The 113717-nt window shown below is 66.9% G+C and carries 106 protein-coding genes, 2 tRNA genes, 1 other RNA gene and 1 pseudogene (1 of these 110 running past the window's edge); 72 read left to right on the plus strand and 38 right to left on the minus strand.

What is annotated here, in order from left to right; translation table 11 throughout:
* The 6 genes from N5I32_RS18005 to N5I32_RS18030 all read left to right on the plus strand — a co-directional run.
* On the plus strand, window positions 1-77 hold a 77-nt coding region (locus N5I32_RS18005; protein ID WP_261496019.1), incomplete at its 5' end, for an EF-Tu C-terminal domain-related protein.
* Between the two features lie 400 nt (window positions 78-477).
* Window positions 478-711 carry a hypothetical protein gene (locus N5I32_RS18010; protein ID WP_261497334.1) on the plus strand — a complete coding sequence of 78 codons (234 nt, stop codon included), beginning with the start codon at window positions 478-480 and terminating at the stop codon, window positions 709-711.
* Window positions 712-835: 124 nt separating this feature from the next.
* A complete protein-coding gene (locus tag N5I32_RS18015) occupies window positions 836-1129 on the plus strand; it encodes a ribbon-helix-helix domain-containing protein (protein WP_261497335.1) in 294 nt (97 codons plus the stop codon).
* Window positions 1130-1220: 91 nt separating this feature from the next.
* Window positions 1221-1616 carry a VOC family protein gene (locus N5I32_RS18020; protein ID WP_261497336.1) on the plus strand — a complete coding sequence of 132 codons (396 nt, stop codon included), beginning with the start codon at window positions 1221-1223 and terminating at the stop codon, window positions 1614-1616.
* Between the two features lie 31 nt (window positions 1617-1647).
* Complete coding sequence (locus tag N5I32_RS18025; protein WP_261497337.1) at window positions 1648-2169, plus strand: Twin-arginine translocation pathway signal; 522 nt, start codon at window positions 1648-1650, stop codon at window positions 2167-2169.
* A 15-nt stretch (window positions 2170-2184) separates the two neighbouring features.
* Complete coding sequence (locus N5I32_RS18030) at window positions 2185-3753, plus strand: GMC family oxidoreductase (RefSeq protein ID WP_261497338.1); 1569 nt, start codon at window positions 2185-2187, stop codon at window positions 3751-3753.
* 61 nt (window positions 3754-3814) lie between these two features.
* Here the strand turns inward: N5I32_RS18030 and N5I32_RS18035 are convergent, their stop codons facing one another.
* Entirely contained in the window at window positions 3815-4063 is a 249-nt protein-coding gene (locus tag N5I32_RS18035) for a hypothetical protein (RefSeq protein ID WP_261497339.1), read from the minus strand.
* Between the two features lie 519 nt (window positions 4064-4582).
* On the opposite strand from N5I32_RS18035, the gene N5I32_RS18040 reads away from it, so the two are divergent.
* Window positions 4583-4658: transfer RNA gene (locus tag N5I32_RS18040), tRNA-Trp, on the plus strand.
* Window positions 4659-4773: 115 nt separating this feature from the next.
* Here the strand turns inward: N5I32_RS18040 and ffs are convergent.
* An RNA gene (gene ffs, locus N5I32_RS18045) (signal recognition particle sRNA small type) lies at window positions 4774-4872 on the minus strand.
* 156 nt (window positions 4873-5028) lie between these two features.
* On the opposite strand from ffs, the gene N5I32_RS18050 reads away from it, so the two are divergent.
* Window positions 5029-5787 carry a sulfite exporter TauE/SafE family protein gene (locus tag N5I32_RS18050; protein WP_261497340.1) on the plus strand — a complete coding sequence of 253 codons (759 nt, stop codon included), beginning with the start codon at window positions 5029-5031 and terminating at the stop codon, window positions 5785-5787.
* 23 nt (window positions 5788-5810) lie between these two features.
* Here N5I32_RS18050 and N5I32_RS18055 read toward each other — a convergent pair whose 3' ends face one another.
* The 3 genes from N5I32_RS18055 to N5I32_RS18065 all read right to left on the minus strand — a co-directional run bounded on the left by N5I32_RS18055 (window position 5811) and on the right by N5I32_RS18065 (window position 8930).
* The gene (locus N5I32_RS18055) at window positions 5811-6152 is read right to left on the minus strand and encodes a hypothetical protein (protein ID WP_261497341.1); all 342 of its coding nucleotides are present in this window, start codon (window positions 6150-6152) and stop codon (window positions 5811-5813) included.
* Window positions 6153-6231: 79 nt separating this feature from the next.
* Window positions 6232-6873: an HAD family hydrolase gene (locus N5I32_RS18060; RefSeq protein WP_261497342.1), complete on the minus strand. Its 642-nt coding sequence runs from the start codon at window positions 6871-6873 to the stop codon at window positions 6232-6234.
* A gap of 77 nt (window positions 6874-6950) precedes the next feature.
* Complete coding sequence (locus N5I32_RS18065) at window positions 6951-8930, minus strand: bifunctional 2',3'-cyclic-nucleotide 2'-phosphodiesterase/3'-nucleotidase (protein ID WP_304504957.1); 1980 nt, start codon at window positions 8928-8930, stop codon at window positions 6951-6953.
* Between the two features lie 201 nt (window positions 8931-9131).
* Here N5I32_RS18065 and nudC point away from each other — a divergent pair, with 201 nt between their 5' ends.
* Complete coding sequence (gene nudC, locus N5I32_RS18070) at window positions 9132-10094, plus strand: NAD(+) diphosphatase (protein WP_261497343.1); 963 nt, start codon at window positions 9132-9134, stop codon at window positions 10092-10094.
* A gap of 28 nt (window positions 10095-10122) precedes the next feature.
* A complete protein-coding gene (locus N5I32_RS18075; RefSeq protein WP_261497344.1) occupies window positions 10123-10602 on the plus strand; it encodes an SRPBCC family protein in 480 nt (159 codons plus the stop codon).
* 2 nt (window positions 10603-10604) lie between these two features.
* On the opposite strand, the gene N5I32_RS18080 is transcribed toward N5I32_RS18075, so the two are convergent.
* Window positions 10605-11438, minus strand: coding sequence for a prephenate dehydratase (locus N5I32_RS18080; protein ID WP_261497345.1), 834 nt, complete (start codon window positions 11436-11438; stop codon window positions 10605-10607).
* A gap of 121 nt (window positions 11439-11559) precedes the next feature.
* Here N5I32_RS18080 and N5I32_RS18085 point away from each other — a divergent pair, with 121 nt between their 5' ends.
* From N5I32_RS18085 to N5I32_RS18110, 6 genes are all read left to right on the plus strand, one after another.
* Entirely contained in the window at window positions 11560-12084 is a 525-nt protein-coding gene (locus tag N5I32_RS18085) for a c-type cytochrome (RefSeq protein ID WP_261497346.1), read from the plus strand.
* 147 nt (window positions 12085-12231) lie between these two features.
* Complete coding sequence (locus N5I32_RS18090) at window positions 12232-14154, plus strand: extracellular solute-binding protein (RefSeq protein WP_261497347.1); 1923 nt, start codon at window positions 12232-12234, stop codon at window positions 14152-14154.
* A 17-nt stretch (window positions 14155-14171) separates the two neighbouring features.
* Complete coding sequence (locus N5I32_RS18095; RefSeq protein ID WP_261497348.1) at window positions 14172-15266, plus strand: microcin C ABC transporter permease YejB; 1095 nt, start codon at window positions 14172-14174, stop codon at window positions 15264-15266.
* Window positions 15266-16369 (plus strand): ABC transporter permease, encoded by a 1104-nt coding sequence (locus tag N5I32_RS18100; RefSeq protein WP_261497349.1) that lies wholly within the window; start codon window positions 15266-15268, stop codon window positions 16367-16369. The genes N5I32_RS18095 and N5I32_RS18100 overlap by 1 nt, the downstream gene beginning before the upstream one ends.
* Window positions 16366-17952: an ABC transporter ATP-binding protein gene (locus N5I32_RS18105; protein ID WP_261497350.1), complete on the plus strand. Its 1587-nt coding sequence runs from the start codon at window positions 16366-16368 to the stop codon at window positions 17950-17952. The genes N5I32_RS18100 and N5I32_RS18105 overlap by 4 nt, the downstream gene beginning before the upstream one ends.
* 5 nt (window positions 17953-17957) lie before the next feature.
* Window positions 17958-19181, plus strand: coding sequence for a glycosyltransferase (locus N5I32_RS18110; RefSeq protein ID WP_261497351.1), 1224 nt, complete (start codon window positions 17958-17960; stop codon window positions 19179-19181).
* A 23-nt stretch (window positions 19182-19204) separates the two neighbouring features.
* On the opposite strand, the gene hemN is transcribed toward N5I32_RS18110, so the two are convergent.
* Window positions 19205-20560: an oxygen-independent coproporphyrinogen III oxidase gene (gene hemN, locus N5I32_RS18115; protein ID WP_261497352.1), complete on the minus strand. Its 1356-nt coding sequence runs from the start codon at window positions 20558-20560 to the stop codon at window positions 19205-19207.
* Between the two features lie 63 nt (window positions 20561-20623).
* Between hemN and fnrL the strand changes: the two genes are divergently transcribed.
* Both fnrL and N5I32_RS18125 read left to right on the plus strand, forming a co-directional pair.
* Window positions 20624-21370 carry a transcriptional regulator FnrL gene (gene fnrL / locus N5I32_RS18120; protein ID WP_261497353.1) on the plus strand — a complete coding sequence of 249 codons (747 nt, stop codon included), beginning with the start codon at window positions 20624-20626 and terminating at the stop codon, window positions 21368-21370.
* 122 nt (window positions 21371-21492) lie between these two features.
* Window positions 21493-23058, plus strand: coding sequence for a trimethylamine methyltransferase family protein (locus N5I32_RS18125; protein WP_261497354.1), 1566 nt, complete (start codon window positions 21493-21495; stop codon window positions 23056-23058).
* 71 nt (window positions 23059-23129) lie between these two features.
* Here the strand turns inward: N5I32_RS18125 and N5I32_RS18130 are convergent, their stop codons facing one another.
* On the minus strand, window positions 23130-23969 hold the full coding sequence (locus N5I32_RS18130) for a universal stress protein (RefSeq protein WP_261497355.1): 840 nt from the start codon (window positions 23967-23969) through the stop codon (window positions 23130-23132).
* Window positions 23970-24274: 305 nt separating this feature from the next.
* Here N5I32_RS18130 and ccoN point away from each other — a divergent pair, with 305 nt between their 5' ends.
* The 8 genes from ccoN (at window position 24275) to ccoS (ending at window position 32284) form a co-directional block, all read left to right on the plus strand.
* A complete protein-coding gene (ccoN, locus tag N5I32_RS18135; protein WP_261497356.1) occupies window positions 24275-25876 on the plus strand; it encodes a cytochrome-c oxidase, cbb3-type subunit I in 1602 nt (533 codons plus the stop codon).
* A gap of 15 nt (window positions 25877-25891) precedes the next feature.
* Window positions 25892-26641, plus strand: coding sequence for a cytochrome-c oxidase, cbb3-type subunit II (gene ccoO, locus N5I32_RS18140; RefSeq protein ID WP_261497357.1), 750 nt, complete (start codon window positions 25892-25894; stop codon window positions 26639-26641).
* 9 nt (window positions 26642-26650) lie between these two features.
* Window positions 26651-26857, plus strand: coding sequence for a cbb3-type cytochrome c oxidase subunit 3 (locus tag N5I32_RS18145; protein WP_261497358.1), 207 nt, complete (start codon window positions 26651-26653; stop codon window positions 26855-26857).
* The gene (gene ccoP / locus N5I32_RS18150; protein ID WP_261497359.1) at window positions 26854-27723 is read left to right on the plus strand and encodes a cytochrome-c oxidase, cbb3-type subunit III; all 870 of its coding nucleotides are present in this window, start codon (window positions 26854-26856) and stop codon (window positions 27721-27723) included. Before N5I32_RS18145 ends, ccoP begins: the two co-directional genes overlap by 4 nt.
* 321 nt (window positions 27724-28044) lie before the next feature.
* A complete protein-coding gene (gene ccoG / locus N5I32_RS18155) occupies window positions 28045-29472 on the plus strand; it encodes a cytochrome c oxidase accessory protein CcoG (protein ID WP_261497360.1) in 1428 nt (475 codons plus the stop codon).
* Between the two features lies 1 nt (window position 29473).
* Entirely contained in the window at window positions 29474-29929 is a 456-nt protein-coding gene (locus N5I32_RS18160; protein WP_261497361.1) for a FixH family protein, read from the plus strand.
* A gap of 8 nt (window positions 29930-29937) precedes the next feature.
* Entirely contained in the window at window positions 29938-32121 is a 2184-nt protein-coding gene (locus tag N5I32_RS18165; RefSeq protein WP_261497362.1) for a heavy metal translocating P-type ATPase, read from the plus strand.
* A 4-nt stretch (window positions 32122-32125) separates the two neighbouring features.
* On the plus strand, window positions 32126-32284 hold the full coding sequence (gene ccoS / locus N5I32_RS18170) for a cbb3-type cytochrome oxidase assembly protein CcoS (protein ID WP_261497363.1): 159 nt from the start codon (window positions 32126-32128) through the stop codon (window positions 32282-32284).
* A gap of 25 nt (window positions 32285-32309) precedes the next feature.
* Here the strand turns inward: ccoS and N5I32_RS18175 are convergent, their stop codons facing one another.
* Both N5I32_RS18175 and N5I32_RS18180 read right to left on the minus strand, forming a co-directional pair.
* On the minus strand, window positions 32310-34127 hold the full coding sequence (locus tag N5I32_RS18175) for a serine hydrolase (RefSeq protein ID WP_261497365.1): 1818 nt from the start codon (window positions 34125-34127) through the stop codon (window positions 32310-32312).
* 155 nt (window positions 34128-34282) lie between these two features.
* The gene (locus N5I32_RS18180; protein WP_261497366.1) at window positions 34283-34984 is read right to left on the minus strand and encodes an HAD family hydrolase; all 702 of its coding nucleotides are present in this window, start codon (window positions 34982-34984) and stop codon (window positions 34283-34285) included.
* 158 nt (window positions 34985-35142) lie between these two features.
* Between N5I32_RS18180 and clpS the strand changes: the two genes are divergently transcribed.
* The 3 genes from clpS to N5I32_RS18195 are packed head-to-tail and all read left to right on the plus strand — an operon-like array spanning window position 35143 to window position 37347.
* Window positions 35143-35463: an ATP-dependent Clp protease adapter ClpS gene (clpS, locus tag N5I32_RS18185; RefSeq protein ID WP_261497467.1), complete on the plus strand. Its 321-nt coding sequence runs from the start codon at window positions 35143-35145 to the stop codon at window positions 35461-35463.
* Window positions 35464-35481: 18 nt separating this feature from the next.
* Complete coding sequence (locus N5I32_RS18190) at window positions 35482-36495, plus strand: class I SAM-dependent methyltransferase (protein ID WP_261497367.1); 1014 nt, start codon at window positions 35482-35484, stop codon at window positions 36493-36495.
* 42 nt (window positions 36496-36537) lie between these two features.
* Window positions 36538-37347 (plus strand): SDR family NAD(P)-dependent oxidoreductase, encoded by an 810-nt coding sequence (locus N5I32_RS18195; protein WP_261497368.1) that lies wholly within the window; start codon window positions 36538-36540, stop codon window positions 37345-37347.
* A gap of 1 nt (window position 37348) precedes the next feature.
* Here N5I32_RS18195 and N5I32_RS18200 read toward each other — a convergent pair whose 3' ends face one another.
* Together N5I32_RS18200 and N5I32_RS18205 are read right to left on the minus strand one after the other, a co-directional pair.
* On the minus strand, window positions 37349-37732 hold the full coding sequence (locus N5I32_RS18200) for a hypothetical protein (protein WP_261497369.1): 384 nt from the start codon (window positions 37730-37732) through the stop codon (window positions 37349-37351).
* A gap of 10 nt (window positions 37733-37742) precedes the next feature.
* A complete protein-coding gene (locus N5I32_RS18205; RefSeq protein ID WP_261497370.1) occupies window positions 37743-38105 on the minus strand; it encodes a hypothetical protein in 363 nt (120 codons plus the stop codon).
* Between the two features lie 136 nt (window positions 38106-38241).
* Here N5I32_RS18205 and hemF point away from each other — a divergent pair, with 136 nt between their 5' ends.
* On the plus strand, window positions 38242-39108 hold the full coding sequence (gene hemF, locus N5I32_RS18210; RefSeq protein WP_261497371.1) for an oxygen-dependent coproporphyrinogen oxidase: 867 nt from the start codon (window positions 38242-38244) through the stop codon (window positions 39106-39108).
* A gap of 10 nt (window positions 39109-39118) precedes the next feature.
* Here hemF and N5I32_RS18215 read toward each other — a convergent pair whose 3' ends face one another.
* From N5I32_RS18215 to hemE, 3 genes are all read right to left on the minus strand, one after another.
* Window positions 39119-40318, minus strand: coding sequence for a PqqD family protein (locus tag N5I32_RS18215; RefSeq protein ID WP_261497372.1), 1200 nt, complete (start codon window positions 40316-40318; stop codon window positions 39119-39121).
* 986 nt (window positions 40319-41304) lie between these two features.
* Window positions 41305-41559 carry a hypothetical protein gene (locus tag N5I32_RS18220; RefSeq protein WP_261497374.1) on the minus strand — a complete coding sequence of 85 codons (255 nt, stop codon included), beginning with the start codon at window positions 41557-41559 and terminating at the stop codon, window positions 41305-41307.
* A 108-nt stretch (window positions 41560-41667) separates the two neighbouring features.
* On the minus strand, window positions 41668-42699 hold the full coding sequence (gene hemE, locus N5I32_RS18225; protein WP_261497468.1) for a uroporphyrinogen decarboxylase: 1032 nt from the start codon (window positions 42697-42699) through the stop codon (window positions 41668-41670).
* A 101-nt stretch (window positions 42700-42800) separates the two neighbouring features.
* On the opposite strand from hemE, the gene hemC reads away from it, so the two are divergent.
* Window positions 42801-43757: a hydroxymethylbilane synthase gene (gene hemC, locus N5I32_RS18230; RefSeq protein ID WP_261497375.1), complete on the plus strand. Its 957-nt coding sequence runs from the start codon at window positions 42801-42803 to the stop codon at window positions 43755-43757.
* Between the two features lie 25 nt (window positions 43758-43782).
* On the opposite strand, the gene N5I32_RS18235 is transcribed toward hemC, so the two are convergent.
* Window positions 43783-45192, minus strand: coding sequence for an FAD-binding oxidoreductase (locus N5I32_RS18235; protein ID WP_261497376.1), 1410 nt, complete (start codon window positions 45190-45192; stop codon window positions 43783-43785).
* Between the two features lie 95 nt (window positions 45193-45287).
* Here N5I32_RS18235 and N5I32_RS18240 point away from each other — a divergent pair, with 95 nt between their 5' ends.
* Window positions 45288-47324, plus strand: a complete 2037-nt coding sequence (locus N5I32_RS18240; protein ID WP_261497377.1) for an NADH:flavin oxidoreductase — start codon at window positions 45288-45290, stop codon at window positions 47322-47324.
* Window positions 47325-47370: 46 nt separating this feature from the next.
* On the opposite strand, the gene N5I32_RS18245 is transcribed toward N5I32_RS18240, so the two are convergent.
* Complete coding sequence (locus tag N5I32_RS18245) at window positions 47371-48009, minus strand: arylesterase (RefSeq protein WP_261497469.1); 639 nt, start codon at window positions 48007-48009, stop codon at window positions 47371-47373.
* A 64-nt stretch (window positions 48010-48073) separates the two neighbouring features.
* On the opposite strand from N5I32_RS18245, the gene N5I32_RS18250 reads away from it, so the two are divergent.
* Entirely contained in the window at window positions 48074-48754 is a 681-nt protein-coding gene (locus N5I32_RS18250) for an ABC transporter ATP-binding protein (protein ID WP_261497378.1), read from the plus strand.
* Window positions 48751-51279, plus strand: coding sequence for an ABC transporter permease (locus tag N5I32_RS18255; protein WP_261497379.1), 2529 nt, complete (start codon window positions 48751-48753; stop codon window positions 51277-51279). Before N5I32_RS18250 ends, N5I32_RS18255 begins: the two co-directional genes overlap by 4 nt.
* Window positions 51280-51303: 24 nt before the next feature.
* Here the strand turns inward: N5I32_RS18255 and N5I32_RS18260 are convergent, their stop codons facing one another.
* Entirely contained in the window at window positions 51304-53730 is a 2427-nt protein-coding gene (locus N5I32_RS18260) for a heavy metal translocating P-type ATPase (RefSeq protein WP_261497380.1), read from the minus strand.
* A gap of 120 nt (window positions 53731-53850) precedes the next feature.
* Between N5I32_RS18260 and mnmH the strand changes: the two genes are divergently transcribed.
* Window positions 53851-54909 carry a tRNA 2-selenouridine(34) synthase MnmH gene (gene mnmH / locus N5I32_RS18265; protein ID WP_261497381.1) on the plus strand — a complete coding sequence of 353 codons (1059 nt, stop codon included), beginning with the start codon at window positions 53851-53853 and terminating at the stop codon, window positions 54907-54909.
* Window positions 54910-54928: 19 nt separating this feature from the next.
* Here mnmH and selD read toward each other — a convergent pair whose 3' ends face one another.
* Entirely contained in the window at window positions 54929-57100 is a 2172-nt protein-coding gene (gene selD / locus N5I32_RS18270) for a selenide, water dikinase SelD (RefSeq protein WP_261497382.1), read from the minus strand.
* Between the two features lie 122 nt (window positions 57101-57222).
* Here selD and N5I32_RS18275 point away from each other — a divergent pair.
* Window positions 57223-57299 (plus strand) — tRNA-Met (locus N5I32_RS18275).
* On the opposite strand, the gene N5I32_RS18280 is transcribed toward N5I32_RS18275, so the two are convergent.
* The 3 genes and pseudogenes from N5I32_RS18280 to N5I32_RS18290 form a co-directional block, all read right to left on the minus strand.
* Entirely contained in the window at window positions 57256-58122 is an 867-nt protein-coding gene (locus tag N5I32_RS18280; RefSeq protein WP_369414359.1) for a tyrosine-type recombinase/integrase, read from the minus strand. The genes N5I32_RS18275 and N5I32_RS18280 overlap by 44 nt on opposite strands.
* A pseudogene (locus N5I32_RS18285) lies at window positions 58103-58237 on the minus strand (transposase); the annotation flags it as partial. The gene N5I32_RS18280 and the pseudogene N5I32_RS18285, both read right to left, overlap by 20 nt.
* Window positions 58234-58677 (minus strand): ArsR/SmtB family transcription factor, encoded by a 444-nt coding sequence (locus N5I32_RS18290; protein ID WP_261497383.1) that lies wholly within the window; start codon window positions 58675-58677, stop codon window positions 58234-58236. The pseudogene N5I32_RS18285 and the gene N5I32_RS18290, both read right to left, overlap by 4 nt.
* A gap of 137 nt (window positions 58678-58814) precedes the next feature.
* Here N5I32_RS18290 and N5I32_RS18295 point away from each other — a divergent pair, with 137 nt between their 5' ends.
* The 6 genes from N5I32_RS18295 (at window position 58815) to N5I32_RS18320 (ending at window position 66031) form a co-directional block, all read left to right on the plus strand.
* A complete protein-coding gene (locus N5I32_RS18295) occupies window positions 58815-59666 on the plus strand; it encodes a PhnD/SsuA/transferrin family substrate-binding protein (protein WP_261497384.1) in 852 nt (283 codons plus the stop codon).
* Window positions 59663-61090, plus strand: a complete 1428-nt coding sequence (locus N5I32_RS18300) for an ATP-binding protein (RefSeq protein WP_261497385.1) — start codon at window positions 59663-59665, stop codon at window positions 61088-61090. The genes N5I32_RS18295 and N5I32_RS18300 overlap by 4 nt, the downstream gene beginning before the upstream one ends.
* A complete protein-coding gene (locus N5I32_RS18305; protein ID WP_261497386.1) occupies window positions 61083-62291 on the plus strand; it encodes a sigma-54-dependent transcriptional regulator in 1209 nt (402 codons plus the stop codon). The genes N5I32_RS18300 and N5I32_RS18305 overlap by 8 nt, the downstream gene beginning before the upstream one ends.
* Before the next feature lie 151 nt (window positions 62292-62442).
* Window positions 62443-62964 carry an arsenate reductase (azurin) small subunit gene (locus N5I32_RS18310; RefSeq protein WP_261497387.1) on the plus strand — a complete coding sequence of 174 codons (522 nt, stop codon included), beginning with the start codon at window positions 62443-62445 and terminating at the stop codon, window positions 62962-62964.
* Between the two features lie 14 nt (window positions 62965-62978).
* Entirely contained in the window at window positions 62979-65438 is a 2460-nt protein-coding gene (locus N5I32_RS18315) for an arsenate reductase (azurin) large subunit (RefSeq protein ID WP_261497388.1), read from the plus strand.
* 71 nt (window positions 65439-65509) lie between these two features.
* Window positions 65510-66031 carry a DUF2478 domain-containing protein gene (locus N5I32_RS18320; protein ID WP_261497389.1) on the plus strand — a complete coding sequence of 174 codons (522 nt, stop codon included), beginning with the start codon at window positions 65510-65512 and terminating at the stop codon, window positions 66029-66031.
* A 654-nt stretch (window positions 66032-66685) separates the two neighbouring features.
* Here the strand turns inward: N5I32_RS18320 and N5I32_RS18325 are convergent.
* Window positions 66686-67606, minus strand: coding sequence for a LysR family transcriptional regulator (locus tag N5I32_RS18325; RefSeq protein ID WP_261497390.1), 921 nt, complete (start codon window positions 67604-67606; stop codon window positions 66686-66688).
* Between the two features lie 138 nt (window positions 67607-67744).
* Here N5I32_RS18325 and N5I32_RS18330 point away from each other — a divergent pair, with 138 nt between their 5' ends.
* From N5I32_RS18330 to N5I32_RS18345, 4 genes are all read left to right on the plus strand, one after another.
* Entirely contained in the window at window positions 67745-68374 is a 630-nt protein-coding gene (locus tag N5I32_RS18330; protein ID WP_261497391.1) for an NADPH-dependent F420 reductase, read from the plus strand.
* A 24-nt stretch (window positions 68375-68398) separates the two neighbouring features.
* Entirely contained in the window at window positions 68399-68824 is a 426-nt protein-coding gene (locus N5I32_RS18335; protein ID WP_261497392.1) for a DoxX family protein, read from the plus strand.
* A 61-nt stretch (window positions 68825-68885) separates the two neighbouring features.
* A complete protein-coding gene (locus tag N5I32_RS18340) occupies window positions 68886-69851 on the plus strand; it encodes a glutathione S-transferase family protein (protein ID WP_261497393.1) in 966 nt (321 codons plus the stop codon).
* Window positions 69848-70465, plus strand: coding sequence for an alpha/beta hydrolase family protein (locus tag N5I32_RS18345; protein WP_261497394.1), 618 nt, complete (start codon window positions 69848-69850; stop codon window positions 70463-70465). Before N5I32_RS18340 ends, N5I32_RS18345 begins: the two co-directional genes overlap by 4 nt.
* Here the strand turns inward: N5I32_RS18345 and N5I32_RS18350 are convergent.
* The 4 genes from N5I32_RS18350 to N5I32_RS18365 all read right to left on the minus strand — a co-directional run bounded on the left by N5I32_RS18350 (window position 70429) and on the right by N5I32_RS18365 (window position 71954).
* On the minus strand, window positions 70429-70617 hold the full coding sequence (locus N5I32_RS18350) for a hypothetical protein (protein ID WP_261497395.1): 189 nt from the start codon (window positions 70615-70617) through the stop codon (window positions 70429-70431). The two genes, N5I32_RS18345 and N5I32_RS18350, sit on opposite strands and share 37 nt — an antisense overlap.
* Before the next feature lie 28 nt (window positions 70618-70645).
* The gene (locus N5I32_RS18355; RefSeq protein WP_261497396.1) at window positions 70646-70801 is read right to left on the minus strand and encodes a hypothetical protein; all 156 of its coding nucleotides are present in this window, start codon (window positions 70799-70801) and stop codon (window positions 70646-70648) included.
* A complete protein-coding gene (locus N5I32_RS18360) occupies window positions 70798-71367 on the minus strand; it encodes an RBBP9/YdeN family alpha/beta hydrolase (protein ID WP_261497397.1) in 570 nt (189 codons plus the stop codon). The genes N5I32_RS18355 and N5I32_RS18360 overlap by 4 nt, the downstream gene beginning before the upstream one ends.
* A gap of 113 nt (window positions 71368-71480) precedes the next feature.
* Window positions 71481-71954 (minus strand): Lrp/AsnC family transcriptional regulator, encoded by a 474-nt coding sequence (locus tag N5I32_RS18365; RefSeq protein WP_261497398.1) that lies wholly within the window; start codon window positions 71952-71954, stop codon window positions 71481-71483.
* A gap of 207 nt (window positions 71955-72161) precedes the next feature.
* Between N5I32_RS18365 and N5I32_RS18370 the strand changes: the two genes are divergently transcribed.
* The 9 genes from N5I32_RS18370 (at window position 72162) to N5I32_RS18410 (ending at window position 78982) form a co-directional block, all read left to right on the plus strand.
* Window positions 72162-72626: an Rrf2 family transcriptional regulator gene (locus N5I32_RS18370; protein WP_261497399.1), complete on the plus strand. Its 465-nt coding sequence runs from the start codon at window positions 72162-72164 to the stop codon at window positions 72624-72626.
* A 183-nt stretch (window positions 72627-72809) separates the two neighbouring features.
* Window positions 72810-73079: a hypothetical protein gene (locus tag N5I32_RS18375; protein WP_261497401.1), complete on the plus strand. Its 270-nt coding sequence runs from the start codon at window positions 72810-72812 to the stop codon at window positions 73077-73079.
* 92 nt (window positions 73080-73171) lie between these two features.
* Complete coding sequence (locus N5I32_RS18380) at window positions 73172-74290, plus strand: sulfate ABC transporter substrate-binding protein (protein ID WP_261497471.1); 1119 nt, start codon at window positions 73172-73174, stop codon at window positions 74288-74290.
* A gap of 9 nt (window positions 74291-74299) precedes the next feature.
* Window positions 74300-75136, plus strand: coding sequence for a sulfate ABC transporter permease subunit CysT (gene cysT / locus N5I32_RS18385; RefSeq protein ID WP_261497402.1), 837 nt, complete (start codon window positions 74300-74302; stop codon window positions 75134-75136).
* Window positions 75129-76001, plus strand: coding sequence for a sulfate ABC transporter permease subunit CysW (cysW, locus tag N5I32_RS18390; protein WP_261497403.1), 873 nt, complete (start codon window positions 75129-75131; stop codon window positions 75999-76001). Before cysT ends, cysW begins: the two co-directional genes overlap by 8 nt.
* A 10-nt stretch (window positions 76002-76011) precedes the next feature.
* Window positions 76012-76731, plus strand: a complete 720-nt coding sequence (locus N5I32_RS18395) for a sulfate/molybdate ABC transporter ATP-binding protein (protein ID WP_261497404.1) — start codon at window positions 76012-76014, stop codon at window positions 76729-76731.
* A 243-nt stretch (window positions 76732-76974) separates the two neighbouring features.
* A complete protein-coding gene (locus tag N5I32_RS18400; RefSeq protein WP_261497405.1) occupies window positions 76975-77232 on the plus strand; it encodes a metal-sensing transcriptional repressor in 258 nt (85 codons plus the stop codon).
* A gap of 6 nt (window positions 77233-77238) precedes the next feature.
* Window positions 77239-78546, plus strand: coding sequence for an MFS transporter (locus N5I32_RS18405; protein ID WP_261497406.1), 1308 nt, complete (start codon window positions 77239-77241; stop codon window positions 78544-78546).
* Window position 78547: 1 nt separating this feature from the next.
* Window positions 78548-78982 carry a YqaA family protein gene (locus tag N5I32_RS18410; protein ID WP_261497407.1) on the plus strand — a complete coding sequence of 145 codons (435 nt, stop codon included), beginning with the start codon at window positions 78548-78550 and terminating at the stop codon, window positions 78980-78982.
* On the opposite strand, the gene chrA is transcribed toward N5I32_RS18410, so the two are convergent.
* The 9 genes from chrA to N5I32_RS21365 form a co-directional block, all read right to left on the minus strand.
* The gene (chrA, locus tag N5I32_RS18415) at window positions 78979-80382 is read right to left on the minus strand and encodes a chromate efflux transporter (RefSeq protein WP_261497408.1); all 1404 of its coding nucleotides are present in this window, start codon (window positions 80380-80382) and stop codon (window positions 78979-78981) included. The two genes, N5I32_RS18410 and chrA, sit on opposite strands and share 4 nt — an antisense overlap.
* On the minus strand, window positions 80379-81215 hold the full coding sequence (locus N5I32_RS18420) for a chromate resistance protein ChrB domain-containing protein (protein ID WP_261497409.1): 837 nt from the start codon (window positions 81213-81215) through the stop codon (window positions 80379-80381). The genes chrA and N5I32_RS18420 overlap by 4 nt, the downstream gene beginning before the upstream one ends.
* A 386-nt stretch (window positions 81216-81601) precedes the next feature.
* A complete protein-coding gene (locus tag N5I32_RS18425; protein WP_369414355.1) occupies window positions 81602-81880 on the minus strand; it encodes a hypothetical protein in 279 nt (92 codons plus the stop codon).
* 555 nt (window positions 81881-82435) lie between these two features.
* Complete coding sequence (locus N5I32_RS18430; protein ID WP_261497410.1) at window positions 82436-84358, minus strand: hypothetical protein; 1923 nt, start codon at window positions 84356-84358, stop codon at window positions 82436-82438.
* Complete coding sequence (locus N5I32_RS18435) at window positions 84355-85848, minus strand: hypothetical protein (protein WP_261497411.1); 1494 nt, start codon at window positions 85846-85848, stop codon at window positions 84355-84357. The genes N5I32_RS18430 and N5I32_RS18435 overlap by 4 nt, the downstream gene beginning before the upstream one ends.
* 3 nt (window positions 85849-85851) lie before the next feature.
* Entirely contained in the window at window positions 85852-87417 is a 1566-nt protein-coding gene (locus tag N5I32_RS18440; RefSeq protein WP_261497412.1) for a hypothetical protein, read from the minus strand.
* A complete protein-coding gene (locus N5I32_RS18445) occupies window positions 87407-87619 on the minus strand; it encodes a hypothetical protein (protein WP_261497413.1) in 213 nt (70 codons plus the stop codon). Before N5I32_RS18445 ends, N5I32_RS18440 begins: the two co-directional genes overlap by 11 nt.
* Before the next feature lie 217 nt (window positions 87620-87836).
* Window positions 87837-89093 (minus strand): DEAD/DEAH box helicase, encoded by a 1257-nt coding sequence (locus N5I32_RS18450; RefSeq protein WP_261497414.1) that lies wholly within the window; start codon window positions 89091-89093, stop codon window positions 87837-87839.
* A gap of 265 nt (window positions 89094-89358) precedes the next feature.
* On the minus strand, window positions 89359-89961 hold the full coding sequence (locus tag N5I32_RS21365; RefSeq protein WP_261497415.1) for a response regulator transcription factor: 603 nt from the start codon (window positions 89959-89961) through the stop codon (window positions 89359-89361).
* A 367-nt stretch (window positions 89962-90328) separates the two neighbouring features.
* Here N5I32_RS21365 and N5I32_RS18460 point away from each other — a divergent pair, with 367 nt between their 5' ends.
* From N5I32_RS18460 to N5I32_RS18480, 5 genes are read left to right on the plus strand one after another with little or no spacing between them, the layout of a single operon-like run.
* Entirely contained in the window at window positions 90329-91516 is a 1188-nt protein-coding gene (locus N5I32_RS18460) for an aminotransferase class V-fold PLP-dependent enzyme (RefSeq protein WP_261497416.1), read from the plus strand.
* A 1-nt stretch (window position 91517) separates the two neighbouring features.
* Window positions 91518-92459 carry an HpcH/HpaI aldolase/citrate lyase family protein gene (locus N5I32_RS18465; protein ID WP_261497417.1) on the plus strand — a complete coding sequence of 314 codons (942 nt, stop codon included), beginning with the start codon at window positions 91518-91520 and terminating at the stop codon, window positions 92457-92459.
* 10 nt (window positions 92460-92469) lie between these two features.
* A complete protein-coding gene (locus N5I32_RS18470) occupies window positions 92470-93648 on the plus strand; it encodes a malate--CoA ligase subunit beta (protein ID WP_261497418.1) in 1179 nt (392 codons plus the stop codon).
* Window positions 93649-93650: 2 nt separating this feature from the next.
* Entirely contained in the window at window positions 93651-94553 is a 903-nt protein-coding gene (sucD, locus tag N5I32_RS18475; RefSeq protein WP_261497419.1) for a succinate--CoA ligase subunit alpha, read from the plus strand.
* 1 nt (window position 94554) lies between these two features.
* The gene (locus N5I32_RS18480) at window positions 94555-94974 is read left to right on the plus strand and encodes a hypothetical protein (RefSeq protein ID WP_261497420.1); all 420 of its coding nucleotides are present in this window, start codon (window positions 94555-94557) and stop codon (window positions 94972-94974) included.
* A gap of 4 nt (window positions 94975-94978) precedes the next feature.
* Here the strand turns inward: N5I32_RS18480 and N5I32_RS18485 are convergent, their stop codons facing one another.
* A complete protein-coding gene (locus N5I32_RS18485; RefSeq protein WP_261497421.1) occupies window positions 94979-95857 on the minus strand; it encodes a LysR family transcriptional regulator in 879 nt (292 codons plus the stop codon).
* 194 nt (window positions 95858-96051) lie between these two features.
* Here N5I32_RS18485 and N5I32_RS18490 point away from each other — a divergent pair, with 194 nt between their 5' ends.
* The 11 genes from N5I32_RS18490 to N5I32_RS18540 all read left to right on the plus strand — a co-directional run bounded on the left by N5I32_RS18490 (window position 96052) and on the right by N5I32_RS18540 (window position 111826).
* Window positions 96052-98499, plus strand: coding sequence for a GcvT family protein (locus tag N5I32_RS18490; RefSeq protein WP_261497422.1), 2448 nt, complete (start codon window positions 96052-96054; stop codon window positions 98497-98499).
* Window positions 98500-98506: 7 nt separating this feature from the next.
* Window positions 98507-99547 carry an alcohol dehydrogenase catalytic domain-containing protein gene (locus N5I32_RS18495; RefSeq protein WP_261497423.1) on the plus strand — a complete coding sequence of 347 codons (1041 nt, stop codon included), beginning with the start codon at window positions 98507-98509 and terminating at the stop codon, window positions 99545-99547.
* Entirely contained in the window at window positions 99544-100053 is a 510-nt protein-coding gene (locus N5I32_RS18500) for an MDR/zinc-dependent alcohol dehydrogenase-like family protein (RefSeq protein ID WP_261497424.1), read from the plus strand. Before N5I32_RS18495 ends, N5I32_RS18500 begins: the two co-directional genes overlap by 4 nt.
* The gene (locus N5I32_RS18505) at window positions 100050-102494 is read left to right on the plus strand and encodes a GcvT family protein (RefSeq protein WP_261497425.1); all 2445 of its coding nucleotides are present in this window, start codon (window positions 100050-100052) and stop codon (window positions 102492-102494) included. The genes N5I32_RS18500 and N5I32_RS18505 overlap by 4 nt, the downstream gene beginning before the upstream one ends.
* A 94-nt stretch (window positions 102495-102588) precedes the next feature.
* Entirely contained in the window at window positions 102589-104145 is a 1557-nt protein-coding gene (locus N5I32_RS18510; RefSeq protein ID WP_261497426.1) for a trimethylamine methyltransferase family protein, read from the plus strand.
* Between the two features lie 71 nt (window positions 104146-104216).
* Entirely contained in the window at window positions 104217-105116 is a 900-nt protein-coding gene (locus tag N5I32_RS18515; protein ID WP_261497427.1) for an NAD(P)-dependent oxidoreductase, read from the plus strand.
* A 90-nt stretch (window positions 105117-105206) separates the two neighbouring features.
* Window positions 105207-106823 (plus strand): GMC family oxidoreductase, encoded by a 1617-nt coding sequence (locus tag N5I32_RS21370; RefSeq protein ID WP_261497428.1) that lies wholly within the window; start codon window positions 105207-105209, stop codon window positions 106821-106823.
* Window positions 106824-106834: 11 nt separating this feature from the next.
* On the plus strand, window positions 106835-108847 hold the full coding sequence (locus N5I32_RS18525; protein ID WP_261497429.1) for a hydantoinase/oxoprolinase family protein: 2013 nt from the start codon (window positions 106835-106837) through the stop codon (window positions 108845-108847).
* Window positions 108848-109189: 342 nt separating this feature from the next.
* Window positions 109190-110734 (plus strand): TadE/TadG family type IV pilus assembly protein, encoded by a 1545-nt coding sequence (locus N5I32_RS18530; protein ID WP_261497430.1) that lies wholly within the window; start codon window positions 109190-109192, stop codon window positions 110732-110734.
* Window positions 110731-111252 (plus strand): TadE/TadG family type IV pilus assembly protein, encoded by a 522-nt coding sequence (locus N5I32_RS18535; protein WP_261497431.1) that lies wholly within the window; start codon window positions 110731-110733, stop codon window positions 111250-111252. Before N5I32_RS18530 ends, N5I32_RS18535 begins: the two co-directional genes overlap by 4 nt.
* Window positions 111253-111262: 10 nt before the next feature.
* The gene (locus tag N5I32_RS18540; RefSeq protein ID WP_261497432.1) at window positions 111263-111826 is read left to right on the plus strand and encodes a TadE/TadG family type IV pilus assembly protein; all 564 of its coding nucleotides are present in this window, start codon (window positions 111263-111265) and stop codon (window positions 111824-111826) included.
* Window positions 111827-111830: 4 nt separating this feature from the next.
* On the opposite strand, the gene N5I32_RS18545 is transcribed toward N5I32_RS18540, so the two are convergent.
* A complete protein-coding gene (locus N5I32_RS18545) occupies window positions 111831-113336 on the minus strand; it encodes a sulfatase-like hydrolase/transferase (RefSeq protein WP_261497433.1) in 1506 nt (501 codons plus the stop codon).
* A 74-nt stretch (window positions 113337-113410) separates the two neighbouring features.
* On the opposite strand from N5I32_RS18545, the gene N5I32_RS18550 reads away from it, so the two are divergent.
* Window positions 113411-113717, plus strand: the start of a protein-coding gene (locus N5I32_RS18550; protein WP_261497434.1) for a DeoR/GlpR family DNA-binding transcription regulator. 479 nt of this gene lie beyond the right edge of the window; 307 of the gene's 786 nt are visible here — the first part of the coding sequence; the start codon lies at window positions 113411-113413; the stop codon falls past the right edge of the window.

Below are 113717 nucleotides of genomic sequence, written 5' to 3' on the forward strand. Positions count from 1 at the left end.
AGGAAAAACTCCGCTTCGCCATCCGCGAAGGCGGCCGCACCGTCGGCGCAGGCGTCGTCTCCAAGATCCTCAAGTAATCGCCGGTTCTGGCGGGCGGGCCGGCAGGCCCACCCCCGGAAGACAGATCGGGCCGCCCCCTGGGGCGGCCTTTTTCTTTTTGCCCGCCAGGGCTTGCGTGCATTCCTGCGCAGCCGGGCTGCGAAATTCCGCTGCGGACATTTCCGCATGCCGGACTTGCAGCACGGGCAAAAGGCGCGGAACCGTTTCCCTCGGAAAAGGTCGGATCGCCGGTTTCATTCTCGCGAAAGCGCCCTTTGACCGGGTTTTTTCCCCATTGGGCAGGAATCCTCACATTCAACAAAAGTTTTCGTGATGAATCAGCGGGTTGGCCGCCCCTTTCCGTCCTTTCCCGGGGCTTCTATCTCAGCCGGGTCGAGGGGCAGACGCTCCTCTCTAACCCGAAAAAGGACACTGAAAATGAAAAACCTCGTTCTCTCCGCCCTCCTGCTTGGCCTCGCCGCTCCGGCTGCCTTCGCCTACTCCGCCGACGGCCAGACGCTGCCGTCGACCGACCGTGCCGAGATCAAGCGGATCGTTCCGAACGCCAATCTCGACAACCTGACTGCGGATCAGGCGGCGGCGCTGGGTGCGGCTCTCTACAGCGGCGACCAGTCCGAACGCGCCGGCAGCATCCGCGCGATCCTGAACTGAGTCAGACCGACCGGATCAGCAGGGGCCGTCCTTCGGGGCGGTCCTTTCGTTTTGGTCGCGATGATTGACCGCCCCGCCGATTCGCCCCACACTTTGCCCGGCAAGCACACCGTCGGGGGAAGACATGTGCCAGATCTTCGCGGGGCAGGACCCCAACCGCTATGAATCCGTGACGCGCCGGCTGCGCCTCAACGGGCAAAGCACGTCGATCCGCCTGGAGCGGTCGTTCTGGCGGATCCTGGATCGGATCGCGGAGCGCGAGGGCGTGTCCACACCCGCCTTCATCTCCAAGCTGCATTCGGAAGTGTTGCAGTTGCACGGAGAGGCCACGAACTTCACCTCGCTGCTGAGGTGCGCCTGCACGATACATCTGGGTGAACTTGAACAGGTCGAAGGCGCGCGGATCGCTGCCGAGTGACCCACAAAAACGCGGTGTAGTAGCCCGCTACTACCACGACCGGGAATTGGTCACCTAGCCTTACCAAAATCGCAAGGATTTCGGAGGGCGAATGGCGAAAGCGATACATTCCATGATCCGCGTGCTTGAGGAGGCACGCTCGGTCGAGTTCTACTCCCGCGCTTTCGGGCTGAAGGTCGCGGACCGGCTGGATTTCGACAGCTTTACGCTGGTCTACCTGTCCAACGAGGAGTCGAGCTTCGAGCTTGAACTGACGATCAACAAGGGCCGGTCCGAGCCCTACAACCTTGGCGACGGCTACGGCCACCTTGCGGTTTCGGTCTCCGACCTCGACGCAGAGCACGCGCGCCTCACCGCCGCGGGCCTGGCGCCACGCAAGCTCGTCGATTTCAGGAACGGCGACGTCACGGTGGCGCGCTTCTTCTTCATCGCAGACCCCGACGGCTATCAGATCGAGGTCATCCAACGCGGCGGCCGGTTCCTGTAACCGGCCGTCTTCATGCTCAAGGGAGGGAAAAATGAGCAAGATTGAACGCCACGGCCTGACCCGCCGGGCATTGCTGCAGCGCTCCGTCGCAGCCGGTGCGCTGGTCGTCGCGGGCGCGGGCTTCATCGCGGCGCCGGATGCCGCTTGGGCGCTGGAGGTCAGCGTCATTTCGGAACATCAGATGGCGACGCTGCTGCAGATGGCGCGCGACATCTATCCGCACGACAAGGTCGCCGACCGCTTCTACGCCGTCGCCGTCAAGGGCTATGACGCCGAGGACAACAAGGCGCTGGTCGAGGCGGGTGTGGCCGCACTCGACGCCGCGGCGCAGGCCGCGGGGCACGCCGACTATGTGTCGATCGGATGGGAGGAGGATCGCGTGAAGATCCTTCAGGCGATGGAGGGGGACGCCTTCTTCCAGACGGTCAGGTCGGGGCTGGTGACGGGTCTCTACAACCAGAAGGACGTCTGGCCGATCTTCGGCTACCAGGGCGAGAGCTTCAGCCAGGGCGGCTACATCGAGCGCGGCTTCAACGACATCGACTGGCTGTAAGGGAGGGCCGTCACCATGGTTGCGAAATTCGACCTGAACGACGACTCCGTGGTCGTCATCATCGGCACCGGCGCGGGCGGCGGGGTTCTGGCCAACGAACTGGCGCAGAAGGGCGTCAAGGTCGTCGCGCTGGAAGCCGGCGGGCGCTACCTGCCGGAGGACTACGTCAACGACGAATGGGAAAGCTTCACCCAGTTGGCCTGGCTGGACGCCCGGACCACTTCGGGCAGCTGGCGCGTGGCCAAGGACTTCTCGGGCCTGCCGGCCTGGATCGTCAAGGCCGTGGGCGGGACCACGACCCATTGGGCTGGGGCTTCGATCCGCTTCCAGGACCACGAATGGAAGGCGCTGAGCACCTACGGCGCGGTGGAGGGGGCAAGCCTTCTCGACTGGCCGATTGATGCCGCCGAAATGGCGCCCTGGTACGAGAAGGCCGAAGCCAAGCTGGGCGTCACCCGCACCGGCGACCGCGCGGGCCTGCCGGGGAACAACAACTACCTCGTCTTCGAGAAGGGCGCCAAGGCGCTGGGCTACAAGGAGGTCCACACCGGCCGCATGGCGATCAACTCGGCCGACTATGACGGCCGCATGGCTTGCCAGCAGACCGGCTTCTGCTTCCAGGGCTGCAAGTGGGGCGCCAAGTGGTCGGCCGCCTACACCGACATCCCGCGGGGCGAGGCCACCGGAAACCTGGAAGTGCGCGAGCGCAGCCATGCCGCGCGCATCCTGCACGATGACAGCGGCAAGGTGACCGGGGTCGAGTACTTCGACAAGGACGGCAACCTGCAGATGCAGAAAGCGCGCATCGTCTGCGTGGCCGGCAACACCTTTGAATCGCCCCGACTTCTGCTGAACTCCGCGTCCTCCATGTTCCCGAACGGGCTTGCCAACTCCTCCGACCAGGTGGGGCGCAACTACATGCGGCACATGACGGGCTCCGTCTATGCGGTCTTCGACAAGCCCGTGCGGATGTGGCGCGGCACGACGATGGCCGGCATCGTTCAGGACGAGGCGCGCCACGACCCCTCGCGCGGGTTCGTGGGGGGCTATGAGCTTGAAACGCTCTCGCTCGGCCTGCCGTTCATGGCGGCCTTCCTCAATCCCGGCGGCTGGGGGCGGTCCTTTACCACGGCGCTCGACAGCTACGAGAACATGGCTGGCATGTGGATCGTGGGCGAGGACATGCCGCAGGCGACGAACCGGGTCACGCTGTCGGAGACGAAGGACCAGTTCGGCCTTCCGGTCGCCAACGTCCATTTCGACGATCACCCGAACGACGTGGCGATGCGCAACCACGCCTACAAGCAGGGCATCGCGATCTACGAAGCCGTGGGCGCCACCCGCGCCTTCCCGACGCCGCCCTATCCCAGCACGCACAACCTCGGCACCAACCGCATGTCGGAGAAGCCCGAGGATGGCGTGGTGAACAAGTGGGGCCAGACCCACGACATCGCCAACCTGTTCATCTCGGATGGCAGCCAGTTCACCACCGGCGCGGCCGAGAACCCGACGCTGACGATCGTGGCGCTGGCGATCCGCCAGGCGGATCACATCGCGTCCGAGATGTCCGCCGGCAATATCTGAGTGCTTGAAAACGTAAAGGGCGCCCCGAGGGGCGCCCTTTGTCATGCGTCGCGGGTAAGCGTCACTCGCCGATGATCTTGAGGACCTGAGCGCGGGCGGCGTCGCCCATCTCGTGGCTGTCGACGATCGTGATGATCTCACGCATCTGCGCCAGGGTCAGATCATCCATCTTCTCGGTCGGAATCTTGAGTTCGATCAGGAACATCTTGAGCGTGTCCTGAACCATGTCGAACTCCGTCATGGCGTAGGCCCCGGAAGCGAACCCGCCCAGGGAAACGGCTGCGGCAAGGGCGAAGATCGTGGCTTTCATCGTGGTCTTCCTTTCGTGCGTTGCACAGCTTGAGGTCATTTCGTCCGGCGCTTCATCCAGCCGGTAGCTCTTTCGTAGCGAGGCTGAGCGCGGTCGGGAAAACACGTTTCCAGTCACGCGGAATCACGAATCATTTTGCTTGACAGGGGGGTTCGTGATTGTCCTCTCGACCGGGTGAAGCGAGGGGGAGCATTTCGTGATCGACCCCAAAGTTCCGTTAACATTGACCGCCCGTTCCGTAACGGAAGGCAGGCTGTCGCGCTGAAATGTTTCAATCGCCAGACGGCTGCAAAGGCGCGTTACCTTCGCATCACAGGTGCGTGAGATCACGTTGCGTTCAACTTGAGCGCGCGGCTGCCTCACGGGCGCGCGATCTGGACGGCCAATCCTGTTTCAGGGCCGCGGCGGGGCTCTGACCCGCTGCATTTTCCCCCTTCGGGAGAATCACGGCAAATCCCGGAAGCACACCAAATCGCCCTTGATTTCGCCCCGCCGCTGGAATACCCACCGCGCAGGCCCAGGGGTATAGCTCAGTTGGTAGAGCGACGGTCTCCAAAACCGTAGGTCGCGGGTTCGAGCCCTGCTGCCCCTGCCAGGGCCGTTCAGCCGATCCGTCCAGCCAGTCTTTCCTGCCATGATACGTGCCGTCTGCCCGCCGACGCGCCAGAGGCTGCGACAGCAGGAACAGGTTCCGGAGCGATGAAGTGAAAGGGTGAGAGGCTGGACATCGACCCAGACGGGGCTCGTTACGGCTGCTTCCTTCCGGACCTGACCGGGTTGGCGAGGCGCCTGCCCGCGCCAACCTCTCGCGGCCCATATAGGCCGGGAGGGGCGGAATGGCAAGTGTGCCGGGTGCCGCGGGCCGCGGGCAAACCCCGGTTGGCGCGCTGCGTAAACGGGGACGGGACAAGTCCCGCATCTTCCGCTATCAGCAGCTTCGGGCAGCGTTGACCGGGTGACGTAAAGTGCTTGAGCTTCCTCCGACGGCCGATCTTGCCTGGCTGTTCCTCGCCGCGCTTTCGGCCGGACTCGCGCGTGGCTTTTCCGGATTTGGCGCGGCATTGATCTTCGTCCCGCTGGCAAGTGCGGTCGTCGGCCCCCAGATCGCGGTGCCGCTTCTGCTGGTGGTCGATGGCGTCATGAGCGCCGGGATGATCCCGGCGGCGGTACGGCTGGCGCAGCGCCGCGAGGTCATGGTCATGGCCATCGGTGCGGCTGTCGGCGTGCCTGCGGGCGTCTGGCTGCTGGCGAACCTGGAGCCTTCGACGATCCGCTGGTCGATCGTGCTGGTCGTGGTGGTCCTGCTTGGGCTCCTGATGTCCGGACGGCGTTACAGTGGCCGCCCCGGCGCCCCGCTGACCATTCTTGTGGGGCTGGTTTCGGGGGTGTTTTCCGGCGCGGCCCAGATCGGCGGGCCGCCCGTCGTCGCCTACTGGCTTGGCGGAGACACACCCCTGCCGCTGGTCCGCGCCAACATCGTGGCCTATTTCGTCGTCTCCACGGTACTTGCCGCGGTCAGCTACCTCTGGGGCGGCCTGATCACTTCCGGCGTCCTTCTGCTGGCGGCGGTCAACGCGCCGCTTTACGGCCTTGGCGTCTGGGCCGGAAGCCGGATGTTCGCACTGGCGAGCGAGCGCACCTTCCGGCGCATTTCCTATGCGATGATCGCCGCCGCCGCGCTGGCGGGAATGCCGGTTCTGGACGTGATCCTGCGCGGCAACTGACGGGTTGCCCCCGCGGCCGGGCCTTAACCTTCCGCCGTCACGTCGCGGCACCAGAGCCGGGTGAACGCGCCGGTGCAGACGGTGCGTTTGCCGAAGCCGTCGGCGCGGATGCGGGTAAACAGGACGCGGTCCTCGACCGTGACCTCAAGCCCCTCTCGGACCAGCTTGAAGCAGCCCGATGGCCGCAGCTTGCAGGTCACGAGCGCGATGGCGGCGATGGGGTCGCCCTCGGCATCGACGTCCTGGGTTGCGATCTGGTGCTCCAGCCGCGCGCGAAGCATGTCGTCGAATTCGGCCTCGCCCGGCTTGGTCAGCCAGGCGGCACCAGCCGCAAGGGCAAGCAGCAGAATGATCCAGCGGTACAACGGCACCTCCTTGGCTTTGGGGTTGTTATGCCGCAGGTGGCTCGCTCGTGTCGAGCGGGAGCCGTGCAGGCACAGGGTTTCACGCGATGAGACCGGCCATGCGGGCGCCTTCCAGAAGCGAGGGCGCGATGTGGGTGGCGAGGTCGGTCCCCGGGGCCACCATGTCGGGAACCTGCACCACCGTCATCCCGGCCGCGTGGGCGGCGCGCGTGCCAGGATCGCTGTCCTCGAACACGAGGCAGGCCCCAGGGTCAACGCCAAGGCGCTGGGCGGCCAGCAGATAGGCATCGGGCGCGGGCTTGGCTCGGTCCACGCAATCGAAGGTCACGACCGTCGCGAAGTGGCGGTCCAGCCCGGTCAGGTGCAGCTTGTGATGGGCACGGTCGCGCCGCGTCGATGTGGCGATCGCGCGCGGCAGGGCGCGGGCGTGGAGAATGTCGAGCAGTTCCCGCGCGCCTGGCTTGAGCGGGATGCCCCGTCCTTCGACCTGGTCCGTCCGGGCGGTCAGCCGGGCGTCGAAATCGGCAAGGTCGAGCCCGGGAAAGGCCGCTCCCAGAAGCCCTGCGCAGGTGGCCATGTCCACGCCGAACAGCCGGTCCAGAACCGGATGCGCGGGGTCGAAGGACATCTCGGCCAGCACCTCGCGGGTGGCGACGGACCACAGCGACTCACTGTCGATCAGGGTGCCGTCCAGATCGAAGATCACGGCGCTGTAGGGCATGGGGTCGGTGTCCTTCGGCACTGGATTGCGTTGCCGACAGGTCTAGCCCGGCCCGGTGGCAGAGGCAAATGGCGTGATCAGAGCGCGATGCGGAAACGCGCGAACCCGTCCGCCCCATCGCCCGCTGCTTCGATCGCGACACCCTTCACGTCGCCGATGTAGCGCGCGGCACTTGGCCCTGTGTCGAACAGGACCGACGTGCCCGGCATCGCCTTGAACCGCCAGTTGGCGTCGGCCGACGGGTTGATCGTGCCCAGTTCGACGATGTAGCGCACGATGATGTCGCGGTTCGTGTCGGGGCCTTCGAAGACGACGGTATCGCCCTTGGCGCCGGGAAAGTCGCCGCCGCCCGAGGCGCGGTAGTTGTTCGTGGCGATGATGAACTCCGCCGCCGGATCGACGGGCTGGCCCGCGTACATCAGGTTGACGATGCGGTTGGCGCCGGGGTTCAGATCCTCGCCCTTCGGCCCGTACTTCGAAGGTTGGCTCAGGTCGATCTCATAGCTGACGCCGTCGATGACGTCGAAGTTGTAGGACGGGAAGTCCGGGTTGATGAGCGGCTGGTCTGTGCCACCCGGCGTGATCTGGTTGAAAATGCCGGCCGACCGTTCCAGCCAGTCCTTCAGTTGCTGGCCGGTGACGCGCACGGCGCGGATGGTGTTGGGGTAGAGGTAGAGGTCGGCCACGTTCTTGATGGCGACGTCGCCCGCCGGCACGTCGGTGTAGTAGTCCGGTCCACCCCGTCCCCCCGCCTTGAAGGGGGCCGCCGCCGACAGGATCGGCAGGCCTTCGTGCGGGGTGCCCTTCATCATTTCGGCGATGTACCAGCCCTGCGCGATCGAAACGATCTGCACGGACGGATCGTCGGCCACGAGCGCGAAGTAGGAGTGCAGCGGCGCCGAGGTCTTGCCCACAGCGCGGCGGATGTAGTCGAGCGTCTCGTCATGTTCCTTCTGCGCCGACGCAAGGACGGTTTCGACGCTGTCGACCAGCGGCGTGATCGACCGGTCCTCGTTGCGCTGGTAGATCGGCCGCGCCTCCGAGGTGAAGCTGACCACACGCCAGGCGTTGCCGTCCCGCTCCAGCAGCAGGTCGATCAGCCCGAGATGAGAGCCCCAGAAGCCCCCCATCACGCCGGGCTTGCCGGAGATGGTGCCCTTGGCCACGTCCACCTCGGCAAAGCCGTCGAAGGCGGGCGAGGGGAAGACGAGGTGGCTGTGACCAGTCAGTATCGCGTCGATCCCCTCGACCCGCGCCAGGGGAACCGCGGCATTCTCCATCCCGTCCACATGTTCGGCCCCGGCGATGCCGGAGTGGTTGAGCGCGATGATGAGGTCGCACCCCTCCTCCCGCATCTGCGGCACCCAGGCCTGGGCCGAGGCGACGATGTCGCGGGTGTTCACGTTGCCCTCAAGGTGGCGGCGGTCCCAGTTCATGATCTGGGGCGGCACGAAACCGATCAGGCCGACGCGGATCGGATGGCCCTGGCCGGTGCCGTCGGTCACCGTGCGGTCGAGGATGACATAGGGCTTCAGCAGCGTCGCATCCCCGCGCGGGGAGGCGCCAAGCTTCGTCGCCACGTTGGCCGAAACGATCGGGAAATTGGCCCCCGCGACCGCCTTCATCAGGAAGTCGAGGCCGTAGTTGAATTCGTGGTTGCCAAGGGTGGACCCGTCGAAGCCGAGCGTGTTCATCGCCGCGATGATCGGGTGCATGTCGCCGTCCTTCATGCCCCGCTCGTAGGCGATGTAGTCGCCCATCGGGTTCCCTTGCAGGAAATCACCATTGTCGATCAGCAGGGAATTGGTGGCTTCGGCGCGGATCGCTTCGATGATGGCGGCCGTTCGGGCCAGGCCGACGGTATCGACGGGCTTGTCCGAGTAATAGTCGTACGGAAAGACGTGCACATGCACGTCCGTCGTCTCCATGATCCGCAGGTGTGCCTGGTTGGCAGCGGCGAGGGCCGAAAAGGGGTGAAGCGCGATCAACGAGGCTCCTGCGGCGGAACCCGCCAGAAAATGTCTGCGGGTCAATGGCTTGGCGATAAATGGTGTCATGGCTGCACTCCGGTCCGGTCGGTCAATGCTTGATGCTACCATAATACCCTGACTGTAGTTGAGGAATTGCGCCGATCCAAGCCGACCGAGGCACGTTAGCGGAAACAGATCGTCCGCCGAAACGGGTGAACCTCCCCTGCACCAAGGAGATTGCAACCGCAAGGCGCGCATGCCAGTGCTGTGCCGCGGAGGGCCTGGCAGATGAGAGATGCGGAAACGGTGACATTTGGCGGCTCGGCTCTGAACCGGGCGGCGGAGCTGCGCGCCCGGCCTGACGAGATCGCCGCGCTCCTGAACGATCCGGCGGCACGGGCGGTTCCCCTCTGGCGCGGCAAGCCGTCGATTGACGGGGCCGGCGCGCTCGGCTGGGTGGCGGCAAACCACCCGGTGCTGCGGGATGGAGAGGAACCGGCCATCTTTCTGGGAAGCGATGAGACCGGGCCCCTTTTCACGATAGACCTGTCGGCCTGGCAGCCCGAGACAGGCGCCGACCCCGTGCCCGCCTCGTTCTTCGATGCAACCGAGCAGCGCCACCCGGGCCTGCCCGACGGGCACCGTTTCGCCGAGTTGCGCAACATCATGGCCGATCTTTCGGCGCGTGACGCGGAGTGCGCGGCAACAGCCAAAGCTTTGATCGGCTGGCACCGCAGCCACAGGTTCTGTTCCGCCTGTGGGGAGGAAAGCGGGGTGGCGCAGGCCGGCTGGCAACGGGTCTGTGGCGCCTGCGGCGCGGTGCATTTCCCGCGCACCGATCCCGTTGTCATCATGCTCATCACGCGCGGCAACAGCGCCCTTCTGGGCCGGTCGCCAGGCTGGCCCGAAGGGATGTATTCCTGCCTCGCGGGGTTCATGGAACCGGGCGAGACGATGGAGGCCGCGGTCCGGCGCGAGGTGATGGAGGAGACCCGCGTCCGGGTCGGCGCGGTGCGCTATCTGGCAAGCCAGCCCTGGCCCTACCCGTCGTCACTTATGCTTGGCGCGGTGGGCGAGGCGCTGGACGAGACCATCATCCTCGACCCCAACGAGCTTGAGGCCGCGCGCTGGGTAAGCCGCGAGGACATGGCGCGCGCCTTTGCGGGCGATCATCCGGAGATCCGCGCTCCGCGCCGCGGGGCGATTGCGGGGTTCATCCTTCGGAACTGGCTTGCCGACCGTCTGGATTGACGCGAAGGTGCGTCAGGAGGATTGATCCATGAGGTTTTCCGCGTCGCAGGACATTGCCCTTCCCGCGTCAGCCGTGTTTTCGAAGATCACCGATTTCGAGGCGTTCGAGCGTCTGGCCCTGCGCCGCGATGTGGCGGTGAACCGGCGCGACCGGTTGCCGCAGGCGGGTGTCGGATCATCCTGGGAGGTCGACTTCCTTTATCGCGGCAAACCGCGCAATCTGCTTCTCGAAGTGGCCGAGATGCGACCGGACGGGCTTCTGGCGATGATCGGGCGGATCGGTGGCTTCGATCTGAACGTGTCTATGGCAACTCAGGACACCGGGCCGGGCCGCAGCCGGCTGGCGGTCGAATTGGACGTGAAGCCGCGCAGCCTGTCGGCGCGGTTCCTGCTCAACTCGATCCGTTTCGGCAAACGGGGGCTGGAACGTCGCTTTGCCCGCCGCATCGCGGACTTCGGGCGCGCTCTGGAACGTTGGCAGACGTCGGGCGCAAGCCCCTGGCCATAGGGTCAGTGGCGGCGCGGATCGGCGGGGTAGACACCCAGAAGCGTGACCGAGGAGGAGAAGTAGGCCAACTCCTCCATCGCGAGTCGGACGTTCTCGTCGTCGGGATGGCCCTCGATGTCGGCATAGAATTGCGTGGCCGAGAAGCTTCCGTCGACCATGTAGCTTTCCAGCTTGGTCATGTTGACGCCGTTCGTCGCGAACCCGCCCATCGCCTTGTAAAGCGCGGCGGGAATGTTGCGGACCTGGAAGACGAAGGTCGTCATCATGCCCGAACTGCCGCGCCGCGTCAGGTCCGGTTCGCGCGCCATGACAAGGAAGCGGGTGGTGTTGTGGGATCGGTCCTCGATATGGCGGACGAGGATGTTCAGCCCGTGGATCTCGGCGGCGAGATCGGAAGCCAGCGCGCCCTCGGTCCGGTTGCCCGACTTCGCCAGGTCTGCGGCTGCGCCCGCGCTGTCGGCGGCCGGGACGCCCTGGATGCCGTGTTTCTTGAGGAAGTCCGCGCATTGCGGCAATAGCACGAGATGGGCGCGCACCAGCTTGATGTCCTCAAGCCGGACACCCGGATTGGCCATCAGGCTGATGTGGACGCGCACGAAGGCTTCGTCGACGATGTGCAACCCGCTTTCGGGCAGCAGGCGGTGGATGTCGGCGACGCGCCCGTAGGTCGTGTTCTCGACCGGGAGCATCCCAAGCTCGGCGCGGCCCGACCTGACGGCCTCGATCACGTCCTCGAAGGCACGGCAGGGCAGGGGCTCCATGTCCGGTCGCGCATCGAGGCAGGCCTGATGGGAATAGGCTCCGGGTTCCCCCTGAAAGGCGATCCGACCGGTCATGCGGGTGGCTCCTTGACGTTGCCCCGCACCGGGGGGCGTTTCGCCGCGCTAACTATACCTTGAAAGAGGACAGTGGAAGCGGATAGATACGCGCGAGAAAAGGCCAGGGTAGAGGCGCGACATGTTCGACACGATGACTGTAACGAAGGCGGGCGGTGCGCTTTGCGGTGCCCTTCTCATCTTCCTTCTGGGCAAATGGGCGGCGGAATCGCTTTATCATACCGGACCCGTGGCACACGGGGACGAGGAAGTGGCCCAGGCCTACACGATCGACACCGGCGCCTCGGAAGGCGGCGAGGAAGCGGCGGCGGAAGGCCCGAGCTTCGAGGAGCTATTCGCGTCGGCCGATGCCGCCGCGGGCGAGAAGGTGTTCGGCAAGTGCAAGGCCTGCCACAAGATCGACGGCAGCAACGGCACCGGCCCGCATCTGGACGGCGTCGTCGGCCGCGCGGTCGCGGGGGTCGAGGGCTTCGGCTATTCGGACGGCATGGTTGCGCATGGCGGCAACTGGGAACCCGCCGTTCTCGATGCCTTCCTCGCCAACCCCAAGCAGGCTGTTCCGGGCACCAAGATGTCCTTCGCCGGCCTGCCGAAGCCCGAGGACCGCGTCAATCTCATCGCCTATCTCCAGTCGCTCGGCGGCTGATCCCGTCAGCCACTTTGCCATCGGGGCCGCCCTTTGCGGGGCGGCCTTTTCTTTTGGTTTCGGGCCGGGTCACACATTCGCAACTTGAAGCCCGCCGCCTGCGCTTCTAGCTTGGGGGAGTTGTGGTCCGACGGGGAGGAAGCCGGTATGAAGCCCAGTGTCGCGTTGGCGGACGCACCTTCCGGACCGGCCGCAAGGGCGCTTGTCGGGGGGCTGTCGTTGGCGGCGGCGCTGATGCTTGCGGGCGCGACCGTGCTGCGCGCGGAAGAAGCGGTCACCACCTCGCACGCCATAACGACATTCGGCGACGCGCCGAAATATCCCTCCGATTTCAAGCATCTGGACTACGTCAACCCTGACGCGCCGAAGGGCGGTGAGATATCGGAGCCTGCTTTCGGAACCTTCGACAGTTTCAACCCCTACACGCAAAAGGGCCGAGCGGCCGCCCTGTCCAACATCGCTTATGAAGAGATGATGGTGGGCACTGCCGACGAGATCGGCGCGATGTACTGCCTGATCTGCGAGACGATCGAATACCCCGCGGACAAGGCCTGGGTCATCTTCAACATGCGCCCCGAGGCGCGGTTTTCGGACGGAAGCCCGCTGACGGCCGAGGACGTCGAGTTCACCTATCAGCTTTTCCGCGAAGAAGGGCTGATCTCCTTCCGCACCGTCCTGCAGGAATTCGTGGAAACGGTCGAGGTGCTCGACCCCCACCGCATCAAGTACATTTTCAAGTCCGACAGCGCGCCGCGGGAACGTATCCAGATGGCGGGCGGCCTGCCGGTGATGTCGAAGGCCTGGTTCGAGAAGACCGGCGCCAAGCTGGACGAAAGCCGGATGGAGCCGGGGATCGGTTCAGGCCCCTACGTGCTGGAAAGCTTCGACGTCAACCAGCGTGTGGTCTATCGGCGTAACCCCGACTATTGGGGCAAGGATCTGCCGATCGCCATCGGCCAGAACAACTTCGACCGCATCCGGATCGAGTACTTCGGCGATGCGACGGCCGCGCTTGAAGGGCTGAAGGCGGGGGCCTACACGTTCCGCAACGAAAACTCGTCGAAGAACTGGGCGACGGCCTATGACTTTCCTGCGGCGGCGAAGGGCTGGATCGTCAAGCGCGAGCTTAAGCACGGCAACATCGCCACGGGTCAGTCGTTCGTGATGAACCTGCGGCGCGAGAAGTTTCAGGACCCCCGCGTGCGCGAGGCGATCGGGTTGATGTTCAACTTCGAATGGTCGAACGAATCGCTGTTCTACGGGCTTTACCGGCGCATCAACTCGTTCTGGGAAAACAGCGATCTTGCCGCGACCGGCCTGCCTTCGGCTGAGGAGCTGGCGCTGCTGGAGCCGCTCAAGGATCAGCTTCCGCCCGGCGTTCTGGATCAGGAACCGGCGATGGCGCCGGTTTCGGGCGACCGGCAGCTTGACCGCAAGAACCTGCGCAAGGCGGCCGCGCTTCTGGACGAGGCCGGATGGACCGTGGGCGACGACGGCATGCGTCGCAACGCGGCGGGAGAGTTGCTGACCATCGAGTTTCTCGAGGACGATCCAGCGTTCGACCGCGTCGTGAACCCGTTCGTCGAGAACCTTCGCGCGCTTGGCGTGGATGCGAAGCTCGACCGGGTCGATCCGGCGCAGTATACCAAGCGGGTGCGGCCCGACGCGGCGAATGCGGCGGCCTCTTTCGATTTCGACATCATCACCGATCAGTTCCCCACCGGCTACGAACCCGGCGCGGGCCTGAAGCAATATTTTGGCAAGTCCGGCCTTGCGGACGTGTTCAACACGATGGGACTGAGCCACCCTGCCGTCGACGCGCTGATCGAGAATGTCATCGCCGCCGACAGCAAGGCCGAAATGCATGTGGCGGCCAAAGCGCTCGACCGTGTGCTGCGCGCGCTGCGATTCTGGGTGCCGCAGTGGTTCAAGGATAGCCACACCGTTGCCTACTACGACATGTACGCCCATCCGGACCCGCTGCCGCCCTACGCGCTGGGGGAGCTGAGCTTCTGGTGGTATGACGCAGAAAAGGCCGCCGCGCTCAAGGCGGCCGGCGCGCTGAACTAGGCGGGGCGCACAGGGGAATGGGCGCCTACATCCTGCGCAGGCTTCTTCTCGTGATCCCGACGCTGGTCGGGATCATGATCGTCAATTTCACGCTGACCCAGTTCGTGCCTGGCGGCCCGATCGAACAGGTCCTGGCCCAGATCCAGGGCGAGGGCGACGTGCTGAGCGGCATCACGGGTTCGGGGGACGGCGGCCAGACCGAGGACATCGCCGGAGGCGCTGCCAACGACAAGTACGTCGGCGCCCGCGGCCTGCCGCCCGAGTTCATCAAGGAACTGGAGGTCCAGTTCGGCTTCGACAAGCCGCCGCTGGAGCGCTTCCTGAACATGATGTGGAACTACCTGCACTTCGATTTCGGGGAGAGCTATTTCCGCTCGATCTCCGTCGTCGATCTGGTGATCGAGAAGATGCCGGTGTCGATCACGCTCGGCCTCTGGTCGACGCTCCTGGCCTATGCGGTGTCGATCCCGCTTGGCATCCGCAAGGCGGTCAGGGACGGCACGCCCTTCGACACCTGGACCTCCGGCGCGATCATCGTCGGTTATGCGATCCCGGGGTTCCTGTTCGCGGTGATGCTGATCGTCCTGTTCGCCGGCGGCAGCTACTGGCGGATTTTCCCGCTGCGCGGCCTGACCTCCGACAACTGGGAGGATCTGACGGTCATCGGCAAGGTACTGGACTATTTCTGGCACATCGCGCTGCCCATCATTGCCTCGACGATCTCGGGCTTCGCCACGCTGACCTTGCTGACAAAGAACAGCTTCCTCGACGAGATCAACAAGCAGTACGTGCTGACCGCGCGGGCCAAGGGGCTGAGCGAAAGCCGCGTGCTTTATGGCCACGTGTTCCGCAACGCGATGCTGATCGTGATCGCCGGGTTCCCGTCGCTGTTCCTGGCGGTGCTCTTCGGCGGCGGGCTGCTGATCGAGATCATCTTCTCGCTCGATGGACTTGGGCGCATGGGCTACGAGGCCGCGCTTCAGCGCGACTATCCGGTCGTTTTCGGGACCCTTTATGCGTTCGGCCTGATGGGGCTGGTGGTCGGCATCGTCTCCGACCTCATGTATGTCTTCGTCGATCCGCGCATCGACTTCGAGCGGCGGGTGGGCTGATGCGTCTTTCGCCGCTCAACCAGCGCCGCTGGCGCAACTTCAAGGCCAACCGCCGGGCCTACTGGTCGCTGTGGCTATTCGCGGCTCTCTTCGGCCTGTCGCTCTTTGCCGAGGTGCTGGCCAACGACAAGCCGATCGTCGTCAGCTACCGCGGCGCGCTCCATTTCCCGATCTACAAGTTCTACCCGGAGACCGCTTTCGGCGGCGACTTCAGGACCGAGGCGATCTATCGCGATCCCGAGGTGCAATGTCTGATCAAGACCGGCGGGATCGTCGACTGTTTCGACGACCCCGAAGGCGTGATCGAGGATGCCGCCGACGGCGAATTCGCGGGCGAGCCGGTTCAGGCCGGCTGGCTGCTCTGGCCGCCGGTGCCCTACAGCTACAACACCATCAACAACGTGGGCACGGCACCCTCGCCCCCCGACGCGGATCACTGGCTGGGCACCGACGACACCACGCGCGACGTTCTGGCACGGATCATCTACGGCTTCCGCCTGTCGATCCTGTTCGCGCTGATCGTTTCGGTCGGCGCGAGCGTGCTGGGGATCATCGCCGGCGCGGTTCAGGGCTATTTCGGCGGGCGCACGGACCTGATCTTCCAGCGGATCATCGAGATCTGGGGGGGCACGCCCTCGCTCTACATCATCATCATCCTTTTCGCGATCCTGGGGCGAAGTTTCTGGCTGCTTGTCGTGGTGTCGATCCTGTTCGGCTGGCCCGCGCTCGTCGGCGTGGTGCGGGCCGAGTTTCTGCGCGCGCGCAACTTCGAATACGTGCGCGCGGCCCGCGCGCTCGGCGTGCCGGACAGGGTGATCATGTTCCGCCACATCCTGCCGAACGCCATGGTGGCGACGGTCACGCTTTTGCCCTTCATCGTCACCGGGGCGATCGGCGGGCTTGCCTCGCTTGACTTTCTCGGCTTCGGGTTGCCGTCCTCGGCGCCCTCGCTGGGGGAACTCAGCCTTCAGGCCAAGCAGAACCTGCAGGCGCCCTGGCTTGGCTTCACCGCCTTCTTCACCTTCGCCATCATGCTGTCGCTTCTGGTCTTCATCTTCGAGGGCGTGCGCGATGCCTTCGACCCGAGGAAGACGTTCCAATGACCGAGGTTCTGAAGGTTCGCGACCTGTCCGTGCGGTTCCGTCAGGACGGCCGGATGATCGAGGCCGTCCGGGGTGTGAGTTTCGCCATCGGCAAGGGTGAGACGGTGGCCCTGGTCGGCGAAAGCGGCTCGGGCAAGTCGGTCACGGCCCTTTCGACGGTTGCACTTCTAGGGCCGAACGCAGAGATTTCCGGGTCCATCACCTATCTCGGGCAGGAGATGGTCGGCGCGCCGGAGCCCCTGCTCAGGAAGGTGCGCGGCAATGACATCAGCTTCATCTTCCAGGAGCCGATGACGTCGCTCAACCCCCTGCACACGCTGGAAAAGCAGATCGGGGAAAGCCTGCTGCTGCACCAGGGGCTGACCGGGACAGTGGCTCGCGACCGGATGGTCGAGCTTTTGCAGAACGTCGGCATCGACAATGCGGAACGGCGGCTGAAGGACTATCCCCACCAGCTTTCGGGCGGGCAGCGGCAGCGGGTGATGATCGCCATGGCGCTGGCGAACGGGCCGGAACTTCTGATCGCGGACGAGCCGACGACGGCGCTCGACGTGACGATCCAGGCGCAGATCCTTGAGCTTCTGGCCGAACTGAAGCGCAGGGAGGGCCTCAGCCTTCTCTTCATCTCGCACGACCTCAACATCGTTCGGCGCATCGCCGACCGCGTGTGCGTGATGCAGGGGGGCGAGATCGTCGAACAGGGGCCGGTGGCTGAGATCTTCGCCAACCCGCAGCATCCCTATACGCAGAAGCTTCTGGCGGCCGAACCCAAAGGCCGCCCCGACCCGGTGCCGGAGGGCGCGGAGGAGATCGTCCGCACCGAAGGGCTGCGGGTCTGGTTCCCGATCCAGCGCGGGTTCATGCGCAGGACCGTGGGCCACATCAAGGCCGTCAACGATGCCACGCTGTCAGTGCGGGCCGGCGAGACGCTGGGCATCGTCGGCGAAAGCGGCTCGGGCAAGACGACGCTGGCGCTGGGGATCATGCGGCTGATCCAGGCGGACGGGCCGGTGATCTACCTCGGCCAGGATATCTCGCGCTGGAAGGCGGGCGATCTTCGGCGGCTCAGACGCGACATGCAGATCGTCTTCCAGGACCCGTTCGGCAGCCTCAGCCCGCGCATGACCGCCGAGGAGATTATTGCCGAGGGGCTGGGCGTCCACGGCGTGGAACCGGGCCGCAACCGGACCGAGATGGTCGCAGAGATCATGGCCGAGGTCGGGCTCGACCCCGCCACCATGGGGCGCTATCCGCACGAGTTTTCCGGTGGGCAGCGCCAGCGCATCGCCATTGCGCGGGCGATGATCCTTCGTCCGAAGGTCGTGGTGCTGGACGAGCCGACTTCGGCGCTCGACATGACAGTGCAGGTGCAGATCGTGGAGCTGCTGCGCAATCTCCAGCGCAAGTACGGGTTGGCCTACCTGTTCATCAGCCACGACCTGCGGGTGGTGCGGGCGCTGTCGCACAAGATCATCGTCATGCGGCAGGGCGATATCGTCGAAACTGGCAGCGGCGACAAGATTTTTGAAAGACCCGAGACGGATTATACGCGCGAACTGATGGCGGCCGCGTTCGGGGGCTGATCCCCTTGAGGATCCTTTTCATTCACCAGAACTTTCCGGGGCAGTTCCTGCACCTGGCGCCGGCACTTGCCGCGCGCGGGCATGACGTGCTGGCGCTGACAGATGCGGGAAACCGTCGCCCCCGGATCGTGCGGACCCTGTGCTACCCTGGCCCCGACGGGCCGGAGGTGCCAGGCCTGGCGCGCACCTATGCGCGCGCCTGCGACCGCGGCGCCCGGGTCGCCCGCGCCTGTGCCGCGCTTGATGCGCAGGGCTACCGGCCGGACGTGATCTTCGCGCATGGCGGCTGGGGGGAGCCCTTGTTCCTGCGCGATGTCTGGCCGGACGTGCGCATCCTGACTTATGCGGAGTTCTTCTATCGCTCGACCGGGCTGGACAGCGGGTTCGACCCGGAATTTCAGGCGTCCGACCTGCCCGCACGCGTGGCCACGACGGCGCGCAGAGCGCATCTTCTGATGGCGATTCAGGATGCCGACGCGGCGCTGGCCCCGACCGCGTTCCAGGCTGCGACCTTCCCCGAACCGATCCGCTCCAAGATCGCGGTGATCCACGATGGCGTCGATACTGACCTGCTCAAGCCCAATCCGGCTGCGTGCTTCCATCTGCCGGGCGGGCGGGTTCTTCGTCCCGGGGACGAGGTACTGAGCCTGGTCGCGCGGAACCTCGAACCCTATCGGGGCTATCACGTCTTCATGCGCGCGCTTCCCGCCGTGCTGGCCGCGCGGCCTGAGGCGCAGGTGGTGATTGTCGGCGGCGATGGGCAAAGCTACGGCGGCCCGCCCGACAGCGGCACATGGAAGGAACGGTTCCTTGACGAGGTGAAGAGCCGAATCGACCTTTCGCGGATGCATTTCACCGGCCGGATCCCCCATGCCCGGTTTGCCGCGCTGATGCAGGTCACGCGGGTCCACGCCTACCTCAGCTATCCCTTCGTGCTGTCCTGGTCGCTGATCGAGGCGATGGCGGCTGGGGCGCTGGTCGTGGGCTCCGCAACCCTTCCGGTCGAAGAGGTGATCCGGGACGGGGCGAACGGCAGGCTGGTCCCCTTCTTCGACGTGGAAGGCTGGGCGCGCGTCCTGGCCGGGGCGCTTGCCGATCCGGAGGCGCAGATCCCCTTGCGACGCGCGGCGCGGGAGACCGCCCTTCGCCACTACGACCTTCGGACGGTCTGCCTGCCGCGTCTGGTCGCCTTCGTGGAAGGCGCAGGCCGACAGCAACGGGCCGGCTGATCCGGCCGGCATCGTCCCCCGGCTCAGACCGCCGAACTGTGCCCGGCCTTCGAAAGGTCGTAGGCGTCGAAGGCGCGCGCGATCATCCGTGTCAGCGGCCGGCCGCGTTCGGGGATCGCGAAGCCCGTCTCATCCACCGACACCATGTCGCCGAACTTGCGCGCCGGCTCTGCGTAAAGCTCGCGCAGGCGTTCGGCAGAGATGTCGAAACGGCTCAGGATCTCTGCGCTGTCGATGCGGAAATCGCACATCAACGCCTCGATCATCCGGGCGCGGAGAAGGTCTTCGTCGTCGAAGGCGTGCCCCTTGATGGTGGAGAAACGCCCCTCGCGGATCGCCTTGACATAGGCCGAGGTCGCTGGGGCGTTCTGCGCGTATCCCTGCGGCATGCGCGAGATCGCCGAAGCCCCGAGCCCGATCAGCGCCTCGGCAGTATCGTCGGTATAGCCCTGGAAGTTGCGCCGCAGGCGCCCCTCGCGCGCCGCCACGGCCAGCCCGTCGTCGGGGCGGGCGAAGTGGTCGATCCCGATTTCGTCGTAGCCCGCGGCCAGGAACAGCTCCCGCGCGGTCTCGAACAGGTCGAGGCGCTCCTCCGGCTTGGGCATCGCGTCCGATGGGATCATCACCTGACGCCGCGCCATCCACGGCACATGCGCATAGCCATAAAGCGCCACCCGGTCGGGGGCGAGCGACAGCAGCTTTTCGACGCTGTCGCGGATGCGCCGGTTGGTCTGGTGCGGCAGCCCGTAAAGGATATCGGCGTTGAGCGACCGGACGCCGCGGGCGCGAATCATCTCCGCCGCCTTTTGCGTGATCTCATAGCTCTGGTCGCGGCCGATGGTCTTCTGGATCACCGGGTCGAAGTCCTGCACCCCGATCGAGGCGCGGTTCATGCCCGCCGCTGCCAGCGCATCAAGGCGCGAATCGTCGATCTCGTTCGGGTCGATCTCGACCGAAAACTCGGCATCCTCGCCAAGCGGCACCGTCGCGAAGATCGTTTCGGCCAGCGCGGCGATCTCGTCTGCGGGCAGGAGCGTCGGCGTCCCGCCGCCCCAGTGCAGCCGCGACAGGGTGATGCCGCGCGGCAGGCGCGCCTTGAGTAACGCAAGCTCTTCCTTCAGCACCTGCGCATAGGCCCGCACCGGTTCGTCCGAGCGTGTGCCCTGCGTGCGGCAGGCGCAGAACCAGCACAGCCTGCGACAGAAGGGCACATGAAGATAGAGCGAGATTCGGGAGCCTTCGGGGATGGCGCCGATCCAGCCGGAAAAATCCTTCTCCGTCACCGCGTTGGAGAAGTGCGGAGCAGTCGGATAGCTCGTGTAGCGGGGCACGCGCGCATCGAACAAACCGAGTCGCGCCAGTTCGGAATTGGGTTTCATGTTGGCACTGATAAGGGTTATGATCCCCTTACTCCTTGACGTAAATCAAAGACGCGCGAACGTATGTCCCTGCACGAAGTCCCGACTGTCGCCCCGAAGTGCGGTGACTGCCCGATCCGCCACCGCGCGGTTTGTGCCCGTTGCGAAGTCGATGAACTCGCCCTTCTGGACGCGATCAAGTATTACCGCAGCTTCGAGGCCGGTCAGACCGTGATCTGGGCCGGTGACCGGATGGATTTCGTCGCCTCGGTCGTGACCGGCGTGGCCACCCTGACCCAGACGCTTGAGGACGGGCGGACGCAGATGGTCGGGCTGCTGCTTCCTTCCGACTTCATGGGCCGGCCCGGGCGCACCAATGCGCCCTACAACGTGACCGCGACGACCGACCTGCTGATGTGCTGCTTCCGCAAGAAGCCGTTCGAGGAACTGCTGTCGAAAACCCCCCATATCGCCCAGCGTCTTCTGGAAATGACGCTGGACGAACTCGATGCCGCGCGGGAATGGATGCTGCTTCTGGGCAGGAAGACCGCGCGCGAAAAGATCGCGAGCCTTCTGGCCATCGTTGGCCGCCGGGATGCCAGCCTCAATCTGCGCGCACCCTCGGGGCGGCTGGCGTTCGATCTGGCCCTGACGCGCGAGGCGATGGCGGATTACCTTGGCCTGACGCTCGAAACGGTAAGCCGGCAGATGTCGGCGCTGAAGCGGGACGGCGTGATCGAGCTTGAGGGCAAGCGGCACGTCATCGTTCCCGACTACGACCTTCTTCTGGACGAGGCCGGCGACGACAGCGACGGCGGCTTCCTGGTCTGAGCTGCGTCAATTTGCCAATGGCGCGAATCTCGGCGCGCGCCAGAATTCCCGATAGCTGAAGTCGGCAGGCAGTCAGCCTAATCGGTGTGTGCCATGCGTCCCCCTTTTCCGAAGGAGGTTTCATGGAACGCAGAACTTCAGATCGACATGCCCGCCGCGACCGGAGAACCCGGCAAGGCTCCCTTCCCGCAAATGCCTTCCGCCAGGAGGCACTAACCCACTCCCGTGCCCGCATGGGCTTTCTCGACGAAGGCGATGTCGCCTTCCTGAAGGCGCGGGTGCTGGAACTGCTGGGCGACTACGGCGTGGCGGTCATCCACCCGCAGGCGCGGGCGGCACTTCTGGCGGCCGGTGCGAAGCCGGGCAGCGGGCCGGACCGGCTGCGCCTTCCCGCAGGGCTGGTGGCAGAGGCGATGGAGGCCACGCCCAAGGCGGCCCGTCTCGCAGGGAAACGGCGCGCGCTCGACCTCGACCTGCCGCGCGGCGACAGGGGATTCGTCATGCGCACCGGAACCGGCGCGCACGGCTATGTCAGCCCGCGCGACACGCGCTACAGGAACATGGACCTGGCGGCGGTCGACGAGATCGCGGCCGTGGCCAGCACGCTCGACGAAGTGGGTTTCATCGCGCATCCGTTCGTTCACGGGGTGCCCGAGAAGACCGCCGACATCCACAGCTTCGGCCGCCTGATCGCGCGGACGGACAAGCACATCTGGATGCAGCCCTACCAGTGGCAGAACGTCGAATACCTGATGAAGATCGCGGCCATCGCCGCGGGAGGAGAGGCGGAACTGCGCGCCAATCCGATAACAAGCGCCATCACCTGTTCCTTCACGCCGCTCGAATTCAAGTTCATGGACACGCAGGTGATCATCGAGGCGGGCAAGTACGGTGTCCCGCTGCACGCCTGTTCGCTGCCCTCTTCGGGGGGAACCGCGCCGCTCTCCGTCCCGTCGATGGCGATCATGGCGGCGGCAGAGATCGTCGGCATGACGGTGATGGCGCATGTGCTGTCGCCCGGCACGCCGGTGATCGCGACACCCCTGATGTTCACGCTCGACATGCGGACAGGCTCGGCGCTGCAATCCTGCGTCGAAAGCCTTCAGGCGGCGAGCGTGTCGGTCCAGTTGATGAAGCAGGGATTCGGGATGCTGGCGCATACCTACGGTTCGGGTTCGGACACGCCGGATGTCGACCACCAGTCGATGGCCGAACGGGCGCTGCTCTGCCAGGCGGTCGCGCTGGCCGGGGCGGACATCCTGGGCGGTGTCGGGCAACTGGAATGCGCAACCGTGTTCAGCCCGGTCCAGGCCGTGCTGGACAACGAGGTGGGCGCGATGGTCCGCCGGTTCATCCGCAAGCCCGACCTCAGCGATGGCGCCCTGAACTGGGACGAGATGATGCGGATCCGCACCGGCGGACATTTCCTGGACAGCGATCACACCATCCGCACCTGCCGCGACCAGCTGTCGCCCGGCATCTTCCTGCGGCAAGGCCGGGACGGCTACGAAAAGTCGGGCCGCCGGACTGCTTTCGACGCCGCGCGCGATGCGGCGCTGGCGGCCATCGCGACGGCACCGGAGGCCGGCGTTCTGGATGACCACCAGCTTCGAGAGATCGCGGCGCTTGCCGCGCATGCCGATGAGCACATCGTTGCCGCCTATGCCGGGGCGGTCGAACTGATCTGACCGGCTGAAAGGCCGACGCGGACCCGGCAGGGTCCGCGTCAATCAGAGTCCTTGCCCGCAAAAGCTCGCGCCTAGTGCGCCATGAAGACGGGAACCTCGGAGATCTCGAGCATGTCGCGGGTCGCTCCGCCCAGGATCGCCTCGCGGAAGCGCGAGTGTCCATAGCCGCCCATGACGATGAGATCCGCGTCGATGTCGCGGGCGTGGCGGCACAGAACCTCGGACACGCGCGGCATGGTCCGGGCCAGCACCGAGACCTCCGCTTTGACACCATGGCGGGACAGGAACTGCGACAGAAGCCCTCCGGGGTCGGAACGTTCGGGGCCGTGGCTCGGCGGGTCGATGACGGTGATGTTGACGAGGGAGGCCGCCTTCAAAATCGGCAGCGCGGCGCGGATCGCGATCAAGGCCTCGTCGCTCTGGTTCCATGCGATGGCCACCCGCGAGGGCGGCGCAGGTTCAAGACCGGTCGCAGGCAGGACGAGGACCGGACTGCGACCGTCGAAAAGTGCCGCCTCCAGCACCGCCTCGAGGTCGTGGTTGTCCTTGCCGCCATACGGTTTCGGAAGCACGACGAGGTCGGAGAACCGGGCCTGGACGGCAACCGGCTCGGTCAGCGTCGCGAGCTGCGTCACGACCGTCTCGACCGCCCAGCGGACATCCTCGGCGGCGAGACGCGCCCTGACCGCCGCTTCCGTCTCGGCCGCTTCGGTGCGCGCGAACTCGAAGGTTTCCTGATGGATGACCGCGGTCGCGCCTGCGTAGTAGTAGCCCGTCTGGGTGCGGTCGATGCCGAGGCAGAGAATGTCCAGATGCGCATCCTCGCGCCTGGCAAGTGCGATCGCCGCATCCATCTGGGCGGTCGAAAGTTGTGGATCGGTGACGATGGTGAGGATCGATTTGTAGCCCATATCCGGCCTCCCGAGAGCAAGCATGGCGTGACCCTAGGTCGCGGCGAACGGCGCCGCCTTGATTCCGATCAAGTGACGCGTTGTGCCACCTGACCCTGCGCACCCACCCGTGCCCGCCTGCGGCAGAGCCTAGCGCGAAGTGATGCCCGGTGTATACCGTTGCGGTGTCGCCCGCTTGTTCTGCCCCCGAGGGGACATTTGACGCAGATCAAGGTAAGCTCGGCCGCGCCGGGTCAAACCACCGGCGTCCGGAAACCCTTCGACTGCGCGAGTCGGAGGGGCATGGATGAACGAAGGGACATAGCATGTGGGATTACATCAAGCTCGCCGTACTTGGCGCTATCGCGGTTTTTGCCGCGATTGCCGCCAACTATGCGCGCGACCTCGCATACATGGTCAACGCCTTGACCGTGATGCTGGCCGCAGCCATCACATTCGTCTGGGTGCTGCGCCGCGCGGATTCGCCGCGACCGCAGCCCGCCAATGAATACCTCGACGGCGTCGTGCGCGCCGGTGTCATCGCGACAGCCTTCTGGGGCGTCGTCGGCTTTCTGGTCGGGGTCACCGTCGCCTTCCAGCTGGCGTTTCCGGCCCTGAACTTTTCCGAACTGGCGCAGGGCTACCTGAATTTCGGCAAGCTGAGGCCGTTGCACACATCGGCGGTGATCTTCGCCTTTGGCGGCAACGCGCTCCTCATGTCCTCGTTCTATGTGGTCCAGCGGACCTCGGCGGCGCGTCTCTGGGGCGGCAACCTCGCCTGGTTCGTGTTCTGGGGCTACCAGCTCGTCATCGTGCTGGCCGCGACGGGCTACATCCTCGGCGCGACCCACGGCAAGGAGTATGCCGAGCCGGAATGGTACGTCGACTGGTGGCTGACCGTGGTCTGGGTGGCCTATCTGGCCGTCTTCCTCGGCACGATCATCAAGCGCAAGGAACCCCACATCTACGTGGCGAACTGGTTCTACCTGTCGTTCATCGTGACGATCGCGATGCTTCACGTTGTCAACAACCTCGCCATTCCTGTCTCGGTCTTCGGGTCCAAGTCGGTGCAGGTCTTCGCCGGCGTGCAGGATGCGATGACGCAGTGGTGGTATGGACACAACGCCGTGGGCTTCTTCCTGACCGCGGGCTTCCTCGGCATGATGTACTACTTCGTGCCGAAACAGGCCGAACGCCCGGTCTACAGCTACAAGCTCTCGATCATCCACTTCTGGGCGCTGATCTTCCTTTATATCTGGGCCGGTCCGCACCACCTGCACTACACCGCGTTGCCCGAATGGGCCTCGACGCTCGGCATGGTGTTCTCGATCATCCTGTGGATGCCGTCCTGGGGTGGCATGATCAACGGCCTGATGACGCTTTCGGGCGCCTGGGACAAGATCCGCACCGACCCTGTCATCCGGATGATGGTGATCTCCATCGGCTTCTACGGCATGTCGACCTTCGAAGGTCCGATGATGTCAATCAAGGCGGTGAACTCGCTTTCCCACTACACCGACTGGACCATCGGTCACGTCCATTCCGGCGCCCTTGGCTGGAACGGCATGATCACCTTCGGCGCGCTCTACTTCCTCGTGCCGCGGTTGTGGAACCGTGCGGGCCTTTACAGCCTCAAGCTGGTCAGCTGGCACTTCTGGCTCGCGACCATCGGGATCGTGCTCTATGCCGCCTCGATGTGGGTGACCGGCATCATGGAAGGCCTGATGTGGCGCGAAGTGGATGCGAACGGCTTCCTCGTGAACGCCTTTGCCGACACCGTCGCCGCGAAGTTCCCGATGTACGTCGTGCGTGGCCTGGGTGGTGTCATGTATCTCACCGGTGCGATCATCATGGTCTACAACCTCTGGGCAACCGTCGCGAAGCAGCCGGCCACGGCCGATGCGCGCGCCGCGGTCCCGGCCGAATAAGGGAGGCCCAGAACAATGGCTATTCTTGAAAAGCACAAGTTCCTGGAAACCAACGCCACGGCCCTTCTGGTGGCATCGCTTCTGGTGGTGACGGTCGGCGGGATCGTGGAAATCGCCCCCCTCTTCTACCTCGAGAACACGATCGAGAAGGTGGAAGGCGTGCGGCCCTACACGCCGCTGGAACTGACCGGGCGCGACATCTACATCCGCGAGGGCTGCTATGTCTGCCACAGCCAGATGATCCGGCCGATGCGCGACGAGGTGGAGCGATACGGCCACTACTCTCTGGCGGCGGAGTCGATGTACGACCATCCGTTCCAGTGGGGATCGAAGCGCACCGGGCCGGACCTGGCCCGGGTGGGCGGTCGCTATTCGAACGAATGGCACGTCGACCACCTGACCGATCCGCAGTCGGTGGTGCCGGAATCGGTGATGCCAAAGTACGGCTTCCTGCTGGATCGCCTGATCGAGCCGGAGCACATCGCGGACCGGCTGTCGACGGATGCGCTGGTAGGCGTTCCCTACACCGAAGATATGATCGGGCAGGCCCAGGCGGACTTCGCCGCGCAGGCCGATCCCGATGCCGACACCGCAGGGCTGCAGGAACGCTACGGCTCCAGCGCCTTCGCGGGTGGCAAGGACGTGGTCGTCTCCAACTTCGATGGCCACGCCGGTGTGAGCGAGATGGACGCGCTGATCGCCTATCTTCAGGTCCTCGGCACGATGGTCGACTTCTCGACCTTCGAAAATGATCCGAACCGGTAGGAGGGGCGAATGGACAGCTATTCGCTTTTCCGGGAATTCGCCGACAGCTGGGCGCTTCTTGCGCTGGTGCTGCTGTTCGTGGGCGTCGTGATCTGGGCCTTCCGGCCCGGATCGCGAAAGGTGCACGAGGACGTGGCGAACATTCCCTTCCGACATGAGGACAGGCCCGCCCCCGCCGGCACGACCGGCGCGCGGGGTGAAGGAGGCGCAAGATGAGCAAGAAACCGACGACGACGAAGCCCCAGGTGGAGACGACCGGCCATACCTGGGACGGGATCGAGGAATACAACAACCCACTGCCGCGCTGGTGGCTCTGGACCTTCTACCTGACCATCTTCTGGGGTCTGGTCTACACGATCCTCTACCCGGCCTGGCCGCTGGTGGATCGCGCAACCCAGGGTCTTTGGGGCGGCAACCCGCGCATCGAGGTCGCTGCAGAGATCGAGCGGTTCGACGCAGCCAATGCCCCGATCGAGGCGAAGCTGGTGGCGGCCGACCTGACCGCGATCGCGGCCGATCCCGAACTTCTGGGCTATGCCACCAACGCCGGCGCAGCGGTGTTCAAGACCTGGTGCGCGCAGTGCCATGGTTCGGGTGCTGCCGGCGCGAAGGGCTATCCCAACCTGATCGACAACGACTGGCTCTGGGGCGGCACGATCGAGGACATTCACCTGACCGTGCAGCACGGTATCCGCAACACCGAGGACGCCGATGCGCGGTATTCGGAAATGCCGAAGTTCGGTGCGGATGGGTTGCTGGAACCCGCCCAGATCGACCAGGTGGTGCAGTATGTCCTGCAGATCTCGGGTCAGGACCATGACGCGGCGCTTGCCGGCGAAGGGGCCACGGTCTTTGCCGACAACTGCTCGGCCTGCCACATGGAAGACGGCAGCGGCGACCGCATGCAGGGGGCGCCAAACCTGACCGACGCGATCTGGCTTTACGGCGGCGACGCCGCGGCGTTGACCGAAACGGTGACGAATGCCCGCTTCGGTGTCATGCCCGCATGGTCCGGCCGCCTGAGCGAGGCCGACATCCGCGCGGTCGCGACCTGGGTCCACAGCCGCGGTGGCGGCGAGTAACGGAATCCGGCGGGGCAGAAATGCCCCGCCGGTGAAAAGCATCGGCGCCCCGTCCTGTTCGCGCGTTTCCTGGGGCGCCGATGCTCCAAATCACTGGGCGTGCCTGCGGGCACGCCTTTTTTGCGTATCCCGCTCTGCCCAGCGTGCCCGGTCCCATCCGCTGGAAGGACGCCGCGGCAATGGGCTGACAATAGCCTGCGACCTTTTGGACTTCAATTCGGGGTGGGGACGCCCTTACCATTGACCTACATCAAAGCCCTGAGTCGGCCCGGTGCCCTAATAGTCCGACGCGAACGGACAAACATATTCAGGAAAGTGAAGATGAGTGCCAGCGAAACGCCTCCGCCGCTCTATGCGGCGCGCGAGCCGATTTTCCCCCGCCGGGTCAAGGGCAACTTCCGGAGCCTGAAATGGGTTATCATGGTGGTGACGCTGGGCATCTACTATGTCACGCCCTGGCTGCGCTGGGACCGAGGGCCCAGCCTTCCCGACCAGGCCGTCCTGGTCGATCTGGCCAACCGGCGCTTCTTCTTCTTCATGATCGAGATATGGCCCGATGAATTCTACTTCATCGCCGGGCTTCTAATCATGGCGGGCCTTGGCCTGTTCCTGTTCACCTCGGCGCTTGGCCGGGTGTGGTGCGGCTACGCCTGCCCGCAGACGGTCTGGACCGATCTTTTCATCCTGGTGGAGCGCTGGGTCGAGGGTGACCGCAACGCGCGCGTCCGGCTCTGGAACCAGAAATGGGACCTCCGGAAATTTCGCCTGCGGATGACGAAGTGGATCATCTGGCTTCTGATCGGTCTCGCCACGGGCGGGGCCTGGATCTTCTACTTCACCGATGCCCCGACGCTCGCGCGCGATCTGATCACCTTCGACGCGCATCCGATTGCCTATACGACGATGGGCATCCTGACCTTTACCACCTTCTTTTTCGGCGGCTTCGCGCGGGAACAGATCTGCATCTACGCCTGTCCCTGGCCGCGCATCCAGGCCGCGATGATCGACGAGGATACGCTGGTCGTCGCCTACCGCGAATGGCGGGGCGAACCGCGCGGCAAGCTGAAGAAGGGTGAGCTTGATCCTGGGCAGGGCGACTGCATCGACTGCATGGCCTGCGTCAATGTCTGCCCGATGGGCATCGACATCCGCAACGGCCAGCAGTTGGAATGCATCACCTGCGCGCTGTGCATCGACGCCTGCGACGAGGTCATGGACCGTATTGGCAAGCCGCGCGGCCTGATCGGCTACATGGCGCTGAAGGACGAGGCAGCGGAACGCGCGGGCGGCCACCCCAAGCAACTCTGGAAGCACATCTTCCGGCCTCGGACAATTCTTTACACGACGCTCTGGTCTGCCGTGGGCATCGCCCTCATCGTGGCGCTTTTCCTGCGGTCCCCCATCGACTTCAGCGTGACGCCGGAACGCAATCCGCTGTTCGTCACGCTGTCGGACGGATCGATCCGCAACGCCTACGAGATCCGCCTGCGCAACAAGCATCCGGAGGATCGGCCCTTCCTGTTGTCGATCACCTCGGACGCGCCGCTTGCCCTATCGCTCGAAGGTCGGGAAAGCTATGTTGTGACCGTGCCGGCCGACGAAACGCTGACCCAGCGTGTCTACGTGACCGCGCCTCCGGGCAGCCGGGCGGCGGTGGCCGACCGCACCGCGATCCGTCTCTGGATCGTCGACCAGGTGAACGAGGACCGGGTTCACGTCAACACGGTCTTCAATGGAAAGGATCAGTGAGATGGCACAGGAATTCACAGGGCGGAAGGTTTTCGTCTTCATCGCCTCGGCCTTTGCGCTGATCATCGCGGTCAACATCTTCATGGCGGTCAAGGCGGTGTCGACCTTCCCGGGGCTCGAGGTGCGCAATTCCTATGTCGCCTCGCAGAACTTCGACCGCGAGCGGAAGGCACAGGAAGCGCTGGGCTGGACGTTGAGGGAGACCTATGCAGAGGGCGAGTTGCGGCTTGCCTTCCGCGACAGCGCCGGGCTGCCGGTTGAACTTGGTGACATTTCCGCCGTGGTCGGGCGTACGACGGAAGCGGCAGAGGACGTGACGCCGGCATTTGTCCACGACGGAACCGACTATGTCGCCGCCGTCGATCTTGCGCCCGGGCGCTGGATGGTCCTTCTCGAAGCCAGCGCCAAGGATGGAACGCGTTTTCACAAGCGCCTCGATCTATTCGTGAAGGACTAGTCCGCCCCATGTCGGCCTCATCCCTGTCGGCCTGTCCCGCCTGTGTTGCTGCGCCCTCGGCCGAAGCGATTGCCGGGGCGCGGGCCGAGAAGGCGTCGGGCATCGTCCTGTCGCTGCCCACCGCCCACTGCGCTGCCTGCATCTCGGACGTGGAGCGGGAACTCATGCGCGTGCCCGGCGTGCGTTCGGCGCGCGTCAACCTGACGCTGAAGCGCGTGAGCGTCGAGGCCGGCCCCGAGGCGACCCCCGCCCTGCTTGTCGAGCGACTGGGCCGCATAGGCTATGAGGCGCACGAGCTTGACCCCGGCCTTCTGTCGGTGACGGAGACCGACCGGCGCGGGCGCGACCTCTTGATGCGGCTTGGCGTCGCGGGCTTCGCGATGATGAACGTCATGCTTCTGTCCGTCGCAGTGTGGTCGGGGGCAGAGGCCGCGACGCGCGACCTGTTCCACTGGATCAGCGCGGCCATTGCCCTGCCGACGCTGGTCTTCGCCGGCCAACCCTTCTTTTCCTCGGCCTGGGCATCGCTCAAGGCGCGGCGGCTGGGGATGGACGTGCCGATCTCTCTGGCGCTGATCCTGTCGTCGGCGATCTCTCTCTACGAGACGATCGAGGGCGGGGAGCATGCCTATTTCGACGCGGCGGTGTCGCTCTGCTTCTTCCTGCTCGCCGGGCGCTACCTGGATTATCGCTCCCGCGCGGCGGCCCGCTCTGCCGCCGAGGAACTGGCCGCGCTCGAAGTGCCGCGCGCGGTCAGGATCGGTGCCGACGGCGATGAGACCGTTGCGATTGCCGACTTGCGCGCGGGCGAACTTGTGCGGGTCAAGCCGGGCGCGCGGATGCCGGTCGACGGGATCGTGACCGAGGGCGCGTCCGAGATCGACCGCTCGCTTCTCACCGGGGAAACGCTTCCGGTTCGCGTGAGCCATGGAACTGCGGTCAGCGCGGGCGAGGTCAACCTGACCGGCCCGCTCGTCGTGCGGGTGACCGCCGCGGGGAAAGATTCGTCGCTGCACCGGATGGCCGATCTTGTCGCCGTCGCGGAAAGCGCCCGGAACCGCTATACCTCGCTTGCTGACAGGATGGCGCGGGGCTATTCCCCCTCGGTTCACATCCTGGCGCTGGCGTCCTTTATCGGCTGGATGATCCAGTCGGGGGGCGATGTGCGCCTGGCGGTCAACGTGGCTTCCGCCGTGCTGATCATCACCTGCCCCTGCGCGCTGGCGCTCGCGGTGCCGGCGGTGGTGACGGCGGCATCGGGCCGGCTGTTCCGGCGTGGCCTGCTGATCAAGGACGGCACGGCCCTGGAGCGTCTGGCAGAGGTCGATACCGTCGTGTTCGACAAGACCGGGACACTGACCATGGGCACGCCGCGCCCGGTGGCCCTTGAACAGCATGCGGAGGCGGACCTGCGGCTTGCCGCGGCGCTGGCCTCCGGGTCCGCGCATCCGCTGTCGGCGTCGCTGTCATCGGCGCTGGCCGAACTGGGGATCGCGGCCGCCGAGGTCGCGGACTTGCGCGAGGTTCCGGGCGAGGGGATGGAGGCGACCTTCGCGGGGCGCCGCGTGCGCCTTGGCCGCGCCGACTGGACCGGGGCGGAGGCGCGCGATGCGACTGCGACCTATCTCGATGCGGGCGACGGCAAGCCTGCGCGGGCCTTCGTCTTTGCCGACAGGCTGCGCCCCGGTGCGGCGGCGGCGGTCGCCGCGCTGAAGGCAGGCGGCAAGCGTGTCGTGCTCCTGTCCGGCGACAGTGCGGCGCCGGTCGAGGACATGGCCCGGACGCTCGGCATCGAGGAATGGCGCGCCATGGTCCGGCCCGAAGAAAAGGCGGCCCATGTGGCAGCACTGACCGCGGCCGGCGCCCGCGTGCTGATGGTGGGCGACGGTCTGAACGACACCGCCGCCCTGGCCGGCGCGCATGTGTCGATCTCGCCCGCCTCGGCGCTGGATGCGGCGCGGGTGGCCTCCGACATCGTGCTCTTGGGCCAGGACCTTCTGCCGATCGCCGACGCGGCCCGGCTGGCGGTGACGGCACGGCGGCGGATCAAGCAGAACTTCGCCCTGTCCCTGGCTTACAACGTCGTGGCGGTGCCGATCGCCCTGGCCGGGCTGGCGACGCCATTGATCGCGGCGCTGGCCATGTCCACGTCTTCGATCACCGTTTCGCTCAATGCGCTCAGGTTGAGGTGACGCGATGGAGATGCTCGTCTACCTGATCCCGGCGTCCCTGTTCCTGGGCGGGGTCGGCCTTCTGGCCTTCCTCTGGGCGCTGAGAAGCCGCCAGTTCGAGGACCCGGAGGGTGACGGACAGCGGTTCCTGTCCGACGACTGGGACAAGCGGCCCAAGCCCTGACCGGGCCGGGCCGCGCAGGTCGGCATCAGGGGGCGATCACCGCGCATTCGGCGCTGCGGGCGACAAGCCGGCGGCAGGCCAGTTCAGCGGTTTCCTCGGTCATTCCGACAAAGTTGGCGTCAAATCCGCCGCGGGCGGGAACAACCTTGCGCAGCGCCTCGTCAAGCGTGTTCATCTCCATCAGCGCGGTCTGGAGCAACCGACGCTCGGCCTCGTACCGGCTGGTGTAGTTGCCGACATTGATCGCCCACTGACGCCCACCGGATGTCGAGACGCGCGTGACCACCTCCAGGGGGGCGCTATCCTGCGACGGCGGCAGGTCGGCGGCGGCAAGGATGACTTGCCCCGGCCGCGCCTGCGGGATCGGGGTCATCGCCGGTGTGGTATCCATGGCGACGACCGCGGCTTGCACCGCGGGCTCCGACGGCACGTCGACACCCTTCGCGAGAGCGGGCTCGACCATGGCCGGCGCGGCCGCTGCAAGTTCCAACTCGGCCTCGGGTTCGGACTGCACCGACGAACCAGGGCGCGCAACGGGGCGAAGCACCCCTTCGGTCAGGGGCGCCGCGGCCAGAACCATCACCTCTGCGGTTTCCGGGGCATCGGTCGCCGTAGCCGCCTCGGCGACGGTCACCACTTCGGTCTCTTCGGCGGGACGGGCGACGGGCTGCACGGCGTCCGGGTCTGCCGCCTGCGGGGCTACGGTTGCCAGCGCCGCGACCGTCGCCGCGGCAATGTCGGCTGCGGCCGGCCGGGGCTTCTCGGTTTCGGTCGCATGCACCGCCTCGAGCACGGAATCGATGTTTTCCTGCATCGCAAGCAGAAGTTCTTCGGGTGGCACGACAGGGGATGCGCCCGGCAATGGTCGCGGCACGGGCTTCTTCGCGGTCTTGACCGCGCCGGAGACCCGCAGGATCTTGCCCGCACCGCCGGCTTCGCCGTCGCCCGGTGCGCCGCCATCGGCGACGGCATAGTTGGGCGTGGATGGTTTCTGGACGACGGCACGGTTCGGCGCCTTGCCGAAGCCGATGTCGAGCAGTTGCGCCACCCGTTCGTTGCGCTGGGCGGTCGAGGTGCCCCCGAACACTGTCGCGATGATCCGCTTTCCGTCCCGCTCGGCCGAGGCGACAAGGTTGAAACCCGCCGCCACGGTGTATCCCGTCTTGATCCCGTCGGCCCCCTTGTAGGCATCGAGGAAGCGGCGGTTGGTGGAGGCGACCTTGGCAACGCCGGCATCCGCCCAGCGGCGCGAGAACAGGTTGTAGTACTGCGGATAGTCGTAGAACAACTGCCGCCCGAGAATTGTCATGTCATGGGCGGTGGACAGGTGCCCCTCGGCGGTCAACCCGTTCGCGTTCCTGAAGGTCGTGTCCGACATACCCATCGCCCGCGCCGTGCGCGTCATCCGCTTCGCAAAGGCGGCCTCGGACCCCTCGATGGCCTCGCCGATCGCGGTCGCGGCGTCGTTGGCCGACTTGATCGCGGCGGCGCGGATCAGGTAGCGCAGGGCGATCTTCTGGCCGGGCTTCAGACCAAGCCGGGACGGCGGCTGCGATGCGGCGTGTTTCGACACGGTCACCTTGGTGTCGAGCGAGATTTCTCCACGCTCGATCGCCTCGAAGGCGATGTAGAGCGTCATCATCTTGGTGAGCGAGGCCGGATGCAGGCGCGTATGCGCATTCTTTTCGTGCAGGACTTCGCCCGTGCGCGCATCGATCACGTAGTCGGCGTAAGGCGCTGACATCGCGGCGACTGGGGCCAGCGTCAGGAGCACCACAATCAAGAGTCGATGGATCGGCCCAAGAATCCACTGCCCGGAAAGGGTGGTAACGTCACTGCCCATGTCCTGCCTCGGTGCCCCGGTTTTTTGGTGGAGCTTCTGCTTCGTGCCAACGATAGCACATGGATTTCGCTGCGCAAAACCCCAAATCCGAGACTTTCTGAGATGTTGCAGAGAAATCTTCCCTTGCCCGTCCGGCAATGTGCGGTCGTCGCGACTCATCCATTGATCGCCCCGAGAAGCGTCGGCAGGGCGCCCAGATCGCCGATTTCGCGAAAGCGGGGATGATCTTCGGGGGCTTCGGCATGCTCCAGCGCCCAGGTCAGGCCATGCGGCACATGAATGCCCCAGGCGCCGGCTTCGATCGCCGGGACCACGTCGGACTTCATCGAGTTTCCAACCATCATCGCGCGCGCCGCCCCGTCGCCATGGCGGGCGAAGATCGCGGCATAGACTGACGGTGTCTTCTGCGACACGATCTCCACCCCGTCGAACAGGTCGCCCAGGCCGGATTGCGCCAGCTTGCGTTCCTGATCCAGCAGGTCGCCCTTGGTGACGAGCAGCAGGCGATAGTCTCCGGCAAGGGCATCGACCGTTTCGCGTGCGTGCGGCAGAAGCTCGATCGGGTGTGCGAGCATCTCCTGCCCGGCGGCGATGATCTCGCGGATCACGCGGGCCGGAACGCGGTCTTCGGTTACCTCGATCGCGGTCTCGATCATGGAAAGGGTGAAGCCCTTGATCCCGAAACCGTAGCGGCCGACATTGCGCCGCTCGGCGGCAAGCAGGCGATCGCCGAGGTGGGCGGGATCGGCGAAATCGGCCAGAAGTTCGCCGAAACGGCTCTGCGTCAGCCGGAAGAAACGCTCGTTATGCCAGAGCGTGTCGTCGGCGTCGAAGGCAACGGTGGTGACGGGCCGCATCTGATCCTCCCCGCCGATTTGATAGCGCGCCGCTGCGGATCGTGGCAATCGCTCCGATTGCACACTTTTTTCCCGTCGGCCAAGCGATTATATTCGCAGTCTGAACCCCGATGGCCGAATCCCGCAGGAGCAGTCGCGTGACCCTTCGTCCCTTCATCATGTCCGACCGAGAGGGCGGCCGAGATGGCGAGACCTCGGTCATCACCAAGACGAAGCCGAAGACCAAGCGGCCCCCGATGTACAAGGTCCTGCTGCTGAACGACGATTACACGCCGATGGAATTCGTTGTGCATGTGCTTGAGCGGTTCTTCGGGCTGAACCATTCCCACGCGTTCGAGATCATGCTGACGGTGCACAAGCGCGGGCTTGCGGTGGTGGGCGTCTTTTCCTTCGAGGTTGCGGAAACGAAGGTCGCTCAGGTCATGGATTTCGCGCGCCGCCACCAGCACCCGCTCCAGTGCACGATGGAAAAGGAATAGGGCGGCAAGCCCGACATCATGAGCCAGTCGCGACTTTCCCTGGCGCTTGAGGGCGCGGAGTTGCCTGACGCGGGAACCGTCGTCGTCATGGGCCCGAAAGGCGATGCCGACCTTTCAGCCTTGCCCAGGGACCGCGTTCGCATCGTGCAGGGGTTCCGCCGGGATCACGACGCGCTGAAGGCGCGGGGATTTGCGGTCTCTCCCGTCCTCGAGGGGCGGCACGCCGCGGCGGTCGTGTTCCTGCCGCGCGCCCGGGCCGAGGCGCGCGCGCGCATTGCCGACGCGGTCGCGCATCTTGCCGAAGGGGCGCCGGTCTGGGTGGACGGGCAGAAGACGGACGGGGTGGACAGCGCGCTGAAGGACGTGCGCGCGCGGGTAGCCGTTGCCGACGTGGTCGCGAAAGCGCACGGCAAGACCTTCCGTTTCGCCGCGCCGGGGGGCGGGAGCCTTGAGGACTGGCGCGGCCTCGAAACCCGGCCCGCGCCCGGCTTCGTGGCGGTGCCGGGCGTCTTTTCCGCGGACGGAATCGACAAGGGATCCGAGGCGTTGGCGGCGGCGCTGCCGCGCGACCTGCATGGCGTCGTGGCCGATCTGGGCGCCGGCTGGGGCTGGCTCGCGGCCCGGATTCTGGAGCGGGACGGTGTGCGCGAACTGCATCTGATCGAGGCGAGCCATGCCGCGGTCGAATGTGCCCGCAGGAATGTCACCGATCCGCGCGCGCGGTTTCACTGGGCGGATGCCACGCGGTTCAGGCCCGAACGCCGCTTCGACGTGGTGGTGACCAATCCGCCGTTCCACACCGACCGCGCGGCCGACCCGGCGCTGGGCGTCGCCTTCATCCGCGCCGCCGCAGAGATGCTGACGCCGTCCGGCATCCTCTGGCTGGTTGCGAACCGGCATCTTCCCTACGAAAAGGCGATGGCGGACGCTTTTCGCGACGTGGCAGAGGCGGGCGGCACCGCCGGCTTCAAGGTGCTGCGCGCCGCGCGGCCGATCGCGCCTGCCGGGGCGGCGCCTCGTCGCGGGCGGTGAATTCGGCTAGTCTCCACCCGGGAATCACGAACAGGGAACGACATGACCCTCTCCATCGCCGGCAAGACCGCGATCGTCACCGGCTCTGCCAGGGGGATCGGCCTTGCCATCGCCCGGCATTTCGTCGATCTGGGCGCCAACGTGATGTTTGCCGACATCGACGAGGCGCGGCTTGAATCCGAACTGGGCGAAGAGGCGGAGGGCGAAGGCCCCTTGCGCTACTTCGCCGGCGATCTCAGCCAGAAGCTGACGGCCGCGAACCTCCTGTCTGCCACGGTGGACGCCTTCGACCGCATCGACATCCTGGTGAACGCGAACCGGGATTTCGCCACCACCGATCCGCTGAACCCGGACGATCCCGCCTTCGAGATGCTGATCCGCCAGAACATGCTCTGCGCCGTGCGCCTGAGCCAGATGGTCGCGCGGCGCATGATCGCACAGGCCGAACGCAACGGCCAGGAGGAAGGGCAGGTGGGCGCGATCGTGAACGTCACGACGCTCGCCGCGCGGCTGGCGCAGCCCGAACTCCTCGGCGTATCGGTGGCAAGTGCGGCGATGGAGCAGGCCACCCGGTCGCTGGCCGTAGCGTTGGCGCCCCATCGGATCCGCGTCAATGGCGTGGCCTTTGCCAGCGTCCTGAGTGCGAGCCTGCAATCCGCCCTGCGCGAAAACGGCGGCTGGCGCGACAGGATCATCGACGCAACGCCGCTCGGCCGCATCGCCGCGCCGACGGAGATTGCCGAAGCCGCACTCTACCTCGCGTCCGAGGCTTCGGGCTTCGTGACCGGGCAGATCCTGACGCTGGACGGCGGGCGCGGCCTGATCGACCCGGCGGGGGTTCCGGCCTACTGACCTACTCCGGGTAAAGCCGCCGGCATTCCGCCACCGCCGCCATGGCCGTATCGGCCAGCGCGGCGCGGCGCGACTTCAGGCCGGCAAGCTTGCGGGCCTCTGCCTCGGGGTCGATGGCGACGGGTTCGCGCACGATGTCGGTGTAGGGTTCCCAGCAGCGGGTTCGTGGGCGTATCGGGTCATACGGACCGTCGTAGCACCGCACCCAGGCCCAGCGGGTGACCTCGCGGCGCTCATAGGCGTAGCCGCGCGCGATGTTTGCCTCGGTCTCGGCGATCAGGCTGTCGAGCGCGCGGATCTCCCGCGTGGCGTTGCGCACGCAGGTGTCCTGCGCGGAGCAGGCAGCAAGGGCGAGGGCGAGCAGGAGGGCAGGGGCAATACGCATGGCGGTTCCTTCACTCCGGCGCTGCACAGGCGGGATGGGTGGCCAGAAGGGTGGCGCGGCGGTCGCGCAACCCTTCCAGCTTGCGCGTCTCGGCCGCGGGGTCGATCGCGACGGTCCGGGTGCGGTCGGTTCCGTCCGAACAGAAGCTGACCCCGACGTGGCTGCGCGCCGACCCGAGGCAGAAGTTGAAGCCGCCCGTCGCGGCGACCCGTTCCTCGCGATACCCGGTGTCGAGGGCGCGCCGGGTTTCCGCGATCAGCCGGTCGAGCGTTCGCAATTCGCGCGCGGTTCCGCTGTCGCAGCCGGGCGGTGCCGGCGCGGCGCAGGCCGCCAGGCAGAGGATCAGGGTCACTTCGGCAAGTTTTCTGGGCATGGGGCGACTCGTTCGGTTTCAGGATCAAGGATACCCCACGCGATGCCAAGTCCAAACGGTGCCTGCGAGACTTGCCGCAACTGGCAGCGCGGCTGCAAAGCTGATAGGCACGGCACCGGACGAGGAGGGCCGGAAGATGAACAGTTTCGACGAACGCAAGGAACGGGCCTCGACCTGGTTTCGCGCACTGCGCGATGACATCGTCGCAGCCTTCGAGGCACTGGAGACTGCACATGCCGGGGGCGGCCGCGAACCCGGCCGCTTCGAGGTGAGCGAGACGCGGCGGGCGGGCGACGGCGGCGGCGGGTTGATGAGCGTCCTGCGCGGCGGCGCCGTCTTCGAGAAGGTCGGCGTCAACGTCTCGACCGTGCACGGTGTTCTGGGAGAGCGGGCACAGAAGGCGATGGCGGCGCGCGGGGTTCCCGGCATGGCCCAGGATCCGCGGTTCTGGGCGTCCGGCATCAGCCTGGTCGCCCACATGCAGAACCCCCATACCCCCGCCGTGCACATGAACACGCGGATGTTCTGGACGCCGCACGCCTGGTGGTTCGGCGGTGGCGCGGACCTGAACCCCTGCATCGAGTACCCCGAGGACACGGCGCATTTCCACGCGATGCTGCAGGCCGCCTGCGATGCGCACGATCCGGGATACTACGCGCGGTTCAAGGACTGGGCGGACGAATACTTCTTCGTGCCCCATCGCGGCCGTGCGCGCGGCGTGGGCGGCATCTTCTACGACGACCTGAACACCGGCGACTGGGAGGCGGATTTCGCCTTTACCCAGTCTGTGGGGCGGGCGTTCCTTCCGGCCTTCGTGCCGGTGACAGAGCGCCGGCTCGGGTCAGCCGCAACCGAGGCCGACCGCGAGACGCAGCTGGTGCATCGCGGGCTTTATGCCGAATACAACCTCGTCTACGACCGCGGTACCAAGTTCGGCCTCGAGACCGGGCACGACGCCAGCGCGGTCCTGATGAGCCTTCCACCGGTCGCGAAATGGCCGTGAGGGCGCGGACCTAGGGCGCCGGAACAATCAGCGCCTCGCCGAGAAGCTCGGCAAAGGTCCGGGCGCAGTCCTCGGCGATGCGGGCGGGATCTTCGGCGGGGAAGGCGGTGGCGACGATATCGGCGGCCTCCGGTCCGGTGGCCGGCTCTTCCAGCACGGCCCAGATGACCCGGGCGCCGTGGTTCAGCCGGAACAACCCGCGCCCATCGCTGTCGGCAACGTAGTGCAGGCCGTCGATGGTCGTTTCGGTCAGCCCCTCGGCGCGGACGTAGCGGCGTTCGGGGTGGTAGACCCGGTTCGCTTCATCGACCGCGGGCGCATCGCTCGACACGTCGAGTGGCGCCGCGACCCTTGGCGCGGGGCGGTTCCAGCGCGGAAATTCCTGCGCCAGAAGGGCCGCCGCCTCTTCGGCGGACCCGTAGGTCAGCGTGGCCAGCGGCACCTGGCTTGCCAGCGCCTCGAACGCGCGCATGATCCGGCCGGAATGCAGGTTGCGGGCGAAGTTGCGGTCGATGACGCTTTCGAATGCTTCGGCGCGGGACAGCGGGCCAAGCTGCGGCGGCTCCCCCTCGCGCCGGTCAAGCCGGACGATGGCGCCGATGGGCATGCGCGTGCCATGGGCGGCGAGGTTCGGGACCTCGAGGTACTTGTAGCGGTCGTTGCCGGGGCCGGGATTGGCCGCCGCCCAGGTCCGGAACGCGGACGAAAACCCGGCCGGCACGGGCAGGCGGACGCGGGGAAGGACGCCGGTCGCGATCCCTTCCACGGTGCCATCGGCGGCGATCGTGATCGGCAGCACATCGTCGCCGAAGACGCAATGCCCGGCGTGGCCGAGAACGGCGGTCAGCACGCTTTTGCCGGCGCGATGGTCGTTGGGAAAGATCACCAGGCGACCGGCGAACGCGACCGCGGCCCCATGGAGGCAGAAGAGCGAATCGCTTGCGCGCACACGTTCCAGCGCCAGATCCGCGATGACATCACAGACGGCGTCGACGGCGTCCCATTCGTGCGCTGGCTCCGATCCGTGCAGGTCATGGACCAGGTAGCGGTTCGCGCCCGCGCCCGTGATCCGGATGCACGCGTCAGCTTCTCTCGCCTCCTCCAGAACCTCGAACCGCCAGTGCGGCATGACCGCGCCAAGCACGGGCAGCAGATCGTCAGCACCGTCCATCAGGATCGTCTGGCCCAAGCCCTCTAAGCGAAGGGCCAATTGCCGGCGCCTGGCGGTGTGCAGCCGCTTCAGCCGCATGGGGGCGAACCGTCAGTGCCGGACAGGCATTTTGCCTGGCCCACTCGGCACGAGGACCTGAGGTGGGATGCCGCCCTGGATCGGTCCTGGCCGCTGTGCATGATCGCTCCTCATCCGGGTGATGCGACGGCATCGGGGGCGCCGAGGTCTGTATGTCTTGCGCTGCAGAGGCTAGGCGGCGCCGGAAATCGTGTCAAAGCACAAAAATCGTGTGACCTGCCCGCAGAAGACGAAACGGCGTGGCGCCGTTCGCCCACCGGCAATGCGCGGCCGCAGACGGGCCCGCGACCGCGCCATCCCGAAAGGGATCAGTTTTCGCCGGGCTGGGGCGCGGGGTCTGGTGTCGGCTGGGGCGTGGGCGGTTCCTTGCTGCCGCTCGGTTTTGAGGCCGACGAGGGCTTCGAGGCCGACGACGGCGAAGAACCGTGGCCCTTGCGCTTCTTCCCTTTCTTGTGCGACCGGGAGGCACCCGAACGCCCTTCCGAAGACGACTGGCCCGCCTCCGCCGCACCGAGGGCGGTGACTGCGGGCACGGAGTAGGCGGAGAGAGCAATCAGGCCAATCCGTGCAAGGGCACGCCGGCGCGACAAGGTCTTTTCTGACAGTTCTGACATGAAACTTCCCTACATTTCGGCATCTTCTTGACGCCATACCTTTAAAAAAGGGTGACCTTTGGGGCACCCGTCCGGAAAGATCAGGAACAAGCATGGCTAAACCATGGCGATAAAATGAATTAAAAAAACAACCTAAAGATGTTTTGTTCCGGCAGTCTGTGCTTCGGGCTTGGTTGGTCCAAGTCGGCGCATCGGTGAAAAAGAAAGGGCGACCTGCGCGGCCGCCCCGTCATGTGTCGATGACCTGCCCGGCTTGCGGCAAGTTGCCAGCCGATGCGCAGGCGCTGCCGCCGGCGACAGGGACGCTGCGCCCCGCCCGCGCGGACCCTGACCCTAGTTGGAGCCCGCCGCGCAGTCCGAGCCGTCGTCCTCACCGCAATCGCGGGCGGGCTGGGGCCTACGGTCCGGATCGCTTGGCCCGCTGCGTTCGTCGCGCACGATCTTTTCCTTCTTGGGTTCAGGGTAGGAGACCGTCGTGGCGTAGCTCAGCGACGTGACCGCGGGAACGGTGTAGGCGCCAAGCGCCAGAAGCCCCACCCGGGCCAGCGCGCGCCGGCGGGACAAAAGAGATTTCGACATATCGGCCATTCTGAAGCCTTCCCCTTGGGTTGAAATGCTGCGACCGACGTGCGGCCTGCGGGGAAGCATCGGCGCCCAGTTGGACTTAACCATGACGGGAATGGGTCTAATTCGCGTTCAACCGCCGCGAATGGCATCCAGCATGCGTGCCACGTTGTCGGGGTCGGCGTCCGGGGTGATGCCGTGGCCGAGGTTGAAGATATGGGGACCATTGGCGAAGGCGCGCACGACGCGCCGCGTCTCTTCCGTCAACCTGTCGCCGCCCGTCACCAGAAGTGCGGGGTCGAGGTTGCCCTGCACGCAGCCGTCGGTCTGGACATGCGCTGCCGCCCATTCGGCCGAAACGGAATTGTCGATCGCGACGCAGTCCGCCCCCGTCGCGCGGGCGAAGCCGATGTAGCGGTCTCCCGCTTCGCGCGGGAAGGCGATGACGGGCAAGCCCGGGTGGCGCGCCTTCAGCGCGGCGATGATGCGGCGCGCGGGTTCCAGCGCGAAATCGGTGAAATCCTGGCCTTTCAGCGATCCCGCCCAGCTGTCGAACAGCTTGATGACCTCCGCCCCGGCCTGCACCTGGGCCGAAAGGTATTCGACCGTTGCGACGGTCAGAAGGTCGATGAGGGCGGCGAAGGTGGCGCGGTCCGCGGACTTGAGCGCGTGGGCCGGGCCCTGGTCGGGCGTGCCGCGCCCGGCGATCATGTAGGTGGCCACCGTCCAGGGCGCGCCCGCAAAGCCGATCAGCGTGGTTTCGCGCGGCAGTTCCCGCGACAGGATGCGCACGGTTTCATAGACCGGGGACAGTCGGCCATGGATGTCGTCCTTGCCGCCGAGCCGCGCGAGATCGGCGGGCGTGGTGGTGGTGGAGAGCCGCGGCCCCTCGCCCGTCTCGAACCAGAGATCGGCACCCAGCGCCTGCGGCAACAGAAGGATGTCCGCAAACAGGATCGCCGCGTCGAAGCCGTAGCGGCGGATCGGCTGGAGCGTGACCTCGGCCGCAAGGTCCGGCGTGTAGCAGAGCGACAGGAAATCGCCCGCCTGCGCCCGCGTGGCGCGGTATTCCGGCAGGTATCGGCCGGCCTGGCGCATCATCCAGACCGGGGGAATGGCCTGGGTTTCGCCGGCCAGCGCCTTGTGGATGGTCTTCGTCATCAGGCTCTCCTTCGCCCCCTTCATCGCCGCCTGCGACCGGATGTCAAGGCGAAGTCGGGGTGCGCCCCATTGCGCGGCCAATGTGTCGCGGATATGCCGGAGGCATGACAAAGCCCGATGCACAAACCCCGCTGAAGATCGGAACCCGTGGCTCTCCGCTGGCACTCGCGCAGGCGTTCGAGACGCGCCGGCGCCTGATGGAAGCCCATCGCCTGCCCGAGGACGCCTTCGAGATCGTCATCATCAAGACGACGGGCGACGACCGGGCGATGATCGCGGCGGACCGCCCGCTGAAGGAGATCGGCGGCAAGGGGCTTTTCACCCGCGAGATCGAGGACGCGCTGCTGTCGGGCAGGATCGACATCGCGGTCCATTCGATGAAGGACATGCCGGTCGCGCAGCCCGCAGGGCTTGTGCTCGACTGCTACCTTCCGCGCGAGGATGTGCGCGATGCCTTCGTGTCGCGCGATCATGCCTCGATTGCCGATCTGCCCGCGGGCACCGTCGTCGGGTCTTCGAGCCTGAGGCGGCGGGCGCAGCTTGCCAACCGGCGGCCGGACCTGGCCCTGGTGCAGTTCCGCGGCAACGTGCAGACGCGGCTGAAGAAGCTTGAGGACGGCGTGGCGGCGGCGACCTTCCTCGCGATGGCCGGGCTGAACCGTCTGGGCATGAGCCACGTCGCCCGTTCGGCCATTTCCCCGGAGGAGATGTTGCCCGCGGTGGCGCAGGGCGCCATCGGGATCGAGCGGCGGCAGGCGGACGCGGCCGCCAACGATCTTCTGGCCGCGATCCACGACGGGCCGACGGGCGAACGGCTTGCGGCGGAGCGGGCGTTCCTGGCTGCACTCGACGGGTCGTGCGAAACGCCGATCGCCGGGCTTGCGGTCCACGAAGGCGGCGGCCTCTGGCTGCGCGGAGAGATCCTGCGCCCCGACGGGTCGGAGGCCATCGCGGGGGAGCGGCGGCTTGCGGTGTCCGACGCGGCAGAGGCCGGCCGCGACTTGGCGCGCGACCTGCTGGCACAGGCCGGCGCGGGATTTTTCGACTGGCGCCAGGGCTGACGGCAGGGGCCGGCGGGCTGACAGGTCAGGGCAGGACCTTGCCGGGGTTGAGAATGTTGCCCGGATCGAAGGCGCCTTTCAGCGTGCGCATCAGGTCGAGCGCGACCGGGTCCTTGTGGCGGCGCATGGAGCCGAGTTTCGACAGCCCGACCCCGTGTTCGGCCGAGAAGCTGCCGCCAAGGTCCTGAACGGCATCCTCGACGACGCGGACCATCGCCTCCATCAACTCGGGGTCCTCGCGGGTGGGGAAGACGGCGAAATGGATGTTGCCGTCGCCGAGGTGGGCGACGCAATGCGGGAAGGCCCCGGGGTCGAGGGCGGCGACTCCCGATTCCGCCCGTGCGAGGAAGGTCGCGACCTTGTCGAGGGGCACGCAGATGTCGGTGTCCACCATGGGGCCCGACAGCGGCGTGCCGATCTCTGCCGCCGCCTCGCGCCGCGCCCAGAGGGTGCGCCGCTGGGCCTCGGACGTGGCGACCACCGCGTCGGTGACCAGCCCTTCCTCCATCATTGCGGCGGCAGTGTCCTCCAGAAGTGCCACGATCGGAATGGTGCCGTCCGGACCCGGCGTGCAATCGCGCGGGGCGGTGGCGCCAAGCTCCACCAGGATCGTTACGTCGTGGAAGCGGTCGAAGGCGAGGCCGAGATCGGGGCGGCGCGCAAGCAGCAGTTCCTGATAGCTGCGCGGCATGAACTCGAAGGCTTCGACCAGACCGCCGGTCGCGGCCTGGAGCCGGTTGAGAAGCGTCAGCGCCGCATCGAGCGAGGGCAGCGCCAGCATCGCGGTCGCATGGGCGCGCGGGGCGGGAACCAGTTTCATCACCGCGGCGGTGATGACGCCCAGCGTGCCTTCGGCGCCGATGAACAGGTCTTTCAGGTCGTAGCCGGAATTGTCCTTGTGCAACTCGCTCATCAGGTTCAGGACACGTCCGTCGGCCAGCACGACCTCGATCCCGAGGCAGAGCGCGCGGGTCGATCCGTAGCGCAGAACGTTCGAGCCGCCCGCGTTGGTCGAAAGCGCGCCCCCGATCGTGGCCGAACCGCGGGCGCCGAACCAGAGCGGGAAGTAGAGCCCGCATTCGGCGGCGGCGTCATGCAGGCGCGACAGGATCACACCCGATTCGGCGATGGCGATGCGCGCCTCCGGCCGGACCTCGCGGATGCGGTTCATCCGTTCGAGCGACAGCATCAGCCGGCCCTGCGCCTCGGTCCCGCCGACAAGCCCGGTGCGGCCGCCGGCGGGAACCACGGGCGTGCCGGTTTCCGACGCAATCCTCAGGATCGCCGAGACCTGATCCCTGTCCGCGGGGCGCAGCACCGCAAGCGGTTGCCAGTGGTACTTGCCCAGCCATTCCGAAGTGTAGGGGGCGCACTCCTGGCCGGTCAGGACATGGGCGGGGCCGAGCAGGGCGGTCAGACGGTCGATCAGGGTCATGGGGCCTCCAGTATGACGCGCAGTCTCTAATTCCTGACGGGATTTGAACAGAGGTTCCGGCAAGGCCGGGCCACGATCGGACCGGAGGTGCCCCGATGTCGAACGATCCCCTGTTGCAGCCTTACCGTCTCAAGCATCTGGTGCTGAAGAACCGGATCATGTCCACCGCGCATGAGCCCTCCTATTCCGAGGACGGACTGCCCTTGGAACGTTACCGGCTTTACCACCGGGAGAAGGCCAGGGGGGGAATCGCGCTGACGATGACCGCCGGGTCGGCGATCGTGAGCGCCGACAGCCCGGCGGCCTTCGGCAACCTCCATGCCTATCGCGACGAGATCGTGGCGCCGATGAGGGCGCTGGCCGACGACGTGCACGAACACGGCGCCGCGGTGATGATCCAGCTGACGCACCTGGGCCGGCGGACGGGCTGGAACAAGGCGGACTGGCTGCCGGTCCTGTCGGCCTCGCCCGTGCGGGAGCCGGCGCACCGGGCCTTTCCGAAAGAAGCCGAGGACTGGGACATCGAGCGGATCGTGGCGGACTACGCCACCGCGGCCGCAAGGATGCAGGCGGCAGGCCTCGACGGGATCGAGTTCGAGGCCTATGGCCACCTGATGGATTCCTTCTGGTCGCCCTCGACTAACCGTCGGGGGGACGAATGGAACGGGTCGCTCGACAATCGGCTGCGCTTCACCTGGATGGTGATCGACGCGGTCAGGGCGGCGGTAGGGCCGGAGTTCATCGTCGGCATCCGCATGGTCGCCGACGAGGACTGGGACAAGGGACTGAGCCGCGCGGAAGGGGTGGATATCGCGCACCGCATTGCGGCTTCGGGCAAGTTCGACTTCCTCAACCTGATCCGCGGCCACATCGATACGGACGCGGCGCTGACGGGGGTCATCCCGATTCAGGGCATGCGCGCCGCGCCGCACCTCGACTTCGCCGGCGAGGTGAGGGAGGCGACTAAGTTCCCGGTATTCCATGCCGCGCGCATCCCCGACGTGGCCACCGCGCGCCACGCCATCGCGGCGGGCAAGCTGGACATGGTGGGGATGACGCGGGCGCATATCGCCGATCCGCACATCGTGGCCAAGGTCATCGCCGGACAGGAGGACCGCATCCGTCCCTGCGTGGGTGCGACCTATTGCCTGGACCGCATCTACGAGGGCGGCGAGGCGCTCTGCATCCACAACGCGGCAACCGGGCGCGAGGCGCGCATGCCGCATGTGATCGCCAGATCCGAGGCGCCGCGCCGGGTAGTGGTCGTCGGGGCGGGGCCCGCGGGGCTGGAGGCTGCGCGGGTGGCGGGTGAGCGTGGCCACCGCGTCACCGTGCTCGAGGCGTCGGACCGGGCGGGTGGGCAGGTCAACGTCCTGGCCGCTAACCCGCGGCGGCGCGAGATGGTGGGCATCGTCGACTGGCGGCTTGCAGAGCTGGAGCGGCTGGGGGTCGAGGTCCGGTACAACCTGTTCGCCGAGGCGGAGGACGTCCTGGCACTCGACCCGGAGGTGGTGGTGATCGCGACAGGTGGGCTGCCGCAGGCACCTGACCTGGAAGGCGAGGGACTGACGACGTCGAGCTGGGACATCATCACCGGCGAGGTGAAGGCGGCGGGCCGCGTTCTTGTCTACGACGATGGCGGGGCGCATGCGGGCATGACGGCGGCCGAGATGGCGGCGCGCGCCGGCGCCGAGGTGGAACTGGTGACGCCGGAGCGGTTCTTCGCCCCCGACATGGGCGGGATGAACCACGTCCCCTACATGCGCGCCTTCCAGGAAACCGGCACGCGGATCACGATCAATACCCGTGTGGTCGTCGTCCGGCGTGAGGGCAACGAACTGGTGGCCTCTCTCGGCTCGGATTTCGCGCCCGGCTGGTCGGAGGAGCGGCGGGTCGACCGGGTGGTGGTGGAACACGGGACGCGGCCGCTGGACGAGCTTTACTTTGACCTCAAGCCGAAAAGCCGGAACCTCGGCGCGGTGGACTATGCGGCGCTGCGCACCACGGGGGCGATCTTCCCGGAGAAGAACCGGGACGGCGGTTTCATCCTTTACCGGATCGGCGATGCCGTGGCCGCGCGCAACATCCACGCCGGCATCTACGACGCGCTGAGAATGGGGATCCGCTGGTAGGCCCGGCGCCGGCGATCAGGCGGCGCAACTAAGACGGCGGTACCGGTCACTTCGCGCCTTCGATGAGGGCAAGAACTTCGGGCCCCAGCGTCTCGACGACCAGCGCCACGCCGGCGGGATTGGGGTGCAGCGCGTCGGGCTGCATGTAGTCCTGCAGCGCGGCGCCGCGGTCGGGCATAGCGAGGATCGGCGCCAGGAACGGGGGTGCCAGGCGCGCGCCATGGGCCTTTGCGAGGTCGGGATAGATCGCATCGAAGGCCGCCTTGTAGTCCGGCCCGTAGTTGCCGGGCGCGATCATCGGCACCAGAAGCACGGGCAGGCCGCGTTCGCCGGTCTTGGTCAGGATCGCGTCAAGGTTGGCGCGCGCCTCCTCGGGCGGCAGGCCGCGCAACAGATCGTTGCCGCCAAGCGTCACGATCACCGCGCCGGTTTCGGGAACCAGCGCCCAGTCGGTCCGCGCAAGCCCGCCCGCCGTGGTATCGCCGGAAACGCCTGCGTTCAGGATCCGCGTTTCGGCGCCTTGTTCGTCGAGCCAGCGCTGAAGTTGGGGGACGAATCCATCCTCGGGCGCCAGTCCGTAGCCGGCGGTCAGGCTGTCGCCGAGGGCCACGATGGTGACCGGATCGGCATTTGCGGCGCCGGGCGCCAGAATGATCAGACCGAGGGTCGCGGCAAGGTTGCGCAGGCGGCGTCCCGCACCATATGCCTTGAGAAGACCAGACAGGCGAAACAGGCGGAAGCGGGCAGGGATGGACGGCGTACTGAGCCTTGAAGGGGCGCGGCTGACACTGGCGGGCAACGCGGGGCCTGTCGAAATTCTCGAGGGCATCACGCTGTCGGTGGCGCGGGGCGAAAGCCTTGGGCTGGTCGGGCCGTCCGGTTCAGGCAAATCCTCGCTCCTCATGCTCATGGGCGGGCTGGAGCGCGCGACCTCGGGTCGGGTCTCGGCCCTGGGGCAGGACCTGACCGCAATGGGCGAGGACGCGCTGGCCCGCTTCCGTCGCGCCAATATGGGGATCGTTTTCCAGAGCTTCCACCTGATTCCGACGATGACCGCGCTGGAAAACGTGGCGGTTCCGCTGGAACTTGCCGGCGTGTCCGATGCGTTCGACCGCGCGCGGCAGGAACTGTCGGCGATGGGGCTGGGGCAGCGCCTGGGCCACTACCCTGCGGAATTGTCCGGTGGCGAGCAGCAAAGGGTGGCGCTGGCCCGGGCGGCGGCCCCGCGCCCCGCGATCTTCCTCGCGGATGAACCTACGGGGAACCTCGACAGCGGCACCGGCGCCGCGATCATGGAACTGCTTTTCGCATTGCGGGACAGGTTCGGGGCCACGCTGGTCCTGGTGACCCACGCGCCCGAACTGGCGGAACGTTGCGATCGCATCGTCCGGCTGGCCGATGGCCGGATCGCCGCGGAGGAGCGTTCGTGAGCCTTTCGGTGGCGGTGGCCATAGCGCGGCGCGACCTGCGCGGGGGGATCCGGGGGTTTGCCGTCTTTCTCGCCTGCCTCGTCCTCGGCGTTGCGGCGATTGCCGCAGTGGGCACCGTCCGAAGCGCGATCGCCGATGCGCTTTCGCGCGAGGGGGCAGCGCTTCTGGGGGGCGATGCGCAGATGTCCTTCACCTACCGCATGGCCAGCGCGGAGGAACGCGCCTTCATGGCTGCGCGCGCCGCGGAGGTGTCGGAGATCGTCGATTTCCGCTCCATGGCCGTTGCCGGCGCGGGCGCGGATGCCGTTCGCGCCCTGACCCAGGTCAAGGCCGTCGATGGCGCCTATCCCCTGCTCGGAACGGTGCTGCTGGAACCGTCGATGGACATTCAGTCGGCGCTTGCGCCGCAGGACGGCGTGCCCGGCGGGGTGATGGAGGGCGTTCTGGCCGATCGCCTGGGACTGGCGGTCGGCGACAGGTTCCGCCTGGGGCTGGCAGAGTTTCGCCTGTCCGCCCGCATCGTGCGGGCGCCGGACGGGGCGATGGGCGGGTTCCTGCTTGGCCCCCAGACCATCGTCCTGGCCGCATCGCTGGAAGGATCGGGGCTTCTGGAACCCGGCAGCCTCTATGACAGCCGCTATCGGTTGCTTCTCTCGCCCGGGGCCGACCTCGACGCGCTGGAGCGCGAGGCCGAGGCCGCCTTTCGCGACAAGGGCATGCGCTGGCAGGATGCCCGACGGGGCGCGCCGGGGGCGGAACGGTTTGTCGACCGGATGGGGTCCTTCCTGGTGCTTGTGGGGCTTGCGGGCCTGGCGGTCGGCGGGGTGGGCATCGCTTCGGCCGTGCGGTCCTATCTGGAAGGCAAGACCCGAACCATCGCGGCACTGAAGGCGGTGGGCGCCGAGGGCAGGACCATACTTCTGGTCTACCTGCTCCAGGTGGGCGCGGTGGCGGTCCTCGGGATCGTGCTCGGTGTCGGGCTTGGCATCCTGCTGCCGGTTCTGGCCGCGCCGCTGGCTGCTGGGCTCTTGCCGATACCGGTCGCGGTGGTGCCGGCGGTGCGGCCGGCCCTCGAAGCTGCGGTCTACGGGTTTCTGACCGTCGCGCTGTTCACGCTCTGGCCGCTGGCGCGGGTGCGCGAGGTCCGGGCCGCGGCCCTGTTCCGCGATCTCGGCACCGCGCGGCGGCGCTGGCCGGGGTGGCGGATGGGGGCCATCCTTGCGACGCTGTCGGCGGCGTTCGTCCTGGTGGCGACTTTTTTGGCCGCCGTGCCGCAACTTGCGCTCGGGACGCTGGGCGGCATCGCCGGGGCATTGGTGCTGCTTGCCGCATCCGCCTGGGTGCTGCGCCGGATCGCTCGGGCGTTCTCGCACCGTGCAAACGGCCGGCCCGGCCTGAGGCTGGCGCTGGCCGCCATCGCCGGACCGCGGGAAGAGGCCAGTTCGGTCGTGCTCGCGCTTGGGCTGGGTCTGTCGGTGCTGGCCGCGGTCGGCCAGATCGACGCGAACCTGCGGGCGGCGATCGACCGCGACCTGCCCGATGTCGCCCCCTCGTTCTTCTTCGTCGACATCCAGGGCGACCAGATCGATGATTTTCGGGATAGGCTTGCGGGGTTCGCCGGGGTCCACAAGGTCGACAGCGCGCCGATGCTGCGGGGCGTCGTCACGCGCATCGACGGTCAGGACGCGCGGGCGGTGGCGGGCGATCACTGGGTGCTGCGGGGGGACCGCGGGCTGACCTATGCAGACCGTCCGCCGGCCGATACCCGCCTTGTCGCCGGTTCGTGGTGGCCCGAAGGCTACGCCGGCCCGCCGCAGATGAGCTTTGCCGCCGAAGAGGCGGCTGAACTGGGGTTGACGCTTGGCGACCGGGTCACCGTGAACGTCCTTGGCCGCGAGATCGAGGCGACCATCACCTCGCTGCGGGAGGTCGATTTCTCGACCGCCGGCATCGGCTTCGTCATGGTCCTCAACCCCGCGGCACTTGCAGGCGCGCCGCACAGCTTCATCTCCACCGTCTATGCCGATGCCCCGGTCGAGGCCGAGGTGCTCAGAACCGCGGCCGAAGCCTGGCCCAATATCACCGCGATCCCGGTGAGGGAGGTGGTCGGCCGGGTCGCCGGCATCCTCGATGCCATCGCCCGGGCAACCGCGATCGCAGCGGGGGTGACGCTGCTGACCGGCGCGGTGGTTTTGATCGGGGCAGCGGCGGCAGGGCAAAGGGCGCGGACCTACGAGGCCGCGATCCTCAAGGTGCTGGGGGCGACGCGGTGGGAGATCCTCGTCAGCTTCGCGCTCCGCTCCGCCCTGATGGGCGCGGCGGCGGGGCTGGTCGCGATCGGGTTCGGGGCGGCGGCGGGATTCGCGGTCATGCATTTCGTGATGGACGGCACCTTCCGGTTTGAGCCGGTTTCGGCCATTGCGATCGTCGCAGGCGGCATTCTCGCAACGCTGGCGGCCGGGCTTGCCTTCGCCCTGCCGTCGCTTCGGGCGCGACCCGCAAGGGTGTTGCGCGGGGCGGAATAGCGCGCCGGTTCGCGGGGCGGGGGGTCAGGCGCGCCGCAGGCGCAGGGCGTTCGTGACCACGAACACGGATGACAGGGCCATGGCCCCGGCGGCAAGCATCGGCGACAGCAGCGGCCCGCCGAGCGGGTAGAGGAGCCCCGCCGCCACCGGGATCAGCACCACGTTGTAGCCGAAGGCCCAGAACAGGTTCTGGCGGATGTTCCGCATCGTCGCGCGTGACAGCGTGACGGCGGTCGCGACGGCCTCCGGGTCGCCCCCCATCAGGACCACCTCGGCGCTTTCGATGGCCACGTCGGTGCCCGTTCCCATGGCAATGCCCACGTCGGCGGCGGCAAGGGCCGGGGCGTCGTTGATCCCGTCACCGACGAAGGCAATCGGGGCGTTCCCGGCAAGGCTCCGCAGCGCCGTGACCTTGCCCTCTGGCAGGACCTCGGCGCTGACGCGGTCGATTCCAAGCCGACGTGCGACCGCCTCGGCGGTGGCGCGGGCGTCGCCGGAGATCATCGCCGTCTTCAGTCCTGAACGATGCAGCGCCGCGATGGTCTCGGCCGCACCCGGCTTGATCGGGTCCGCAACGGCGAGCAGGGCAACGGCGCGACCGTTCAGCGCGACGTGAATCGGTGTCCGCCCCTCGGCGGCAAGGGCGTTCGCGCGTGCGGCGAGGTGGTCTGCGGTGATGCCCGCCTCTTCGAGCGCGCGGCGGTTTCCGACAAGAATGCGCTGCCCCTCGACCGTGGCGGACAGGCCGCGGCCCGGCCGGGCCTCGACCCCGTCGGCGTCGGGCAGGGACAGCCCGCGCGCCTGCGCCGCGGCGACAATCGCGCGCGCCAGCGGATGCTCCGACCGCGCTTCGGCCGCGGCGGCAAGGCGCAGGATGTCGTCGGCGGCAAAGCCCGGCTCCGGTTCTATGTCGGTCAGTTCCGGGTGCCCTTCGGTCAGCGTTCCGGTCTTGTCGAACGCGACGACCCGCACGTCCGAAAGACGCTGCAACGCATCCCCGCGCCGGAACAGGACGCCGCGTTCCGCCCCCCGTCCGGTTCCGACAAGGATCGAGACCGGCGTGGCAAGCCCCATGGCGCAGGGGCAGGCGATGATCAGCACCGAGATGGCCGCGACAAGGGCGTGGGTCAGCCGAGGCTCCGGCCCGAGCGCGAGCCAGACGGCGAAGGTCAGGACGGCAAGCGCCATGACCACGGGAACGAACCAGAAGGTGATCCGGTCCACCAGCGCCTGAACCGGCAGTTTGGCCCCCTGCGCGTCCTCAACCAAACGGATGATGCGCGACAGCACCGTGTCTTCGCCCGTGGCGGTCACGCGGTAGGTCAGCGCAGCGGTGCCATTCACCGTGCCCCCCGTCACGATCGCGCCTTCGCCCTTCTCGGCCGGTGCGGGTTCTCCGGTCAGCATGCTTTCGTCGACCCAGCCGTGGCCTTGAGTGACCACGCCGTCAACCGCCACACGCTCGCCCGGCGCCAGCCTGGCGATGTCGCCAGGCCTCAGGTCCTCGACCGCGACCTCCACCACGGAATCGCCACGCTCGACCCTTGCGGTCGCGGGCCGCAGCCCCACAAGCCGTCGGATCGCCTCGCCGGCGCGGCCCTTCGCCCGCGCCTCGAGCAGTCGGCCGACCAGGATCAGCGTCACGATGGTCGCCGCCGCCTCGAAGTAGACGTCGCGCGCGGCCGCGGGGACGAGACCTGGCGCAAAGGTGACCACGCTCGAATAGACGAAGGCCGCGAGACTGCCGAGCGCCACGAGAGAGTTCATCTCGGGCGCGGCGCGGACCAGCGCGGGCAGCCCGTGGGACAGGAAGACGCGGCCCGGCCCGAACAGCACCATGGCCGTCAGGACAAACTGGATCAGCCAGGATGTCTGGTGCCCGATCGTGCCGGCGACCCAGTGGTGGAAGGCGGGGACCATGTGGCCGCCCATCGCCAGAACGACGACGGGCAGGGTCAGGGCACCCGACAACGCGACACGCCGGGCCAGCAGGGCCGCCTCGGCAGCCCGCCGGTCCGGGGCGGTGGCCGTGGTGTCCCGGTGCGGGCGGGCCTGGTATCCGGTCCTGGCGACGGCACCGGCCAGCGTCGGGGGATCGGTCAGCCCGGGAACGTAGCGCACCCGCGCGGACTGTGTCGCGAGGTTCACCTCGGCGGCCGCGACACCGGGCACTGCACGCAGCGCGCGCTCCACGCGGCCGACACAGGAGGCGCAGGTCATTCCCTCGATGTCGAGGCGGGTTTCGGTTTCGACCGGCGGATAGCCCGAGCGCCGCAGGACCTCGGCGAGGGCGGCGGCATCGGCCGGAGAGTCGAACTCGGCCGAAGCCGTGCCCGCGATCAGGTTCGCCTGAGCCGCAGTCACGCCCGGCACCGCCGTCAGCGCGCGCTCCACCCGACCGACGCAGGACGCGCAGGTCATTCCGTCGACGGCAAAGGTGGCGCTGGGCATCGGGGGATTCCTTTCGCCCCTAGATGGGCCGCACCCCGGGAATTGTCAAACCGCCGACCAGAGCCCGGCGCCCGCCTGTCTGCCCTTCCGCCGCAGTCGCCGGCGGGTTAAGAGAACGCGATGGCACTCAGGCTCACCTCGCTTCTCGATCTGGACCGGCACGGTTTCGATGCCATCATCGACGTGCGCTCTCCATCCGAGTTTGAGGAAGACCATCTTCCCGGCGCGGTGAACCTGCCGGTTCTCGACGATGCGGAGCGGGCGCGGGTGGGCACGATCTACAAGCAGCAGTCACCCTTCCTGGCCCGCAAAATGGGCGCGGCCCTTGTCGCACGCAACGCAGCACAGCATCTGGAGGGGCCGCTTTCCGGCATGGGCGGCGGCTGGCGGCCGCTGGTCTACTGCTGGCGCGGGGGGCAGCGGTCGGGGTCCTTCGCAACGATCCTTGCACAGGTCGGCTGGAGGGTGGACCTTGTCGACGGGGGCTACAAGGCCTGGCGCCGGCTGGTGGTCGAGGAACTGCACGACCGCGACGTGTGTTCGCCGGTGGTCGTTCTTGACGGCAACACCGGGTCGGCCAAGACGGAAATTCTGGGCCTTCTGGCCCGGCGCGGGCTTCAGGTGATCGACCTCGAGGGGCTGGCAAACCATCGCGGATCGCTGTTCGGCCACCGGGAGGGCGGGCAACCGACGCAGAAGGCCTTCGAGGGGCGGCTGGCGATGGCTCTGGCCGCGCTCGATCCCGCGCGGCCGGTGGTGGTGGAAGCCGAAAGCTCCAAGGTCGGCGATCTCGCGCTTCCCAAGCGGCTCTGGGCGGCGATGGGGGCGGCGCCGCGCGTGCGTATCGCTGTCCTGGTCGAGGAGCGTGCGGCCTACCTGTCGCGTGCCTATGCGGACCTGACCGAGGACCGCGCGCGGCTTGAACATACGATCATGCTCTTGCGGCATCTGCACGCGGCGGACGTCATCGAAAGCTGGCGTGGGATGGTGGCCGGCGGACAGCATGCCGCCCTGGCCGAAGACCTGATGCGACGCCACTACGATCCGCGCTACGAGCGTCATCGCGACAGGTTCGAGGCTTCGGGCTGCGAGGTCGTGGCAGCGCAGTCGCTTGCGCCCGACGCGCTTGAGGATGTCGCCGACCGCGTGGCGAGCGCCGTGCAGCGGCTTGCCGGATAGCGCCGGTTACCAGGGCCGACTAACCGTCGACGGTGACGAAGGGCGCGCCCTCCTCAAGCCGGCCGATCCGGGCCGGGTTTTCGCCAAGGTCACGCAGATGCGCCAGAACGGCGTCGGCCTCAGCCTCGGGCACCGCGGCCAGAAGGCCGCCGGCGGTCTGCGGATCGAACAGCAGGTCAGCGCGTGGACCTTGTCCCAGTGACATGCGACCGGCGGCCTGCCGGTTCTGGGGCAGCAGGGTCGAGCCGTGGCCAGCGGCAGCCAGCGCCTCGGCCCCATGCAGGAAGGGGACGGCCGACAGGTCGATCCGGGCCGACAGGCCCGAGGCTTCGAGAAGGCCCAGAAGATGGCCCGCGAGGCCGAAGCCCGTCACGTCGGTCATGGCGTGCGCATGGGGCGCGAGCGCCCGCGCGGCCGCCCCTTGCGGGTGCGCCATCGAGTCGAGAGCCGCCGCGACCACCCCACCGGGCGCCGCCCGCGCCATTTCGGCGGCGAGGATCACGCCTGTGCCGATGGGCTTGGTCAGGATCAGCACGTCACCCGGACGCGCGCCCGACTGGGTGACGGGCGGCCCTTCACTCAACCCTGTCACCGTGTAGCCAAGCGTCAGTTCCGCCCCCAGGCTCGTGTGCCCGCCGACCACGTCCGCCCCTTCGCCGGAAAAGACCTCCGTCGCGCCGGCCAGGATCTCGCGCAGGGTTTCGCGTTGCAGGCGCGGCGCCATGCGCGGCAGGATCGCCTGCACAAGTGCGGCCTGCGGTCTTGCCCCCATCGACCAGACATCGCCGAGCGCGTGGATGGCGGTGATCCGGGCCAGAAGCCAGGGATCCTCGGTGAAGGCCCGGACATGGTCCGTGGTCAGGATCTGCGCCCCGGCCCCGTGGCGCAATATCGCCGCATCGTCGCCGGTACCCCAGATCACGTCCGGCCGCCGCGGCTGCGGCAGCCCCGCGAGGGTCGCCGAAAGATCGCTGCGCCCCATCTTCGCGCCGCAGCCGCCGCAGAGCGGCTTGCCGTTGCCGATCTCCTCGGCCACGCCAGCGGCGACCTGTGCCGGAAGCGTCGGCGCGGGCATCGCGGGCAGCGTTTCGAACTTCGCCATGAAGCGGCGGTCGATGCGGTCCTTCCAGTCCCACAACCAGGCCCCGTCGAGCGGCAGGCCCCACTTGTCGGCGACCGCCCTGCCGGCGCCGGCCGAGATCAGCTTGAGATAGTCCCGCTGCGGGCGATAGGGCCGCAGACGCCCGGTTTCCGTCGCCGCAACCGTAAGATTGTGCAGCAGAACCGGCGCCTGGCGCACCGCAAAGACGCCGGCCTTCGGTCGCGGCGCATGGGCCAGGTGCGCGATGTCGCCGGTGGCGAAGATGGCGGGGTCTGACACCGACCGGAGGTGGTCGTCCACGATGATGAAGCCATCCTGCAGGGCAAGTCCTGTATCGGCAAGCCAGCCTTGCGCCCGCGTCGCCGCGGCCCCCAGCGTGAACTGCGCAGGCACGAAACGCCCGTCCGCAAGCCGCACGCCGTCGGCGTCCACGCGCAGGACGGCGCAGTCTTCGATGACCGTCACCCCCGCCCTTGCAAGATGGCGCAGGAGTGCTGAACGAGCGCCGCGCCCCACTGCCGACAGGGCCTTTCCCGCCTCGATCAGGGTGACGCGCGCATCCCGGCCCAGCCTTTGCGCCGCAGCCAGCGCCAGTTCGACCCCTGCGACACCGCCGCCGATCACCGCCACGGCGGCACCTGAGGGAGCGGATGCCACGAAGCCTGCCCAGCGGTCGGCAAACGCGTCGAGCGGCTTGGCCGGGACCGCGTGTTCCGCGAAACCGGGCAGGGAAGGCATTTCCGAAGAGATTCCGATGTCGACCGACAGGACGTCGTAAGCCACCGGCGGGCGCCCGGCCACCTCGACGCGCCGCGCCGTGCGGTCGATGCCGGTCGCGCGCCCCAGGATCAGACGGGCACCGGCAAAGCGGGCAAGCCTGACAAGATCGATTTGAAGGGCCTCGCGCGGGTAGCGTCCCGCGATGTGACCCGGCAACATGCCCGAATAGGCGGCCGTCGGGTCCGGGCCGATCAGCGTCAGCCGCACGCCCGGCACCGGGTTCATGCCCCAGGAGCGCAAGGCCAGCACATGCGCGTGCCCGCCGCCGATGAAGACGATGTCCCGGGTCAGGGGAATCTGTGGGTGCATGATCCGATCCTTGCCTTCGCGGTACCGTTTAGCGATCCGGGGCAAGATCGCAATGCCCGTCGCGTTCCCGGAGATTTCCGCTTGACGTCCCGGCCTGCCTCGCATACCTACGCGCTCGCTCTGGCGGAGTAGCTCAGCTGGTTAGAGCAGAGGAATCATAATCCTTGTGTCGGGGGTTCAAATCCCTCCTCCGCTACCATGCATCTCCTTGATATCGTAGACGGGCCGGTCCGAGTTCTCGGAGCGGCTATCGTCAGTCGGGGAGCAGTTGGGAAACTTGGCCCTGCTCCATGCGCCTCGCGCTTACGGATGGCCTGTGCAGCGAGACCTGAGTCCCGGCTCAGGTAGTGCGAGTCGAGGATATTGTTTGTTTCCTTCAGGGCGTGTCCGGTGATCGAAGCGATCTCAGGAACCGACCAGCCGGCAAGCGCAAGTCGCGTCACCGAGGTCCCGCGGAGGTCGTGGAAGGTCACACCCTTGATGCCAGCCCGCGCAACCACCTTTGCCCATGACGCGCGCAAGCCGTCAGAGGTCCAAGGACGCGGCGCGCCGTCGGCCGATGCGCGTGTGGTGGCGAGTATGGTGTCCGCAGCATGGGGTGCGGTTGAAAGGAACTCTTTCAAAGGCTGGCCGAGCGGTATCGTGATGTGCCGCCCGGTCTTTCTCTGTCTGAGGCGGAAAGGTCTCTGAAGCTCGAGGATTGCTCGAAGGCGGAAATAACGGAGTTCAAGCTGTCCCCCAGAAGCCGCGCTGCGACTCGCGATTGCGGTTTGATAAGCCAGAACGAACCCTTGAGATCCATGCCTTCCAGGGAGTCTCGGGCTGCCCTTCCAAGCGTAGAAGTATGTCACGCGGCGGCCATCTGAGAGCGTCTTGGTGAACCGCGTCGTCGTCTCAGGCTTTCTGTCAGCAGTATCTGCAGGAATATCTTGGCACGAAATCACGTGCGGACGAGCGTAGAGTGCTGCCGGCATGTGGTGCAAGCGACCGGATCGGGTCGGCATACTTCTTCCGCCAAGCATAGAACCTCGCCTCACTGATCCCGGCCTTCCGGCACACCTCGCCGATCACCGTGCCCTCTTCCGCCCGCTTCGGGACGAACGCGATCTGCGCCTCGCTGAACTTCGATCTCTTCATGTCAGCTCTCCGATTCCCAGCCCGATCCTAAACTGGAAAATCCCAGCTCGATCCGGCCCAGGAAGCGGGAAGCAGGTCAGCAGCGACGGCAGCCTCAGGCAGATCAATGTGTCCTGACCCTGGGTATCCTTCGCGGTAGGGACACAGCAGGCGCTGCCGGCTGTGGGCGTCAGGCCGGCAATGAAATCCGCCAGCGGGGCGAGGGCAGCGGGTTTCAGCGCAGAACAGATGCGTGGCCCGTCGATCTCTCCGGTGATGATCCCGGTGGCCTTGAGGACGCGCAGATGCTCGGAGACCGTCGACAGGGCAAGGCCGACTACCCCTACAAAATCGCCGCCGATGCAGCCGGGTTTGGCTTGCAACAGGCGCGGGATTCTGCGCCGGGCAGGATGCGCCAGCACCTTGGCAAGCGCGGCCGCGCTGCCCTCGTTCCCCGCCATGTGGACGCTTCCCAAACCGATCCGACTCCGCATATCGTCGATTTTCGATGCGGGCAGTCGGCAGATAAGCCGCATCGACCGGGGGCCAGCAATGCCGGCGACCGGGAAGGCTGGCTTCGTTTCGGTTGGGGGGAGACATGCAAGGCACACGGCGCGCGATGCTGCTTGGTGCGGCAACCTTGGCCGCTGCGCCTTGGGTGCGGGCCCAGGGAGCGCCGCCCTTCCGGTTCGCGCTGACTCCCGTCTTTCTCGACAACGATGCGGCGGTCATCTCCGCGCTGCGCTCCGCGCTTGCGGCCGGGATGGGGCAGGACATCGAACTGGTCCAGCGGCGAACCTATCAGGAGATCTCCGGGGCGCTTCTGGATGGATCGGTGGATGCGGCTTGGACCTGCGGCTACCCCTACCTGCAGCATCGCTCCGAATTCCGTCTTCTCGGGGTTCCGGTCTGGCGCGGGCGACCGCTCTACCAGTCATACCTGATCGTCGGGGCCGACGACCCGGCCACGGCGCTGCCCGACCTCAGGGGCACTACGCATGCGTTTTCGGATCCCGACAGCAACTCGGGTTACCTCGTCACAGCCTCGAACCTCGCCCAGTCAGGTGAAACACCGGATCAATTCTTCTCGCGCGTCATCTTCACGTATGGCCATCGTAACGTCGTCCGGGCCGTTGCCGGGGGGTTGACCCGATCGGGCAGCGTCGACGGCTATGTCTGGGAAGCGCTGAACGCGGCGGAACCGGATCTCACGGCACGGACGAAGGTCATCTCCCGTTCCGAGTGGCTGGGTTTTCCCCCTTTCGTCGCGCGAAGCGATCGGATCGGGGACCCCGCTGTCAGTGCCTGCGGAGCGGCACTTCTGGCGCTTTCCGCGACTGCGGAAGGCCGGGCGGCGCTACGCGTTCTCTATCTCGATGGCGTCGCCGCCCCGGATGACGCGCTGTTCGACGGGATCGCCGCGCGCATGGCGGCTCTGGAGGGCGGATGACGTCCCTTCCCCGCTTCCGCGATCTGCCCGTCACGCTGCGCGTGCCCCTCATCACTGCCGGCCTGATGATCCTGCTTGGGCTTCTGGCAAGCCAGAGTGTTCTTGCCACGCTTGGCCGTGTGCAGGACGCCCGGCTTTCTGAAGCGGCCAGGCTCCATCTGGAGGGTTTATCGGTTGCGCTCGGCCCTTCGGTGCTGCGGCAGGACGTCTGGGAAGTCTACGACATCCTTGACCGGGCCCGTTCCGCCTATGACGGCCGGCGGCTTTTGCTGTCGGTCGTGGCCGATGAACGCGGACGCATCCTGGCCGCGACCGATCCGCGTCGCGCGCCCGTCGGCGAGGATGTTGCGACCTTCGAAGCCGACGCGGTTCTGCCGCCAGAAATCCGCATGACCGGCGACCCCGTCCTGCGGGTGAGCGCACCGCTTCTCTACCAGGGACGAGAGATTGGCCGGATCGTTACGGAACTGGATGTGACCGACCTTCTTGCGGAACGCCGCAGCGTCGCGATGTGGCTTCTTTTCGGCAACACCGCCGCGACCGCGCTGCTCGCCTTCGGCGGCTGGCTGGCGGTGGCCCGAATCCTGCGCCCAGTGGGCACGCTCGTGCAGGCGATGGACGATTCACGGGGGGCGCCACGACCCATTCCCGACGTCGATATCCCGCGAGGCGACCCGGGGCTTGCCCGCCTGATCCAGACCTACAACAGGATGACCACGGCGGTCGAAAGCCGGGCCGAAGCCGAGCGGCGGCTTGCGGAGCGGGAACGCTTCGTCAGCCTCGGGCGCCTGTCTTCCTCGCTCGCCCACGAGGTCAACAACCCACTCGGCGGGTTGTTGAATGCGGCCGACACGCTGCGCACCTATGCTGACCGGCCAGAGGTCGTCCGGCAGTCGGCTGAACTGATGCAGCGCGGCCTTGCGCACCTCCGCGAGGTGACACGGGCGATCCTGGAGCAGCACCGACTGGACCGCGCGGGTCAGCCGCTCAGACCCGAGGATTTCGAGGATCTGAGATTGCTGTTCGAGCCCGAAGCGGCGAGCCGTGGGCAGGTTCTGGACTGGGAGCTGAACGCGGGGGCGTCCGTTCTGGCCAGGCTGCCCGCAGCGCCGGTCCGCCAGGTGGTGCTCAACCTGCTTCTGAACGCAGCAGCTGCAGCCGGACAGAACGGCCGCGTCGGGCTGGACGTCGCCAACGGGCAGGACCGCCTGTCGGTCACGATCAGCGATGACGGCCCGGGGCTCGGCCAGGCAGACCTTGGTCGCCTGCTTGGGGCAGGCCCGCTGCCGCCGGGCGGCGGGGTTGGGTTGCGGCTGGTGCGCGATCTGGTCACGGGGTTGGGCGGGGCGATCCAGCACGAACGTCTCGAAACCCGAACCCTCATCCGGATCGAGTTTCCTTTGCGGGGAAGCGCCGATGCTTGAAGGCCGGCGCATCCTTCTGGTCGAAGACGACGAGATCATGGGCACGTCCTTGGTCCAGCGGCTGGAACTCGAGGGTGCCGAAGTCCTCTGGCACCGCCACGTCGCCCGGGCGCTTCCCGCGATCAGGACACCACGAAAGCCGCTGGATGCCGTCGTCTGCGACATCCGTTTGCCCGACGGCACAGGCGAGGAACTCTATGACACGCTCACCCGGACGGGGCATCCGCCGCCCTTCCTGTTCATCACGGGACAGGGAGCCATCGACCAGGCGGTGCGGCTGATCCGTTCGGGTGCTTCCGACTACATCGCGAAACCGTTCGATATCGGCGCCTTCTTGTCGCGCCTGGTTCTCGTCATGCGTTCGCGCGCGGGTCAGGAGATGCCGCCCGAAACCGGCATCACCGACGCGGCTCGGGCGGTGGATCGCCAGATCCAGGATGCAACGCGGCGCGACTCGCCGCTGCTCATCCGCGGCGCTCCGGGGCTGGGCAAGCTTCGCCTGGCACGGAGGGTCCACGACCAGTCCGATCGGTGTGCCGCACCCCTGGTCGTTGTCGACGCACTGCGCGAACCGGTCGAAGCGGCCACCTTGGCAGGCGCCGCCGCCCGGGCAGAAGATGGAACCCTGGTCATCGTCGGGATCGGGCGGTTGGACGTCGCCGCACAGAACCGGCTGCTGGAGGTGCTGAGGTCCCCGACCTTCCGTCTGATCGCCACGGCTGGCCTGCGGATCGAGGAAAAGGCGGCCGACAGCTTCCGCGCCGATCTGCTGGCGATCCTGCAGTCCCATGAGATTGTCGTGCCGTCGCTGGCCGAACGACCGGAGGACGCCGTATGGCTTGCCGGTCGACTGCTCCAGGGTTTCAATGCACGCAGGCCCACACCCCTGGCCGGCATCTCGGCCACCGCCGAGGAAGCGATCCGGTCGCACCACTGGCCTGGCAACGGTCGGGAATTGCGTGCCCGTCTCCTGCGAGCGGTCGAGGCGGCCGAGGGCGAACTTGTGTTGACATCGGACCTGTTCCCGGAACGAGCTGGAGCGCAGGAATTGCGATCTCTTGCCGAGGTTCGAGACGCGGCGGAGCGATCCCAGATTGCCGCCGCGCTCGAGCGGACCGGGGGGCAGGTGGGAGAGGCGGCACGGCTCCTGCGCGTATCCCGCACGACGCTGTGGGAGAAGATGCAGAAACTCGGCATCTGACGCGGCTCCCATGTTCGGAAATCCGAACAGCCAAGAAACATTAGCAAGATGAGCCACTTGCCGCGATGCGGCAAGGCGACCGTGGCTGTCGCACCCTGACCCTCCCTGCTGCTAGCCTTTCTTCAGGGATATGACAGGGAGGATCCGAGCCATGAAATGCAACAAGCTGGTCGATGTCGGCCGGCGGCAGTTTCTGCGGGGTGGCGTCATGAGTGCCGCCGGCGCAGCCGCGGCAACCATCGTCGCCCCGACGGCGGCCGCAGCACAATCGCTGGCCCGTGTCGATTATCCGTCGAACCGCCTCGCAAACCTGTCCGACCTGAAGCTTAATGAGCCGATGGACATCGCCTATCCCGACGAGGGCAGTCCCGGCGTGCTCCTCAAGCTCGGCAGCGCCGTCGAGGGAGGCGTCGGTCCGGAGGGCGACATCGTGGCGTTTTCGGTCCTGTGCCCCCACAAGGGCTGGCCGCTCAGCTACAACGCCGGTGACAAGACGCTGAACTGCCCCGGCCACTTCAGCCGCTTCGACTGCGAGGCGGGCGGCCAGCAGACCTGGGGCCATGCCACCCAGAACCTGCCTCAGTTCGCGCTGCGCGTTGATGACGCGGGCGACATCTTCGCCGAAGGGGTGGACGAGCTGATCTACGGCCGTCTGTCCAACGTGCTGGCATAAGGAGGGCTGATTCAATGGCTTACAAGCGTCAAATCGATCGCCTGCCGATCATCCCGGCCGACGCCAAGGTGCAGAACGTAACCTGCCACTACTGCATCGTGGGCTGCGGCTACAAGGCCTACACCTGGCCGATCAACCGTCAGGGAACGGCTCAATCAAACTGGTCGGGCGGAGACCTCAGCCTGCAACAGGACATGGAAACAGACGCCTGGTATGCGCCCTCCATGTTCAACGTCGTGAAGCAGAACGGCCAGAACGTGAATCTGGTCATCAAACCGGATCATGATTGCGTGGTAAACGCCGGACTCGGTTCGGTCCGGGGCGCGCGCATGGCCGAGAACCGCCGATCGGACGTTTCGGGCACGCAGCAGCAGCGCCTGACCGACCCCCTCGTCTGGCGTTACGGCACCTGGCAACCTACCACCTGGGAAGACGCGCTCGACCTTGTGGCGCGTGTCACCGCCCGGGTGATCGACAAGGACGACGAGGACGACCTTTTCGTCTCGATGTTCGACCACGGCGGCAGCGCCGGCGGTTATGAGAACACCTGGGGGACCGGCAAGCTCTACTTCGGGTCGATGAAGGTGAAGCACTGCCGCATCCACAACCGGCCAGCCTACAACTCGGAAGTCCATTCCAGCCGCGATATGGGCGTGGACGAGCTGAACTACGGCTACTCCGACTACGAGGTGACCGACACGATCTTCCTTGTTGGTGCCAATCCAATCGAGACGCAGACGAACCTGTTCCTCAATCACATGATGCCGGGGATGCGGAACGGTGCGCGGGTGCTCGTCGTCGATCCGCGCCGGACAGTGTCGATCAACGCCTGCGAGGAGGTGGCGGGCGCTGAAAACGTGCTCCACCTGCAGATCAATTCGGGCACCGACCTCGCGCTTTTCAACGCCCTCTTCACCCACATCGCCGATCAGGGCTGGGTAGATGCAGACTTCATCGCCGCCTCGACCTTCGCCGACGGTATCGCCGTGCCCGAAGATGAAGCGCATCCGGCCAATCTGGGCTCGTTCGAGGCCGCGCGAGAGGCTTGCCGGCTCTCGACCGCTGAAGCCGCTGAAATCTGTGGAGTGAGCGAAGCCGATATCGTCAAGGCTGCAGAGTGGATCGCAAAACCCAAGGACGATGGCAGCCGGCGCAGATGCGTCACCGCCTACGAGAAGGGCATCATCTGGGGCAACGACAACTACCGCACCATCGGCGCGCTCCTGAACATCGCGCTGGCAACCGGCAACGTCGGGCGAGAGGGCGGCGGTTGCTGCCGGCTCGGCGGACATCAGGAGGGTTACTACCGCCCCGGTGACGGCCACGTGGGCCGGCCCGCACCCTACGTCGACCAGTTGCTGATCGCTGGCCGGGGCAAGGTGCACCATATCTGGGCCAACGACCACTACAAGACGACGCTGAACGCCTCGGCCTTCAAGCGGGAATACAACCGCCGCACCAACATGGTGAAGGAGGCGATGGACGCCCGTGCCGGCGCAACACGAGAGGAGATGGTCGACGCCATCGTCGCCGCGATCAACGCGGGCGGACTGTTCTCGGTCAACGTGGACATCATCCACACCCAGATCGGGCAGGCCGCGCACGTCATCCTGCCGGCGGTAGAGTCGGGCGAGATGAACCTGACCTCCATGAATGGGGAACGGCGCCTTCGGCTCACCGAGAAATACATGGACGGCCCGGGTCAGGCGATGCCCGACTGCCTGATCGCGGCGCGCATGGCCAACCATCTGGAGCGTGTGCTGCGCGAAGAAGGGCGCGCGGACTACGCCGACCAGTTCAAGGGCTTCGACTGGCAGACCGAGGAAGACGCCTTCATGGACGGCTACCATCAGGGAAATCCCGAGGTGACCTACGAACGCCTGCGCGCCATGGGCAACAACGGAGTGCAGGAGCCGGTGAAGGGGCTCGAAAATGGCCAGCTGGTCGGCACGTCTCGGCTTTACGAGGACGGGGTCTTTACCCGCCACGGGCGCGAGGACGGCAAGGCGCTGTTCATGGCGGGCGGCTGGCGCGGGCTCGAAGCGCCGGGCAAGGCGCAGCAGAAGGCAAACCATCGGTTCCTGATCAACAATGGCCGATCGAACATCAACTGGCAGAACTGGTTCCTCGATCAGGACAACGACTTCGTCACCGACCGCTTCCCGCTGCCCTATCTCCAGATCAGCCCGGAGGATGCGGCTGAACTGGGTCTGAACAACGGCGACATGGCCGAGATCTTCAACGACGTGGGGGCGACGCAAGCCATGGTCTATATCGAACCGACCGCTCGGCGGAACGAGACCTTTATGCTGTTCGGCGCACCCTCGGGCACGCAGGGCAACGTGATCAACGCCGGCACCAATACGCTGATCCTGCCCAACTACAAGCAAACCTGGGCCAATATCCGCAAGATCGCGGATGCGAGCCCCGCGACCGCGAAGCTGAGCTTCAAGTCGTGGGAGGTCGAACTCTGACCTCGGACGGGTGCGTCGGGGCGCGGCAACAGCCGCGCCCCGAGTTTCTGTGCAACTTGAGAAATCCCGCCATGAAAATCGCCTACGTCACCCTGCCCGGCCGTGGGCGGATCGACGACTGCATCGCGGCTGCAGTAATGCATCTGGAACGCCGGGGTGTCCGCCTCTGCGGCACCGTGGCCACGCTTCACGACGACTCCGACGCGCACCCCTGCGACAGGCGCGTGCGCATCCTTCCGGACGGGCCGGCTACCCGGATCAGCCAAGCACTCGGGTCGGGTTCTCGTGGCTGCAGGCTCGACCCCTCCAGCATAGAGAACCTGGCGATGGACGTCGAAAAGCGACTGGCGGACTGCCACATGCTCGTCATCAACAAGTTCGGCAAGCAGGAAAGCCTGGGGCGTGGACTTCGCTCCGCGATCGTGCGCGCAGTCGACCTGCGGATCCCGATTCTCGTCGGCGTCAACGCCCTGAACCTTTCCGCATTTCTCGACTTCGCCGCCGGAGCGGCCATTAGACTGGATGCCGAACCGGAGGTGATCGCGGGTTGGGCCCTCTCGTTGCTTGCGCCATACGAGGGCGTAACCGGCTGACGGTGCATTGCTGCTTGGCACGAGACGAAGCGAGGGAAGGGTTCGCCTGCCCGTGCCAGCGCCCTGACTTTCCTGTCGAGCCTGTTCGCTCGCTAAAACCGTAGCCGGTCTGGCGAGGCGGCGGAGCAGACTTCACCATTGCGGCCCTGTGCCGCCTATCGTCTGCCAGCTCATTACGGGCTCATCGCCGCCATCGTCTGCCCCGCCCCACAGGGATAAATGTCACAATGCAACGTGACTGGGTTCTTCGTGTCACCGCGGCGAGACCCACAAGTCGCCCCTGAGGCACTAGCGCGCTGTTGCAGCGCAGTCGCAGAACTCGCTGCAGCAATTGCACATCCGAGAACTTCGGTGCCGGATCTCGCCCCTCCGAGACCAGCCGCAGGAACATCACCCACACCTTCTCGTTCTCGGTCAATTGGCCCAGCTCGAGGGCGGTGACGTCCAAGTGATCGCTGTCTTCACCCTTCAGTGACCAAACACTTCCCGGATTGCCGCCTGACACCTGAAGGTCAGGCTCGGGTCCAGAGAGAGTGCTTTGAGCGTTGAGGCCGGATCGAGTGAAAGCGGATCGATCAACATGGGCCGGGAACCAGATCGCGGCTCCAGATCAGAAGACTTTGGCTAACCGAGCAGGACTGCCCTGACCAGCGCTCAATCCCGCGCTCCCTCCTCAGGAGCTGAACTCAAAGATGCTGCAAGATTGCGGGCGAGGAAGTCCAGCAGCGCCCGTGTTCGCCGGGCCATGCGGCGCTGCGGTAGGTGGACGGCGTGGATGTCGAGCTGCGGCCCGCAGGCCTGCGGCAGGACCTGTTCGAGCCTGCCGGTTTCGATGCTGGCCTGCACCGCATAATCGGGACAGAGCGCAATGCCTTCGCCCTCGATGGCTAGGTCGCGTACGACGCGGGCGCTGTTGACGAGGAAAGGCCCGGAGACAGGAACGCGGGCCGGCTTTTCATTTTCGAACAGCGGCCAGGCGCCATCGCCGCGCATGTTGGTGTCTCGTATGCAGATGTGGCGGGCCAGATCGTCCGGGCTTCCCGGTCGACCGGCGCGGGCGAGATAACCCGGCGCGGCGACCAGCATCAGGCGCGTCCGGCCGAGCTTGCGCGCCACCAGTGCGGAATCGTCCAGCCGGCCGATGCGGATGGCCAGGTCGATCCCTTCGCCCGCCAGATCGACGAAGCGATCCGACAGGCGCAGGTCGATGATCAGGTCGGGATGCGGCTCCCGGAAGCGGCGCAGCAGGGGCGCGAGGACCATCTCGCCATGTGTGACCGCAGCGGAGATCCGGATCGTGCCCGAGAGACCGCGCCGCGCCTCGCGCAGGCTGTTCTGCATCTCGTCCAGCTGATCGAGCCAGTCGGGCACCTGCGCCATCAGCTGCTCCCCCGCAACCGTCAGGCCAAGCCGCCGTGTGGTCCGGTGCAGAAGCTGCGCGCCAAGCCGCGCCTCCAGCTCGGCCATGTATTTCGAGGCGAGCTTGGGCGAGATGCCCAGCCGCGTGGCAGCCCCCGAGAAGGACCCGGTCTCGACCGAGGCCACGAAGACACGCATGCCGTCCACCAGATCCATCGCGCGCACCAATTCGGAACACTGTGGGGAAAGACATACAACACCTTCGCCATTTTCGCCAGACATGGTGGCGCGCATATTCCGGTCATGACCAAGGCGGCCAGGATCTCCGGGGCCGCCGAACACTGGAGAGACATGATGAAGATCGCAATCATCGGAACGGGCGGTATCGGATCGGGGCTCGCCTCGGTTCTGGCAAGGACCGCTCATGAGATCACCGTTGCCGATCGCCAGGGCGGAGCGGACGCTGCGGCCAGGCTCGCGGAGCGCGGCCTGTCGGTTCAGGCGGCCCGGGTGCCCACGGCGGTGCAGGCGGCAGATGTGGTGATCCTCGCGGTGCCCTATGGCGCGGCGACAGGTCTGGCAGACGTCGCCGATTTCGCCGGCAAGATCGTGGTCGACGTGACCAACCCGGTGAAGGACGACTTCTCGGGTCTGAAGATCGGCCACGAGACCTCCGCCGCCGAGGAGATCGCCCGGGCGCTGCCGGGGGCCCGCGTGGTGAAGGCCTTCAACACGGTCTTCGCGCAGGTCTACGACCAGGGGCTGCGCTTCGGGGACACCCCGGTGCAGACCTTCGTCGCATCGGATGACGCCGAGGCCAAGGCGGCCGTGATCGCGCTGGCCAGGGATGCAGGCTTCGATGCCCGCGATGCCGGGCCCCTGTCGAACGCCCGCACCATCGAGCCGCTCGCCTACCTGAACATCCAGTTCGGCTACATGCTGGGGCAAGGCACCCAGATCGCGCCCGCCTGGCTTTCCCGCTGACCCCACATCCGAAGGACCAAGACCATGATCGACACGACCACTGCCCCCTATGGCATCCTCGCCCTGCGCGTGACCACCGGCGCGCTGTTCCTCTTCCACGGCCTGGTGAAGCTCCTTGTGTTCACCCCAGCGGGGACGGCCGGATACTTCGAAAGCATCGGCCTGCCCGGAGCGCTGGGCTATCTGACCATGCTGGCCGAGATCGCGGGCGGCCTCGCCCTGATCCTGGGCGTCCGCACGCGGCTGGTCTCGGCCGCGCTGGTGCCGGTCCTGCTGGGGGCCGCATGGTTCGGCCACGGCGGTTCGGGGTTCAACTGGTCGAACGCGGGCGGCGGCTGGGAATACCCGGTGATGTGGGCCGTGGTGCAGGGTGTGCTCGCGGTCCTCGGGGACGGCGCCTATGCCCTGCTGCCCGGCGACAAGTCCGCGGCACGCGCCCGCTTCGCCTGAACGACCATCGTGCCGCGCCGGACCACCCGGCGCGGCCAAGCCCACCCGAAGGAGACGCGCAATGCTGATGAATGGCAAATGGACCGCGGACTGGCACCCGGTGCAGGCCAAGGACGGTGAGGGGCGCTTTGTCCGCCAGCAATCCTCGTTCCGCAACTGGATCACTGCCGACGGCGCTCCGGGCCCGACCGGAACCGGCGGCTTCAGGGCCGAGGCCGGACGCTACCGGCTTTATGTCGCTCTGATCTGCCCCTGGGCATCGCGCACCCTGATCGCACGCAAGTTGAAGGGGTTGGAGGATCTGATCCCCGTCACCGTGGTCAACCCGGTGCTGACATCGGAGGGCTGGGGCTTCGGCGGCTATCCCGACGCCGAGGCCGACCCGCTGCACGGGGCCACGCACCTGCACCAGCTCTATACCCGGGCCGACGCGAACTACACCGGCCGCGCTACCGTCCCCGTCCTGTGGGACGAGGCGACCGACACCATGGTCAGCAATGAAAGCGCCGACATCCTGTGGATGTTCAACAGCGCCTTTGCCGACCTCGCGCCCGGCACGCCCGACCTTTACCCCGCCGACCTGGCCGCCGGGATCGATGCGCTTAACGCCGAGGTCTACGACCGGCTGAACAACGGCGTCTACAAGGCCGGCTTCGCCTCGACCCAGGCCGCCCATGACGAGGCGGTGGCGGGCGTCTTCGACATGCTCGACCGGCTGGAGGACCGCCTGAGCGGCGACTACCTCTTCGGCGCGCGCTTCACCGAGGCCGACATCCGCCTCTTCGTGACGCTGATCCGCTTTGATGCGGCCTATCACGGCCTCTTCAAGACCAACCTGCGCTGCATCGCCGACTACCCGCGCCTCTCGGCCTACATGGCGCGTATCCTGCGTCTGCCCGGTGTGCGGGAGACCGTGAACCTCGACCACATCAAGGCCGGATACTATTCGATCAAGGCGCTGAACCCGACCGGGATCGTGCCGGCAGGCCCGGACCATGTGACGGCCCTGCTGGAGTCCGTTCGATGATCCCGTCCTGCCGGCGCGTCATCTTCCTGCACGGCGTGGGAAGCAGCGGTGCGGCCATGCGCCCGCTGGCCGAAGCCCTGGCGCTGCCGCAACCCGCCGTATTCCCCGATGGGCCGCATCCCTTCGACATGGGGACGGGCCGGCAGTGGTTCTCGGTCAAGGGGGTGACGGAGGCCAACCGGCCGGGCCGCATCGCGGAGGCGCTGCCGGCCTTCGTGGACCGGATCGAAGGCCTTGGCGATCCCCGCGAGAGCGTGCTGATCGGCTTTTCCCAGGGCGCGATCATGGCGCTGCACGCGGTCGCCGCAGGCCTTCCGGTCGCCGGCATCATCGCCCTGTCCGGTCGGCTGGCCGGGCCGGTCGGGGTGCGTCACGACTGGCCCCCGATCGCGCTTCTGCATGGCGCAGACGATCCCGTGATGCCGCTTGCCATCGCCCGCGCAACCGAGGCTTGGCTGCAAGACGCCGGAGCCGCGCCACGGTTGACCGTGTTCAACGGCCTTGGACATGCAATCGACGCGCGCGTTCTTGCGGCCGTTCGCAATCCTGAAGCGCCGGAGGCCCCCTTCAGAGTCAGTCAGCGTTCCAGGCACAGACCACTGATCGCGGACTGAACACCCGGAAACTCGGCGACGGCGAAGACCGCAAGCCCGAAGACGCTGACGAAGATCAAAGGCCAAAGCGACGGGTGCGTACCCTTCCCACCTTCATCGGCAAGCGAGGCGGCAAAGAGTTCCGCGAACTGCTGGTCGAAGCGCCAGTCCATCAACTTTGCGTCCTTTCCGTCCGCGCGACTATTCGAAGGGCCAGGTCCTGAGTGCATCCATCGCCGACCTGACCTGGTCCGGGGCGATCACGAGAGCCATGGTCGCGGCGTAGGCCAGAAGGAAGACCATCAAGGCAAGATAGCCGGAACGGCCTTGATGCAACTGGTGGAGGAAGGTCTTCACAGGGCGATCCTCCGGGCGTATTTGGTGCGATCCGGCTGGTTGAGCGCAGCCATCATCAGGCGATCGCGAAGGGCTTTGCCCTGCATCCACGGGCCGAAGCCCGAAGCCACGTTGATGTGGCCCGCATGACCAAGATCGACGAGGCCGCTACCCCAGGCCCGCGCAAGATGCGCAGCGCGGTCGAAGCCCATCCACGGATCGTTCCGGCTTGCGACGACCGTCGTCGGGATGTCCAGCCGCAGTTCCGGGATCGCGCCGAACTGTCCGACACGATCACCTCCCTTGGTTTCTGCCGGGGCCACCAGAAGCGCGCCACGCACCCGGAGGTTCGGCCAGGTTGCAAGGAGCCGGGCAATCAGCACCGCGCCGAGCGAATGTCCGACAAGGATGCTGTCGGGGTGCCGAAGGATCATTCCGGCCAATTCGGTCTCCCAGACGGCCGGAACCGGATGGCTGGGATCCGACAGGTCGACCATCAGCGCTTTGGGGTCGGTCGCAGCCCACCAATGCTGCCAGTGCGGCGCGGGCGACCCATCGAGCCCGGGGACGATCAGTGTCTTGGTCATCGGCAATCTCCAGGAAGCTACGACTCGATTTGCCATATTAATCTAGCAAGATTGTCGTGTATTTTGATTCCAAAGATGTCGCGGGAAAGGGAAGCTCATTCTACCGATCGCGCTCAGCGCGACAGCGTGTCCACCGGATAGGCCGTGGTGAACTTCATCCGCTCCATTGCGAAATGGCTTGTGACGTTCTTGATCGGCACGGCATCGGTCAGCCGCTTGTAAAGCCGGTCGAAGGCCATCATGTCGGCGACGGCCACGCGCAGAAGGTAGTCGATTTCGCCAGCCATCCGATAGACTTCCATGATCTCGGGGATCGCGTTCGTCGCTGCGGAAAACGCCTCGCGCCACTCGGCCGAATGGTCAGGGGCCTCGATCCCGACGAAGACAGTCAGACCGAAGCCGAGCTTTCCCGGGTCCGCCAACGCCACCCGCCCGGTGAGCACACCGGAGGCTTCGAGCTTCTGGATGCGCTTCCAGCACGGCGTCTGTGACAGGCCGGACTTGTCGGCGATCTGGGCAATCGGGAGCGTCGCATCGCGCATCAGTTCGGCCACGATCTTGCGGTCGATGAGGTCCAGGTCGGTCAATGTTCAACTGCCTTTCTGGCCCGACTGGTGGGCTCGGGAATCAGCATGCATTAAAACCAAAAAATGTCTACAGTCTTTATCGTGTATATTCGGATGCGCCCTGAACCGAGGAGCACGCCCTTGTTTGCTTGCTGTTTTCCGGCAACGAGGCGTGCTTTGCGCAATCCCGACATTGATTCTCGTCATTCCTCCGCGTAACCCTGATCCATGATCACGCAGAAGATGAAATACGCCCTCAAGGCGCTTCTCGTCCTCGCCGACGAAGCGGCCAAGGGCCAGCCGGAACCCTTGACGATCGAAGTGATCGCCAAACGCTCTGAGACACCCAAGCGGTTCCTGGAACACATCCTGCTCGAGGTTCGCAATGCCGGCGCGATCGCGTCGATCCGGGGGCGGTCGGGCGGCTACGTGCTGATCAAGAAACCCTCCGAAATCTCCATCTCGGAACTCCTGCGCACAATCGACGGGCCGATTGCGCCCCTGCCCTGCCTGTCCCGCCGCGCCTACCAACGCTGCGAGGATTGTGCTGACGAGGCCACCTGCCGCATCCGCAAGATCTTTGCGGAGGTGTTCTGGTCCTACCTCGTGCTGATCGACTCCCTGACTCTCGAAGACATGTTGGGGTCAAACCCGGTGGCCGCGCAGGTCCTGGGCAGCACCGCCAGCGCCTAAGAATCAGTAATTACAGCAGAATCTCTTCCGCTGCGTCCGGGTCCGCATGTCCGGGGGTGGAGAATGGTCTTCTCTATACACGACAATATTTAGCGTGAATTTTCCTTTGCAATACGCGACCATCTCTGTCGTTATTATTGACATGTCGGGGGATGGCCCCGGCGGCAGCGAAGGAGAAAGATGATGACTGCTGAACTTCCCCTTGGTCGGATCGGGCAAGCCGGGATGTCGATGTCGGCCATGACCGCCCCGCTGTCGCAGGCCTGCGCGGTGCGCCTGGTTGACCGCCGCACCGGCAGAACCCACCGCATCAATGGCAGCCCGCTGATCCTGTTCACCAGGTCCCCGGACGAGGCCGTGGCCGAACTGCTCTCCGGCCGTGACGCCGCGGTCTGGGAGGCCAGGGTGGAGCCGATCGGCGCCGACAGCCGCAAGCCTGGAGGCCGTGCATGACACCTGCATCGCACTATCCGCAAACCATTCTGGGTCTCGTGCCATATCGGCCGATGAACCCGACCCATTCCCGAAACCTGAAGGAGAAGACCATGCTTGCCACCATCACCCTTGCCGGGACCGTGACGGCTCAGGGGCCTGTCGTGAGCGCCCATGCAGATGGCCGCGTCACCATCGCCGATGGCCTCCGCCGCCTGACCGGTTGGCCGGTGAGCCGGGTCCTGAAGGGCACGCTCTCAGCCCTGGCCGTCGCGCTGCTTGCGCTTGGCGCTGCGCCGTCGAAAGTTCAGGCGGAGTCGCTTCTGAACGTCAGCTATGACCCTACGCGGGAGCTGTATCGAGAACTGAACGAGGCGTTCGCCGCATTCTGGACGGCGCAGGGCAACGAGGCTCCCTCGATCGAGGTCAGCCACGGCGGATCGGGCTCACAGGCCCGCGCGGTGATCGACGGGCTTGAGGCGCAGGTGGTGACGCTGGCGCTGGCCTCGGACATCGACAAGATCGCCGCGGCCGGCAAGCTGCCCGCGGACTGGCAGTCGAAGCTGCCGCACAACTCCTCGCCCTACACCTCGACGATCGTCTTCCTCGTGCGCGAGGGGAACCCCAAGGGGATCAAGGACTGGGGTGACCTGGTGGCCGAGGGCGTCGAAGTCATCACGCCGAACCCCAAGACCAGCGGCGGCGCGCGCTGGAACTACCTGGCCGCGTGGGCCTGGGCAGAGAAGAACGGGAAGGACCCGAAGGAGTTCGTCGGCGCGCTTTACAAGAACGTGCCCGTGCTTGACACCGGCGCGCGCGGATCGACCACCACCTTCGCCCAGCGCGGCATCGGTGACGTGCTGCTGGCCTGGGAGAACGAGGCCTACCTTGCCCTGAACGAGATCGGCGAAGATCAGTTCGACATCGTGGTGCCGTCGGTCTCGGTGCTGGCCGAGCCGCCGGTTGCCCTCGTCGAGGGCAACATCAAGTCGGACGATCAGCGCAAACTGGCCGAGGCCTACCTGGACTACATCTACTCGCCCGAAGGCCAGGCGCTGGCGTTCAAGCACTACTACCGCGCCTGGGACAACTCGAAGGCCAACCCCGAGGATGTTGCCCGCTTCCCGCAACTGGAACTGGTCGACATCGCCAGCTTCGGCGGCTGGGCCAAGGTTCAGCCCGAGCACTTCGGCGACGGCGGCATCTTCGACCAGATCTACGTTCCGAAGTAAGGAAAGATGATGGGCAGACCCCTGATCCACCGATCGCCCATGCCCGGCCTCGGCCTCAGCCTGGGGATCACCCTGACGATGCTTTCCCTTGTCGTCCTCCTGCCCATCGGCGCCCTTCTTCTGAAGGGCGCCAACTACGGGCTGGCGGGGATCTGGGAAACCGTGAACCGCGAACGCGTCTGGGCGGCGCTTTTTCTCTCGTTCCGTCTGTCGCTTCTTGCCGCGCTCTTCAATCTTGTCTTCGGCGTGGTTCTCGCCTGGGTTCTGGTGCGCTACCGCTTCCCCGGACGCCGCATCCTCGATGCCGTCGTCGACCTGCCCTTCGCGCTTCCCACCGCCGTGGCGGGCATCGCGCTCACAGCGCTCTACGCGCCCAATGGCCTTTTCGGCCAGCTTGCGGCCGGAATCGGCTGGAAGATCGCCTACACCCAATGGGGCATCTTCATTGCCCTCGTCTTCGTCGGCCTGCCCTTCGTCACCCGCACCGTGCAGCCGGTGGTCGAAGAGATCGAGCGCGAGGTGGAGGAAGCCTCCGCCACGCTCGGCGCCTCGCGGCTCCACACCATCCGCCATGTCATCCTGCCGATGCTGACCCCCGCTGCCCTGACCGGGTTCGCGCTCGCGCTTGCCCGCGCCGTGGGGGAATACGGCTCAGTCATCTTCATCGCCGGGAACATCCCGCTGGTGACGGAAATCGCGCCGCTGCTGATCGTCATCCAGCTTGAGGAATTCAACTACGACGCGGCCGCCGCCATCGGTATCGCCATGCTGCTCATCAGCTTCGCAATGCTTCTGGTCATCAACCTCATCCAGGTCTGGAGCCGCCGGAGAATTGGATATGTCTGACGCAACCATTGCCAAACCTGCGCGCTTCCGCCCGGCGACCGAGGAAAGCCCTGCCACCCGCTGGGCGCTGATTGCCGTCTCCTTCGCGGGCCTTGCCATCCTCGTCCTTGCACCGCTGATCGCGGTCTTCGTCGAGGCGCTGGCCGACGGCATCGCCGCCTCGCTCAAAAGCCTCACCTCGCCCGATGCCCGCGGCGCGATCCGCCTGACACTGACCATCGCCGCCATATCCGTGCCCCTGAACGCGATCTTCGGTATCGCCGCGGCCTGGTTCATCACCAAGTTCGACTTCCGCGGCAAGGCCTTCCTTATCACCCTGATCGACCTCCCCTTCTCGGTCTCGCCGGTCGTCGCGGGCCTCTGCATCGTGCTGATGTTCGGCGCGAACTCGGCCATCGGCGGCTGGCTGGTGGCGCAGGGCTATCCCATCGTCTTCGCCATGCCGGGGATCATCCTGGCCACCATGTTCGTGACCTTCCCCTTCGTCGCACGCGAACTGATCCCGGTGATGATCGAACAGGGCCGGGCCGAGGAAGAGGCGGCGCTGACGCTGGGCGCCTCGGGCTGGCGCACCTTCCGGACCGTCACGCTCCCGAACATCCGCTGGGCGCTTCTCTACGGTGTCCTCCTCTGCAACGCCCGCGCCATGGGGGAATTCGGCGCCGTCGCGGTCGTCTCCGGCAAGATCCGGGGGCAGACGGCCACGATGCCGATCACGATCGAGATGCTCTATCAGGAATACCTCTCGGTCGCGGCCTTCTCTCTCGCCGGCGTTCTCGCCCTCTTGGCGCTGGTCACTCTCCTTCTGAAGACCGCGCTGGAAATCCGTCATGCCGACCAACTCGCCGCCACGCACCGCCACTAGGAGACCCCGAATGCACATCGAAATCGACGAAATATCCAAGCAGTTCGGCACCACGGCGGCTCTGCACCCCGTCTCTCTGGCTGTCCCATCGGGCGCGCTGGTGGCGCTCCTCGGCCCCTCCGGCTCGGGGAAAACCACGCTTCTGCGCATCCTCGGCGGGCTGGAGTTCCCGACCTCGGGTCGCGTCCTCTTTGACGGGCAGGACGCCACGGGCCTTTCCGTGCAGGAACGCCGCGCCGGCTTCGTATTTCAGTCCTACGCCCTCTTCCGCCACATGACGGTGTTCGACAACATCGCCTATGGGTTGAACGCGCGGCCCCGTGCCACGCGGCCCACCAGGGCCGAGATCGCCCGCCGCGTGACCAAGCTGCTGGAGCTGATCCAGCTGCCCGACATCGGCGCGCGCTACCCCTCGCAGCTTTCCGGCGGCCAGCGCCAGCGCGTGGCGCTGGCCCGCGCCCTGGCCATCGAACCACGGATGCTGCTTCTCGACGAGCCTTTCGGCGCGCTCGACGCCAAGGTGCGCAAGGAACTTCGCCAGGGCCTGCGCGACATCCATGACACGACGGGGCTGACCACCGTCTTCGTGACCCATGACCAGGAAGAAGCGATGGAACTCGCAGATCTCGTCGTCGTCATGTCGATGGGCCGGATCGAGCAGATCGGCAAACCGCAGGACATCCGCGCCCGCCCGGCCACCCCCTTCGTGCGCGAGTTCATCACCGCATGACGGATCAGAGCGTCGGGCAAAGCGTGCGTGCGACAGCCGCGGCTGAAGTCCTGTTCCGCATCACGACCCCGCCCAGCCTTGTCAAATCCGTCGAGGACGTGTCGGCAGCCATGCGATCAGTATCCACTTTCCTGCGCCTGCTTCCTTGCCCCTGGATCTTTGCATCCGCCGCTCTGTTCGTTTGCGCTCCCGTCGCATGCGCGGGACCTTGCCTTATCCCCCCTGGGGGGATATCCGCACCCCATGACGGAACCTCACCTGCACGCAACCCACCCCGACCTCGTCAAACGGCTGAAACGCGCCGACGGGCACCTTCGCCACGTCATCGGGATGATCGAAGCGGGCGTGCCCTGCGCGGAGATCGCCGTTCAACTCCAGGCGGTCGAGAAAGCCGTTTCGGCTGCGAAGCGGGTGCTGATCCACGACCATATCGACCATTGCCTAGGACAAGGCGGTGACAACAGCCTTGCCGAAGTCCGGGCGCTCGCAAGGCTTCTTTGAGGTATCATGCTCGCCGTTCTCGCCAACCGCACCTATCGCCACCTCTTCGCCGCGCAGGTGATCGCACTCGTGGGCACCGGACTCGCCACGGTCGCCCTTGGCCTGCTGGCCTGGCAGCTCGCAGGCGAGGATGCGGGGCTGGTGCTCGGCACGGCGCTGGCGATCAAGATGGTGGCCTATGTCACGCTCGCGCCGATCGCTGCCGCAGTGGCAGAGCGCCTGCCGCGTCGGGCCTTCCTGGTCGCTCTCGACCTGATCCGGGCGCTCGTCATCGCCTGCCTGCCCTTCGTCGATCAGGTCTGGCAGATCTACGTGCTGATCTTCCTCCTCCAGGCAGCCGCGGCCGGCTTCACCCCGGCTTTCCAGGCTGTCATCCCCGATGTTCTGAAGGACGAGGACGACTACACCAACGCGCTCTCGCTCCTTCGGCTCGCCGAGGATCTCGAGCAGCTCGCCTCGCCGATCCTGGCGGCGGCGTTGCTCACGGTCGTGAGCTTTCCGATCCTCTTCATCGGCACTGTGGCGGGCTACGTCGGCTCGGCGGCGCTTGTCGTGACCGCGCGTCTGCCCGGACGCGCCGAGGCCGAGGCCGGGCACTTCTGGTCCGACGTGGTCAAGGGCGTGCGTATCTACACCCGCACCCCGCGCCTGCGCGGGCTGATGGTGATGGAAGCCTCGGTCGCCGCCGCCGGCGCGATGATCTACGTGAACACGGTCGTGCTGGTGCAGGCGCGGCTCGGCCTTGGCGAGGAGGCGGTGGCGCTCGCCTTCGCCGGCTTCGGCGCGGGGTCGATGCTGGCGGCGCTGCTGTTGCCGCGCATCCTCCACCGGCTCGCGGACCGCCCGGTGATGATCGGCGGCGCGGCGCTGATGGTGGCGGGCGTCGCGCTCACACCGCTGATGGGCAGCCTCGCCGCGCTGATGGTCCTCTGGGCGCTGATCGGCTTCGGCTTCTCGCTGACGCAGACGCCGATCGGGCGGATCATCAACCGCTCCGCCCGCCCAGCCGACAGGGGCGCGGTCTTCGCGGCCCAGTTCGCGCTCAGCCACGCCTGCTGGCTCGTCACCTATCCGCTTGCGGGATGGGTCGGGGCGCGGTTCGGCCTCGCGCCCGCCGCGCTGGTGCTTGCGCTGATCGGCGCGGCAGGCCTCGTCGCGGTCCTTCGCCTCTGGCCCGCCTCGGAACCCGACGCACTACCGCATCGCCATGACGACCTGCCGCCCGACCATCCGCACCTCAAGGATGATAGGGGCGAGCATGTGCACCCGGTGGTGATCGATGACTTGCATCGACACTGGCCCGCCCGTCCCTGAGATGCTGACCCTCGCCGGCCTCTTCGCTGCCGCGCTGCTGGCCGCCACGCTTGTTCCCGCCCAGTCCGAGGCGGTGCTTGTCGGCCTCGTGATGACGGGCGGGCATCCGGTCTGGCTCCTGCTTTCAGTGGCGACAGCGGGGAACGTCCTGGGTTCGGTCATCAACTGGGGGCTTGGGCGCTGGCTCGTCCACTTCGCCGACCGGCGCTGGTTCCCGACCTCGCCCGGACGCCTCGCGCAGGCGACCCGCTGGTATCACCGCTGGGGCCACTGGAGCCTGCTTGCCTCCTGGGTGCCGATTGTCGGCGACCCGCTGACCCTCGTCGCGGGTGTCCTGCGAGAGCCGCTTTGGCGCTTTGCCGTGATCGTGACACTGGCGAAGGGCGGGCGCTATCTGGCGCTGGTGCTGATCGCGACCGGCTTCGGGGAAACCTAGGCCAGCCCCAGAATGTGCAGCACGACGCCCATTCCCGCCGCCCCGCCCAGAACCGCCACCATCCCGAGCTTCAGCCGGAACACGACGGCGAGCGCGAACGCCGAGAGCACCGCCGCCGCCCAATCGATGGAATGCAGCACCGGCAGATCCAGCATCAGCGGCCCCGCCTGCCACGCAACGACCTCGCGCCAGATCACGTGCATCGCAAACCAGATCGCGAGGTTCAGGATCACGCCGACAACGGCAGCCGTCACGGCCGTCAAGGCGGCCGACAGCGCTGTGTTCTTGCGCAACCTTTCCATCCAGGGCGCTCCGAGGAAGATCCAGGCAAAACACGGTGCAAAGGTCACCCAGGTGGCGAGAAGGCCGCCGACCGTTCCGGCAACCAGCGGCATCGCCCACCCGGCCTCGCGGAACGCGCCCATGAAGCCCACGAATTGCAGCACCATGATCAACGGCCCCGGCGTCGTCTCGGCCATACCGAGCCCGTCGAGCATCTCCCCTGGCGCAAGCCAGCCATAGGTGCCGACGGCCTCCTGCGCGACCCAGGCCAGCACCGCGTAGGCCCCGCCGAAGGTCAGAACGGCGAGCTTGGAGAAGAAGACCGCGATGTCCGCAAAGACACTGCCAGGCGCGAGGAGCACAAGCGCGGTCACCGGCGCGAGCCAGAGCGCCAGAGCGCCGATACCGGCGATGAAGACGCCTCGGGCCGCAGCATGGCCCCTTTCGATATGCTCCTCACCCAGGAGCGACTGCCCGTCTGCGACATGCCGCTTGCCCACCGCCCCATGGCCGCCTCCCGGCCGGAAGGCGGCAAGGCCGGCCAGCGCCCCGGCCCAGCCGATCAGTGCGGCCGCCAGGACGATGGCAGGGAACGGCGCGCCCAACAGGAAGATCGCCACGAAGGACGCAAGCGCGATTGCCTGCATGGCGCGGTTCTTCAACGCCCGCCGTCCGACGCGCACGACGGCCTGCACGACGATGGCCAGCACCGCGGCCTTCAGCCCGAAGAACAGGCCGGCGATCAAGCCCACGTCCCCTAAGGCCGCGTAGACCCAACTGAGCGCCATAATCGCGAACACGCCGGGCGCGATGAACAGCAATCCCGCCACCAGCGCACCACGCACGCCATGCATCAGCCAGCCGACGTAGGTTGCTAGTTGCTGAGCTTCGGGGCCCGGCAGCAGCATGCAGAAGTTGAGCGCGTGCAGGAAGCGGTCGTCGCCCAGCCAGCGCTTCTCTTCGACGAGGATGCGGTGCATGACCGCGATCTGCCCTGCGGGGCCCCCGAAGGACAGGGCGGCGATTCTTGCCCAGACCATCGTCGCCTCGGCAAGGCTGGGATAGGCCTGCACCCCGTTCGGAGCGGGGTTCCGGACGTCTGCATCCACACCTGTCATGACGCTCCTCCCGGACGATTGGTCGGCCAGTTGTGGGTCTCATCCGTCGCATCGCGGCACCAGCGGTAGAAAGCGTCATAAATCGCCATCCCGGCTTCGAGCTGTTCGAGATCGTCGGAATGCATCCGCGACAGCCCCAGCGACGCTGCCAGCAGGCCGGGTGCCTCGGGCGCCAGGTCGGGACGCGCCGTATCGGCGCCGCGCACGATCTTTGCAAGCCGGTCCAGCGCGGGCAGCTTCAGCCCGAACTCGGCCAGCATCACGTCGAAAGTGCAAAGCTCGCCCCGATGGCTCCAGAAAGTCTCTTCCACGTCGAAGGGCGCGCCGCCATAGAGCGCCGCGACGCTCGCCACCTCGGATGGTGCGACATAGAGGATCACCGCGCGAGGGTCGATGAAACGACGGATCAGCCAGGGGCAGGCGATACGATCCACTTTCGGGCGCGACCGTGTCACCCACACGCTGCGCCCTGCCGCATCGCGCGCGGTGATCTTGCCGGGGTCGATCAGGGGAAGGCCGGCCGCACGCCATGCCGCATGGCCGCCTTCCAGATACTCGGCCGCAATGCCCCGGCTGCGCAACAGCGCGGCGAGTCCCTGACTGCGGCCATGTCCCTCGGCGCAGGCAACGACCACCGGACCTTGCAGGGACGCGATCAATGGCTCCAGATGCTCTGCCGCGTGATCGGCTTCGCCAACCACGCGAGCGCCCGGAAGCAGGTAAGGATCCTCGGCGCGAAGCCCATCGCGCCGATTGTCCAGGATGGTAGGGCAACGGGGTGTGCCGAGCAGCTTGGCGAGCTTGTCCGCTGTGATGGCGTCGGGCGCAGGCATGTGCGTTCCTCCGAGATTTTCGGGTCGAGGTGGAACGCGAGCTTCGGCTGTCGCCTCGTGGGGAGATCGCGGATCCCCATCCTTTCAGCCTTGTGCATCGCACTGCGTTTGTCAATTCCACACCGGGAGATGTCAGAGCGCGGTTCGTCGCCTGTTGGCCCACGATGTTCGTCGCTCACCGAGACGGAGGTTGTCACCGAAACCACCTTCTTTTCTTCCATTCCCACTCCGCAGCACACGGTAGAGCAGTTGAACACCCTTGCGCCGAGGCGCCGGGTGTCGCCGATCCGCGTGCAACCTGAGGAAGTCCACGCAAGCCCTCTCGTTCTATGACAGGCGATCATGAGCTCTCGACGTCTCCGCGTCGTCTCTTGTCCCTGTCTCGTTCATTTCCCGAAGTTTCTTCTGATCGCCGTCTGCCCCTTTGAGATCAGGCTAGGATCCGTATGGCCGGAGGCGTCACGGATCTCCTGGATCCAAACCACCTCGTTCTTCGTCACCACGACGCCGAAGATCTCCTCTATTGCGCGGACGGTCGTGTCGCCACCAAGCTGCTCCAGAGCGAGGTTGAAAAGCAGCCGGGGATCGCACTCAAGCGCTGTGGCGAGGCTCGCCACGCGGTCGAGCGGCAGCTTTGTCGCGCCTGTCTTCAGCATCGCGATCATGTTGGGGTTCACGAAGCCGGCCTGCTCGGTGATCTCGGCCTGGGTCTTGCGGGCCGGAGTTCGAGAAACCGCTTCTCGAGGTATTTCGCCAGCTGGGAATCTTCACAGGTTCTTCTTGCCATCATTGTCACCTTTCCCATTGCTCGCAGATCGCTCTGCTTGCGTGATCTATAGCAACGAGATGTTGGGGAGATCGTGGGAACCGGGTGGGAAGCTAGGCATCGGGCCGATTGAGAAATTCAAGTTAATACATTGATATTGTTGGGATGATATCGACTTAGTTGGCAAGCTTCTAGCGGAAACTCAAAATGCCAAAGAGGAAGTATCTACCTTGTGTCGGGAGTTCAAATCCCTCCTCCGCTCCCATCCATGCCTTGCGTGAATTTGAAGGGCTGATCCGGTTCCCCGGAGCCGCCATGGCACCGCCTCTGAACATAAGCACCGGCTAGCTTGGCCTCCTTCCTCGAGGGCGGCTCCGCGGTTAACCAGAACCGGCCGACCTGCTTTCTGCCTATCCGGTCAAGGGCCGGGGTCTCCTGAAGTGCGGGCTGGCCGTCAAAGACCCAGCCATGCACGGGCGTCCGTCCGGAAGCGAGCCGCAGGGTCGTTTGGACGTGTGCTCATCACCAGGACACGAAGCGAAGCATCGCGCCCTTGTCCCGGCAGTTGGGCCTCGAGCGTGTGCGCGACATCCGGATCATCGGAAGCGGGACAAGTCTCCGGATACTCGGCCCGGACCGTCAGCCGCCGGCTGTCGCCCGGCCAGAGCGGAGGAGACAGCGACACCTCCGCCCGCGCGGGTCCGCAGCCGGCCTGCAGCAGCGCGGCCTTGCCGAGCTCGATCGCCACTTTGTCGATCCCGCGTTCGCCCAGATTGAGGATCTCGACGGTTGCAAGGATCGAACGGTTGACCGGATCCTGCGTCAGGCCCAGAAGCCGTGCGCTGGCCTTGCCGCTGCGAAAGCCGGAGACGGCTGAGAGGACCGGCCTCAGCGGTGTTTCGCGGTATAGCAAGTCGTAGCCGCGCATGAGCGCGTGTGCCGCCGGACGCAAGGGATGGCCAAGCCACTCCGCCCCGCGCGTCGCCGGCGCGGGGTCGGTCGGGGCGACGACCAGGATAAGCGCCAGCGCCGCCGCGGTCAGCGACGAAAAGAAGGTGCTGCGGCGAGCCCGTGCCAGGCGGCAGGCCAGGTGCGTCACCATGCCGGCCACAAGCGCGAAGGCCAGGATGGTGATCACGCTGAGACCGCTGGCCGGCATCTCGGCTGCCAGTAGCCCGAGCGGAGCCGCGACAGCCGGCACGAAAAGAACGCTGATCTCCCGATCCGGCACCAGGCGGACCATAAGCCCGGCGACGAAGAGGCCGGCCACGAAGGACGGGCCGGGCCCCCAGCCAAGAAGCACCCTGGCCCCGATCTGGAACACCAGGACCACAAGGGCGACCAGCAGAAGCTCGAACGCGAGGGACGACTCGCCGTCCGCGCGCAGCCGTGCAGGGGACAGGCCGCGCCAGTAGCGCCGGATCACCCCGACAGACAGCCCGGCCATCAGCGCACCGGCCACCCCCGCGGCAGGCCAGGCAAGCGCGATGTAATCTGCGCCCAGGCCTTCGGCCGCCAGATGCACCCATTGGGCCAGGACCACCACGAGGCCGGACATCGCGTAGGCAAGGATGAACCAGATCCACAGGCTCCAGCGCGCGCGCATCGCGTCCGCGATCCTGAGCATGGCCGCAATTAGGACGCAGGCCCCGACTGCCGCGGCCACAGAGACCAGGTTGGCCAATTCGAGCTGCCGTATCTCCCAGAGCGGCCTCAAGATCGCGGCCATCAGCCCGAAGGCAGCCACGCCCATCGCCGTGGAAATCCAAAGCAGCACCAGTCTCTGGCGCAGGTTCAGGCGCCGATGCGCCCGCCACCGCGTGACCTTTTCCTGCCAGCCCTGCTGCTCTGCCTCAGCCAACCGGCGGCCGGCTGCGTCGAAGGCCGCCAGTTCCTGCGCGCTTGCCCGCGGGGACTTGCCCAGCCGGGCCAACTTGTCTTCGGCCGCCTTTCTGGCCTGGGCGATCAATCCGTGCAGGGCCTTCAGGCGGTCCGCAGGATTTGCACCTTCCCGGAAATGCGGGTCCAGCACCTCCGACGTCCATTGCCGCAGGGTCGTTTCATACTCCGCCGTCAACGCCGCCATTTCGGAAGGATCGGGTTCCGGTGCGGCGGGATTGGGGGTGGCGGGTTTTGGGGGCGAGGGCCTTGCCGCCTCCGGCGCCGACTTGCCCGCGAAGACCCGCATCGCGGCGGCGTCGAAAAGCGCCATCTCGGCCGCGAACGCGGTGCCGGAAAGACCGGCCCTGACCAGTCCGTCTTCTGTCGCACGCCGAAGAAAGCCAAGGTGTTCGACCGGGTTGAAGGCATCCTCGGAGCTTCGGTTCGCCATCCAGTCGGCGATGGATTGGTCGTATGGGTGAGGGGCGTTACTCATTGATCTTCCCCGACAGTCCATTGCTCCGCCCCGATCTGCTCAGCATATTCTTCGCCGGTGCAGGTTTCGTCGTCCCGGAAAACCTTTTCGCCTTTCTCGAAAACGGGATACCTGAAGCCGCAATGGTTGCCGCCGCTATCCGATGAGCGAGTGCTCTCGGAAGACGAGTCTCCGATGTATATCCCCTGGTAGTAGTAGCCCGGCACGGTGAAGCCGGTGTCGGACCCGTAACCCCAGTCCGTGCTGGCGAATGCCTCCGACAGCGCGGTGCCCCAGTCGAAGCCCTCGGATTGTTCCTCCCATTCCTGCTGTTCGCGCCATTCCTCTTCCTGCCGCAGGCGCTCCTCTTCGGCGGCCAGGCGTTCCTCTTCCCGCCGCCGTGCCTCCTCGGCCTCGCGCGCCAGGCGGTCGGCCTCGTCCTGCAGCCCCTGAAGCCGCGCCAGCCGTTCCGCGTCCTGCGTCAGCCGGAGGCCGATCTGGTCGCGCCAGGTGTCGTAGGCGGCCGAACTTCCCGGCATCGGCGGCAGCCCCTCGGTCGCGTCGCGCAACCGCGCCTCGCTGCCCGCGATCCGGTCGGCATAGGCCTTGAGCCGCCAGAGCTTGTCGGGGCCTTCGCCCATGAACTTGGCCGGGATGCGGTCGGGCGACAGCTTGAAGAGGATATCCTCAAGCTTGCCGACAAGCGCCCTGCCCGAAAGCCCCGGTCCCAGTGCCGCGATCTCTGCCCGGATCTCGTCGGTCGGCAGGTCGAAGGCGTTGCCAAGCGCGTCGAGTCGCGCGTCTATCGCATCGCGCAGGGGGCCGGCGTAGCGTTCGACGTTCCTGTCGAGCCACCAGGTTTCGAACTTCGAGGTGTCGATGCGGGCCTGGGTGATCCGTGCGCTGGCCGTGTCGAGCGCGCCGGACTGGAATATCTCCCGCGCCTGCTCCGCGGAGACGAAGTTTCCGTCGCGGTCGCGGAACAGCCGTGACCAGTCAGGGCTGCCGGCGACGTTATAGCTTTCCTCGCCCCCCGGCCTGCCCGGTACGCCAAGGTCGGCGTCGAGCGTGTAGTCCGCGAAACCGTAGGTCACCGTCAGCCGCGCCTTGGCGTCGTAAAGGCGCAACTGCTGCGCGGCCTCGCTATCGGCGCTGCGTACGCCCAGCATCGGGTCGGCCTTGGCATAGATGGGCTTCAGGTGGTTGGTGATCGCCCCCGGTTCCCAGCGGAGCCGCATGTCGACGACCGGTTCGCCGTACAGCAGCCCCGCAGCCCATCGGACCTCGCCCTGAACCGTCGGCGAACCTGGCGCGACGAGAACGCCGTCGGTGTGGAAAGCCTCAGCGATACGCGTCTGGTTGTAGCAAAGGCGCGGATCGCCGGCGCAGACATGGGAACTGTCCGAACCCCTGTAGGTGTTTGGCAGCGACTGGGCCTCCGCCGGGGCGACCGGACAGCCGACCAGGGCACCTATGCAAAGAATGCGCGCGAACGTCGGTGAAGCCTGCATGCCTCAGTCCCCGGCCACGAAGGCCTCGATCTTCCACTCACCCGCTTTGAGACGCGCGATCATGCGCGTGCCGAGCAGCGGCGAGACCCGATGTGCTTGCACATAACCGAGGCAGAAATCGGGCGTTGCAACCGGCAGCCAGCCAAAGGAATGCCAGTCGATCGCATCGTCATCCGGCTCCGGCGCGGCGAACCGCAGGACGCCGAAGCCCAGCGTTTGCAGAACCGGGGCGCGTTCGTCCGGCCCGGCGCGCAAGGTCAGGTCGGGGCCGCCGAGATAGGCGTCATAGCCGTCATCCTCCGAAGGCCAGGCAGCGAAGTACCAGGGCCATGTCACCATTTCGGGGTCGTCCGCGCCGTTCCATCCGCCCTGCGCCAAAAGCTGGTCGAGCGTGTCCCAGAATGTCGCCTCGCCACCGTCGTGGTCGAGCGAGGACAGGAACTCCTGCCGGCCGCCGTCGCCGCCGAAGCTGACCAGGACATCGTCTGTCAGCATGTCGACGAAGGCCGCAAGATCGCGGTTGCGGGCGATCCTGCGCAGGTCGTTCTCAAGCGCTGCGGCATGTGCCGACGGAGGAGGCGGGTCCGGAAGCGCGGTCGTCGGGGCGGGTGCGCAGGCGCTGTCGCTGCCGTCCACCCACATCTGCATGCCGCGGTGAAGGTTGCCTGCGTTGTCGGCCCTCTCCGTCTCGACGAAAAGTCCACCGGGCAGCGGGCTGATCCTGACCGCATGGTCTGCCGTCGTCTCGAACACTGCGGCGGAAGGATCCCGGAGCGGGCGGAAGACCGAGAGCTTCTGCCCCTGGTCCCCGATATGCGTGACGGCGGCGAGAATGGGTTCCTGCGGCGTTCCGGCCAGGATGACGGGGAAGATGCCGTCCATCTCGCAATTGTCGTCCTCGTGGTCGCAGAACGACCCGCCCGCGATCACATAGCGCGCGATGACGGTTTCACTGGGCCCGTCGAGGATGGAAATCGTCGGGTCGAAGGTGGCGGCGGTATCCCCGGCCTCTTTCGCAAGCGCGCGCAGGCGCACGATCGAAACCTCCGATGCGGAGGACGGGTCGAACTCGGGCCCGTCGTAGCGCCAGAGGTATGGCGCGTTCGGAAAGGGCACGGTTCGTCCCGCCAGCGGCAGCTCGGCGCGCGTCAGGACCGGCCACAGGATGGCCAGAAGCACGAGAACCACGAGCAGCCAGAGCACCGGCTGGAAACGGGGCCTGTCGCCCGCATCACGGGGCTCCGCCGTCTCAGCGACCCGGTCGAACCCGGCGGCGTCCAGGGGTTTCAGCCTGTCCTGAGGCGCCGCCGGAGGGTCGGCCAGCACCGCCGCGATCAGCGGAAGGTAGCCTTCGCCCCTGATCCCGCGCAGCGCGTCGGAAAGCGCGGTTGCCAGGGTCTCTCCCCCGGCGGAAAAGGACGGGCCGTCCCAGACCTTGAAGGCAACCCGATTGTCGGGCCCTTCGCGCCAGCCGACGGTGCCGGGGGCCTCGGCTCCGTCCGCAAGTCGCCGGAAGCCGATACGTTCATAAAGGTCGTCGGACTGTGCGGGCTGGGGATCAACGCTCAAGGCTGCGCTCCTCGTACAGGGCTTGCATCTCCTGTCGGCGGATCACCTTCTCGAGCGACAAAAGTGCCGCTTCGCGCTGGCGCGGATCAGGATGCAGGGCCGAGACTTTGGTGCGGCATTCTTCATAGATCGCGGCACGCCGGGCTGCATCGGGCGTACCCGCGCGATGCAGCCGATCGAAGACGAGCCGTACAAGATCCATGCAGGGGCCGAGACAAATGCCGACAGGAATGACCGGCGGCAAGAATTCGGCAGAATGACAGTCCCATCAAGCGCTAATGGGACATCGTGAAATGCGGCGGCGGGCGTTGCCCTTCCGCCACATCATGGGCCCCGGCCAAGGCCGCAGGGCCAGCCAAGGCCGCAGCTATGGGCGGGTTCGTCAGGACGCAGCCCGCCCGTAACCCGCCTGCCCGGTCTCAGGCGGCCCGATGACGGCGCTGGCGGCGGCGGTTGGAGTTCGCCGCGGGCTTGTCGCCGGCCATCGGCGCGGGTTTCTGGCCGCGGCCGCGCTTCTGCCAGGGCTCGCGCGCAGCACCGCCGGAACGCGGCGCCTGACCGCTGGCAACCGGAATGTCGATCTTCATCAGCTTCTGGATGTCGCGCAGCTGATCGGCCTCCTCGGGCGTGCAGAAGGCGATGGCCTCACCCTCGCGGCCGGCGCGGGCGGTGCGGCCGATCCGGTGCACGTAGTTGTCGGGCACCTCGGGCAGATCATAGTTGATGACATAGGCGACGCCGGGAATGTCGATGCCGCGCGCGGCGACATCGGTGGCGACGAGGGTCGTCACCGTCCCGTCGCGGAACGCCTTGATCGCCCGGTCGCGCTGTCCCTGGCTCTTGTTGCCGTGGATCGAGGCGGCGTTGAAGCCGTCGGCGACCAGATCCTTCATCAGCTTTTCCGCCCCGTGCTTGGTGCGCGCGAAAACCAGCGTCAGCGCGCTCAGGTCTCGGGAGAGGATGTCGCGCAGCAGTTCGGGCTTGCGCGCGCGGTCGATGAAGTGGACCGACTGCGTGACCTTGTCCGCGGCCTTGCCCGGCGGGGCGACCTGCACGCGCCGGGGGTCCTTCAGGTAGGCGCGGCTCAGTTCCTCCATCTGCTTCGGCATGGTGGCCGAGAACAGCATGGTCTGGCGCGGCGTACCCAGGCGCGGGGCGATCTTGCGCAGCGCATGGATGAAACCGAGGTCGAGCATCTGGTCGGCCTCGTCCAGCACCAGATGGCGGACCGTGGACAGGTCGACGGCGCCGCGGTCCATCAGGTCGATGAGCCGGCCGGGCGTGGCAACCAGGATGTCGGTTCCGCGCTTGAGCGTCTCGATCTGCCGGCCGACCGACTGGCCGCCGACGACGGTGAAGATGCGGATCGGCGTGCCGGTCGTGAGCACGCGCAGGCTGTCGGCGATCTGGTTCACCAGTTCGCGCGTCGGCGCCAGGATCAGCGCCTTGACCGTCTTGGGTGCGGGCCGGCCCGGCTGGGCAAGCAGGTGATCGACCAGCGGCAGGCCGAAGGCCAGCGTCTTGCCGGTGCCCGTCTGCGCAAGGCCGAGGATGTCGAGACCCTGAAGCGCAAGCGGGATCGCCTGGTTCTGGATCGGGGTGGGTTCGGAAAGACCGGCGCGCTTCAGGGCGGCGGTCAGGGCCGGCGCGAGGCCGAGCATGTCGAAGTCGAACAAGAAAGGTCCTTTCAGGCCGTGCCGGTCGGGCACGGGATTTCTGGGCCACGGCAACGCGTGGCGAGCGAGGGTTGCGCCCCTGCCTCTGGACCTGCGCTGCGTGCGCCTGTCCGGCCGGACGGTCAGAACCCTGCGTGATGGGAACCGGAAGATCGCGTCGCTGATGCGCCCGGATGGGAACGCGGCTACCTCACGCGGCAGCGCAGCGACGCTGTGCACATGCGCCCTGACGTGCCCTGTGTCAAGTCCTCGCGTCGGCCGACGCTCAATAATCCTCGGTCAGGTAGCGGGCGATCGCGGCGGTGCGCGTGGGCACGTCAAGCTTCTGGTAGATCGTCTTGAGGTAGTACTTGACGGTGTTCTCCGACAGGCCGAGGCGGGCGGAGACCTGGAAGTTCGTCAGCCCCTCCTTGATCAGCGCCATGATCTCGTGCTCGCGCTTGGTCAGCCGGTCGGCGGGGTCGGCAAGGATGCGGGCCATCAACGCGGCGGGCAGGGCGACGACGCCCTCGGCCTGCGCGGCCAGGATCTGCGGCAGCTTCTGGTAGAGGTCGTCGAGCAGGCAGACGGCGCCCGCGCCCGCCCGTAACGCCTCGCGCGCGTAGTTCAGTTCGCCCGGAGAGATGAGGACGATGGTGCGCGGCATGCGGCCCCGACCGCGGCAGCGGCGCAGCAGCGCAATGATGTCGCCGCCGCCAAGCTGAACGCCGGCGATCAGCGTCACGGGTTCGGGCGCCGCTGTCACAAGGCCCTCGGCCCGCGCGAGGTCCTGCGCCTGGCCAAGCACGGTCGCGCCGGGCAGCGAGGAGGCGAGCAGCTGCACGCTGTCGCAGACAAGTTTCCTCTGATCGGCGATGACGATGTTCACCCGGCCCCTCCCGCCCCTCTCCCGAATGCGGGGCAGGCGAAAGGAAAGCACGTGCGGGCGCGCCTGCCATCCACCGATTCCGGCAGTTCGCGGGCGATTCCCGGCGTTTTCGACGCCGAATCCCGCCCCGCTGTCCACCATCGGAAACTTTTCGCCATTGTACACGAATGTATTCAAAATCAGTCGGTTACAGGCATCAGGAATATGCAGGTGCAGCATTACCGCTAACCCCTCCGTCCGGGTAGACGGCCCTACCCGGACGGATCAAAACGGCACCTTCGCGGCCCGCACTCCTATCCGGCGTGAGGGTCCATGGGGTCGCGTTTCGCGGTGGGCTGAAGCCGTCAACAAGAACGCGAGACAGCCCATGCATGGTTACGCCCATCTTTTCGTTCCCGGTCCGACCAACGTGCCCGAACCCGTCCGGCAGGCGATGAACCTGCCGATGGAGGACATGAGGGCGCCGGACTTCGGGGCCTTCGTCAAACCGTTGCTCGATGACCTGCGTGAGGTCTTCCGGACCCGCACGGGGCGCGTCTTCGTGTTTCCGTCCTCAGGCACCGGGGCGTGGGAGGCGGCCTTCACCAACACGCTGAGCGTGGGTGACAAGGTGCTGATGTCGCGCTTCGGGCAGTTCTCGGGCCTCTGGGTCGAGATGGCTGAACGGCTGGGCCTCAGGGCCGAGGTGGTAGATGTCGAATGGGGCAATGGCGTGCCGGTCGCGGACTATGCCCGCATCCTGGGCGCCGACCGGGCGCACGGGATCCGGGCGGTCTGCGTGACCCAGAACGAGACCGCGACGGGCGTGACCTCGGACGTGCGCGCGGTGCGTGCGGTGCTCGATGATCTGGGCCACCCGGCGCTGCTTCTGGTCGACGGCGTGTCGTCGATCGCCTCGATCCCGTTCGAGATGGAGGCCTGGGGGGTCGATCTGGCCGTGGCCGGGTCGCAGAAAGGGTTCATGCTGCCGGCGGGCCTCGGCCTTCTGGGGGTATCGGAAAAGGCGCTGGAGGCGGCCCGGACGGCCACGATGCGCCGGGCCTATTTCGAGTTCTCCGACATGATCCGGCTGAACGACACGGGTTACTTCCCCTATACGCCCGCAACCCAGCTTCTGCGCGGGCTCCGTGTCTCGGTCGACATGCTGCTGGCCGAGGGGATGGAGAATGTCTGGACCCGCCAGAACCATCTGGCCGAGGGCGTGCGCGCGGCAGTGCAGGCGTGGAATGGCTGCGCGATCGTCGCGGCGCCGGAGGTCCGCTCCGACACCGTCACGACGATCCGGGTGCCGGACGGGGTCGATGCCGTGGCGGTGATCCGCACCGCCTACGAACGCTATCGCACCTCGCTCGGCGCGGGGCTGGCGCGGCTCTCGGGCAAGGCGTTCCGCATCGGGCACCTCGGCTCGCTGAACGAAGTCATGCTTCTGGGCGCGATCGGCGCGGCCGAGCTCGCGCTTCTCGACAACGGCGCGCGGATCGAGGCCGGGTCGGGCCTTGCCGCCGCCATCACCCACTATCGCAAAGCCGGAACGGCGCAGCAGAAGGCAGCCTGAGATGAGCCATACCCTTCACCCCCTGAAGAAGCAGCGCCTGCAAAGGTCGGAACTGGCCGTGCCGGGGTCGAACCCGACGATGATCGAGAAGGCGGCGGCGAGTGCGGCCGACTACATCTTCCTCGACCTCGAGGATGCGGTCGCGCCGCCTGACAAGATCGCGGCGCGCCGCAACATCATCGAGGCGCTGAACGGCATCGACTGGAAGGCCAGGGGCAAGACCATGTCGATCCGCATCAACGGGCTCGACACCCACTACATGTACCGCGACGTCGTGGAGATCGTCGAGGCGGCGGGCCGGCACATCGACACGATCCTGGTGCCGAAGGTGGGCGTGCCCGCGGACCTCTACATGGTCGAGGCGATGCTGAACCAGATCGAGACGGCCATGGGCTTTACCCACCGGATCGGGCTTGAGGCGTTGATCGAAACCGCGCTTGGCATGGCCAACGTCGAGGCGATCGCGGCGACGCCTGGCCGGCTTGAGGCGCTGCATTTCGGGGTTGCCGACTATGCCGCGTCTAACCGCGCACGCACGGTGGTGATCGGCGGGCTGAACCCCGATTATCCGGGCGACCAGTGGCATTTCGCGCTGTCGCGCATGACGGTTGCCTGCCGCGCCTATGGTCTGCGCGCCATCGACGGGCCGTTTGGCGATTTCTCCGACCCCGAGGCCTACGTCGCCTCGGCGCGCCGTGCGGCCGCCCTCGGCATCGAGGGGAAGTGGGCGATCCACCCCAGCCAGATCGCGCTTGCCAACGATGTCTTCTCGCCGCCCGCGACCGAAGTGAGCCGTGCGCGCCGGATCATCGAGGAACTGCAGAAGGCCGCCGCCGAGGGCAAGGGCGCGGCGGCGCTCGACGGCAAGATGATCGACGCGGCCAGCGAGCGGATGGCGCGCAACGTCATCGTCGTCGCCGACGCCATCGCCGCGGCGGGATGAGGAGGGGACCATGGACATTCACGAATATCAGGCCAAGGCGCTGCTGGAGAAATGCGGGGTCGAGATCCCGCGCGGGGCCATCGCCTACAGCCCCGAGCAGGCGGCCTACCGCGCGCTCGAGATCGGCGGCGATGCCTGGGTGGTCAAGGCGCAGATCCATTCCGGTGCCCGCGGCAAGGCGGGCGGCGTGAAGTTCTGCCGCAACGAGGCGGAGATCACTGCCGCAGCGGAATCGATGCTGGGCCGCAGGCTGGTCACGCACCAGACCGGCCCGGCGGGCAAGCTGGTGCGCCGGCTTTATGTCGAGGAAGCCTCCGACATCGCTTCGGAGATCTACCTTGGCTTCGTCATGGACCGGAAGGCGGAGCGCATCTGCATCGTCGCGTCAGCCGAGGGCGGGATGGAGATCGAGGAGATTTCGGCCGACCGCCCCGACAGCATCATCCGCGTCGTTGTCGACCCTGCGGTGGGCATGCAGACCTTCCAGGCGCGCGAGATCGCGTTCTCTCTGGGGCTGGACGGGGCGCTGATCCAGAAGGCGGTCAAGACGATCATGGGCGCCTACCGGGCCTTTCGCGACTATGACGCCACCATGGTGGAGATCAATCCGCTGGTGGTGACCCGCGCCGGCGAGATCGTCGCGCTCGACGCCAAGATGTCGTTCGACGACAACGCGCTGTTCCGGCGTCCGGAAATCTCGGAACTGCGGGACAAGAGCCAGGAGGACCAGCGGGAAACCTTCGCCTCGGACCGCGGGCTCAGCTATATCGGCCTCGAAGGGCAGATCGGCTGCATTGTGAACGGCGCAGGCCTAGCCATGGCCACGCTCGACATGATCAAGATGGCCGGGGGGGAGCCTGCGAACTTTCTCGACATCGGCGGCGGCGCCTCGCCCGAACGCATCTTGAAATCGTTCCGTGCGGTCCTGAACGATCCGGGCGTCGAGGCGATCCTCGTCAACGTCTTCGCGGGGATCAACCGCTGCGACTGGGTGGCCGAGGGCGTCGTGCGCGCGGTGCGCGAGCTTGACCTGAAGCTGCCGCTGGTCGTGCGCCTTTCGGGCACGAACGTCGAGAAGGGGCGAGAGATCCTGGCGCAGTCGGGACTGGACATCACCACCGCCGAAACGCTGGCCGAAGCCGCCGAAAAGGCGGTCGCGGCCTGGCGCGGCCAGAGAAAGGCAGCCTGACCATGGCCATTCTGATCAAACGGGAAACCCCCGTTCTCATCCTGGGCTTCACCGGCCGCATCGGCACCTTCCACGCGCAGGAGATGATGGACTACGGGACCAATGTCGTGGGCGGCGTCACCCCAGGCAAGGGCGGCACGACCCATCTTGGCAAGCCGGTCTTCAACACCATCAAGGGCGCGGTCGCCGAGACCGGGGCCGAGGTGGCGATCGCCTTCGTGCCGCCGCCCTTCGCCTCGGACGCGATCATGGAGGCGGCGGACGCGGGCATCCGCACCACCGTCTGCATCGCCGACGGTATACCGGCGCAGGACATGATCCGGGTGAAGCGCTTCATGCGCCGCTACCGGGCGGACCGGCGCATGCGTCTGATCGGCCCCAACTGCGCGGGCATCATTACGCCCGGACAGGCCTTCGCGGGGCTGATGCCGCCGCACATCTACATGCCGGGGCGGGTCGGGATCGTCGGGCGCTCCGGCACGCTCGGATATGAAGCGGCCAGCCAGATGAAGGCGCGCGGCATCGGCGTGTCGTCCTCGATCGGGATCGGGGGCGATCCGATCAACGGGTCGTCCTTCAAGGACATCCTCGAACTATTCGAGGCCGACCCGGATACCGACGCCGTCGTCATGGTGGGCGAGATCGGCGGCCCGCAGGAGGCCGAGGCCGCCCACTATATCCGCGACCACATGACGAAGCCCGTTGCGGCCTATATCGCCGGTCTCTCGGCGCCGAAGGGCCGGCGCATGGGCCATGCCGGCGCCATCGTCTCGGCCTTCGGGGAATCGGCGCAGGAAAAGGTCGAGATCCTGCGCGACGCGGGCGTGGCGATCGTGCCCACCCCGTCGTCCTTCGGCGAGACGGTCGCGGCGATGCTGGCGCGTCCCCTGCAGCGGGCGGGCTGAGATGTACGCGGCGCACGCCTTTCCGGCCGAGCGCGCCTTGCGCGACCCTGCGGACGCGCTCCGCTGGGCGCAGGCGCAGCAACCCGGCATCCTGAAGCCGTCCGGGTTCCTGACGCTGGTGGCGCTTGGGGACGCGGCGCTGCCGGCCCTGGCCGAGGCCATGGACCTTTGCGAGGCCGACACCGTCTTTGCCCTGACGCAGTGGCCGGTTCCGGCTCTGCGTCTGTCGGTCTGGGCCGGGGCGCCCGCGGTTCCGGTCCTCTCGGGGCCGGATGCGGCGGCGGTCCTGGACCGTTCGCTGGACCTCGCCTGGCCGGGCGATCAGGTGGTGATCCTCGCGCCACATGGTCACGATTCCGGCCGGATCGCGCAACTGAAGGGTCGCGCGGCGCCGGCCGATGTCTTCGTGGTCGCGGTCTGAGGGCTCAGCCGCGCTTTGCCGCTGCGGCAGGATCGGGGGCGCGGAAGTGTTCGCGCAGGATCTGGAACAGCCTGCGTTGCACCGGCCGGTGACGCTGGCGCTGGTTCACGCCCAGAAACACCGCCTGAGGGATCGGCTGGGCGTCTATCACGCGGCGACAGGTTCCGTCGGCCACCAGCGCGCCCGCAGATTCCCGCAGCACATAGGCGCTTCCCCCCATCGTCCGCATCAGGCTGACCATCGCCGCGTTCTGCCCGATCGACAGCGTCGCTGTGGCCAGCGCCGGGTGAAGTGCCGCGTGCGCGTGCGGGATCGCGTCGGAGAAGTGCGGCAGGATGTAGGTTTCGCGCCGGACATGCTCCAGCCGGTCGACCTCGGTCGAGACCATCTCGTAGGTGATCTCACCGATCGGCTCGAAATAGAGATCGGGGTGGAAGCGGGGCGAGAAGAGGATGGCCAGATCCTCGGCCCCGGTGGTGAGGTCGGCGCACATCTGGGCGGAATAGTCGGCCTCGAAAAAGAACGAGGTGTCGGGGAGCGCGATGCGGAAAGCGCGGATCAGGTCGGAGAAGTGGCTGCCGACCAGATCGTGCTGGATGCCGATGCGCACCGTGGAGGCGCGGCCCCCGCTCTGGCTGATCGCATGGCGTGCCTCGGCCCAGCCCAGACGCAAGCTGCGCGCGTGCGGCTCGAACCGCATGCCCTGCAAGGTCAGCGACGTGCCCGCGCGCGAGCGGATGAAAAGCCGCTGGCCGAGAGCCGACTCGAGCGTCCGGATACGGCCCGAGACGGTCGACTGCGTGACGCCCAGCCGTTCCGCCGTGCGGTTGAAGCTGCGCGTCTCGCAGAGGTCGAGGAAGGTGTCGATCAGTTCGATCTGCATGGCGATGCTTCCTGTGGCGGAGCCCTGACGGCGCGCTGATCGCCCGGCCAGCCGGTCCGCGGGGATGCGGCCGGGCCGGGATTTGGCGCGGTGGTTACTTATCGGACTTTTCGATCAATAATACGCAAATGAACGAATTGAAAGGCACGGCGCAGATCGCGATACTCGCGCGCAAACCGGATCGGGAGTGAAGAATGAGTGGCATGCCTTCGACAGCGCGCGTGGTGATCATCGGCGGGGGCGTGGTCGGCGTCTCGTCGCTTTACCATCTGGCGAAGGCGGGCTGGACGGACTGCGTGCTGCTGGAGAAGAACGAGTTGACCGCAGGCTCGACCTGGCATGCCGCGGGGAACGTCCCCACCTTCTCCACCTCGTGGTCGCTGATGAACATGCAGCGCTATTCAACCGAGCTTTACCGTGGCCTCGGCGCGGCGGTGGATTACCCCATGAACTACCATGTCACCGGCTCGATCCGGCTGGCGCATTCGCGCGAACGCATGCAGGAATTCCAGCGTGCCAAGGGCATGGGCCGGTATCAGGGCATGGATATCGAGGTGCTTGGCGTCGACGAGATCAAGGGAAAGTATCCCTTCCTCGAGACGCATGACCTCAAGGGCGCGCTCTACGATCCCGCCGACGGCGACATCGACCCCGCGCAGCTGACGCAGGCGCTGGCCAAGGGCGCGCGCGACATGGGCGCGACGATCCTGCGGTTTACCCCGGCGACCGGGGTCAGCCGAAAGGATGGCGAATGGATCGTCCACACCCCGAAGGGCGATATTCGATGCGAATACGTGGTGAACGCGGCCGGCTACTACGCGCAACGGGTCGGCGAATGGTTCAAGCCCTTCGGCGGGCGCACCGTGCCGATGATGGTGATGTCTCACCAGTACCTGCTGTTTGAGGAAGTGCAGGCGGTGAAGGACTGGTCGCAGGGCGTCGGCCACAAGCTGCCGCTGCTGCGCGATGTCGACACCTCCTATTACCTCCGGCAGGAAAAGAATGGTTTCAACCTGGGCCCCTATGAGCGCAACTGCCGCGCGCATTGGGCGACGCCCGCCGATCCGATGCCGGACGACTTCAGCTTCCAACTGTATCCCGACGACCTCGACAGGCTTGAATTCTACATCGAGGATGCGCTGGCACGCGTTCCCGTCCTGGCCGAGGCTGGCGTCAGCAAGGTCATCAACGGCCCCATCCCCTATGCGCCAGACGGCAACCCGCTGATCGGTCCGATGCCCGGCGTGCCGAACGCGTTCGAGGCCTGCGTCTTCACCTTCGGCATCGCCCAGGGCGGCGGTGCGGGCAAGGTGCTGGCCGAATGGATCACCGAAGGCGCGACCGAGTGGGACATGTGGTCCTGCGATCCGCGCCGCTTCACCGGCTACACCGACCCCGACTATTGCGTCGCCAAGGGCAAGGAGGTCTACGGCCACGAATACGCCATGCACTTCCCCTGGCATCGCTGGCCCGCCGCGCCCGACCGCAGGCTTTCGTCGGTCCATGACAGGGTCAAGGCGCTGGGCGGGCAGTTCGGTGCCTACAACGGCTGGGAACGGGCGAACTGGTTCGCCAGGCCCGGCGATGACCTGAGCGAGGAGACTACGCAGACCTGGAACCGTGCCGGCCCGTGGGAGGCGCGCATCCGCGAGGAATGCGAGGCGGTGCGGGATCATGTGGGCGTTCTCAGCCTGCCGGGTTTCTCGCGCTATGAGCTTTCGGGGAACGGTGCGGGCGACTGGCTGCGCGGACAGATTTCTGGCGCTCTGCCCAGGGAAGGCCGGCTGAGCCTGGCCTACTTCCCCGACCACCGCGGCCGCATCCTGACGGAAATGTCGGTCCTGAACCACGGCGGCGACCGGTTCACGCTGATCACGGCCTCGGTCGCGCAATGGCACGATTTCGAGTGGCTGAGAAAACACCTCGTGCCCGGCCTGACACTGGCCGACCGTTCGGGCCAGATGGATACGCTGATCGTCACCGGCCCGCGGACGCGTGAGCTTTTCACCGCGATTGCCGATCACGCCGACCTGACGCTGCCGTGGCTGTCGATCCAGAACGCGAAACTCGCCGGCAGGGACTGCGAGATGTACCGCGTGAGCTTCCCCGGCGAGTTGGGCTGGGAGGTCCACGCGACGCCCGAGAACATGCCGGCGATCTACGACGCGATCATCGGATGGGGGGCGAAGCCCTTTGGCATGTGGGCGATGAATTCGCTCAGGCTGGAAAAGGGATACCGGGCGTGGAAGGGCGACCTGTCGACGGACTACAGCCTGCTGGAAGGCGGGCTTGACCGGTTCGTCAAGTTCGACAAGCCACAGGATTTCACCGGCAAGGCGGCCCTGCTTGCCGAAAAGCAGAGAGGCGTGAAGAAGCGTTTCGTGACGCTGATCGTCGAGGCCGGCGAATGTGACGCGCCCTACATGTCGACCCTCTGGCATGGCGGAAAGGTGGTGGGGGAAACCACCTCGGGCGGCTGGGGTTATCGTGTGAACAAGTCCATCGCTCTCGGCATGCTGCGGACCGACCTGGCGGTGCCGGGAACCGAGATCGAGGTGGAGATCTACGGAGAGCGTCACCGCGCGGTGGTGCAGGAGGATCGCCCGCTCTGGGATCCGGAAAACCAGCGCATCAGGGCCTGAGGACGGGATGTCGATACCCTCCCGCATGCGTGGCGTCGTGCTGACCGGACATGGCGGCCCGGAGCGGCTGGTCTGGAGGGATGACCTTCCGGTGCCGCAGCCCGGCCCCGGCCAGGTGCTGGTCCGGGTGCTGGCGGCCGGAGTCAATCCGACCGACATCAACACCCGCGTGGGCTGGTATGCGCGCGAGGAAGCCGGCGAAGGCGGCTGGAGCGGCGGCATCGGCTTTCCTCGCATCCAGGGCGGCGACCTCTGCGGCCGCGTCGTTGCCCTTGGTGCGGGCTGCGGGCGGATCGCGATCGGGGCACGGGTCATCTGCCCGATCAACCAGTCCGAGCCGACGGCAGACGATCCGCACCGGATGGTTGCGCTGGGGTCGGAATACGACGGCGCGTTCGCCGAATACTGCGTCGTGCCGGAGCGTCACCTGTTCGACGTGTCGCCATCACCGCTGGGCGATGTCGACCTGGGGGCGATCCCCTGCGCCTATGGCACCGCCCACAATCTGCTGAGCCGCGCCGGGGTGGCAGAGGGCGACCGCGTTCTGGTGACAGGCGCCTCGGGCGGGGTCGGACATGCGGCGGTGCAGCTGGCACTGCTGCGCGGGGCGCGGGTGACCGGCCAGTGTTCGGCGGCGCGGGCGGCGATGGTGCGCGCAACGGGGGCCAATGCGATCAACAGGGACGTGCCGTTGGGTCAGAACGCCTTCGATGTCGTCATTGATGTCGTTGGCGGTCCTGGTGTCCAGTCCCGGCTCGGGGCCTTGCGCCCCGGCGGGCGCTACGCGACCTCGGGCGCCATCGCCGGCCCGGTGGTCGAGGTGGACCTCAGAACGCTGTATCTTGGCGACCTGACGATCCTCGGCTGCACGCGCCAGTCGGGTGAAACCTTCGGCGCGCTGGTGGACCTGGTCAATGCGGGCCGTGTCCGGCCGCTGGTGTCGCGGACCTATCCCCTGCGGCGGATCGGAGAGGCGCAGGCAGACCTGCAGTCGGGGCGCTATCCCGGCAAGCTTGTGCTGCTGCCTGATCAGGGGGGCGCGGAATGACCCTCAGGCTCCTGACCGGCACGGCCGAACGCGACCTTCCGGCCATCTGGCCCGGCATCGCGCCGATGGCCTTCGGCATGGCGCACAACCTGCTGTCCAAGGCCGGTGTGACCGCGGGCTCGCGCGTGCTGATCGTCGACCGGGCAAGCGCCACGGGCCTCGCCTGCGAGAGGCTTGCCGACACTCTCGGCGCCTCGGTCGAACGGGACGCCCCCGGGACCGGCCCTGCGCAGATGTCCTTCGACGCAGTGATCGACCTGGCCGCTTCGGTTGGCTGGCGGGCGCATCTGGGCGTGTTGAGGCCGGGCGGGCACTATACGCGCCCCGGCGCCATAGCGGAGCCCGCGCGGCGGGGTGAGCGGCGCCGTGTCGTGCTCGCCGAACTGGCCGCGTTTTTCCATCCCCATCCCCCGCGCGAAGTCTTCGCGGGGTTCATCACGCTTGTCGCCGCGCCGCATCTGCGCGCGGTCCCCCCTGTATCCGTCAGCAAGGAGTCCGCGAAATGACCCCCCTTCCAACCCGCGCCCGCGTCGTCATCATCGGTGGCGGCGTCGTCGGCTGCTCGGTTGCCTACCACCTGACCAAGCTCGGCTGGACGGACGTCGTGCTGCTGGAACGCAGGCAGTTGACCTGCGGCACGACCTGGCACGCGGCGGGCCTGATCGGGCAGCTGCGCGCCTCGGCCAACATGACGCGGCTGGCCAAGTATTCCGCCGACCTCTACCGCGGGCTTGAGGCGGAGACGGGCCTGGCGACCGGCGTGCGCACGGTGGGCTCGGTCTCGGTCGCCCTGACCGACGCACGCAAGGAAGAGCTTTTCCGGTCCGCCTCGATGGCCAGGGCCTTCGGGGTCCCGGTCGAGGAGATGTCGCCCGCAGAGGTGAAGGAGCGTTACGCGCACCTCAATATCGACGGCGTCAAGGCGGGCGTCTGGCTGCCCACCGACGGGCAGGGCGATCCGGCCAACATCGCGCTGGCGCTGGCCAAGGGCGCGCGACAGCGCGGCGCGCTGGTCGCGGAGGGCGTGAAGGTCACCGCCGTCAAGGTCGAGGGGCGCCGCGCGAAATCCGTCGCCTGGGAACAGGACGGCGAGCAGGGTACGATCGCCGCCGACCATGTCGTCAACTGCGCCGGCATGTGGGGCCACTCGGTCGGCCGGATGGCCGGCGTCAACGTGCCGCTCCATGCCTGCGAGCACTTCTACATCGTGACCGAGCCGATCCCCGGCCTGACGCAAATGCCGGTGCTGCGCGTGCCCGACGAATGCGCCTATTACAAGGAAGACGCGGGCAAGTACCTTCTGGGCGCGTTCGAGCCGAACGCGAAGCCCTGGGGCATGAACGGCATCCCCGAGGATTTCTGCTTCGACCAGCTGCCCGAGGACTTCGACCATTTCGAGCCGATCCTCGAACGCGCGGTGAACCGCCTGCCGATGCTGGCCGAGGCGGGCATCCACACCTTCTTCAACGGGCCGGAAAGCTTCACGCCCGACGACGCCTACAACCTCGGCCAGTCGCTCGAGGTCGACAACTTCTGGGTCGCGGCCGGGTTCAACTCCATCGGCATCCAGTCGGCGGGGGGCGCGGGAATGGCGCTGGCCCAGTGGATGGACACGGGCGAGAAGCCGTTCGACGTCGGCGACGTGGATGTGGCGCGCAACCAGCCATTCCAGGGCAACCTGCATTACCTGTTCGAACGCTCGAAGGAGACGCTCGGCCTGCTTTATGCCGACCACTTCCCCTATCGCCAGAAGGCGACCGCGCGCGGGGTGCGGCGGACGCCCTTCCATGCCCATCTGGAGGCGGAGGGTGCGGTCTTCGGAGAGATCGGCGGTTGGGAACGGGCGAACTGGTTCGCCAACGCAGGGCAGGAACGGGAATACCGCTACAGCTGGGGGCGGCAGAACTGGTTCGACAACGCGGCGGCAGAGCACCGGGCGATCCGCACCAATGTGGGCATGTACGACATGTCCTCCTTCGGCAAGATCCGGGTCGAGGGGCGCGATGCCGAGGCGTTCCTGAACTACATCTGCGGCGCGGACATGTCGGTGCCCGCAGGCCGCATCGTCTACACGCAGTTCCTGAACGCGACTGGCGGGATCGAAGCCGACGTGACGGTGACGCGGCTGTCGGAGACGGCCTATCTGGTCGTCACGCCTGCCATCACGCGGCCGCGGGATCAGGCCTGGATGCGCCGGCATATCGGCGAGTTCAACGTGGTCCTGACCGACGTGACCTCTGCCGAGGGCGTCCTGGCGGTGATGGGGCCGAATGCCCGCAAGCTGATGCAGGCCGTCAGCCCCAATGATTTCTCGAACGAGGTGAATCCGTTTGGCACCGCGCAGGACATCGAGATCGGCATGGGCCTGGCGCGGGCGCATCGCGTCTCCTACGTCGGTGAACTCGGCTGGGAGATCTACGTGTCCTCCGACATGGCCGCCCATGTCTTCGAGACGCTCCGCGAGGCCGGAGCGGAGATGGGGCTGAAGCTTTGCGGCATGCACATGATGGACTGCTGCCGGATCGAGAAGGCCTTCCGCCACTTCGGCCACGACATCACCTGCGAGGATCACGTGCTCGAAGCGGGCCTGGGTTTTGCGGTCCGCACGACCAAGCCCGCCTTCATCGGCCGGGATGCCGTCCTGCGCAAGAAGGAGGCGGGGCTTGACCGGCGCATGGTGCAGTTCCGCCTGACCGACCCGGAGGTGATGGTCTATCACAACGAACCGGTGATCCGCGACGGCAGGATCGTCAGCCACCTCACCTCCGGCGCCTACGGCCATCACCTCGGGGGCGCGATCGGCATGGGCTACCTGCCCTGCCGGGGCGAGGGCGCGGAGGACCTGCTGGGATCGCGCTACGAGATCGAGGTGGCCGGGCGGCGTGTCGGGGCGGAGATGTCGCTGGCGCCGATGTACGATCCCAAGGGCGAACGCGTGCGGGCCTGAGGCGGAGGTCGGGGGCAGAGGTCGGGGGCGCTGCCCCCGGACCCCCGGAGTATTTGAACCAGAATGAAAGCAGAGCGCTTTCGGGAGAGACGAGATGTCGGATGATGCGCTGAATTGCGAGCCGCGGCGGGCGGCGCGGGCAGGCGGGCGCGAGGCGCGCCGCGCGCTGAGGGCCGCACCCCTGGCGGAGAACCTGCGCCCGATCCGGGCGGGCCTGGAGGGCGGGCAGTACCGGCCGCTGAGCGATGCCGGGGTGGCCCGCATCCATCAGTCGGCGCTTGAGGCGCTGGAGGTGATCGGGCTGGCCAATGCGCCCGCCTCGGGGGTGGAGATCCTGACCGGCGCCGGGGCGATCCGGGGCGACGACGGGCGCATCCGCTTCCCGCGCGCGCTGGTCGAGGACATGCTGGCCGTGGCCGCGCGCGACATCACGCTTTACGGGCGCGATTCAAGGCACGACCTGCACCTGTCCGGGTCGAAGGTGCATTTCGGCACAGCGGGCGCGGCGGTCCACATCGTCGATCTGGAGACCAACACCTATCGCGATTCGACCGCGCAGGACCTGTATGACGCGGCGCGGATTACGCACAACCTCGACAACGTCCACTTCTTCCAGCGGGCGATGGTGTGCCGCGACGTGCTGGACAATTTCGAGATGGATGCGAACACGCTTTACGCCTGCTGCGCGGGGACGACGAAGCATGTCGGCACTTCGTTCAGCGACCCCGCGCATGTGGAGGGCTGCATGGACCTGATCCACATGATCGCGGGCGGAGAGGACAGGTGGCGCGCGCGCCCATTCATCTCGAACTCCAACTGCTTTGTCGTTCCGCCGATGAAGTTCGCGGAGGAAAGCTGCATCACGATGGAGAAGCTGATCCGCGCGGGAATGCCGATCCTGCTGTTGTCGGCGGGGCAGGCGGGGGCGACCGCGCCCGCGCCCATCGCGCTGGCCATCGTGCAGGCGGTGGCGGAATGCCTGGCGGGCGTGGTCTATGTGAACGCGATGGCGCCGGGCCATCCGGCGATCTTCGGAACCTGGCCCTTCGTCAGCGACCTGCGCACCGGCGCGATGTCGGGGGGCAGCGCCGAGCAAGCGCTGCTGACCGCGGGCTGCGCGCAGATGCACCGGTTCTACAACCTGCCGGGCGGGGCGGCGGCTGGGATCTCGGATTCCAAGCTTCCCGACATGCAGGCCGGCTGGGAACAGGCGATCACCAACACGCTGGCGGGTCTTTCGGGGCTGAACATGGTCTACGAATCCGTGGGCATGCACGCCTCGCTCCTGGGGTTCTGCCTCGAGTCGCTGGTGCTGGGCGACGACATCCTGGGGCAGGTCCTGCGCTGCGTGCGCGGCATCGACGTGAACGAGGACTCGACCTCGATCGAGGCGATGAAGGAGGTCTGCCTGGGCGGGCCGGGGCATTACCTCGGGTCGGGCCAGACGCTGAGCCTGATGCAGACGGAGTATGTCTATCCCGCGATCGGCAACCGGATGAGCCCGAAGGAATGGGTGGAGGCGAAACGGCCGATGCTTCTCGACCAGGCGATCCGGCGCAAGAACGAGATACTGGCCTCGGCCGGGTGCCAGATCGCCCCGGACCTGGATCGGGCGATCCGAGCCAAGTTCAACATCTACTTCAACGACTAGATACCGGCGGCGCCGGCCGGCCCGCGCGTGGGGCGCGGGCGGCGGCAGGGCCGCGGAGGAGAAAACACGAAATGCACTACGCCTATATCGGCCTTGGCAACCTTGGCGCGAACTGCGCCGCCTGCCTGCAACGCGCCGGGTTCGAACTGACGGTCTTCGACCTGAACCGGGAAGCGGCCGAACCCCTGGTTGCGGCCGGCGCGCACTGGGCCGACAGCGCGGCCGACGCCGCGGCGCGCGCGGATCACGTCATCACCTGCCTGCCCTCGCCTGCGGTGACGCGCAGGGTACTTGACCAGATCCTGCCGGCGATGAAACCGGGCGCGACCTGGATCGAGATGTCGACGCTTGGCCGCGACGACGTGCTGGCCTTTGCCAAGGTGGCCGAGGCGGGTGGCGTGCGGATGCTGGAACTGCCGGTGACCGGAGGCGTCCACCTGGCCGCGCGGGGCGAGATCACGATGCTGCCCGGCGGGGACAGGGACCTGGTCGAACTGCACTGGAAGGCGTTCGAGGCGATGGGCAACCGCATCTTCCACATGGGGCCGCTGGGGTCGTCCTCGATCATCAAGGTCATCACCAACATGCTGGCCTTCATCCACCTGAAGGCCTGCTCCGAGGCGCTGATGCTGGCGAAACGTGGCGGGCTGGATCTTGGCCAGGCCTGGCACGCGATCCAGGCGTCGTCGGGCAACTCCTTCGTGCATGAAACCGAAGGCGCGCTGATCCTGAACGGGTCCTACGACATCGCCTTCGACATTGACCTCGCGCTGAAGGACCTGGGCTTTGCGCTGGCTTTCGGCAAGGAATTCGGCGTGCCGCTTGACCTTGCGAGCATGACGAACCAGACCTACGTCGCGGCGAGGGCGGCCTACGGCGGCAAGGCGCAGTCGCCCATGATCGCCAAGTTGCTCGAGGATCTGCTGGGCACCGACCTGCGCGCGCCGGGGTTCCCCGCACGGCTGGAGTGATCCCGAAGCGACACGTTCGGTCGCGGATCGGACTGCAATCCCGCCCGGCCGGGTGCATGAGGGCGCTGGCCAGACCTTGGGGAGTTTGAGGTGGACGGGTTCGACTACATCATCGTTGGCGCGGGGTCCGCGGGGTCGGTCCTTGCCGAACGGCTGTCGGCAAACGGGCGCCACAGGGTGCTGGTGCTGGAAGCGGGCGGGTCGGACCGGCGCTTCTTCGTCAGCCTGCCGCTCGGCTACGGCAAGCTGTTCTTCAATCCGGATGTCAACTGGATGTACCGGACCGAACCCGATCCGGGGCTCGCGGGCAACCGGGATTTCTGGCCGCGCGGCAAGATCCTGGGCGGGTCGAGTTCGATCAACGCGATGGTCTGGATCCGCGGCCACCGCAGCGACTATGACGACTGGGAGGCCGCGGCGGGTGCCGGCTGGGGCTGGGACGCGGCGCGCGCGGCCTATCGGGCGATCGAGGACAACGAGGCAGGCGGGGATGACCTGCGCGGCACGGGCGGGCCGCTCTTCATCTCGGCCAACCGGCGCGACCTGCATCCGCTGGTGGAAACCTATCTCCGGTCGGCCCAAGCGGCCGGCTTGCCGAGAACGGAGGATTTCAATGGAGCAGAACAGGAAGGTGTCGGCGTCTACCAGATGACCATCAAGGGTGCGCGGCGCAATTCGACGGCCCGCGCGTTCCTGCGGCCCGCGATGAAGCGGCCGAACCTTGCCGTGCTGACCCATGCCCATGTCACGCGCGTGCTGTTCGAGGGGCGGCGTGCGGTCGGGGTGGAGTATTACCGGGCGGGCAAACTGCACAAGGCCCGCGCCGGACGCGAGGTGATCCTGTCCGGCGGTGCGATCAATTCGCCCCAGCTTCTGATGTTGTCGGGCATCGGACCGGCGGGGCATCTGAAGGACCACGGCATCGACGTGCTGGCGGGCAACGACGCTGTCGGCCGGAACCTGAACGACCACCAGGGCATCAACTACACCTGGCGGATGAAGGTGCCGACCTACAACGACATCCTGCGCCCCTGGTGGGGCAAGATGCTGGTGGGGATGAAGTATTTCCTGACCGGATCGGGTCCGCTGGCAAAGTCGATCAACCACGCGGGCGGGTTCTTCCGCACCGCGCCGGACCTGCCGCGGCCCAACATGCAGCTCTATTTCCAGGCCTTCTCGACCCTGATCCCGCGTGAGGGCGAGCGGCCGCTGCTGACGCCCGATCCCTTCTCCGGCCTGTCGATCGGGCTGTCCAACTGCCGCCCGACCAGCCGGGGGGAGATATCCCTGCAGTCGGGCGACCCGTTCGCGGCGCCGCGGATCGTGGCGAACGCATTCTCCACCAATCACGATGTCGAGGAGATGCTGCTGGCGGTGAAGTTCCTGCGCCGCATCGCCTCCGAGGATCCGATCCGCTCTCTCATCGCGGAGGAATTGCGACCCGGGCCGCGGGTGCAGTCCGACGACGACCTGATCGCCGATTTCAGGGCGCGGTCGGGCACGGTCTTTCACCCGTCCTGCACGGTGCGCATGGGGCAGGACGCGGCGACCTCCGCGCTTGATCCCGATCTAAGGGTGCGCGGCGTGGACGGGTTGCGCGTCTGCGACGCTTCGGCCTTTCCAACGCTGATCGGCGGCAATACCAATGCGCCGTCGATCCTGATGGGATGGCTGGGGGCAGAGCGCATCCTGAAGGACGCACGCTGAAGGGGGCGCGGATGGCATATCTTCTGGGCGTCGATACCGGCGGAACCTATACCGACGCGGTCATCCTGGACGAAGCCGAGGACCGCGTCATCGCGTCGGCCAAGTCGCTGACGACCCGGCCCGATCTGTCCCTGGGCGTTGGGCGGGCGATTGACGCCGCGGTGGCGCAGGCCGGCATTGCCGCGTCCGAGGTCGGTCTGGTGTCGCTGTCCACCACGCTTGCCACCAACGCCCTTGTCGAAGGGCAGGGCGGCCGTGTCGCGCTGATCTTCATCGGGTTTGAGGCGGCGGAACTTGCGCGCGCGGGGCTTGAGGAGGCGATGAGGGGCGATCCGGTAGTGCGCATCGCGGGCGGCCACAACCACGCGGGCGCCGAGGCCGCGCCGCTGGACATGGTTGCGGTAGAATCGGCCGCCCTTCGCCTCGGGCCCGAGGTCACGGGCTTTGCCGTCGCCTCGGCCTTCGCCACCCGCAACCCCGCGCACGAGGTTGCGGCGCGCGACGCGATCCGGCGGCTTGCCCATCGCCCCGTCACCTGCTCTCACGAGCTTTCTGCCGGGCTGAACGGCCCGCGCCGTGCGTTGACGGCGGTTCTCAACGCGCGCCTCATCGGGATGATCGACGGGCTGATCACGGCCTGCGAGGCGCACATGGCCCTGCTGGGCATCGCCGCGCCCCTGATGGTGGTGCGCGGCGACGGGGCGCTGGTGTCGGCGGGCCTTGCGCGCGAACGGCCGATCGAGACGATCCTGTCCGGGCCGGCCGCCTCGATCGCCGGGGCAAGCTGGCTGACGGGTGAGAACGAGGCGCTGGTGTCCGACATCGGCGGCACGACCACCGACGTCTGCCTGTTGCGCGACGGCAAGCCGCAGATCGACCCGCTCGGCGCGCGCGTCGGGCCCTATCGCACCATGGTCGAGGCGGTGGCGATGCGCACCACCGGCCTTGGCGGGGACAGCGAGGTTCACCTGCTCGAAGGGCTGGAAGCCGGTTTGCGGCTTGGCCCGCGCCGGCTGATGCCGATCGCCCTTGCGGCGCGCGACTGGCCCGATCTGGTCCACGGCGCGCTGGATGCCTGGCTTGGGATGGAGGCGGTGGGCGAGCATGACGGCCGCTTCGCCATCCCGATGTGGCGGGGTGCCGCGCCTGCGGGCCTTGGCCCGCGCGAGGCGGCGGTGGCCGAGCGTCTGCAGGCGGGGCCGATGCGGATCGCCGACGCGGTCAGGACGCGGCTGGAACTGCCGGCGTTGACAAAGCTCGTCTCGCGCGGGGCGGTGATGCTCTCGGGGGTGACGCCGTCGGACGCGGCCCATGTCCTTGGCCGTCTCGACAGTTGGGACGCCGAGGCGGCGCGCAAGGCGCTGACGCTGTTCGCGCGCCGGCGCAACGGCCGCGGCGACCGCATCGCGCCGTCAGCGGAGATGCTGGCGGAACGGATCGTCGACCAGTTGACGCAGCAGACCGTCGACTGCCTTCTGGAGGCCGCCTTCGGCGAGGACGCGCAATCCTGGCCGGGCGAGGCGCCCGAGGGACTGGCCCGCCATCCGCTGACGCGCGCGGCCTTCTCCGGCCATCGCGGTGTCGTTCGCCTGAACGCGAGCCTGGGGGTGCCGGTGATCGGGCTGGGCGCTTCGGCACCGTCCTACTACGGCGCGGTGGGCGCGCGCCTTGGCGCCCGGATGATCCTGCCGGAGCATGCGGGCGTTGCCAATGCCATCGGCGCGGTCGTGGGCCAGATCGCGATGCACGCCGAGGGGATCGTGACCAGCCCGGGGCCGGGCATCTTTTCCGCCCACCTGCCCGCGGGTCCGGCTCGGTTTGCCGCACAGGCCGATGCGCTGGCCGCGCTCGAAACCGCGCTGACCGAGGAGGCGATGGCGAAGGCGCGTGCCTCGGGGGTCGAGGAACTGCGCCTGATCGTCGATCGCGACGTGCGGGAAATCGAGGTCGAGGGCCAGCCGATGTTCATCGAGGCGCGGCTGCGCGTCACCGCCCAGGGGCGCCCGCGCATCGCCATCGGCTGACCGCACCAGAAACGCGCGTCTCTGCCGGATAGCCTCAGGGTTGTAGGGCGTTCCGGGTCCGGAAAAGCGTCGCATGTGGCAGCGTCTTGCAAATGACATGATCTCGGTCCGCTGAGGGCCGGCGCGGAAACCATCGCTCCTTCGAAAATGTTGGTTTCTTCAGGCCAGCCGCCAGGCGCGATCGGAGAATTGCCCAGATTGGGCCATGATTTCCCCATACATACGCCTGAATCGTTTCCGCATATCCGTGACATGTCATCAACCAAGGGTTGAGTTTGGGGAAGTTTCATGTCGGGACGTCTTCGCGGAGCCATTGACCTTGATCCGTGCCGTGCCCGTGTCTTGGCCGGTGTCGTGCGCTTTGCCCGCCGCGACCGTGGTTCCATAATCGTCCTGAGCCTGTTTCTGTTTCTCGGCATTCTCATGGTCGCCGGTCTGGCCGTCGACATGGCCCATTTCGAGGAACGCCGCACCCGCATGCAGGCAACGCTCGACAGCGCGGTTCTGGCAGCGGCCGACATCAACCAGGCGCTGGAGCCCACGGACGTCGTCGCCGACTATTTCGAGCGCGCCGGTCTTGACGATTCTCCTGTGGATGTCAGCGTCAATGAAGGCCTGAACTTCCGCAGCGTGCAGGCGACGACACGGGTGACGGTGCCGACGATGTTCGTGCGCCTGGTGGATGTCGATCAGTTCTCCTCCCCCGCCGGCAGCACCGCCGAGGAAAACATCGGCAATGTCGAGATTTCCCTCGTGCTCGACGTCTCCGGCTCCATGGGAGACACAGGCGCGGGCAGCAGCGACACGAAGATCCAGTTGCTGCGCGTCGCGGCGGGCGAGTTCGTCGACACCATGTTCGATTCGATCCAGGCCCCCGGTCTTCCGGCGGGCAAGCTGTCGATGTCGCTTGTGCCCTACAATCAACAGGTGGCGCTCGGCTCCGACCTTGGCGGCGATTTCAACTTTACCATCGAGCACAACAGGTCGCACTGCGCGGACTTCACGGCGGCGGATTTCGGTTCCGCGGGTATCAGTCCGACGCAGCTTCTCAAGCGCGCGGCGCACGGGGATTTCCGCTACAGCTATTCGCCGCCGTACTTCATCGAATGCCAGCAGCAGGCCGACCATGACGTCCTGGCGCTTGGCAACAGCCGCAGCACCCTGAAGACCCGCATCAACCAGCTTCAGGATGGTGGCGATACCGCGATCGACGTCGGCATGAAATGGGGCGTGGCCCTTCTTGACCCGGCGCTGCGGCCGCTTGTCGATACGCGCATCAGCGAGGGCAAGACGGACGCCGCCCTGGCCGGCCGGCCGTTCGACTACGGGCTGGACGATGCGCTGAAGGTGGTGGTTGTCATGACCGACGGTCAGAATACCAACACCTACGCCATCCGCGATCAGTACAAGTCCGGCCCGTCGAGCCTCGTGAAGGGAAAAGACAACAAGTACTACTACTATTACCCGCCGCGCTCGGGCACGTCCGACTTCTATGACACCAGTGCCAATCGTTGGCGCTCGCTCTCCTTCATCGGTGGCAGCTACACGGTCCTCGACTATGCGGACGTCTGGTCGCTGATGAGCGTGCCGTACTTCAGCACCAACTATGTCAAGGAAGCGACGGGCAGCTCCAGTTTCGCAAGCAATGCCATCACCAGGACCAGCTACGGCGTCAAGGACGATCAGCTTCTGGCGGTCTGCAATGCCGCGAAGCAGCAGGGGGTCGTCGTCTTCGCGATCGGTTTCGAGGCGCCCAACGAAGGCCGCGCGGTCCTGCAGGACTGCGCGACGGCCGATGCCTATTACTACGACGCGGAAGGCACCACGATCTCGGACGCCTTCGCCGGCATCGCCAGCGCCATCAACGCGCTGAGGTTGACGCAATGATCGCCGCCCTCCGGCGCCTTCTTGGACGTGACAGCGGCGCGGTGACGGTCGAGTTCGTCCTCTGGTTTCCGCTGTTCTTCGGCGTCTTCCTGTCGTCGGTCGAGTCGGGCATCCTGATGCTGCGCTACGTCATGCTCGAACGCGGGCTGGATGTGACCGTGCGCGACCTGCGGATCGGGACGCTGATGTTTCCCGACCACGACGATCTGAAACGCGAAATCTGCCGGAACTCCCTGATCCTGCCGGACTGCATCGACAGCCTGTCGGTCGAGTTGCAGCGGGTTTCCACGACGACCTGGCAGATGCCGCCTGCTCCGGTCGCCTGCATCGACCGGTCGGAGGAAGTGCAGCCGGTCACGACGGTCACGCAGGGGGGGGCGAACGATCTCATGTTGATCCGGGTATGTTCGAAGTTCGAGCCCATCCTGCCGACCTCGGTCCTCGGCCTGAGCCTGCGGAACGACGGCGCGGGCAACTACGCGCTCGTGGCGGCCTCCACCTTTGTCAACGAGCCGTGATGAGGTGTCCATGATGCTTCAGCGGATGCGATCCTTCGTACGGTCCGAGCGCGGCGTGATCTCCGTCGAGGCGATCATGATCCTGCCGATCCTCATCTGGGCATTCATCGGCAGTTTCACGATCTTCGAGGCGTTCCGTCAGCGGAGCATTTCCCTCAAGGCCACCTATGCGATCGCCGATATGCTGTCGCGGCAGGTCGACGCGGTGGGGCCGGACGATATCGACGGGCTGAACGAGGTTTTCGCCTATCTCACCTTCGCGCGCGACCCGGCGTGGATTCGCGTCACATCGGTCTATTGGGACAGTGTCCAGAACAAGTTCCGTCGCCAGTGGTCCGACTCGACCGGCGAGTACGTCGCGCTCACCGACGACACGCTCCAGCCCATGGCGCAGTACATCCCCGCGATGGCCACCGGCGACACGGTCCTGCTGGTGGAAAGCTATCTTCCGTTCAAGCCGGTCTTCGACATGGGGCTGGAGTCCCTGACGCGCGCGCAGTCCGGTTGGACACGGCACGTCATCGTGACCCGCCCCCGGTTCGCAAGCCAGGTCATCTTCGACCCGTCAAGCTGACGCCTCAGGCCGTGACAGTGCCCCGCGCTGTCGCGAGCGTTCGTGCGAACCGGCCTTCGGCGTGGGTCATCCGGTGGTCAAGCAGGCGGCGCGTCAGGTCCAGAAGCAGCGGCCCGGCCCCCGGTTCGCCCGCGCGGTCGATGGCGGCCGGCCCGTCGCGGCGGTCGAACAGCAGCGGCGGCAGACCACCGTTGAAGTGGACCAGCGTATGGGTCCGCGTCCGCAGGATCGACAGGTTGCAGCGATCCGCAGGAAGACCAAGCGAGCGTTGCCAGGGTGTCGGCTCCAGCGGGTTGCCGAAGTCGAGTTCGGAGACGGTGTGATCGCGCCAGTCCTGGGCGGGCCCGCCCGAGATGAGCGGCCGCAGGCTGCGCCCGTCCATCGTCGGGGGGATGTCCTGCCCGATCCAATCGAGGATCGTGGGGGTGATGTCGATCGACTCGGTCGGAAGGTCTGTCGACGTTCCCAGCGCCGAGGCGTCGCGCGGATCGCGCACGATCAGGGGGACATGCCAGGCAGGGTCGTGAAAGCTCATCTTACCCCAGGCGTGGTGATCGCCCAGCATCTCGCCATGGTCGGCAGTGACGACGATCAGCGTGTGTTCGTACTGGCCGCTCTCCTTCAGCCAGCCGATCAGGCGGCCCAGGTGATGGTCCACCTCGGCGGCCAGCCCGAGATAGAGCGCCCTGAGGGTGCGCACCACGTCGTCGTCGGGCTGAAGGTCGGGGAAGCCCACGACCATGCCGGCAGCGGTGTTGGCGGCAAGCGTCGGCGCGATGTAAGGGTGCGATGCCGCCGTCTCCTCGCGACCGGCAGGGCGCACGGGAAGCGGCAGGGTGGCCGGGTCGACCAGGCGGTTCCACGGCTCGGGCGCGACCAGCGGCGGGTGGGGGCGCAGGTAGGTGACATGGGCGAACCAGCCGGGGCGAAGGGCCCGCAGGTGGGAAATCGCCCGGTCGGTCAGGAACGCCGTATCGCTGTCCTCGGCCCGGTAGAGCGGCGGATCGGTCAAATCCGGGCCGGCGTGGCGGAAGATGTCGGGATAGTCCGGCACATCGTATCCCCGGTTCAGAAGATGCGCGCGCCAGGGAATGCCTTCCTCAAGCCGCATCTCCAACACCTCGTCAAAGCCGGGGATGACGCGTTCGTAGGACCGCAGCGCCGGGTCGTTCGGGTGATGCACGCGCGGGTCGAGCGCGATGTCGGTGTAGCCGAACAGCAGCGGTTGGTAACCGGCCTTGCGCGCCTCGGTCGCGAGATTGGGCTTGTCGTGCGGCAGCGGCGTGCCGTTGCGGACCGAGCGGTGGTTCATCGCGTACTGCCCGGTCAGAAGCGAGGCGCGCGCCGGCCCGCAAGGATTGGCGACGGAATAATGGTTGCGGAACGCCACGCCGTCCGCCGCAAGCGCCTGGATGTTGGGCATGACGGCATGGCTGGCCAGCGCCCCCCAAAGGCAATCGGCCCGCAACTGGTCGATCACCACGAACAGGATGTTTTCCGCCGGGGCCATGTCGGATCCTCTCGCGTTCAAATCTGTGGTCTTATGTGTGAAAATATGTGTATGAGGTTTCGCAGGGGGAATCCATGCCGAAAAGCAAGCCCGCGAAGGCCAGCCACCGCGAACACGAATTGCTCGAGGTGCTGCGGCGCTATGGCGGGTCCGCCCGCAACGCCGAGATTGCCCGTTCGCTCGAGGTGTCGGAAGAGACGGTGCGGCGCCTCGCCAAGCAACTGGAACGCGAGGGGCGGGTGGAGCGGATGCACGGCGGCACGCTGCTTGTGGGGGCGGAGCCGGGGTTCTACCAGCGCATCGCCCAGAACGCCGAAGGCAAGGCGCGCATCGCCGCCCTGATCGCCGAGGAAATCCAGGACGGCATGTGCCTTTTCCTCG

Source organism: Albidovulum sediminis, assembly GCF_025380365.1.
In the GTDB taxonomy this organism is placed as follows: Bacteria; Pseudomonadota; Alphaproteobacteria; order Rhodobacterales; family Rhodobacteraceae; genus Albidovulum; species Albidovulum sediminis.

Coding starts and splice junctions, on each gene's coding strand:
- N5I32_RS18485 (WP_261497421.1), bottom strand. CDS start 95,857: ATGCAGATCGAACTGATCGACACCTTCCTCGACCTCTGCGAGACGCGC.
- N5I32_RS18160 (WP_261497361.1), top strand. CDS start 29,474: ATGGCACAGGAATTCACAGGGCGGAAGGTTTTCGTCTTCATCGCCTCG.
- selD (WP_261497382.1), bottom strand. CDS start 57,100: ATGCACCCACAGATTCCCCTGACCCGGGACATCGTCTTCATCGGCGGC.
- N5I32_RS18500 (WP_261497424.1), top strand. CDS start 99,544: ATGACCCTCAGGCTCCTGACCGGCACGGCCGAACGCGACCTTCCGGCC.
- mnmH (WP_261497381.1), top strand. CDS start 53,851: ATGGCACTCAGGCTCACCTCGCTTCTCGATCTGGACCGGCACGGTTTC.
- N5I32_RS18175 (WP_261497365.1), bottom strand. CDS start 34,127: ATGGGCAGTGACGTTACCACCCTTTCCGGGCAGTGGATTCTTGGGCCG.
- clpS (WP_261497467.1), top strand. CDS start 35,143: ATGTCCGACCGAGAGGGCGGCCGAGATGGCGAGACCTCGGTCATCACC.
- N5I32_RS18420 (WP_261497409.1), bottom strand. CDS start 81,215: ATGCCTGCGCCCGACGCCATCACAGCGGACAAGCTCGCCAAGCTGCTC.
- N5I32_RS18105 (WP_261497350.1), top strand. CDS start 16,366: ATGACCGAGGTTCTGAAGGTTCGCGACCTGTCCGTGCGGTTCCGTCAG.
- N5I32_RS18300 (WP_261497385.1), top strand. CDS start 59,663: ATGACGTCCCTTCCCCGCTTCCGCGATCTGCCCGTCACGCTGCGCGTG.
- N5I32_RS18220 (WP_261497374.1), bottom strand. CDS start 41,559: ATGGCCGATATGTCGAAATCTCTTTTGTCCCGCCGGCGCGCGCTGGCC.
- N5I32_RS18480 (WP_261497420.1), top strand. CDS start 94,555: ATGTACGCGGCGCACGCCTTTCCGGCCGAGCGCGCCTTGCGCGACCCT.
- N5I32_RS18200 (WP_261497369.1), bottom strand. CDS start 37,732: ATGCGTATTGCCCCTGCCCTCCTGCTCGCCCTCGCCCTTGCTGCCTGC.
- N5I32_RS18380 (WP_261497471.1), top strand. CDS start 73,172: ATGCTTGCCACCATCACCCTTGCCGGGACCGTGACGGCTCAGGGGCCT.
- N5I32_RS18145 (WP_261497358.1), top strand. CDS start 26,651: ATGGACAGCTATTCGCTTTTCCGGGAATTCGCCGACAGCTGGGCGCTT.
- nudC (WP_261497343.1), top strand. CDS start 9,132: ATGAGAGATGCGGAAACGGTGACATTTGGCGGCTCGGCTCTGAACCGG.
- N5I32_RS18460 (WP_261497416.1), top strand. CDS start 90,329: ATGCATGGTTACGCCCATCTTTTCGTTCCCGGTCCGACCAACGTGCCC.
- N5I32_RS18035 (WP_261497339.1), bottom strand. CDS start 4,063: ATGAAAGCCACGATCTTCGCCCTTGCCGCAGCCGTTTCCCTGGGCGGG.
- hemF (WP_261497371.1), top strand. CDS start 38,242: ATGAACAGTTTCGACGAACGCAAGGAACGGGCCTCGACCTGGTTTCGC.
- N5I32_RS18290 (WP_261497383.1), bottom strand. CDS start 58,677: ATGGCGGGGAACGAGGGCAGCGCGGCCGCGCTTGCCAAGGTGCTGGCG.
- N5I32_RS18505 (WP_261497425.1), top strand. CDS start 100,050: ATGACCCCCCTTCCAACCCGCGCCCGCGTCGTCATCATCGGTGGCGGC.
- N5I32_RS18340 (WP_261497393.1), top strand. CDS start 68,886: ATGCTGATGAATGGCAAATGGACCGCGGACTGGCACCCGGTGCAGGCC.
- ccoN (WP_261497356.1), top strand. CDS start 24,275: ATGTGGGATTACATCAAGCTCGCCGTACTTGGCGCTATCGCGGTTTTT.
- N5I32_RS18295 (WP_261497384.1), top strand. CDS start 58,815: ATGCAAGGCACACGGCGCGCGATGCTGCTTGGTGCGGCAACCTTGGCC.
- N5I32_RS18310 (WP_261497387.1), top strand. CDS start 62,443: ATGAAATGCAACAAGCTGGTCGATGTCGGCCGGCGGCAGTTTCTGCGG.
- N5I32_RS18190 (WP_261497367.1), top strand. CDS start 35,482: ATGAGCCAGTCGCGACTTTCCCTGGCGCTTGAGGGCGCGGAGTTGCCT.
- N5I32_RS18510 (WP_261497426.1), top strand. CDS start 102,589: ATGTCGGATGATGCGCTGAATTGCGAGCCGCGGCGGGCGGCGCGGGCA.
- N5I32_RS18540 (WP_261497432.1), top strand. CDS start 111,263: ATGATGCTTCAGCGGATGCGATCCTTCGTACGGTCCGAGCGCGGCGTG.
- N5I32_RS18060 (WP_261497342.1), bottom strand. CDS start 6,873: ATGCCCTACAGCGCCGTGATCTTCGATCTGGACGGCACCCTGATCGAC.
- N5I32_RS18205 (WP_261497370.1), bottom strand. CDS start 38,105: ATGCCCAGAAAACTTGCCGAAGTGACCCTGATCCTCTGCCTGGCGGCC.
- N5I32_RS18025 (WP_261497337.1), top strand. CDS start 1,648: ATGAGCAAGATTGAACGCCACGGCCTGACCCGCCGGGCATTGCTGCAG.
- N5I32_RS18395 (WP_261497404.1), top strand. CDS start 76,012: ATGCACATCGAAATCGACGAAATATCCAAGCAGTTCGGCACCACGGCG.
- N5I32_RS18405 (WP_261497406.1), top strand. CDS start 77,239: ATGCTCGCCGTTCTCGCCAACCGCACCTATCGCCACCTCTTCGCCGCG.
- fnrL (WP_261497353.1), top strand. CDS start 20,624: ATGTCCCTGCACGAAGTCCCGACTGTCGCCCCGAAGTGCGGTGACTGC.
- N5I32_RS18325 (WP_261497390.1), bottom strand. CDS start 67,606: ATGGATCTGGTGGACGGCATGCGTGTCTTCGTGGCCTCGGTCGAGACC.
- N5I32_RS18020 (WP_261497336.1), top strand. CDS start 1,221: ATGGCGAAAGCGATACATTCCATGATCCGCGTGCTTGAGGAGGCACGC.
- N5I32_RS18525 (WP_261497429.1), top strand. CDS start 106,835: ATGGCATATCTTCTGGGCGTCGATACCGGCGGAACCTATACCGACGCG.
- N5I32_RS18235 (WP_261497376.1), bottom strand. CDS start 45,192: ATGACCCTGATCGACCGTCTGACCGCCCTGCTCGGCCCCGCCCATGTC.
- chrA (WP_261497408.1), bottom strand. CDS start 80,382: ATGACAGGTGTGGATGCAGACGTCCGGAACCCCGCTCCGAACGGGGTG.
- ccoP (WP_261497359.1), top strand. CDS start 26,854: ATGAGCAAGAAACCGACGACGACGAAGCCCCAGGTGGAGACGACCGGC.
- N5I32_RS18435 (WP_261497411.1), bottom strand. CDS start 85,848: ATGCAGGCTTCACCGACGTTCGCGCGCATTCTTTGCATAGGTGCCCTG.
- N5I32_RS18305 (WP_261497386.1), top strand. CDS start 61,083: ATGCTTGAAGGCCGGCGCATCCTTCTGGTCGAAGACGACGAGATCATG.
- N5I32_RS18495 (WP_261497423.1), top strand. CDS start 98,507: ATGTCGATACCCTCCCGCATGCGTGGCGTCGTGCTGACCGGACATGGC.
- N5I32_RS18195 (WP_261497368.1), top strand. CDS start 36,538: ATGACCCTCTCCATCGCCGGCAAGACCGCGATCGTCACCGGCTCTGCC.
- N5I32_RS18400 (WP_261497405.1), top strand. CDS start 76,975: ATGACGGAACCTCACCTGCACGCAACCCACCCCGACCTCGTCAAACGG.
- N5I32_RS18465 (WP_261497417.1), top strand. CDS start 91,518: ATGAGCCATACCCTTCACCCCCTGAAGAAGCAGCGCCTGCAAAGGTCG.
- N5I32_RS18345 (WP_261497394.1), top strand. CDS start 69,848: ATGATCCCGTCCTGCCGGCGCGTCATCTTCCTGCACGGCGTGGGAAGC.
- ccoS (WP_261497363.1), top strand. CDS start 32,126: ATGGAGATGCTCGTCTACCTGATCCCGGCGTCCCTGTTCCTGGGCGGG.
- N5I32_RS18010 (WP_261497334.1), top strand. CDS start 478: ATGAAAAACCTCGTTCTCTCCGCCCTCCTGCTTGGCCTCGCCGCTCCG.
- cysW (WP_261497403.1), top strand. CDS start 75,129: ATGTCTGACGCAACCATTGCCAAACCTGCGCGCTTCCGCCCGGCGACC.
- N5I32_RS18015 (WP_261497335.1), top strand. CDS start 836: ATGTGCCAGATCTTCGCGGGGCAGGACCCCAACCGCTATGAATCCGTG.
- N5I32_RS18375 (WP_261497401.1), top strand. CDS start 72,810: ATGACTGCTGAACTTCCCCTTGGTCGGATCGGGCAAGCCGGGATGTCG.
- N5I32_RS18085 (WP_261497346.1), top strand. CDS start 11,560: ATGTTCGACACGATGACTGTAACGAAGGCGGGCGGTGCGCTTTGCGGT.
- N5I32_RS18065 (WP_304504957.1), bottom strand. CDS start 8,930: ATGACACCATTTATCGCCAAGCCATTGACCCGCAGACATTTTCTGGCG.
- N5I32_RS18165 (WP_261497362.1), top strand. CDS start 29,938: ATGTCGGCCTCATCCCTGTCGGCCTGTCCCGCCTGTGTTGCTGCGCCC.
- N5I32_RS18425 (WP_369414355.1), bottom strand. CDS start 81,880: ATGATCGCGATGCTGAAGACAGGCGCGACAAAGCTGCCGCTCGACCGC.
- N5I32_RS18370 (WP_261497399.1), top strand. CDS start 72,162: ATGATCACGCAGAAGATGAAATACGCCCTCAAGGCGCTTCTCGTCCTC.
- N5I32_RS18180 (WP_261497366.1), bottom strand. CDS start 34,984: ATGCGGCCCGTCACCACCGTTGCCTTCGACGCCGACGACACGCTCTGG.
- N5I32_RS18315 (WP_261497388.1), top strand. CDS start 62,979: ATGGCTTACAAGCGTCAAATCGATCGCCTGCCGATCATCCCGGCCGAC.
- N5I32_RS18125 (WP_261497354.1), top strand. CDS start 21,493: ATGGAACGCAGAACTTCAGATCGACATGCCCGCCGCGACCGGAGAACC.
- hemN (WP_261497352.1), bottom strand. CDS start 20,560: ATGAAACCCAATTCCGAACTGGCGCGACTCGGTTTGTTCGATGCGCGC.
- hemC (WP_261497375.1), top strand. CDS start 42,801: ATGACAAAGCCCGATGCACAAACCCCGCTGAAGATCGGAACCCGTGGC.
- N5I32_RS18430 (WP_261497410.1), bottom strand. CDS start 84,358: ATGAGTAACGCCCCTCACCCATACGACCAATCCATCGCCGACTGGATG.
- N5I32_RS18320 (WP_261497389.1), top strand. CDS start 65,510: ATGAAAATCGCCTACGTCACCCTGCCCGGCCGTGGGCGGATCGACGAC.
- N5I32_RS18445 (WP_261497413.1), bottom strand. CDS start 87,619: ATGGATCTTGTACGGCTCGTCTTCGATCGGCTGCATCGCGCGGGTACG.
- N5I32_RS18130 (WP_261497355.1), bottom strand. CDS start 23,969: ATGGGCTACAAATCGATCCTCACCATCGTCACCGATCCACAACTTTCG.
- N5I32_RS18080 (WP_261497345.1), bottom strand. CDS start 11,438: ATGACCGGTCGGATCGCCTTTCAGGGGGAACCCGGAGCCTATTCCCAT.
- N5I32_RS18250 (WP_261497378.1), top strand. CDS start 48,074: ATGGACGGCGTACTGAGCCTTGAAGGGGCGCGGCTGACACTGGCGGGC.
- N5I32_RS18330 (WP_261497391.1), top strand. CDS start 67,745: ATGAAGATCGCAATCATCGGAACGGGCGGTATCGGATCGGGGCTCGCC.
- N5I32_RS18545 (WP_261497433.1), bottom strand. CDS start 113,336: ATGGCCCCGGCGGAAAACATCCTGTTCGTGGTGATCGACCAGTTGCGG.
- N5I32_RS18260 (WP_261497380.1), bottom strand. CDS start 53,730: ATGCCCAGCGCCACCTTTGCCGTCGACGGAATGACCTGCGCGTCCTGC.
- N5I32_RS18095 (WP_261497348.1), top strand. CDS start 14,172: ATGGGCGCCTACATCCTGCGCAGGCTTCTTCTCGTGATCCCGACGCTG.
- N5I32_RS18490 (WP_261497422.1), top strand. CDS start 96,052: ATGAGTGGCATGCCTTCGACAGCGCGCGTGGTGATCATCGGCGGGGGC.
- N5I32_RS18280 (WP_369414359.1), bottom strand. CDS start 58,122: ATGCTTGGCGGAAGAAGTATGCCGACCCGATCCGGTCGCTTGCACCAC.
- N5I32_RS18075 (WP_261497344.1), top strand. CDS start 10,123: ATGAGGTTTTCCGCGTCGCAGGACATTGCCCTTCCCGCGTCAGCCGTG.
- N5I32_RS18090 (WP_261497347.1), top strand. CDS start 12,232: ATGAAGCCCAGTGTCGCGTTGGCGGACGCACCTTCCGGACCGGCCGCA.
- N5I32_RS18410 (WP_261497407.1), top strand. CDS start 78,548: ATGCTGACCCTCGCCGGCCTCTTCGCTGCCGCGCTGCTGGCCGCCACG.
- N5I32_RS18030 (WP_261497338.1), top strand. CDS start 2,185: ATGGTTGCGAAATTCGACCTGAACGACGACTCCGTGGTCGTCATCATC.
- N5I32_RS18100 (WP_261497349.1), top strand. CDS start 15,266: ATGCGTCTTTCGCCGCTCAACCAGCGCCGCTGGCGCAACTTCAAGGCC.
- N5I32_RS18240 (WP_261497377.1), top strand. CDS start 45,288: ATGTCGAACGATCCCCTGTTGCAGCCTTACCGTCTCAAGCATCTGGTG.
- ccoG (WP_261497360.1), top strand. CDS start 28,045: ATGAGTGCCAGCGAAACGCCTCCGCCGCTCTATGCGGCGCGCGAGCCG.
- N5I32_RS18535 (WP_261497431.1), top strand. CDS start 110,731: ATGATCGCCGCCCTCCGGCGCCTTCTTGGACGTGACAGCGGCGCGGTG.
- N5I32_RS18350 (WP_261497395.1), bottom strand. CDS start 70,617: ATGGACTGGCGCTTCGACCAGCAGTTCGCGGAACTCTTTGCCGCCTCG.
- N5I32_RS18335 (WP_261497392.1), top strand. CDS start 68,399: ATGATCGACACGACCACTGCCCCCTATGGCATCCTCGCCCTGCGCGTG.
- N5I32_RS18360 (WP_261497397.1), bottom strand. CDS start 71,367: ATGACCAAGACACTGATCGTCCCCGGGCTCGATGGGTCGCCCGCGCCG.
- sucD (WP_261497419.1), top strand. CDS start 93,651: ATGGCCATTCTGATCAAACGGGAAACCCCCGTTCTCATCCTGGGCTTC.
- N5I32_RS18515 (WP_261497427.1), top strand. CDS start 104,217: ATGCACTACGCCTATATCGGCCTTGGCAACCTTGGCGCGAACTGCGCC.
- cysT (WP_261497402.1), top strand. CDS start 74,300: ATGGGCAGACCCCTGATCCACCGATCGCCCATGCCCGGCCTCGGCCTC.
- N5I32_RS18470 (WP_261497418.1), top strand. CDS start 92,470: ATGGACATTCACGAATATCAGGCCAAGGCGCTGCTGGAGAAATGCGGG.
- ccoO (WP_261497357.1), top strand. CDS start 25,892: ATGGCTATTCTTGAAAAGCACAAGTTCCTGGAAACCAACGCCACGGCC.